The sequence below is a fragment of the Streptomyces sp. NPDC014995 genome, from assembly GCF_043080745.1.
GTDB lineage: Bacteria > Actinomycetota > Actinomycetes > Streptomycetales > Streptomycetaceae > Streptomyces.
Map to the genome: position 1 here is coordinate 1 of NZ_JBIBVX010000006.1, position 112,925 is coordinate 112,925.

Annotated in this window: 104 protein-coding genes and 1 riboswitch (1 of these 105 running past the window's edge); of the genes, 56 read left to right on the plus strand and 48 right to left on the minus strand. The window is 71.7% G+C overall.

Annotated elements, in window-relative coordinates; translation table 11 throughout:
* Positions 1–292: 292 nt before the first annotated feature.
* A complete protein-coding gene (locus ACF1A1_RS13655) occupies positions 293–484 on the plus strand; it encodes a hypothetical protein (RefSeq protein WP_391999644.1) in 192 nt (63 codons plus the stop codon).
* Positions 485–510: 26 nt separating this feature from the next.
* Here the strand turns inward: ACF1A1_RS13655 and ACF1A1_RS13660 are convergent, their stop codons facing one another.
* The 3 genes from ACF1A1_RS13660 to ACF1A1_RS13670 form a co-directional block, all read right to left on the minus strand.
* Positions 511–651: a hypothetical protein gene (locus tag ACF1A1_RS13660; protein ID WP_391999645.1), complete on the minus strand. Its 141-nt coding sequence runs from the start codon at positions 649–651 to the stop codon at positions 511–513.
* Between the two features lie 329 nt (positions 652–980).
* Complete coding sequence (locus tag ACF1A1_RS13665; protein ID WP_391999647.1) at positions 981–2,258, minus strand: MFS transporter; 1,278 nt, start codon at positions 2,256–2,258, stop codon at positions 981–983.
* Between the two features lie 487 nt (positions 2,259–2,745).
* Positions 2,746–3,492: a helix-turn-helix transcriptional regulator gene (locus tag ACF1A1_RS13670; RefSeq protein ID WP_392000184.1), complete on the minus strand. Its 747-nt coding sequence runs from the start codon at positions 3,490–3,492 to the stop codon at positions 2,746–2,748.
* Between the two features lie 84 nt (positions 3,493–3,576).
* On the opposite strand from ACF1A1_RS13670, the gene ACF1A1_RS13675 reads away from it, so the two are divergent.
* The 5 genes from ACF1A1_RS13675 to ACF1A1_RS13695 all read left to right on the plus strand — a co-directional run bounded on the left by ACF1A1_RS13675 (position 3,577) and on the right by ACF1A1_RS13695 (position 9,502).
* Entirely contained in the window at positions 3,577–4,014 is a 438-nt protein-coding gene (locus tag ACF1A1_RS13675; protein WP_391999648.1) for a hypothetical protein, read from the plus strand.
* Between the two features lie 260 nt (positions 4,015–4,274).
* Positions 4,275–6,047 carry a glycoside hydrolase family 15 protein gene (locus ACF1A1_RS13680; protein ID WP_391999649.1) on the plus strand — a complete coding sequence of 591 codons (1,773 nt, stop codon included), beginning with the start codon at positions 4,275–4,277 and terminating at the stop codon, positions 6,045–6,047.
* Positions 6,044–6,526 carry a hypothetical protein gene (locus tag ACF1A1_RS13685; protein ID WP_391999651.1) on the plus strand — a complete coding sequence of 161 codons (483 nt, stop codon included), beginning with the start codon at positions 6,044–6,046 and terminating at the stop codon, positions 6,524–6,526. Before ACF1A1_RS13680 ends, ACF1A1_RS13685 begins: the two co-directional genes overlap by 4 nt.
* A 161-nt stretch (positions 6,527–6,687) precedes the next feature.
* Positions 6,688–7,461 carry a DUF899 family protein gene (locus tag ACF1A1_RS13690; RefSeq protein ID WP_391999653.1) on the plus strand — a complete coding sequence of 258 codons (774 nt, stop codon included), beginning with the start codon at positions 6,688–6,690 and terminating at the stop codon, positions 7,459–7,461.
* A 349-nt stretch (positions 7,462–7,810) separates the two neighbouring features.
* On the plus strand, positions 7,811–9,502 hold the full coding sequence (locus tag ACF1A1_RS13695; protein ID WP_391999655.1) for a multicopper oxidase family protein: 1,692 nt from the start codon (positions 7,811–7,813) through the stop codon (positions 9,500–9,502).
* 106 nt (positions 9,503–9,608) lie between these two features.
* Here the strand turns inward: ACF1A1_RS13695 and ACF1A1_RS13700 are convergent, their stop codons facing one another.
* From ACF1A1_RS13700 to ACF1A1_RS13715, 4 genes are all read right to left on the minus strand, one after another.
* A complete protein-coding gene (locus tag ACF1A1_RS13700) occupies positions 9,609–10,691 on the minus strand; it encodes a LacI family DNA-binding transcriptional regulator (protein WP_391999657.1) in 1,083 nt (360 codons plus the stop codon).
* Between the two features lie 101 nt (positions 10,692–10,792).
* Positions 10,793–13,366 (minus strand): beta-galactosidase, encoded by a 2,574-nt coding sequence (locus ACF1A1_RS13705; protein WP_391999659.1) that lies wholly within the window; start codon positions 13,364–13,366, stop codon positions 10,793–10,795.
* Positions 13,366–15,153, minus strand: a complete 1,788-nt coding sequence (locus ACF1A1_RS13710; protein WP_391999660.1) for a glycoside hydrolase family 35 protein — start codon at positions 15,151–15,153, stop codon at positions 13,366–13,368. The genes ACF1A1_RS13705 and ACF1A1_RS13710 overlap by 1 nt, the downstream gene beginning before the upstream one ends.
* Positions 15,154–15,610: 457 nt before the next feature.
* Positions 15,611–16,798, minus strand: a complete 1,188-nt coding sequence (locus ACF1A1_RS13715; protein WP_391999661.1) for an MFS transporter — start codon at positions 16,796–16,798, stop codon at positions 15,611–15,613.
* A gap of 400 nt (positions 16,799–17,198) precedes the next feature.
* On the opposite strand from ACF1A1_RS13715, the gene ACF1A1_RS13720 reads away from it, so the two are divergent.
* Together ACF1A1_RS13720 and ACF1A1_RS13725 are read left to right on the plus strand one after the other, a co-directional pair.
* Positions 17,199–18,848, plus strand: a complete 1,650-nt coding sequence (locus tag ACF1A1_RS13720; protein ID WP_391999663.1) for a hypothetical protein — start codon at positions 17,199–17,201, stop codon at positions 18,846–18,848.
* A 169-nt stretch (positions 18,849–19,017) separates the two neighbouring features.
* Positions 19,018–20,355 (plus strand): acyltransferase, encoded by a 1,338-nt coding sequence (locus ACF1A1_RS13725; protein ID WP_391999664.1) that lies wholly within the window; start codon positions 19,018–19,020, stop codon positions 20,353–20,355.
* Positions 20,356–20,449: 94 nt separating this feature from the next.
* Here ACF1A1_RS13725 and ACF1A1_RS13730 read toward each other — a convergent pair whose 3' ends face one another.
* The gene (locus tag ACF1A1_RS13730; RefSeq protein ID WP_391999665.1) at positions 20,450–21,511 is read right to left on the minus strand and encodes a Ku protein; all 1,062 of its coding nucleotides are present in this window, start codon (positions 21,509–21,511) and stop codon (positions 20,450–20,452) included.
* A 97-nt stretch (positions 21,512–21,608) separates the two neighbouring features.
* On the opposite strand from ACF1A1_RS13730, the gene ligD reads away from it, so the two are divergent.
* Entirely contained in the window at positions 21,609–22,490 is an 882-nt protein-coding gene (gene ligD / locus ACF1A1_RS13735; RefSeq protein WP_391999666.1) for a non-homologous end-joining DNA ligase, read from the plus strand.
* Between the two features lie 196 nt (positions 22,491–22,686).
* Here the strand turns inward: ligD and ACF1A1_RS13740 are convergent, their stop codons facing one another.
* Positions 22,687–23,493 carry a nuclease-related domain-containing protein gene (locus ACF1A1_RS13740; protein WP_391999668.1) on the minus strand — a complete coding sequence of 269 codons (807 nt, stop codon included), beginning with the start codon at positions 23,491–23,493 and terminating at the stop codon, positions 22,687–22,689.
* Between the two features lie 111 nt (positions 23,494–23,604).
* Here ACF1A1_RS13740 and ACF1A1_RS13745 point away from each other — a divergent pair, with 111 nt between their 5' ends.
* From ACF1A1_RS13745 to ACF1A1_RS13775, 7 genes are all read left to right on the plus strand, one after another.
* Entirely contained in the window at positions 23,605–24,111 is a 507-nt protein-coding gene (locus tag ACF1A1_RS13745; RefSeq protein ID WP_391999669.1) for a dual specificity protein phosphatase family protein, read from the plus strand.
* A gap of 159 nt (positions 24,112–24,270) precedes the next feature.
* A complete protein-coding gene (locus tag ACF1A1_RS13750; RefSeq protein WP_391999671.1) occupies positions 24,271–25,008 on the plus strand; it encodes a hypothetical protein in 738 nt (245 codons plus the stop codon).
* The gene (locus tag ACF1A1_RS13755; protein ID WP_391999673.1) at positions 25,005–26,282 is read left to right on the plus strand and encodes an ATP-binding protein; all 1,278 of its coding nucleotides are present in this window, start codon (positions 25,005–25,007) and stop codon (positions 26,280–26,282) included. Before ACF1A1_RS13750 ends, ACF1A1_RS13755 begins: the two co-directional genes overlap by 4 nt.
* 68 nt (positions 26,283–26,350) lie before the next feature.
* Complete coding sequence (locus ACF1A1_RS13760; protein ID WP_391999674.1) at positions 26,351–26,719, plus strand: SH3 domain-containing protein; 369 nt, start codon at positions 26,351–26,353, stop codon at positions 26,717–26,719.
* Between the two features lie 53 nt (positions 26,720–26,772).
* The gene (locus ACF1A1_RS13765; protein ID WP_391999676.1) at positions 26,773–28,140 is read left to right on the plus strand and encodes an FtsW/RodA/SpoVE family cell cycle protein; all 1,368 of its coding nucleotides are present in this window, start codon (positions 26,773–26,775) and stop codon (positions 28,138–28,140) included.
* 80 nt (positions 28,141–28,220) lie between these two features.
* On the plus strand, positions 28,221–29,678 hold the full coding sequence (locus ACF1A1_RS13770; RefSeq protein ID WP_391999677.1) for a penicillin-binding transpeptidase domain-containing protein: 1,458 nt from the start codon (positions 28,221–28,223) through the stop codon (positions 29,676–29,678).
* 45 nt (positions 29,679–29,723) lie between these two features.
* Positions 29,724–30,233 carry a DUF3291 domain-containing protein gene (locus ACF1A1_RS13775; RefSeq protein ID WP_391999679.1) on the plus strand — a complete coding sequence of 170 codons (510 nt, stop codon included), beginning with the start codon at positions 29,724–29,726 and terminating at the stop codon, positions 30,231–30,233.
* Here the strand turns inward: ACF1A1_RS13775 and ACF1A1_RS13780 are convergent.
* On the minus strand, positions 30,193–30,528 hold the full coding sequence (locus tag ACF1A1_RS13780; RefSeq protein ID WP_391999680.1) for a hypothetical protein: 336 nt from the start codon (positions 30,526–30,528) through the stop codon (positions 30,193–30,195). The genes ACF1A1_RS13775 and ACF1A1_RS13780 overlap by 41 nt on opposite strands.
* Positions 30,525–31,439 (minus strand): ADP-ribosylglycohydrolase family protein, encoded by a 915-nt coding sequence (locus ACF1A1_RS13785; protein WP_391999682.1) that lies wholly within the window; start codon positions 31,437–31,439, stop codon positions 30,525–30,527. The genes ACF1A1_RS13780 and ACF1A1_RS13785 overlap by 4 nt, the downstream gene beginning before the upstream one ends.
* A gap of 122 nt (positions 31,440–31,561) precedes the next feature.
* On the opposite strand from ACF1A1_RS13785, the gene ACF1A1_RS13790 reads away from it, so the two are divergent.
* The 4 genes from ACF1A1_RS13790 (at position 31,562) to ACF1A1_RS13805 (ending at position 34,702) form a co-directional block, all read left to right on the plus strand.
* Positions 31,562–32,500, plus strand: a complete 939-nt coding sequence (locus ACF1A1_RS13790; protein ID WP_391999683.1) for a diiron oxygenase — start codon at positions 31,562–31,564, stop codon at positions 32,498–32,500.
* A 61-nt stretch (positions 32,501–32,561) separates the two neighbouring features.
* Positions 32,562–33,212 carry a TetR/AcrR family transcriptional regulator gene (locus tag ACF1A1_RS13795; RefSeq protein WP_391999684.1) on the plus strand — a complete coding sequence of 217 codons (651 nt, stop codon included), beginning with the start codon at positions 32,562–32,564 and terminating at the stop codon, positions 33,210–33,212.
* 14 nt (positions 33,213–33,226) lie between these two features.
* The gene (locus ACF1A1_RS13800; protein WP_391999686.1) at positions 33,227–33,529 is read left to right on the plus strand and encodes a hypothetical protein; all 303 of its coding nucleotides are present in this window, start codon (positions 33,227–33,229) and stop codon (positions 33,527–33,529) included.
* Positions 33,530–33,631: 102 nt separating this feature from the next.
* Positions 33,632–34,702, plus strand: a complete 1,071-nt coding sequence (locus ACF1A1_RS13805) for an NlpC/P60 family protein (protein ID WP_391999688.1) — start codon at positions 33,632–33,634, stop codon at positions 34,700–34,702.
* Between the two features lie 81 nt (positions 34,703–34,783).
* Here ACF1A1_RS13805 and ACF1A1_RS13810 read toward each other — a convergent pair whose 3' ends face one another.
* Genes ACF1A1_RS13810 through ACF1A1_RS13830 form a run of 5 tightly spaced genes read right to left on the minus strand, consistent with a single transcriptional unit; the run spans position 34,784 to position 40,399 of the window.
* Positions 34,784–36,037, minus strand: coding sequence for a styrene monooxygenase/indole monooxygenase family protein (locus tag ACF1A1_RS13810; protein ID WP_391999689.1), 1,254 nt, complete (start codon positions 36,035–36,037; stop codon positions 34,784–34,786).
* A gap of 13 nt (positions 36,038–36,050) precedes the next feature.
* Positions 36,051–36,707, minus strand: a complete 657-nt coding sequence (locus tag ACF1A1_RS13815; protein ID WP_391999690.1) for an ATP/GTP-binding protein — start codon at positions 36,705–36,707, stop codon at positions 36,051–36,053.
* A complete protein-coding gene (locus ACF1A1_RS13820; RefSeq protein WP_391999691.1) occupies positions 36,688–37,116 on the minus strand; it encodes a DUF742 domain-containing protein in 429 nt (142 codons plus the stop codon). The genes ACF1A1_RS13815 and ACF1A1_RS13820 overlap by 20 nt, the downstream gene beginning before the upstream one ends.
* Positions 37,113–37,616: a roadblock/LC7 domain-containing protein gene (locus ACF1A1_RS13825; RefSeq protein WP_391999692.1), complete on the minus strand. Its 504-nt coding sequence runs from the start codon at positions 37,614–37,616 to the stop codon at positions 37,113–37,115. Before ACF1A1_RS13825 ends, ACF1A1_RS13820 begins: the two co-directional genes overlap by 4 nt.
* The gene (locus tag ACF1A1_RS13830; protein ID WP_391999693.1) at positions 37,613–40,399 is read right to left on the minus strand and encodes a nitrate- and nitrite sensing domain-containing protein; all 2,787 of its coding nucleotides are present in this window, start codon (positions 40,397–40,399) and stop codon (positions 37,613–37,615) included. Before ACF1A1_RS13830 ends, ACF1A1_RS13825 begins: the two co-directional genes overlap by 4 nt.
* 368 nt (positions 40,400–40,767) lie before the next feature.
* Between ACF1A1_RS13830 and ACF1A1_RS13835 the strand changes: the two genes are divergently transcribed.
* The gene (locus ACF1A1_RS13835; RefSeq protein ID WP_391999694.1) at positions 40,768–41,553 is read left to right on the plus strand and encodes a protein phosphatase 2C domain-containing protein; all 786 of its coding nucleotides are present in this window, start codon (positions 40,768–40,770) and stop codon (positions 41,551–41,553) included.
* 16 nt (positions 41,554–41,569) lie between these two features.
* Here ACF1A1_RS13835 and ACF1A1_RS13840 read toward each other — a convergent pair whose 3' ends face one another.
* Both ACF1A1_RS13840 and lon read right to left on the minus strand, forming a co-directional pair.
* Entirely contained in the window at positions 41,570–42,061 is a 492-nt protein-coding gene (locus tag ACF1A1_RS13840; RefSeq protein ID WP_391999695.1) for a MarR family winged helix-turn-helix transcriptional regulator, read from the minus strand.
* A gap of 215 nt (positions 42,062–42,276) precedes the next feature.
* A complete protein-coding gene (gene lon, locus ACF1A1_RS13845; protein WP_391999697.1) occupies positions 42,277–44,700 on the minus strand; it encodes an endopeptidase La in 2,424 nt (807 codons plus the stop codon).
* 179 nt (positions 44,701–44,879) lie between these two features.
* Between lon and ACF1A1_RS13850 the strand changes: the two genes are divergently transcribed.
* On the plus strand, positions 44,880–45,533 hold the full coding sequence (locus tag ACF1A1_RS13850; RefSeq protein ID WP_391999699.1) for a GNAT family N-acetyltransferase: 654 nt from the start codon (positions 44,880–44,882) through the stop codon (positions 45,531–45,533).
* 156 nt (positions 45,534–45,689) lie between these two features.
* Here the strand turns inward: ACF1A1_RS13850 and ACF1A1_RS13855 are convergent, their stop codons facing one another.
* Positions 45,690–46,463: a rhomboid-like protein gene (locus tag ACF1A1_RS13855; protein ID WP_391999701.1), complete on the minus strand. Its 774-nt coding sequence runs from the start codon at positions 46,461–46,463 to the stop codon at positions 45,690–45,692.
* 274 nt (positions 46,464–46,737) lie between these two features.
* Here ACF1A1_RS13855 and ACF1A1_RS13860 point away from each other — a divergent pair, with 274 nt between their 5' ends.
* The 7 genes from ACF1A1_RS13860 to ACF1A1_RS13890 all read left to right on the plus strand — a co-directional run bounded on the left by ACF1A1_RS13860 (position 46,738) and on the right by ACF1A1_RS13890 (position 56,184).
* The gene (locus tag ACF1A1_RS13860) at positions 46,738–47,487 is read left to right on the plus strand and encodes a spermidine synthase (RefSeq protein ID WP_391999702.1); all 750 of its coding nucleotides are present in this window, start codon (positions 46,738–46,740) and stop codon (positions 47,485–47,487) included.
* A 122-nt stretch (positions 47,488–47,609) separates the two neighbouring features.
* A complete protein-coding gene (locus tag ACF1A1_RS13865) occupies positions 47,610–48,350 on the plus strand; it encodes a response regulator transcription factor (RefSeq protein ID WP_391999703.1) in 741 nt (246 codons plus the stop codon).
* Positions 48,347–49,450, plus strand: coding sequence for a sensor histidine kinase (locus ACF1A1_RS13870; protein ID WP_391999704.1), 1,104 nt, complete (start codon positions 48,347–48,349; stop codon positions 49,448–49,450). The genes ACF1A1_RS13865 and ACF1A1_RS13870 overlap by 4 nt, the downstream gene beginning before the upstream one ends.
* 312 nt (positions 49,451–49,762) lie before the next feature.
* Entirely contained in the window at positions 49,763–53,548 is a 3,786-nt protein-coding gene (locus ACF1A1_RS13875) for a multifunctional oxoglutarate decarboxylase/oxoglutarate dehydrogenase thiamine pyrophosphate-binding subunit/dihydrolipoyllysine-residue succinyltransferase subunit (protein ID WP_391999705.1), read from the plus strand.
* A 206-nt stretch (positions 53,549–53,754) separates the two neighbouring features.
* Positions 53,755–53,934, plus strand: a complete 180-nt coding sequence (locus tag ACF1A1_RS13880; protein WP_003992906.1) for a DUF6104 family protein — start codon at positions 53,755–53,757, stop codon at positions 53,932–53,934.
* 233 nt (positions 53,935–54,167) lie between these two features.
* A complete protein-coding gene (locus ACF1A1_RS13885) occupies positions 54,168–55,115 on the plus strand; it encodes a DUF4097 domain-containing protein (RefSeq protein WP_391999706.1) in 948 nt (315 codons plus the stop codon).
* A gap of 1 nt (position 55,116) precedes the next feature.
* On the plus strand, positions 55,117–56,184 hold the full coding sequence (locus tag ACF1A1_RS13890; protein ID WP_391999708.1) for a helix-turn-helix transcriptional regulator: 1,068 nt from the start codon (positions 55,117–55,119) through the stop codon (positions 56,182–56,184).
* 55 nt (positions 56,185–56,239) lie between these two features.
* On the opposite strand, the gene ACF1A1_RS13895 is transcribed toward ACF1A1_RS13890, so the two are convergent.
* The 4 genes from ACF1A1_RS13895 to ACF1A1_RS13910 all read right to left on the minus strand — a co-directional run bounded on the left by ACF1A1_RS13895 (position 56,240) and on the right by ACF1A1_RS13910 (position 59,850).
* The gene (locus ACF1A1_RS13895; protein WP_391999709.1) at positions 56,240–56,806 is read right to left on the minus strand and encodes a Clp protease N-terminal domain-containing protein; all 567 of its coding nucleotides are present in this window, start codon (positions 56,804–56,806) and stop codon (positions 56,240–56,242) included.
* Positions 56,806–57,015 (minus strand): helix-turn-helix domain-containing protein, encoded by a 210-nt coding sequence (locus tag ACF1A1_RS13900; protein ID WP_391999710.1) that lies wholly within the window; start codon positions 57,013–57,015, stop codon positions 56,806–56,808. Before ACF1A1_RS13900 ends, ACF1A1_RS13895 begins: the two co-directional genes overlap by 1 nt.
* 122 nt (positions 57,016–57,137) lie before the next feature.
* The gene (locus tag ACF1A1_RS13905; RefSeq protein WP_391999711.1) at positions 57,138–58,103 is read right to left on the minus strand and encodes a zinc-binding dehydrogenase; all 966 of its coding nucleotides are present in this window, start codon (positions 58,101–58,103) and stop codon (positions 57,138–57,140) included.
* A 514-nt stretch (positions 58,104–58,617) separates the two neighbouring features.
* The gene (locus tag ACF1A1_RS13910) at positions 58,618–59,850 is read right to left on the minus strand and encodes an NADP-dependent malic enzyme (RefSeq protein WP_391999712.1); all 1,233 of its coding nucleotides are present in this window, start codon (positions 59,848–59,850) and stop codon (positions 58,618–58,620) included.
* Positions 59,851–60,465: 615 nt separating this feature from the next.
* On the opposite strand from ACF1A1_RS13910, the gene ACF1A1_RS13915 reads away from it, so the two are divergent.
* The 3 genes from ACF1A1_RS13915 to ACF1A1_RS13925 are packed head-to-tail and all read left to right on the plus strand — an operon-like array spanning position 60,466 to position 63,191.
* Positions 60,466–61,434, plus strand: coding sequence for an ABC transporter substrate-binding protein (locus tag ACF1A1_RS13915; protein WP_391999713.1), 969 nt, complete (start codon positions 60,466–60,468; stop codon positions 61,432–61,434).
* A gap of 30 nt (positions 61,435–61,464) precedes the next feature.
* Complete coding sequence (locus ACF1A1_RS13920) at positions 61,465–62,433, plus strand: amino acid ABC transporter permease (protein ID WP_391999715.1); 969 nt, start codon at positions 61,465–61,467, stop codon at positions 62,431–62,433.
* On the plus strand, positions 62,430–63,191 hold the full coding sequence (locus ACF1A1_RS13925) for an amino acid ABC transporter ATP-binding protein (protein ID WP_391999716.1): 762 nt from the start codon (positions 62,430–62,432) through the stop codon (positions 63,189–63,191). Before ACF1A1_RS13920 ends, ACF1A1_RS13925 begins: the two co-directional genes overlap by 4 nt.
* A 102-nt stretch (positions 63,192–63,293) precedes the next feature.
* Here the strand turns inward: ACF1A1_RS13925 and ACF1A1_RS13930 are convergent, their stop codons facing one another.
* Positions 63,294–64,064 (minus strand): class I SAM-dependent methyltransferase, encoded by a 771-nt coding sequence (locus ACF1A1_RS13930; RefSeq protein WP_391999718.1) that lies wholly within the window; start codon positions 64,062–64,064, stop codon positions 63,294–63,296.
* Between the two features lie 115 nt (positions 64,065–64,179).
* Between ACF1A1_RS13930 and ACF1A1_RS13935 the strand changes: the two genes are divergently transcribed.
* The gene (locus tag ACF1A1_RS13935; protein ID WP_391999720.1) at positions 64,180–64,809 is read left to right on the plus strand and encodes a CGNR zinc finger domain-containing protein; all 630 of its coding nucleotides are present in this window, start codon (positions 64,180–64,182) and stop codon (positions 64,807–64,809) included.
* Here ACF1A1_RS13935 and sodX read toward each other — a convergent pair.
* Positions 64,713–65,147 (minus strand): nickel-type superoxide dismutase maturation protease, encoded by a 435-nt coding sequence (gene sodX / locus ACF1A1_RS13940; RefSeq protein ID WP_391999722.1) that lies wholly within the window; start codon positions 65,145–65,147, stop codon positions 64,713–64,715. The genes ACF1A1_RS13935 and sodX overlap by 97 nt on opposite strands.
* A gap of 146 nt (positions 65,148–65,293) precedes the next feature.
* Here sodX and sodN point away from each other — a divergent pair, with 146 nt between their 5' ends.
* Both sodN and ACF1A1_RS13950 read left to right on the plus strand, forming a co-directional pair.
* Positions 65,294–65,689, plus strand: a complete 396-nt coding sequence (gene sodN / locus ACF1A1_RS13945; RefSeq protein ID WP_391999724.1) for a superoxide dismutase, Ni — start codon at positions 65,294–65,296, stop codon at positions 65,687–65,689.
* 308 nt (positions 65,690–65,997) lie between these two features.
* On the plus strand, positions 65,998–66,750 hold the full coding sequence (locus ACF1A1_RS13950) for a VOC family protein (protein WP_392000185.1): 753 nt from the start codon (positions 65,998–66,000) through the stop codon (positions 66,748–66,750).
* Between the two features lie 370 nt (positions 66,751–67,120).
* On the opposite strand, the gene ACF1A1_RS13955 is transcribed toward ACF1A1_RS13950, so the two are convergent.
* Both ACF1A1_RS13955 and ACF1A1_RS13960 read right to left on the minus strand, forming a co-directional pair.
* Entirely contained in the window at positions 67,121–67,372 is a 252-nt protein-coding gene (locus ACF1A1_RS13955) for a hypothetical protein (protein WP_391999726.1), read from the minus strand.
* A gap of 18 nt (positions 67,373–67,390) precedes the next feature.
* A complete protein-coding gene (locus tag ACF1A1_RS13960; protein WP_391999728.1) occupies positions 67,391–67,978 on the minus strand; it encodes a dihydrofolate reductase family protein in 588 nt (195 codons plus the stop codon).
* Positions 67,979–68,100: 122 nt separating this feature from the next.
* Here ACF1A1_RS13960 and ACF1A1_RS13965 point away from each other — a divergent pair, with 122 nt between their 5' ends.
* A complete protein-coding gene (locus tag ACF1A1_RS13965; RefSeq protein WP_391999729.1) occupies positions 68,101–68,691 on the plus strand; it encodes a TetR/AcrR family transcriptional regulator in 591 nt (196 codons plus the stop codon).
* Positions 68,692–68,822: 131 nt separating this feature from the next.
* Here the strand turns inward: ACF1A1_RS13965 and ACF1A1_RS13970 are convergent, their stop codons facing one another.
* Together ACF1A1_RS13970 and ACF1A1_RS13975 are read right to left on the minus strand one after the other, a co-directional pair.
* A complete protein-coding gene (locus ACF1A1_RS13970; protein WP_391999731.1) occupies positions 68,823–69,932 on the minus strand; it encodes a family 2 encapsulin nanocompartment cargo protein polyprenyl transferase in 1,110 nt (369 codons plus the stop codon).
* A gap of 112 nt (positions 69,933–70,044) precedes the next feature.
* Entirely contained in the window at positions 70,045–71,451 is a 1,407-nt protein-coding gene (locus tag ACF1A1_RS13975) for a family 2B encapsulin nanocompartment shell protein (protein WP_391999733.1), read from the minus strand.
* Positions 71,452–71,626: 175 nt separating this feature from the next.
* Here ACF1A1_RS13975 and ACF1A1_RS13980 point away from each other — a divergent pair, with 175 nt between their 5' ends.
* Complete coding sequence (locus tag ACF1A1_RS13980; RefSeq protein WP_391999735.1) at positions 71,627–72,523, plus strand: 1-aminocyclopropane-1-carboxylate deaminase/D-cysteine desulfhydrase; 897 nt, start codon at positions 71,627–71,629, stop codon at positions 72,521–72,523.
* A 292-nt stretch (positions 72,524–72,815) separates the two neighbouring features.
* Here ACF1A1_RS13980 and ACF1A1_RS13985 read toward each other — a convergent pair whose 3' ends face one another.
* Complete coding sequence (locus tag ACF1A1_RS13985; protein WP_391999736.1) at positions 72,816–74,414, minus strand: Na+/H+ antiporter; 1,599 nt, start codon at positions 74,412–74,414, stop codon at positions 72,816–72,818.
* Positions 74,415–74,474: 60 nt separating this feature from the next.
* Between ACF1A1_RS13985 and ACF1A1_RS13990 the strand changes: the two genes are divergently transcribed.
* From ACF1A1_RS13990 to ACF1A1_RS14000, 3 genes are all read left to right on the plus strand, one after another.
* A complete protein-coding gene (locus ACF1A1_RS13990; protein WP_391999737.1) occupies positions 74,475–74,735 on the plus strand; it encodes a UBP-type zinc finger domain-containing protein in 261 nt (86 codons plus the stop codon).
* Positions 74,736–75,005: 270 nt separating this feature from the next.
* Entirely contained in the window at positions 75,006–75,419 is a 414-nt protein-coding gene (locus ACF1A1_RS13995; RefSeq protein WP_004925829.1) for an anti-sigma regulatory factor, read from the plus strand.
* A gap of 17 nt (positions 75,420–75,436) precedes the next feature.
* Positions 75,437–76,552 (plus strand): RNA polymerase sigma factor SigF, encoded by a 1,116-nt coding sequence (locus ACF1A1_RS14000; protein WP_391999739.1) that lies wholly within the window; start codon positions 75,437–75,439, stop codon positions 76,550–76,552.
* 41 nt (positions 76,553–76,593) lie between these two features.
* Here the strand turns inward: ACF1A1_RS14000 and ACF1A1_RS14005 are convergent, their stop codons facing one another.
* The gene (locus ACF1A1_RS14005) at positions 76,594–77,046 is read right to left on the minus strand and encodes a hypothetical protein (protein WP_391999741.1); all 453 of its coding nucleotides are present in this window, start codon (positions 77,044–77,046) and stop codon (positions 76,594–76,596) included.
* A gap of 157 nt (positions 77,047–77,203) precedes the next feature.
* On the opposite strand from ACF1A1_RS14005, the gene ACF1A1_RS14010 reads away from it, so the two are divergent.
* A complete protein-coding gene (locus ACF1A1_RS14010) occupies positions 77,204–78,172 on the plus strand; it encodes a diacylglycerol/lipid kinase family protein (protein WP_391999743.1) in 969 nt (322 codons plus the stop codon).
* A gap of 318 nt (positions 78,173–78,490) precedes the next feature.
* Positions 78,491–78,748 carry a WhiB family transcriptional regulator gene (locus ACF1A1_RS14015; RefSeq protein WP_006142322.1) on the plus strand — a complete coding sequence of 86 codons (258 nt, stop codon included), beginning with the start codon at positions 78,491–78,493 and terminating at the stop codon, positions 78,746–78,748.
* Positions 78,749–78,996: 248 nt separating this feature from the next.
* Here ACF1A1_RS14015 and ACF1A1_RS14020 read toward each other — a convergent pair whose 3' ends face one another.
* Positions 78,997–80,463 (minus strand): sensor histidine kinase, encoded by a 1,467-nt coding sequence (locus ACF1A1_RS14020; protein WP_392000186.1) that lies wholly within the window; start codon positions 80,461–80,463, stop codon positions 78,997–78,999.
* A gap of 543 nt (positions 80,464–81,006) precedes the next feature.
* Between ACF1A1_RS14020 and nagB the strand changes: the two genes are divergently transcribed.
* Entirely contained in the window at positions 81,007–81,792 is a 786-nt protein-coding gene (nagB, locus tag ACF1A1_RS14025) for a glucosamine-6-phosphate deaminase (RefSeq protein WP_391999745.1), read from the plus strand.
* Positions 81,793–81,871: 79 nt separating this feature from the next.
* Here the strand turns inward: nagB and ACF1A1_RS14030 are convergent, their stop codons facing one another.
* The 4 genes from ACF1A1_RS14030 to ACF1A1_RS14045 form a co-directional block, all read right to left on the minus strand.
* Entirely contained in the window at positions 81,872–83,362 is a 1,491-nt protein-coding gene (locus ACF1A1_RS14030) for a glycoside hydrolase family 3 protein (protein ID WP_391999747.1), read from the minus strand.
* Positions 83,363–83,370: 8 nt separating this feature from the next.
* Positions 83,371–84,222: a carbohydrate ABC transporter permease gene (locus ACF1A1_RS14035; protein WP_391999749.1), complete on the minus strand. Its 852-nt coding sequence runs from the start codon at positions 84,220–84,222 to the stop codon at positions 83,371–83,373.
* A complete protein-coding gene (locus ACF1A1_RS14040) occupies positions 84,219–85,214 on the minus strand; it encodes a carbohydrate ABC transporter permease (protein WP_391999750.1) in 996 nt (331 codons plus the stop codon). The genes ACF1A1_RS14035 and ACF1A1_RS14040 overlap by 4 nt, the downstream gene beginning before the upstream one ends.
* 121 nt (positions 85,215–85,335) lie before the next feature.
* The gene (locus ACF1A1_RS14045) at positions 85,336–86,619 is read right to left on the minus strand and encodes an extracellular solute-binding protein (RefSeq protein WP_391999752.1); all 1,284 of its coding nucleotides are present in this window, start codon (positions 86,617–86,619) and stop codon (positions 85,336–85,338) included.
* A gap of 420 nt (positions 86,620–87,039) precedes the next feature.
* On the opposite strand from ACF1A1_RS14045, the gene ACF1A1_RS14050 reads away from it, so the two are divergent.
* From ACF1A1_RS14050 to ACF1A1_RS14080, 7 genes are all read left to right on the plus strand, one after another.
* The gene (locus tag ACF1A1_RS14050; RefSeq protein ID WP_391999754.1) at positions 87,040–87,804 is read left to right on the plus strand and encodes a GntR family transcriptional regulator; all 765 of its coding nucleotides are present in this window, start codon (positions 87,040–87,042) and stop codon (positions 87,802–87,804) included.
* 246 nt (positions 87,805–88,050) lie between these two features.
* Positions 88,051–88,317, plus strand: coding sequence for a DUF3311 domain-containing protein (locus ACF1A1_RS14055; protein ID WP_391999756.1), 267 nt, complete (start codon positions 88,051–88,053; stop codon positions 88,315–88,317).
* The gene (gene mctP, locus ACF1A1_RS14060; RefSeq protein WP_391999758.1) at positions 88,314–89,942 is read left to right on the plus strand and encodes a monocarboxylate uptake permease MctP; all 1,629 of its coding nucleotides are present in this window, start codon (positions 88,314–88,316) and stop codon (positions 89,940–89,942) included. The genes ACF1A1_RS14055 and mctP overlap by 4 nt, the downstream gene beginning before the upstream one ends.
* A 97-nt stretch (positions 89,943–90,039) precedes the next feature.
* Positions 90,040–90,546 (plus strand): GNAT family N-acetyltransferase, encoded by a 507-nt coding sequence (locus ACF1A1_RS14065; RefSeq protein ID WP_391999760.1) that lies wholly within the window; start codon positions 90,040–90,042, stop codon positions 90,544–90,546.
* Between the two features lie 17 nt (positions 90,547–90,563).
* Positions 90,564–90,723, plus strand: a riboswitch (cobalamin riboswitch).
* A gap of 122 nt (positions 90,724–90,845) precedes the next feature.
* Complete coding sequence (locus tag ACF1A1_RS14070; protein WP_391999762.1) at positions 90,846–93,239, plus strand: ribonucleoside-diphosphate reductase subunit alpha; 2,394 nt, start codon at positions 90,846–90,848, stop codon at positions 93,237–93,239.
* The gene (locus ACF1A1_RS14075) at positions 93,239–94,252 is read left to right on the plus strand and encodes a ribonucleotide-diphosphate reductase subunit beta (RefSeq protein WP_391999764.1); all 1,014 of its coding nucleotides are present in this window, start codon (positions 93,239–93,241) and stop codon (positions 94,250–94,252) included. Before ACF1A1_RS14070 ends, ACF1A1_RS14075 begins: the two co-directional genes overlap by 1 nt.
* A gap of 210 nt (positions 94,253–94,462) precedes the next feature.
* Positions 94,463–95,425, plus strand: coding sequence for a GlxA family transcriptional regulator (locus ACF1A1_RS14080; protein WP_391999766.1), 963 nt, complete (start codon positions 94,463–94,465; stop codon positions 95,423–95,425).
* Positions 95,426–95,447: 22 nt separating this feature from the next.
* Here ACF1A1_RS14080 and ACF1A1_RS14085 read toward each other — a convergent pair whose 3' ends face one another.
* The 10 genes from ACF1A1_RS14085 to ACF1A1_RS14130 all read right to left on the minus strand — a co-directional run bounded on the left by ACF1A1_RS14085 (position 95,448) and on the right by ACF1A1_RS14130 (position 105,567).
* Entirely contained in the window at positions 95,448–96,818 is a 1,371-nt protein-coding gene (locus tag ACF1A1_RS14085; protein WP_391999768.1) for a cytochrome P450, read from the minus strand.
* The gene (gene cyc1, locus ACF1A1_RS14090) at positions 96,815–97,924 is read right to left on the minus strand and encodes an epi-isozizaene synthase (protein WP_391999769.1); all 1,110 of its coding nucleotides are present in this window, start codon (positions 97,922–97,924) and stop codon (positions 96,815–96,817) included. The genes ACF1A1_RS14085 and cyc1 overlap by 4 nt, the downstream gene beginning before the upstream one ends.
* Positions 97,925–98,195: 271 nt before the next feature.
* Positions 98,196–98,846 carry a peptide deformylase gene (gene def, locus ACF1A1_RS14095; protein ID WP_365466180.1) on the minus strand — a complete coding sequence of 217 codons (651 nt, stop codon included), beginning with the start codon at positions 98,844–98,846 and terminating at the stop codon, positions 98,196–98,198.
* Between the two features lie 78 nt (positions 98,847–98,924).
* A complete protein-coding gene (locus ACF1A1_RS14100) occupies positions 98,925–99,905 on the minus strand; it encodes a tetratricopeptide repeat protein (RefSeq protein WP_391999771.1) in 981 nt (326 codons plus the stop codon).
* A 144-nt stretch (positions 99,906–100,049) separates the two neighbouring features.
* Positions 100,050–101,363, minus strand: coding sequence for an HD-GYP domain-containing protein (locus ACF1A1_RS14105; RefSeq protein ID WP_391999773.1), 1,314 nt, complete (start codon positions 101,361–101,363; stop codon positions 100,050–100,052).
* Complete coding sequence (locus tag ACF1A1_RS14110; RefSeq protein ID WP_391999774.1) at positions 101,360–102,667, minus strand: HD-GYP domain-containing protein; 1,308 nt, start codon at positions 102,665–102,667, stop codon at positions 101,360–101,362. The genes ACF1A1_RS14105 and ACF1A1_RS14110 overlap by 4 nt, the downstream gene beginning before the upstream one ends.
* 123 nt (positions 102,668–102,790) lie before the next feature.
* Positions 102,791–103,093 (minus strand): mycothiol system anti-sigma-R factor, encoded by a 303-nt coding sequence (rsrA, locus tag ACF1A1_RS14115; RefSeq protein WP_391999776.1) that lies wholly within the window; start codon positions 103,091–103,093, stop codon positions 102,791–102,793.
* Positions 103,090–103,785: an RNA polymerase sigma factor SigR gene (gene sigR / locus ACF1A1_RS14120; protein WP_391999778.1), complete on the minus strand. Its 696-nt coding sequence runs from the start codon at positions 103,783–103,785 to the stop codon at positions 103,090–103,092. The genes rsrA and sigR overlap by 4 nt, the downstream gene beginning before the upstream one ends.
* Positions 103,786–104,054: 269 nt before the next feature.
* Positions 104,055–104,720, minus strand: coding sequence for an alpha/beta family hydrolase (locus tag ACF1A1_RS14125; RefSeq protein WP_391999779.1), 666 nt, complete (start codon positions 104,718–104,720; stop codon positions 104,055–104,057).
* 7 nt (positions 104,721–104,727) lie between these two features.
* On the minus strand, positions 104,728–105,567 hold the full coding sequence (locus tag ACF1A1_RS14130; RefSeq protein ID WP_391999781.1) for an SOS response-associated peptidase: 840 nt from the start codon (positions 105,565–105,567) through the stop codon (positions 104,728–104,730).
* A 94-nt stretch (positions 105,568–105,661) separates the two neighbouring features.
* Here ACF1A1_RS14130 and ACF1A1_RS14135 point away from each other — a divergent pair, with 94 nt between their 5' ends.
* The 4 genes from ACF1A1_RS14135 to ACF1A1_RS14150 all read left to right on the plus strand — a co-directional run bounded on the left by ACF1A1_RS14135 (position 105,662) and on the right by ACF1A1_RS14150 (position 109,300).
* A complete protein-coding gene (locus ACF1A1_RS14135; RefSeq protein WP_391999782.1) occupies positions 105,662–106,384 on the plus strand; it encodes a M50 family metallopeptidase in 723 nt (240 codons plus the stop codon).
* A 155-nt stretch (positions 106,385–106,539) separates the two neighbouring features.
* Entirely contained in the window at positions 106,540–107,880 is a 1,341-nt protein-coding gene (aroA, locus tag ACF1A1_RS14140; protein ID WP_391999784.1) for a 3-phosphoshikimate 1-carboxyvinyltransferase, read from the plus strand.
* An 11-nt stretch (positions 107,881–107,891) separates the two neighbouring features.
* The gene (gene rsgA, locus ACF1A1_RS14145) at positions 107,892–108,902 is read left to right on the plus strand and encodes a ribosome small subunit-dependent GTPase A (protein ID WP_391999785.1); all 1,011 of its coding nucleotides are present in this window, start codon (positions 107,892–107,894) and stop codon (positions 108,900–108,902) included.
* 74 nt (positions 108,903–108,976) lie between these two features.
* Positions 108,977–109,300 carry a DMT family transporter gene (locus tag ACF1A1_RS14150; RefSeq protein ID WP_391999787.1) on the plus strand — a complete coding sequence of 108 codons (324 nt, stop codon included), beginning with the start codon at positions 108,977–108,979 and terminating at the stop codon, positions 109,298–109,300.
* A gap of 119 nt (positions 109,301–109,419) precedes the next feature.
* On the opposite strand, the gene ACF1A1_RS14155 is transcribed toward ACF1A1_RS14150, so the two are convergent.
* A complete protein-coding gene (locus ACF1A1_RS14155) occupies positions 109,420–110,028 on the minus strand; it encodes a TetR/AcrR family transcriptional regulator (protein ID WP_391999788.1) in 609 nt (202 codons plus the stop codon).
* Positions 110,029–110,330: 302 nt separating this feature from the next.
* Between ACF1A1_RS14155 and hisN the strand changes: the two genes are divergently transcribed.
* Together hisN and ACF1A1_RS14165 are read left to right on the plus strand one after the other, a co-directional pair.
* Positions 110,331–111,131, plus strand: a complete 801-nt coding sequence (gene hisN / locus ACF1A1_RS14160) for a histidinol-phosphatase (protein WP_391999790.1) — start codon at positions 110,331–110,333, stop codon at positions 111,129–111,131.
* A gap of 159 nt (positions 111,132–111,290) precedes the next feature.
* Positions 111,291–111,683 carry a cyclic nucleotide-binding/CBS domain-containing protein gene (locus ACF1A1_RS14165; RefSeq protein ID WP_391999791.1) on the plus strand — a complete coding sequence of 131 codons (393 nt, stop codon included), beginning with the start codon at positions 111,291–111,293 and terminating at the stop codon, positions 111,681–111,683.
* A 96-nt stretch (positions 111,684–111,779) separates the two neighbouring features.
* Here the strand turns inward: ACF1A1_RS14165 and katG are convergent, their stop codons facing one another.
* Positions 111,780–112,925 carry the 3' portion of a catalase/peroxidase HPI gene (katG, locus tag ACF1A1_RS14170; protein ID WP_391999793.1) on the minus strand. It continues 1,086 nt past the right edge of the window, so the window shows 1,146 of its 2,232 coding nt (coding positions 1,087–2,232); its start codon lies off the right edge, out of view; the stop codon is at positions 111,780–111,782.

Sequence of the window (112,925 nt, forward strand, 5' to 3'; positions counted from 1 at the left end):
CGCAGCCCGATCGCTTACGAGACAGCTTCCGAAACAACATCAACTACGCTGACACCAGCCGCATAACCCGTGTCCAGGACTCGGGGTCAGGGCCCCAGCAACTGCGACCGCGCTACCAGCAACGACTCAGCCTTCCGTTCAGCAACCGCCCGAGCTGGACGCTGATGAGACTCTTGCCGGCCGGAAAGGGGCAACCAGCGGAAACGCGAACGTCGAATTTGTCGAAGGCAAGAAGGGCGACGCCCTTGTCGTCGCCGTGCGCTGTCTGGGCCAAGGGAAGATCAATGTTTCGGTGTCCCCGGTTCATGTCTCCTTCCCCCTGGAGTGCCTCACCGGCGAGATCAGCACTACCTACAACCAGATCGCTGTGACAGGAGTGGACCGCAGCGGCAACGTCTCCGTCCATGCCCCTTCCTCCGTCCGCTGGTCCATGACCATCGGACGCGGTGTGCCCGCGGCAGAGGAATCGCCCGACGCTCCGTGAGGCATGCGCCCTTCACCCTTACGGCCTCACCCTGCCGCGATCAGCTTCGCCAGCAGCTCTGCCGCTTCGCGGCGCACGATGCCGAGCTGTACCAATCCGTCGATCGCCGAGCAGCACGAGTTGTGCGGCCAGGGTGCCGGCGCTTCGGCGCGCACGGTTCCAGCCATTGCCGTAGGTGCGTGTGTCGGGGATCAGGGGCCGTCGTCGGGCTGGAGCTCCTGGTTGGGGTTCTCTCCCACGAGCTCAGTCATTCGACGGGGGGGGCGACGTCCTGGCGGTCGTCGAGGGACTTCGCGTAGCGGCTCGGCGGGGGCGGTCCGGGAGCCCAGGAGGGCAACCGGGACCGTCCGGTAGCGCGGGGAGCGGAGGGAGCTGCCTTGGACCAGTTGAGATGTACGAGACCTGCTGCCGCTCCACGGGGGTCGCGGCGACGGCACGGCCGCGTCGGAGTGGCTGGGCAGCGCCGGGGGTGGACGGTCGTCGATGGCGCGTCGTGCTAGGCCGGAAGGTCGCGTCCCAGGCGTGCGAGTGGGGACAACGCCATTACCGCTGGGGACAGCATCATGCCTGCGGCCGTCGCCAGGAGGCTGGTGCGCAGCCCCCACTCCTCCGCGAGGAATCCGCCGATCAGAGAACCGAGCGGGGTCAGTCCCATGCCGACGAACGTGATGGTGCCGGCCGCGCGGCCTTGCATCCCGTCCGGGGTGACGGCCTGCCGGACGGCCATGACCGTGACATTCACCAACTGGCCGCCGAACCCGAACACGAAGCCGACCGCGAGGAGCGCGGGAACCGTCACCGCGGAGGAGCCGTGCAGCACGGGCACACACAGGAACACGCCGTCGCCGAGTGCCGCCGCGCACACGAGCACCGCGCCATGACCGAACCGGCTCGGCAGGCGGGCGGCCAGCAGGGAGCCCAGGAGCGCGCCCGGTCCCGCCGCCGTGAGCGCCAGCCCGACGACGGTGCCCGACAGGTGCAGTTCGCGCGGCAGGAAGAGCAGATACACGGTCGTCATGGCCGCGAAGGAGAACTGGAAGGCGGCCGAGGCCAGGCACACGGTCCGGAGCACGGTATCGCCGGCGACGAAACGCAGGCCCTGATGGATGCGTTGCCAGACCCGAAGGGGGTGTTCCGGGCGCTCCGGGACCGACTCGGCTCGGCGGATCCGCCGGATCGACAGGAACGACAGCGCGAAGAACAGTGCGCTGGAGGCGGCGGCAAGCGGCGCCGACAGCAGGGACACCAAGGCACCGCCGAGAGCGGGACCGCCGATCTGCGCCGCGGACCGGCTGCCCTCGAGCGCGCTGTTGCCTCGCACCAGTTGGTCGCGTTCCACCAGTCGCACGAGGGACGCCTGGTATGCCACGTCGAAGAACACGGACAGTGCCCCGACGGCGAAGGCGAGCGCGAGCAGGGCGGGCAGGCCGAGCCAGCCGAAGAGGCCGGCGATGGCGGCGGCGCCCAGGGCCAGGGCCCGACCGACGTCCGTGAGCACCATCGTCGTGCGGGTCCGCCATCTGTCCACCCACGCGCCGACGAAGAGCGAGAGCAACAGGATCGGCGCCTGCCCGACAGCGCGAAGGACGCCCAGTTGCCCGGCACTGGCGTTGAGCGTCAGGACGGCGAAGAGCGGCAGAACCACGAGAGTCGCGTGTTCACCGAGTTGGGAGGCTGTCTGGCCCAGCCAGAGTCTGCGGAAGTCGGCGTCCCGCCACAGGCTTGACGGAACAGGTCGACCGGAATCGGATACAGCGGAGGAAGCGGACGGCACGGGAATCCCTTGTGTTGCCGACAACGAGGCCCGCCACGGGCACAGGAAAGGTGCACCGACGGTTCAGGCAGGGAAAGGCTCGCTATGCCGCGGCATCAAGGGCAGCACGCGATGACAGGCCGGTCACGGCCAACAGCGTCAACGCGCGCTCGGGTAACCGACCATGTCGTAGCTCCTCGTGGGTGACTCGCTGCGCCCAAACCCTAGCCGTCGGCGGTGCGACGTGAAAGGCAGCGGCCTCGCTCGCCTCTCTCGCAACCAAGCGGGTAGAAGCCGTAGTTCGGTGACGCGCCGCTGGGCACTCGTTGCAACACCCGGTAGCAACACCCGGTAGCAACACCCGGTACCGGCACTCCCCTTCGACGGTCGGCGGGGCGCTCTTCGTCCGCGGACACTGCTCGTCGTCCGTCATCGTGCGCCGAGGACCTGGCGGGTGAGATGAAGGACGGCGTCCGGGCGGGGTCGCCGGGCGGCGAGTGGAAGCGTGTCAGGGAGTCTCGGCTGCGGGCCGGGGGGACGTCGGTTGGAGGCGGACGCAGCAGTGGCCGGGAATGGGGGCCAGGCGTGCCTGGAGGCCGGCTTCGTCGAGCCCTTGGAGGACGCCGCGCAGTAGGTGGAGGTTCATGCCGCAGACCGTCTGGGTGTGTTCGCGGGCGAGCGCGTGGAAGGGGCAGTTGCCCAGCACGATGGCGTCGCCGTCATGGCGGGGCTCGAAGCCGTACCGCTCCAGCAGGTCGACGACACCCGTGCTGTGCTCGCCGGCGAGCTGTTCGCCGAGGTGGTGGGCCGTGCGGTGCAGGACGGCGCGGGCCGGTTCCCCGGTGGCCTCGGATTCCTCCACGGCGTGGGCGAGGAGCCGTCCGGCCAGCTCGTAGTGGCGCTCGGGCAGGCTGACGGTGACCTGCTGGGCGGAGCGCTTGTAGAGCTTGGCCGGCCTGCCCGCGCCCGGCCCGGTGCGGCCGCTGCGCCGCTCGTAGACCACGTCGAGCAGTGATTCTTCGGCCAGACGGTCCAGGTGGAAGGCCGCGGTCTGGCGTGCCAGTCCAAGAGCTGCGGCGGCCTCGTCGCGGCTCACCGGCTCCGGCCGGCGCACGACGTGGTCGTAGAGCCTCCTGCGGGTCGGCTCGTCGAGAGCGGCTACGGCGGAGATGCCGGGGCGGGGTGCGTCGGGGTCAGGTGTGTCGGGATGGGGTGTGTCGGGGTTGGGTGCTTCCTTCGGGTGGTCCACGAACACCAGTGTAAAACCCACAGCCATTGACTAAAGAACGTTGGCGCGCTTCTATCGATAGTGAGAGTTGTCTATAGAGAGAAGGGCGTCATGTCGTCCGCAAGCACAACCACCACGGCCGCCACCCCCCGGCGGGCCGTGCTCACCGACCCCGGCTACCAGGCGTTCGTCATCCTGCGTACGGGGTTCACCGTGGCGCCGATCCTGTTCGGGTTGGACAAGTTCACCAACCTGCTCGTGGACTGGCCCACCTACCTGGCGCCGTGGATCAACGACGTCGTTCCGGGCAGCGCCCAGGCCGCCATGTACGCCGTCGGTGTCGTCGAGATCGTCGCGGGCATCGTCGTCGCCCTCGCCCCGCGCTTCGGGGGCTGGCTGGTGGCCGGATGGCTGGCCGGGATCATCGTCAATCTGCTCACCGTCCCCGGCCACTACGACATCGCGCTGCGCGACTTCGGCCTCCTGCTCGGCGCGGTGGCCCTTGCCCGGCTCGCCCAGCGCTACCACGGCGAGCGGCAGCCGCGCTGAGGACCCGCGGCGGCGCGCCGACGGCGACAAGGCGGGTGAGCGTCCGGGAGCTCGCCCGCCTCGGCCGCGTCGAGTCGCCGTTCGCGGGCATGCCGTGCCAGTGCGACGCGCGAGCGGTGCGCGGAAGCCGGTGGGATGGTGGTGCCATGGGAGCCTTCAGCGGTTCTCCGGGAGCAGGGTCTCCGGGAGCAGGTTCTCCGGGCACGGGCCCTGGGTCTGACCTGTCGGTCCGGGGCTCGCGGATCGGTGGCTACGTTCCGTTGCGCGAGTACGCGGTGATCGGCGATGGCCGCACTGCCGCCCTGGTCGCCCGTGACGGGTCGGTGGACTGGCTGGGCCTGCCCGACCTGGACTCCCCCGCCGTGTTCGGCGCCGTGCTGGACGCCTCCGGCGGCGGCCGCTTCCGGCTCGAGCCGGTGGTGCCCTACCGGACGGAACGCCGCTACCTGCCCGGCACCAACGTGCTGGAGACGACCTTCCTCACCCGCACCGGCTCGGTGCGGGTCACCGACGCGCTCACCCTGCACGACGACACGGCACTGACACCGAGGCGCGAGCTGCTGCGGCGTATCGACGGGCTGTCCGGGTCCGTGCCGCTGCGCTGGAGCGTCGAGCCCCGCTTCGGCTACGGCACCCAGCGCACACGGCTCGTGCGGCGCGCGGGTGTCCCGGTGGCGGCCGCCGGCAGCGGCGCTCTCGCGGTCTGCGCCTGGGATGCCGGCGAACCCGCATGCCACGGGGACGTGATCAGCGGCCGGTTCGAGCTGCCTCGGGGCCGACGCGCCATGATCGCGATGCCGTTCGCCGATCAGGAGCCACTCGTCCTGCCGGCCCGCTCCGAGTGCGAGGCGCGCCTGGACGGCACGAGTGCGGCGTGGCGGAGCTGGGCCGAGGACCGCCTGTACACCGGGCGGTGGCATCAAGCGGTGATGCGCAGCCTGCTGGCCCTGAAGCTGCTCGTCCATGCCCCCTCCGGTGCGGTCGCGGCCGCGGCGACGACTTCGCTGCCGGAGGAGATCGGCGGTGAGCGCAACTGGGACTACCGGTTCTCCTGGGTGCGCGACTCCGCCTTCACGTTGGCGGCGTTCCTGCGGCTGGGCTGCCCCGCGGAAGCGCACGCCTACTTCTGGTGGCTGATGCACGCCTCCCAGCTCACCCACCCCGACCTGAGCGTGCTGTACCGGCTGGACGGCGGCCGTCGCACCCCGGAGAGGACCCTCCCCTGGGAGGGCTACCGGGGCTCGGGGCCGGTCCGCGTCGGCAACGCCGCGGTCGGCCAGGTGCAGCTCGACACCTACGGCGAACTGGTGCAGACCGCCTGGCTGTACGCCCGGGCCACGGGACGGCTGGACGCGGACGTCGCGCGGCGCCTGGCGGAGCTCGCCGACCTCGTCTGTACGAGGTGGCAGCGACCCGACTCGGGCATCTGGGAGGTCCGCAGCCCACCGCGGCACTTCACCCAGTCCAAGATGATGTGCTGGGTGGCGCTCGACCGCGTCGCCGACCTGGCCCGCCGCGGACTGGTCCCCGACCGGCACGTGCACCGCTGGCACGCCGCGCGCGACGAGATCACCGCGTTCGTCGAGACCCGCTGCTTCTCGTCCGCCCGCGACAGCTACGTCCGCGCCGCCGACGGCGAGGACCTGGACGCCGCCGTCCTGCTGGGACACCTCTACGGATACGGCGATGAGCGGCGCATGCGCTCCACGATCACCACTCTGGCCCGCCACCTGCGGCACGGGCCCTACGTCGACCGCTACTCAGGGGAGGACGGACTCGCCGGCGGCGAAGGCGCCTTCCTCGCGTGTTCCTTCTGGCTCGCCGAATCCCTCGCCCGCACCGGCCGCCTTCCCCAGGCGACCGAGCTGATGGACGAGCTGGTCGGCCTGGCCAACGACGTCGGCCTCTACAGCGAGGAGATCGACCCCGCCACCGGCGACTTCCTGGGGAACCTTCCCCAGGGACTGAGCCATCTGGCGCTGATCAGCGCCGCCTGCGCCATCACCGCGGCAGGCGAGGACGCATCGCGATGAGCGCGTGGGCGACCGCCGCGGGAGCCTTCGTCGGCACACTGGCGCTCACGACGGCGCTGCGCGCCGCCAGCGAGCTGAGCCTGACCCGCATGGACCTGCCCTTCCTGCTCGGCACGGCGGTGACCGTCAACCGCACCCGCGCCAAGGCCATCGGCTACCTGATGCATTTCCTCAACGGACAGATCTTCGCGTTCGTCTACTTCGCCGTCTTCCTCGCCATCGACCGCAGCGGCTGGTGGCTGGGGGCCCTGTTCGGACTCGTCCACGGCCTGTTCGCCGGCACCGCACTGGTCAACATCCTCCTGCCGCTCGTCCACCCGCGGATGGGCAGCCCCCTGACCAGCGCCCCCGACGTGGCACTGCTCGAACCTCCTGGCTTTCTGATGCGCAACTACGGGCCCGGAACCCCAGTGGTCACCGTCTTCGCCCATGTCGGCTTCGGAGCGATCGTCGGAGGCTTCACCGCCCTGCCGGCGTGAGGGCCACGTGGCCGGGCCGCGCGCGGGTGCGGGCCGCATTCCCTGATCCGGATCCCCTCGCGAAGGTGCGGGCTGCCTTGCGGACCCCGGCCCGCAGCTCCGGAGGATCGCGGACGGTCCACCGCCGATGATTTTCCGCGAGCAGCACGGTCAGTACGGCCATGACTGATGTGAACAAGCCGCCGGTCGTCTCCCGCCGGGAGTGGCTGGCCGCGATCGACACCCTGCGCGTCCGGGAGAAGGCGCACACCCGCGAGGGCGACGCCATCGCCGCCGCCCGGCGGCGGCTGCCCATGACCGAGGTGGACCCGTCGGCCCCGCTCGTCGGAGGCAGGGGGCACGTCCCCCTGATCGACGTCTTCGAGGGCCGCACCCAGCTGTTCGTGTCGTACCACATGTGGCACGACGGCCACCCGGCCGCCGAGCAGTGCGAGGGCTGCACCTTCTTCACCGGGCAGGTCCGCGAACTGTCCTATCTGCACCAGCGTGACGTCACCTTCGCCGTCTTCTGCCAGGGCCCCTACGGGGAATCCGACCGCTACCGCCGCTTCATGGGCTGGGACGTGCCCTGGTACTCCGTACCGGCCGAGTCGCACGAGCGGCTGGTCGCCGGCCGGCATTTCGGCATGAAGGCGTGTTACCTCCGCGAGGGGGACCGCGTCTACGAGACGTACTGGACCACCGGCCGCGGCGTCGAACCCATGGCGCCGTCCTACGGCATCCTCGACATGACCGTCTACGGACGGCAGGAGACCTGGGAGGACTCCCCGTCCGGCTGGCCGCGGCCGTACGAGACGCTCGGCCAGCAGTTCCGCGAGGACGGACGGCCCACCGCGCAATGGGCGCGGATCGCCGCCGGCCACGACGACGACCTCCACGGCGGACGGACCGGCACGGGCGCGGGAACAGGCAGTTCGGGCTGCTGCTCGGGCTGAACGACTGCGACGACGGCGGCGACGACGGCGGCGACGGCGGCGCGGCGAGCTGCCGGGGAGGGGGCGCGGGCCTGGCTGCCGGGCGAGTACCACGAGAGGCGCAGGGCGGCGCCCTCCACCGAACAGGTCCGCGACCGTGAACCGGCCCGCCGCCCGTGGGACCGCGGCGCCGAGCTGCTGTCGATCACCACGCGGTGAGACCGGGCCGCCGGGGGATGGGACGTGGGACGAATGCGGCGGGCCTCGCTCCCCCGCGGCTCCGTTGCCGACGTCTCGTCAGGTGCGGGATTCACCGGACGCGCCGCCCCGGTTATCCGATATATGACTAGTAGGCATGTCTTATTTAGTTATGCACACATATACGCGGCGCACCGTGCTCGGTGCCTCGATCCTCGCCGCCGCCGGTTCGGGAGTCCTGCTCGCCTCTGTCGCTTCCGGCTCGCGCTCCGGGACCGACACCCACTCCGGGACCACCCCCCACCCCGGGCCGAGCGCCCGCCCCGGGCCCGGCACCCGCCCATCCGACCCGGCCGTCGGCCGCGGCGGGAGCGGCTTCGTGCCCAGAGGGCCCAAGGGGTATGTCAACCCGTCCGATCCCGAGGTGCTCGCCGCCGAGCGGGCGCGTGGGTCGGGGTCGCTGCGGAAGTTCACGCTGACCGCCACCGAGGCGTCCCTCGATCTGGGCGGGCGGACCGTCAGGTCGTGGACGTACGGTGACACGCTGCCGGGGAAGGAGGTCCGGGTCACGGCGGGTGACGTCCTCGATGTCACGCTCGTCAACCATCTGCCGGAAGCGACGACGCTGCACTCGCACGGGATCCGGCTGCGGTGCGACATGGACGGGGTGCCGGGGCTGACCCAGTCCTCCATCAAGCCGGGAGCGGCCTTCGGCTACCGCTTCGCCGTGGCGCACCCGGGCACGTACTGGCTGCACTCGCACTCGGGGATGCAGCTCGACCGCGGCCTGTACGCCCCGCTGATCGTCGAGGACCCCAGGGAGCCGTTGTCCTACGACAAGGAGTGGGTCGTCGTCCTGGACGACTGGGTGGACGGTGTCGACGGCTCCACGCCGGACGGTGTGCTCGCGCAGTTGCACAAGGGCAAGGGTGTGCCGATCGACATGGGTGAGGACGGCGGACACGGGGGTTCCGGGCACGACATGTCGGCCGGCTCGCACGCGTCGGGCTCCGCCAGGGCCGTCGGCCCCTCCCGTGTGCTGCACGGCTCGCGCAGTCGCCTGCTGCACAGCGAGGGCGGCCACGTCAGGTATCCGTACTACCTGGTCAACGGACGGCTGGCGCACGCCCCCTCCGTCTTCCGGTGCCGTCCCGGGGACCGGGTGCGGCTGCGGATCATCAACGCCGGGGGCGACACGGCCTTCCGGGTGGCGCTGGGCGGGCACCGGATGACGGTGACCCACACGGACGGCTACCCGGTCGAGCACCGGGAGACGGACGCGCTGCTGCTGGGCATGGCCGAGCGCTACGACGTGCTCGTCACCGCCGGGGACGGAGTGTTCCCGCTGGTCGCGCTCGCCGAGGGGAAGCAGGCGCGGGCCCTGGCGGTCCTGCGTACCGGCAGCGGGAGGCCGCCCGGGCCCTCCGTGCATCCCAAGGAGCTGGAGGGGCGGGTGGTGCCGGCCAGACGGCTCGTGCCGGACGAGTCCGTGGCCTTCGGTGACCGCGAACCGGACCGCGAGATGCGCTTCAGGCTGACCGGGAGCATGGGGAACTTCGACTGGAGCTTCGACCACCGGCCCTACTCCGTCGAGCAGCGCCACCCCGTCGAAGAGGGCGAACGGGTCCGCCTCACCCTCATCAACGCCACCGACATGTGGCATCCCATGCACCTGCACGGCCACACCTTCGCCCTCACCGGCATCGACGCGGCCGGAGCCCGGAAGGACACCGCCCTGGTCCTGCCGCACCGCAAACTCGTCGTCGACTTCGACGCCGACAACCCGGGGCTGTGGATGCTCCACTGCCACAACCAGTACCACTCCGAGTCCGGCATGATGACCATCCTCGGCTACCGGAGATGACCGCGGCACCGGCTCCCCCACCGTCCGGCCACCTCACGTCCTTGCGCCCGGCCGTCACCGCCGCCGTGCCGCCAAGCGGACGGTGGCGTCAGGACGGTCGGTGGCGTCAGGACGGTCGGTCCCGGCGGCCGCGGGTGCGTGACGTGCTGTCGCGGACGCGCAGCTCCGCCGGGACGACCGTCAGCGGGGGCGGGGGCGTCGCGGGGGTGTCGATGCGGTGCAGCAGCACGCGCAGGGACCGGGTGCCGATGTCCGAGAAGTCCATGCGGACCGTGGTCAGGGGCGGGAGGAAGTGGGCGGCCTCCGGGATGTCGTCGTAGCCGACCACGCTGACGTCGTCCGGGACGCGGCGCCCCGCCTCGTGCAGGGCGCGCAGGACACCGAGGGCCATCTGGTCGTTCGACACGAAGACGGCGGTGACCTCGGGGTCCTTCGCCAGTTCGCGGCCCAGGTCGTAGCCGGAGTCGGCGCTCCAGTCGCCGACGAGGGGGGCGTGGATCCCGGCGCCGGCCGCCTTGAGGGTCTCCCGCCAGCCTTCCGTGCGGCGGTCGGCCGACGTCCAGCCGGTGGGGCCGGCGACGTGGCGGACCGTGGCGTGGCCGAGGGAGAGGAGGTGCCGGGTCGCCTCGCGGGCCCCCGTGCGGGCGTCCGAGGTGACGACGGGGGTGCCGTCGCCGAGGTCGTTGTCCATGACGACCAGCGGCATGTCCAGGTGGGCCTCGGCCAGGGCCTTCGCCACCCACAGCTGCGGGGCGATCGCGATCACGCCGTCCGCGCCCTCCGCCGACAGGCGGTCGGCCGCCTGGACGACCGTGGCGCGGTCGGCGGTGTCCAACGCGATCGAGCTGACCAGGTAACCGGCCTCCTGGGCCGCCGTGTTGATGGCGGTCAGGGTGGAGGCGGGACCGTAGCGGGCCGCGTCGAACGAGATCACGCCCAGCATCCGCGTCCGGCCGCTGGCCAGCGAGCGGGCGCTGCGGCTCGGGCGGTAGCCGAGCGTGCGCATGGCCGCCCGGACCGCCTCGCGGGTCTCGGCGCGGACGGACGGGTTGTCGTTGAGCACCCGGGAGACCGTCTGCTTGGAGACGCCGGCGAGCTTCGCCACGTCGTCCATGACCGGGCGGGCGCCCGCGAAGTTGCGTCTGCTGCGTCCCCTGGTCGCCGGGCCGTCGGCGGCGCTTCGGGTCATGGTGGGTGCTTCCTTCGGATTCCTCGGACTCCCGCGGAGGCAGTGCCACTGCCCCGCCCGGCGGATCCACAGGATAGGCCGGGCGGGTCGAGGGGCCGAGGTCAGGCCGCGCCGAGCCGCCACGTGCGGCGCGTGACCCACTCGGCGTGCCGGATCTCGGCGTGCCGCATCTCGGCCTGCCGGCTCTCGGCTTGCCCGGTCTGGGCCTGCCCGCTCCCGGCGACTCCGGGTGCGGTCCGCGCCGGCACGTACACGGGCGCGTCGGCGGCGAGCGGCAGCACCTTCAGCACGAGGGTCTCGCCGGCCGGCAGCCGGTCCAGGGCGATGTCCCACGGGCGGCCCGAGAAGAACTGGTCGGCCACGAGCCTCCCGCCGACGTACGCGCGGGCCGCGTCGCCGGTCCAGTGCAGACGCAGGAGGGTGCCGGGCGCGGAGTGCGGGATCCGCACCTCGTACACCGCCGCCGCGGTGTCGTAGTGCTCGTCCGCTGGGGCGCTCGCCCGGTCCAGGACGCCCGTGGCGGGGGCGGGCGGCGGGCCCGCCGGGCGGAGCGGGGTGAGGGCCGGGGGCGCGGGTGCCTCGTCGGGTGCGGCGTCGGGCGCGGCGTCGGGGAGCAGTGTGTAGCGAGTCAGGACGCCGTCCTGACTCTCCTTCACCGTGGCCCCGGATGCCGTCGGCGGGCGCTGCGGCGCGGGCAGGACGGAGAGGGAGACCGACGGGCCGGTCGTGCGGCTGTGGAGACGGACCTCGTTCGCCTCCGCGTCGAACACGACGCCGTCCGGACAGAGGATCAGGCGTCGGGTCCCCCATGCCTCACCCCGGTAGGCGGTGCGGGCCGTGGCCGCGTCCAGGATCAGCAGGGCGACCCGGCCGCCGTCGGTCGTGTCCACCTCGACCCAGGCGTCCGTACCGGGGCGCAGGCCCGTGATCAGGATGCGGTCGCCGGTGGTGGTGCTGACGGTGTCTCCGCGGCCGGTGCGGACGGACCGCACCGTCCGCGCGTCCAACGCCAGTTCGGGCGCGATGCCGTCCGTCGCCGCCAGCACCAGGACCGTACGGCCGTCCCCGCCTCCGTTCCCGTCCCCGCCTCCGTCCCCGTTCCCGTCCCCGCCTCCGTCCCCGATCTCGACCGTGCACACCGGCTGGGCCGTGGCCCAGTCGAGGCGCAGGCCGGCCACGTCCAGGCGCAGGGGCCAGCAGAAGTAGGCGCCGGCGGGAACCGTCACCGGGGTGCTGGGCAGGGTCAGGGCCGATGCCTCGGGGAAGTCGACCGTGAAGCTCGTACCGGGGTGGGCCGGGAGCGGCTCGTGCGGCTGGTGGTTGGTGACGAAGAGGAAACCGGAGGCGACGCCGTCGGTGCGGACGGCCCAGCGCAGGGTCGCCCGGTCGTGCTGGCCGTCCGGACGGTCCTCCGGGAGGACGCAGGACATGGGGGCGACGAGCGGGCCGAAGTCGGCCAGCAGCAGGTGCTGGAGGCGCAGTTCGTCGTACGACGGGTGGTACTGCCCGTACTCGCCGAGCGGGGCCTGGAAGTCGTACGTCAGGACGGGGAGGTCGTTGGGGTAGTGCGTCGCGTGGGACTCCTGGAGGGTGGTCAGCTCCCCGACGGGGTTCGTGCCTCCGTGGAACATGTAGTAGCCCTGCCAGACCGAGCCGCATCCGATCTTGGTGAGGCCCAGGGCGCCGATGTCGGCGGCGTCGACGCGCGGACGGCGGTGGTAGGCGACCGCCATGCCACCGCCCAGCTCGCAGGTCGCCCACGGGAACCGGTCGGCGTGGTCCCGCGGGTCGGTGCCGCGGACGGTCGTCGGTCGCAGGTCGGCGCCGATGCCCTCGTCGTCGCGCTGGTGGGTGAAGAAGTAGTGCTTGCGGCAGGTGTCGGGCCAGCCGCCGTCCGCCTCCGTCCAGAACGCCTCCGGATAGCCGCCGTACAGCGGGAGCAGTTCGTCACCGGGGAGCTGGACTCCGCCCCAGGCCGTCGACGTCCACAGCGGTGCGCTGAGGCCGGCGTCCTCGGCCATGCGCTTCAGGGTGCGGAGGTGGCCGGGCTGGTCGTACAGCTCGTTCTCGATCTGGATGGCGACGATCGGACCGCCGTGCGCGCGGTCCAGGCCCCGGAGTTGGTCGGCGATCGCCTCGAACCACGGGCGTACGGCGGCCAGGTAGGCCGGGTCGTCGGTGCGCGGGGCGGCGGTGCGGGCCAGGACCCAGTCGGGCAGGCCGCCGTTGCGGACCTCCGCGTGGGACCACGGGCCGATGCGGGGGATGAAGTCCAGGCCGTGGCGGGCGCACAGCTCGGCGAAGCGGCGCAGGTCGCGGTCGCCGTCGAAGCGGATGCGGCCCTCTGTCTCCTCGTGGTGGATCCAGATGACGTAGGAGGCGACGGCCGTCACCCCGCCCGCCTTCGTCTTCAGCAGTTCCTCCTCCCACTCCCGGGCCGGGAGGCGGGAGTAGTGGAACTCGCCGGAGACCGGGAACCACGGGCGGCCGCCGCGGGTGAGCCAGCGGCTGGTGACCTCGATGGGGTCGGGGACGCCCGGGGCGTCCGTGAAGGGGAGGTGGCCGGTCAGTGGGGGTGCGGGGGGTGGGGGGACGCGTAGGTGGTGGGGGTGGGGGTGGTTGGGGTGGGGGTGGTTGGGGTGGGGGTGGTTCCGGTCGTGGGTCGGGGGCGGCATCAGGACTCCCGGTGGCCGAGGTCGGGGGTGTCGGTGAGGTGGGCGCGGGGGGTGGTGGTGGCGTGGAGTTCGAGGAGGACCAGGTCGTTGCTGCCGGAGCGCAGGACGGGGGCCGGGACGTAGAGGGTGCGCTGGGGGCCGCGGTTCCAGTAGCGGCCCAGGTGGAAGCCGTTGATCCAGGCCTGGCCCTTGGTCCAGCCGGGGAGCGCGAGGAAGGTGTCGGCGGGGGTGAGGACGTCGAACGTGCCGTGATGGAAGGCCGGTTCGGCGCAGGTGGGGGTGGCGGCCGGGGTGAAGGGGATCTCCTTCTCGTCCGGTACGGCGTCCAGGGGCAGGGGATGGACGTCCCAGCCGCGCAGGGGTGTGCCGTCGAAGGTGACCGGGCCCAGCAGGCCCTTGCGGGCGCCGATGCGGGGGCCGTAGTTGACCCGGCCCATGTTCTCGACGAGGACGTCCAGGACGGCGCCGGGTCGCGGTACGTGGACGGGCAGGGTCTCCTCTTGGCGCTCGCGTTCGAGGACGCCCGCGGGGGCGCCGTCCAGGAACACCTGGGCGCGGTCTCCCACGCCGCCCGTGAAGTGCAGCAGGCCGGTTCCCTCCGTGGGGACGGAAGGGACGGTGGTGCGGTAGAGGACGTATCCGGCGCGCAGGCCCAGGTCGTCGGCGGAGAGAGGGGTGTCGGTCGCCGTCGAGTGGACGGGGCGGCCGGCGAGCGGGAGGAGGGGTGCCCGCCGGGTCAGCTCCACGGTGGTGGGCGGGAGTTTGGGAGCGGGGGCGGGGGCCGGGTCGTCGGGGACCGGTGCGTGGCGGGCGATCACCTCACGGAAGGCGTGGTACTTCGGGCCCGGGTCACCGCTCTCCGTGAGCGGGGCGTCGTAGTCGTAGGAGGTGATGGTGGGGGCGTAGGTGTGGTGGTGGTTGGCGCCGTTGGTGAAGCCGAAGTTGGTGCCGCCGTGGAACATGTAGATGTTGACGGAGGCGCCCGCGGCGAGCAGCCGGTCCAGGTCGGCGGCCGCGTCGGCGGCGTCCCGGCCGTGGTGCGGGCCGCCCCAGTGGTCGAACCAGCCGATCCAGAACTCCGCGCACATCAGCGGGCCCTCGGGCTGGTGCGCGCGCAGGCGCTCCAGGGAGCCGTCGATGCGGCTGCCGAAGGTGGCGGTGGTGAGGACGCCGGGCAGGCTGCCGTTCGCGAGGTGGGTGGGGTCGGCCTGGTCGCAGGTGAAGAGGAGTTCCTCCACCCCTCGGCCGCGCAGGGACTGCTCCAGGTGCTTGAGGTAGGCGGTGTCGTCGCCGTAGGCGCCGTACTCGTTCTCCACCTGTACGGCGATGACGGGGCCGCCGGACGCGGCCATGTGGGGCAGGAGCGGAGGCAGGAGGAGGTCGAGGTAGCGGTCGACCGCGTCGGTGAAGCGGGGGTCGCTGCTGCGGAGGCGGATGTCGGCGTTGGCGGGGTCCGCGGTGAGCCAGTGGGGCAGGCCACCGCCGTCCCACTCGGCGCAGATGAACGGGCCGGGGCGGAGGATGACGTGCAGGCCCTCGGCGGCGGCCAGGCGCAGGAAGCGGGGGAGGTCCAGGAGGCCGTCCAGGACGAGGGTGTCGGGGGTGGGCTGGTGGAGGTTCCAGGGGATGTACGTCTCCACCGTGTTCAGGCCCATCAGGCGGGCCTTGTGGAGGCGGTCGGGCCACTGGTCGGGGTGGACGCGGAAGTAGTGCAGGGCGCCGGAGATGATCCTCAGGGGGGCGCCGTGGAGTTGGAAGCCGTCGGATGTTGTTGTCAGGGCCGGCATGCGGTGTCCCTTCCTGGGGTTGGACTGGTTTGCGGTGTGGTGGCTGGTGTGGGGGGGGCGGCTGGTGCGGGGGCGCCTGCGGGCGGTGGGTGGGTCGGGGTGGGGGGGGGGGGGGGGGGGGGGGGGCGGGGGGGGGGGGGGGGGGGGGGGGGGGGGGGGGGGGGGGGGGGGGGGGGCCCGGGGGGGGGGGGGGGGGGCCGGGGTCGTGGCGGTGCGGCGAGCCCGTCGCCGGTTGGGCGTACGGCTGCCTGCTGCAGAAGTGGAACTTGGCTGTGCAGCGCTAAGCGACGGGCTGCGCCGCACCGCCACGACCCACTCCCGCCGTCTCGCGGGTGCGGGAGCGTTCCAGGGGCGGGAGCGCTTCGGGTGCGGGAGTGCTCCGGGTGCGGGAGCGTTCCGGGGGCGGGAGTGTTCGGCTCCGTGGGCGAGTGCGGGTGTGGGAGTGGTTTGGGTGCTTTCAGGGGGCTGTCGGGTGGGTCCTTCGGGTCAGCCAGAGGGTGGCTGCCAGGCAGGTGGCGGAGAGGGTGGCCAGGAGGAGGGGTACGGCGTGGATGCCGGACCATTCGATGACCTTGCCGAGGGCGGGGCCTGCCGCTACGCCGCCCACCATGGACGCGGCGATGACCAGGGCGCCGGCCCTGCGGGCTCGGGGTGCCGCTCTGTGCAGCCAGGGGAGGCCGGTCGGGAAGATGGGAGCGATGAAGAGGCCGACCCCGGCGTAGGCGTACGGGGCCAGGGCGGGGATGGTGGCCAGCAGGAGGCAGGCGGTCATGCCGGCGCAGGAGACGGTGATGATGGCCGGGGCCGAGAAGCGCAGGGCGAGGGGGGCCACCAGGAAGCGGCCCACCGTCATCATCAGCCAGTAGACGGAGGTGGCGGTGGCGGCGATGCCGGCGCCGTAGCCGACGGTCTCCAGGTGGGTGGGCTCCCAGCCGCCCACGCCCGCCTCGATGCCGACGTGCAGGACGTAGAGGGTGACGAAGACCGTCAGGACGGAGGTCAGGCTGCGGCCCAGCGCCCCGGTGTGCGTTTCGGTCCCCGTCGGCTGTGGGGCCCTGTCGCGTACGCCCCTCAGGCAGAGGAGGAGGGGGAGGTTGGCCAGGGCGAAGGCCAGGAAGACCGCCGGGTAGCGGTCGGCGCCGGCCACGCCGATCAGGGCGGGGCCCAGGATCGCGCCCACGCCGAAGTGGGCGTTGAGGATGTTCAGCAGGGCGGCGGAGCGGTGGCCGAAGCCGACGGCGAAGAGTTGGTTGAGGCCGTAGTCGATGCCGCCGAAGCCGAGTCCGGCGAGGAGGGCGGCGGCCAGCGCGGCGGGCCAGTTCGGTGCGAGCGCGAAGCCTGCGGCGCCGAGTGCCATCAGGAGGTACGACGCGCCGAGGATCCACCGGTTGCCGGTCCGGCCGTACAGCCGGTCGAAGAGGAGGACGCCGGCCACCCCGCCGACGAAGTGGGCGCTCAGGGCGAGTCCGGCCGCCGAGGGTGAGAGCCCGAACTCCTCGCGCAGGGCGGGGATCGCCGGGCCGTACAGGGCCTGGAGTGCGCCGATGAGGACGAAGCCGACGCAGGAGGCCACCACGGCGGTGGGGGTGAAGACGGGGGCGGTGGGCGGGGCGGGGGCGCGACGCGCCGTGGAGGAGTCGGTCACGCGGGCTCCCGGGGACGGCCCACTGCGACGTGGGCGCCAGTACTTCCGACGAGCGTTGATGTTACCGGTAACATAAGCGGCGTCAAGATTGCGCGCCTCGGCTTCGGTGGGAGGGGCACGTTGTTCCTGACGGCCCGTCGGCGTTTCCCTGACACCTCGTCCGCGCCGCCCTACAGTGGCCCCCATGATCGAGGTCACCGTCACACGGCCGACGGTCCGGCATGCGGGGGAGGTGGTGGGAGTGCGCGGCTCACCGTCGTTCTGAGACCGACGTTCCTCACTCCCCCACACGCATCCGCCTGAGCACCCCCCACCGGCGCCCCGCCCCCCGCACGACCGGGCGGCGCACCGTACTCGGCGTCTCCACCGCCCGCCCACGACACCGCACAGGCAGCCGCGCATGCAACCACGCAACTACCGCATGGTCGTCTCGACCGCGCAGGACTTCGTCTCCACCTCGGCCGTGGCCGACCGCCAACTGCTCCACTGGCTCGGCGCGATCAAGCACTACGACACCTCCGCCCTCGACGAGGGCCGCAACGAGATAGCCGAGGGCGTGACCCTCGACCACGACGCCGCCGCGGGCCGGCACGGCTCGTACTCCCGCTGGCGACTGCGCGAGACCCGTCCCGACGCCGCGGGCACATGGCAGTCGACCCTGGTGGTCCGCGCCGGCCACCGCGCCGACGACCACCGCACGTGGCTCCAGGTGGACATCGAACACCACCCCGTCTCCCCGGACATCCGGCCCACCCGGGCCAACACCCCCGGCATCGCCCGACTGCTGCTGGACGCCCTGGAGGCCAGGGACGGCCTCTCGGACGTCAGCACCGTCCCGAAGTTCATCGAGCAGGATGACGTCGAGGAGGTCATCGAGGAACTCTGCGACCAGGACCGCAGACTCCCGATCGTCGTCGCCAGCGTCCCCTACGGGCAGGACGCCGAGTCATGGACCGAGAAGGTCGTGGAGCCGGCGTTCAGGCCCCTCCACGGCCTTGCCGTGATGTACGTCCTGAGGCCTGACGCGCAGGCCCTCTTCAACGCCACCCTCGAATACCACCCCGTCTTCGCCGGAGGCGTCCGCACCTACCTTCCCGGCGTCGACCCGGCCTGGCAGCCCGACGCCCAGCGCCACCTGGTGATGTCCGGCACCACGATCGCGGCGAACCCCAGGCGCGCGGGGGCGATCCTCGCGTCCCTCCCCCAGCAGCTCGCCCTCCGTCTGCCCCTCCCCGCGCCCCTGGACTCCCTCCCCGTACAGCGCACGCGCCCCCGCCCGTCCGCCCACCACTCCGGACTGGACGAGCTGCGCGCGGAGAACAAGACCCTCACCCAGATGCTCGCCGAGGCGGAGCAGCGAGAGGACGCCCACGGGGACGTCCTGCGCGACCTGCGCCAGCAGTTGCAGATCGCGGAAGAGCTGGAGTTCGACCAGGCAGCCGAGAACCAGGACCTGTACGCCAAGCTCAAGGCCGCGGAACGCCAGGTGAGGGCCCTCCAGGTCAGGCTCGAAAAGGCCGGTCAGGACGGCCTCGCCCACCTCCCCGTCGTCGTCCCGGCCGACCAGCCGACCACCTTCGCCCACATCCTCGTCCGGATGGGCGAGTTCCCCCACCTCTCCTTCACCGGCAACCAGAAGATCACGAAGGAACTGGACGCCCAGTCGGTGGGCAACTGGGTCGAGGTGGCGTGGGACGCCCTCCGCGCCCTCGACGAGTACGCCGCCGCCTCGGCCGCGGGCACGGCGGGCGGGGACTTCCGCCACTGGTGCACCCACCTGCCGGACGACTGCGAGAACCCCTTCCCGGCCGGCAAGGTCAAGATGAAGGAGTCCAAGACCGTCGGCAACCGCGACGACTGGCGCCGCGAACGCACGTTCCCCGTGCCGAAGAGCGTCGACCCGAGCGGGAAACTGTTCATGGAGGCCCACCTGCGCATCGGCGGCGGCAACACGGTGGCCCCCCGGCTCTACTTCTACGACGACGGCCCCAACACCGGCCTGGTGTACGTCGGTTACCTGGGCCCGCACCCCACCAACACGAAGACCTGAACGATCACCCCACGCCGGTTCCAGAGGAGAACCGGCCGAACGCGCTCGGTGACGCGAAGTCGGGAATCTCCGCCCCGCGGTGGACGGGCAGGTGTCGTGACGGCCACGGCTTGGTTGCGACAAGGGCTTCGCGGCGTACGGGAGTTGAGGGTGCGGAAGCATGCCGGGCATGAGACGGGACCGGTATGTCGACTTCCTGCGTGCGTGGGCGATCCTGCTGGTGATGCTCGGGCACTGGCTGATCACCGGGCTGGTGCGGCGTCCGGACGGGGAGATCGGCGCGCCGGAGCTGCTGGCGACGGTTCCGTGGACGCAGTGGCTGACGCTCGGCTTTCAGATCATGCCGCTCTTCTTTCTCGCCGGCGGGTATGCGGCGGCAGGGTCCTGGGCGCGGGCACGGGCCGGCGGGGGGACGGCCGCCGGGTGGGTGGGGCAGCGGGCGGTACGGCTGTTGCTGCCGGCCGGTGTCTACAGCGGGCTCGTGCTCACGGCCGTCGGGGTGTGTTCCGCGCTCGGTGTGGATCCGTTCACGCTGGCGCTGGTGGGCTGGGCCATGGCCATGCAGTTCTGGTTCCTGCCGGTCTACCTGCTGCTCAGCGCCCTGACGCCGGCGCTCCACGCCCTGCATCGGCGCCGGGGGCCGCGCGTCCCGGCGGGGATGGCCGCCGCCGCCCTCGTCATCGGCGTCCTGGACGTGGCGGCGGACGTGACGTACGTCGGGGCGCTCAACTACGTGCTCGTGTGGGGCGTTGTCTACCAGCTCGGCTTCTGCTGGCGGGACGGCCTGGTGGGCGGGAGGCGGTCGCTGCTGGTCGTCCTGGCGGTGGGCGGCGGGGCCGGGTTCGCCGCGCTCGTCGGTTTCGGGCCCTTCCCCGTCAGCCTGATCCTGGTGACCGGGCAGGACCCCGGCAACACCAACCCGCCGTCGGCGGCCATGCTGGCGTGGGCGACGGCCCAGGTCGGGTTGTGTCTGCTCGTCGCGCCCGCGGTGCGGCGGTGGCTGGAGCGGGAGCGGGTGTGGCGGGCGGTGCGGATGACGGGGGCCGCGAGCATGACCCTGTACCTGTGGCACATGCTGCCGGTGCTGGTGATCGCCGCCGCCTTCTATCTGACCGGCCTCGCTCCCCAGCCCGCGTTCGGGTCGGCGGCCTGGTGGGGGTGGCGGGTGCCGTGGCTGTTGGTGCTCGGGGTCGTCCTGGTGGGGGTCGTACGGATGCTGTGGCCGCTGGAGCGGGCGCTGGCCCTGCTCGACGTCGGGGCCCGGCCGGACGCCTCAGGCCTGCGGCGAACCTGGGCGCTGTGGGCCGGACTCGGTCTGAGTGTCGGGGCGCTGACGTACTTCGCCGGGCACGGTTTCGCACCTGACGGGCGCTTCCCGGTGTGGCCGGCGGTGGCGTCGGGGGTGGGTTTGGTGCTCGTGGTCTGGCGGCGGGGGCCGGCCGGGCACATGGGGGACGAGGACGGGGCGGGCGCCCGGGACGAGGGGTCCCTGGAGGAGGCAGCCTGAGGGGGACGGTCGTCCTTCGGGCTGTCCAGGCGTGGGCCGGGGGCCGTCGGTCGGGGGTTCCCCTTGCGGACCGCCCGGCCCTCGATCACCCCGATCAAGCCGACCGTTTCCGGGCCGCCGTCTTCTTCGCCGAGCCCGTCGGCTTGCCCGCCGTCGTCTTCTTCGCGGACGTCTTCTTCGCCGTGCTCTTCGCCGCCGCCCCCGTCTTCTTCGTGCTCTGCGCGGACTTCGCCGTCGATTTGGTCGTGGTCTTCTTCGCGGCCGTCTTCTTCGCCGCCGTCGACTTCTTCCCGCCCGTCTCCTTCGGCGCCGCGCGGGCCGACGTGCTCTGGGGGAGGGATCTGACCTCCGCCTTCTCCGGTTCCGCCGCCGGCTCCTCGCCGCGCGACTCCTTCGCCGCCCGCACGCTCTTCTCCAGGGCGGCCATCAGGTCCAGCACCTTGCCGCTGGACACGGGGGCGGGGGCCTCGGGGGGCGCCTCGCCGGCCGCCTTCGCGGCGACGACCTCCTCGACTGCCTCCCGGTACTCGTCGTGGAGGTCGTCCAGGTCGACCTCGCCGAGGGTGTCCATCAGGGCGTCCGCGAGGTCGAGCTCCTTGTCGCGGACGGTGACGGAGGTGTCGGGGGCGACGCCCTCGGGGGCGCGGACCTCGTCCGGCCACAGCAGGCCGTGCATGGCGATCGCGTCGCCGACCACGCGGAGCATGCCCAGCCGCTCCCGCCCCCGCAGCGCGTACTTCGCGATCGCGACCTTGTTGCTGCGCTTCAACGCCTCCCGCAGCAGGGTGTACGGCTTGGCGGCCGGGGCGCCGCCCGCCTGGAGGTAGTACGCGGCGTCCATCTGGAGCGGGTCGATGCGATCGGCCGGCACGAAGGCGACGATCTCGATCGTCTTCGTGGTGGGGATCGGCAGATGGGCCAGGTCCTCGTCGGTGATCGGGATGATCGTGCCGTCCGCGTCCTCGTACCCCTTGCCGATCTCCGCCTGGCTCACCTCGCGGTCCTCCAGCTCGCAGACCTTGCGGTAGCGGATGCGACCGCCGTCCTCGGTGTGGATCTGGCGGAAGGAGATCGAGTGGCTCTCGGTGGCGTTCACCAGCTTGATCGGGATGCTGACGAGGCCGAAGGAGATGGCTCCGTTCCAGATGGATCGCACGTGCGGCACCTTTCCGGGCATTCACCTACAAAGGTGAGCGAAGAGACAGAAAGTGATGCAACAGCCCAATTCATGTGATTCATGTGATTCTCATCGTATGACGCCGATTACAGAGGTGGAGGGGCGACGGCTCGCGCTCAGCAATCTGGAGAAGGTGCTGTATCCGGCGACCGGCTTCACCAAGGCCGAGGTGCTGCACTACTACGCGACGGTCGCCGACGCCCTGCTGCCCCATCTGCGGGACCGCCCGCTGTCCTTCCTGCGCTACCCGGACGGGCCCGGCGGGCAGCTCTTCTTCGCCAAGAACGTGCCGCCGGGCACCCCCGAGTGGGTCACGACCGCCGAGGTGCCGCGGTCGGAGGGCCCGGCCCGGATGGTGCTCGTGCAGGATCTGGCGAGCCTGATGTGGGCGGCGAACCTGGTCACCGAGTTCCATACGCCCCAGTGGGTGATCCAGGACCCCGAGCGGGCCGACCGGCTCGTCTTCGACCTCGACCCCGGCGCCCCCGCGACCGTCGTCGAGTGCTGCGAGGTCGCGCTGTGGCTGCGGGAACGGCTGGCGGCGGACGGGATCGAGGCGTACGCCAAGACGTCCGGGGCGAAGGGGCTGCACCTGCTGGCGGCGGTGCGCGGGTCGTCCTCCGAACGGGTCACGGACTACGCCAAGCGGCTGGCGGTGGAGGCGGAGCGGGCCATGCCCCGGCGGGTCGTCCACCGGATGACCCGCAGCCTGCGCCCCGGCAAGGTCTTCGTCGACTGGAGCCAGAACGCGGCGCGCAAGACCACGGCCGCGCCCTACACCCTGCGGGCCCGGCCCGAGCCCACCGTGTCGGCGCCGGTGACCTGGGAAGAGGTCGAGGAGTGCGGGGCGCCGGAGCTGCTGGTGTTCCGGGCGCAGGACATCGCGCCGCGCGTGCAGGACTACGGCGATCTGCTCGCCCCGCTGTTCGACTCGGAGGTGGCCGGGGTGCTGCCCTGATCATTCGGGGCAGGACCCCGGCCGCCCCGCGGCCCGGCTCGCCCGCCGCCTCACGGCCCACCGGCCGGCGGCGTCCAGCCCGTCCGGCCCCTGCGGACCAGGCGCGTTCAGGGCCGGACGGGGGCCCGGCGGCGGCAGCCCCGAGGACGGCCACCTCGGCCGACCCGCACCCCGGCCGACCCGCACCCGCCGGACCTCAACCGCCGAACCCCCACGTCCCGCGGTCCCGCGCCATCGCGTGCAGCCCCTCCACGTCCGCCGGTTTCAGCAGCCCGCCCGTCCTGGCCAGCGCGGCCAGCTCCGTGTCGCGCAGGACGCGGACCTCGCGCGGGGGCGTGGTGATCCGTACCTCCGCCGGGCCCACCAGGGCGAGCACCGGACGGACCTCGGCGGTCAGGGCGTAGGCGGCCCGGTCGGCGTCGGCGCGGACGCGGCGCAGGAGGGGGTACGCGTCACGGCGGCCGAGGGTGACCGTCGGGTCGGCGACGAGGACCCGCTGCTTGCGGGCGTACAGGGCGTGCACGGCGAAGAGGCCGCCGGGGCCGATGACCAGGTGGTGGATGCGGTCGCCGCCGGGCAGGGGGACGGAGTGCAGGGTGTGCCAGCCGGCGCCGTCGAGCCGGTCCAGGGCCTCGCCGACCGTCTGCTCGGCCTCGAGCGCGCGGCGGCGCGGGTCGGGGCGCAGCCGGTACACGGGGCCGGGGTCGCGGTCCAGGGCGATCAGCAGGGCCTCGCCGGGGCGGTTGGGGGCCAGGTCGTCGTCCGGGTGGAGGGCGAGGCGGGCCAGCTCGGCGGGGGTGGGGACCGGGGGCGGGCCCACCGTGACCGAGCCGGTCAGGAAGGGGCCGAGCGCCTCCAGGACGTCCTCCCTGCGGTCGTCGGCGAGCACGTTGACCCGGCCGGCCTCACGGTCGTACCAGGCGATGTTCCGGCCGTCGGTCAGGCAGACGTAGAGCCGCTCCTGGCCGTGGCGCCAGGTCGGTATGACGCGCAGTCCGCTCATGCACCATCACCCCAGACCATGGGAACAGGTGGGGTGCTCCAGGGGCAAGAAGGAGGCTATTTTGGGTGGAGGTTGGGCAGCCCTGGCGAGCACGGTTTTGGGGAGGCGCCGTTGCGGACCCGTGGGAAGCGACCCGACGTACCGGCTCCGGACGCTGCGTGGAACGAGATCGTGCCCGGCCTGTGGATGGGCGGGCACGAGTTCCGGGGGCGCTCCGGGCAGCGGGAGTTCGCCGTCGTGCGCGGCGAGTTCGATCTCGTCCAGACCCTGTTGCGGCTGCCCGGACACGGGCCCGACCGGGGTGTCCGGCACCATGTGTGGCCGATCCCCGACGGGCCGCTGGACGGCACCCAGCTCGCGGGGGTGATGCGTCTGGCGCAGGCGGCGGGCGAGGCGCTGGACGAGGGGCGCACGGTGCTGGTCCGCTGCTGGCACGGCTACAACCGCTCGGGGCTGGTCATCGCGCACACGCTGGTGCGCCGGGGCCACCCGGTGGAGGACGCGATCCGGCTGATACGGTCGCGGCGCTCGCCCTGGGCCCTGCACAACGAGCTGTTCGTGGAGTACCTGAGGGCGGGACTGTCGACGGCCCGACTGCTGGAGGAGCTGGCCGAGTAATCGTTCCCCCACCCCGGCCCCGCCCCTTCCCGGGACGTCAGCCCCGCCCCTTGCCGGCACGTCAGCCCCACGCCTCCCCGGTGCGTCCCACTGCGCAAATAGGATTTCCCCACGAATAAGGTGTACGGGGCCGACCGCCGCCTTGATCACAGGAGCCCCGTGTCCCGCAGCCGCCTCGCCCTCGCCGTCGCGTCCGCCGCCCTGCTGGTGTCGGCCACCGCGGCCTGCGGTGACGCCGGCGGGCTGCGCGGCGCGGGCCCCACCCCGACCGCGGTCAGCCCGGCCCGGCTCTGGCCGCAGCTGCCGCCGGCCTCCAGCCCTGCCTGGGACCTCGACGAGGCGGACACCGAGACGATCAAGGGCGTCACCGTGCCCGGCGACGACATCCGCGCGGTCGACCCGACGGCGATCGTCCGCGCCGAGATCGCCGCGAGCCCCGGCGACTACGACGGCGACAAGGCGCCCTACCGCGACACCGCCCGCGGCATGGCCGACTGCGCCGAGCACGGCACCGGCGGCACGGGCGCCGCCGCGAGCCGCTGCCCCGTCCTCCAGCCGTACTACCGGGACCTGACCGGCGACGGGCGCCCCGACCTGACCCTGGGCTTCCGGCTGCTGCCCGGCGACCTCACCGCCGTACGCGTCTACACCGTCGACAGGCACCGGCTGCTGCGGGTGATGTCCTGGGAGGACGCCGTGAGCGCGGTCGAACTGGCCGGGCGGTCGGTGATCATCCGTTCGCCGTCCGACCTCGCCGGGTACGAGTACCGGCTCCAGTGGACCTGGGACGCCGAGCAGAAGGCGATGCTGCTCACCCACGACGAGATGCTGCGCTCGGACGGCCGCGGGCCCGTGCCCGGGAAGCCCGCACCGTCCCCGTCGGCGAGCGGACGATGAGACCCGCCCTCCCCCGGTGGGCCGGCACGCTGGCGGTGAAGGCGGCCGTCTTCATCACCGTCATGTGCTGCGCGCTCGCCGCCCTGCTCGGCGTGCTGGTGCACGTCCAGGTCACCGACCAGACCGTCGGCCAGGCCCGTGAACTGGCGCTGTCCCGGCTGACGGACGCGACGGAGGCGTACGAGGCCGGGGATTCGCTGCTGCCCGGGGCCGGGGTGGACCCCGAGGGGCTGCCCCCGGCGCTGCGGGAGCTGGCGGCGGCCGGGGAGCGCGGCACCATGGTCGCCGACCACCGCGGGCGGCCCACGATGTGGGCGGCGGGCCCGGCCGACGGCGGGCGGGCGCTGGCCGTGGCCGTCGACTACGGGCAGCAGGCGCGCACCATCGAGGGCCTGGACAGCGCGATCCTGTGGTCCTCGGCGCTGGCGATCGGGGCGACCCTGGTGGTCGGGGCGATCGCGGTGACCCGGGTGACCCGGCGGCTGCACACCACCGCGCGGGTCGCCCGGCGGATCAGCGCCGGGGACCTGGACGCGCGCGTGGACGACCCCCGCACGAAGGATCCGACGCGGCCGCAGGACGAGGTGGCCGCGGTCGCCGTCGCGCTGGACTCGATGGCGTCCTCGTTGCAGGGCAAGCTGCTGAGCGAGCAGCGCTTCACCGCCGACGTGGCGCACGAGCTGCGCACCCCGCTGACCGGGCTGCACGCGGCGGCCGAGCTGCTGCCGCCGGGCCGGCCGACGGAGCTGGTGCGCGACCGGGTGGCGGCACTGCGCACCCTCACCGAGGACCTGCTGGAGATCTCCCGCCTGGAAACCGGGCGGGAGCGGCTGGAGCTGGACACCGAGGAGCTGGGCGCGCTGGCCGGGCGGGTGGTGCGGGCGTCGGGGGCGGACACGGAGGTCCGGATCGTGCGGGACGCGCGCGTGGAGACGGACCGGCGGCGGCTGGAGCGGGTGCTGGGCAACCTCGTCGCCAACGCGCACCGGCACGGGCGGGCGCCGGTGGTGCTGACGGTGGACGGGCCGGTGGTGACCGTACGGGACCACGGGGACGGGTATCCGCAGTACCTGGTGGCGCACGGGCCGCAGCGGTTCCGTACCGAGGGCGGGGCGAAGGGGCACGGGCTGGGGCTGACGATCGCGGCCGGCCAGGCGGAGGTGCTGGGTGCCCGGCTGACGTTCGCGAACGCGCCGGGCGGCGGGGCGGTGGCCACGCTGACGCTGCCCGGGACGCCTCCGGCCGGGGACGCCCTCCCCGATGGCGCAGTGTGACGGGCGGCCGGCGCGGACCGCTCCTAAGGTGGCGATCAGTCAGCTTCGCCGCCTGCATGGAGGTAGCCGTGCCCCTGCGCCGTACCCTCACCCGCCTCGCCATAGCCGGCGGCGCGGGCGCCCGTGCCTCCGCGGTCGCCGTCACACCCGCCGGCGCGAGCGTCGACGGGGTGGGCGGCAGCGGGAGCGGCAGCCGCGCTCCGCGTCCGTACGAGGGCGTCGTCGCCGCGAAGACACCGCTGCCGCGGGACGCGGCGAACCGGGGCCGCAAGGCGATCGGGTCCGCCGGGCGCGGCGATGTCGTCACGGTCCTCTGCGAGGCCACCGGCCGGGCGATCCCGGGCGGCTTCCAGCGGTACCGCCTCACGAGCGGCGGCTGGAACGGGGCCTCGGCGCGCCCCGTCCGCGACCTCGGGCCGTCCCCCCGGCGATGCTGACCCGAAAATCCGTCCAAGGCTCACAAGGAGCCCCCTTTGGGTAAGTTCCGGACATGACGTCAGCCGGAGCCGAAGCCATCACCCGGGCGACCGACGCACCGGCACCCGAGGTACGCCTCCCCCGGCGCCGCGGCATCGAACTCTCCCTCATCCTCCTGGCCGTCCTGCTGTCCGTGTACGGCTACTGCGCCGCCGGGTTCGCCAGGACCGGCGCGATCCCGCCCGGCGCGGCCGGCTACGGCGCCGGGCTCGGTGTGCTCGCGCTGCTGGCGCATGTGACGGTACGGCTGCGCGCCCCCTACGCCGACCCGCTGCTGCTGCCCATCGCCGTGCTGCTCAACGGGATCGGCCTGGTGCTGATCCACCGGCTGGACCTGGAGACCCCCGGCGACCGGGCGGCACCCACGCAGCTGGTGTGGTCGACGCTCGGGGTGGCCCTGTTCATCTTCGTGGTGGCCGCGCTGCGCGACCACCGGGTGCTCCAGCGGTACGCGTACGTGAGCGTGGTCGCCGCCCTCGCCCTGCTGACGCTGCCGATCTTCTTCCCGGCGGTCAACGGCGCCCGCATCTGGATCCGGATCGCCGGATTCTCCATCCAGCCGGGCGAGTTCGCGAAGGTGCTGCTCGCGGTGTTCTTCGCCGCGTACCTGGCGGCCAACCGCACGGCGCTGGCGTACGCGGGCCGGAGGATCTGGTGGATGCAGCTGCCCACCGGGCGGGTCCTCGGCCCGATCGTCGCGATCTGGCTGCTGAGCGTCGGCGTCCTGGTCCTCGAACGCGACCTCGGCACCTCGCTGCTGTTCTTCGGCCTGTTCGTCGTCATGCTCTACGTCGCCACCGGCCGCACCGGCTGGATCACGGTCGGCCTGCTGCTGGCCTCCCTCGGCGCGGTCGCCGTCGGCTGGCTGGAACCGCACGTGCACAGCCGGGTCGAGGACTGGCTGCACCCGTTCGCGTCGATCGAGGCGGGCCAGGGGCCCAACCAGCTCGCCCAGTCGCTGTTCTCCTTCGCGGCCGGCGGCATGCTCGGCACCGGCCTGGGCCTCGGCCACTCCGTCCTGATCGGCTTCGCCGTGAAGTCCGACTTCATCCTGGCGACGGCCGGCGAGGAACTGGGCCTGGCCGGCCTCTCCGCCCTCTTCCTGCTGTACGGGCTGCTGGTGGAACGCGGCTACCGGGCGGGCCTCGCCCTGCGCGACCCCTTCGGCCGCCTCCTCGCGATCGGCCTCGCCTCGATCGTGGCGCTCCAGGTCTTCGTGATCGCGGGCGGGGTGACCGGGCTGATCCCGCTGACCGGTATGGCGATGCCGTTCCTGGCCCAGGGCGGCTCGTCGGTCGTCACCAACTGGGCGATCGTGGCGCTGCTGATCCGGGTGAGCAACTCGGCGCGGCGCCAGTACGACGGGAAGGCGGCACCGTGAGAGACGAGGTGGTCCGGTGAGAGGCGGGGCGGAGCCGTCCGGACGCGAGGTGGTCCGGTGAGACGCGAGGTGGGCCGGTGATGAGCCGTCACATCCGGCACGCCGCCGTCTTCTGTGCCCTGCTCCTGGTGGCCCTCCTGGTCAACGCCGCCCGCGTCCAGGTCGTCCGGTCCGCCTCCTACGACGACAACCCGGCCAACCGGCGTCCCGCCATCGCCCGTTACGGCCAGCCCCGGGGCGACATCCTGGTCGGCGGCGAACCGGTCACCGGCTCGCGGGACAGCGGGGAGCAGCTGCGCTACGAACGCGCCTACCGGGACGGGCCGTTGTACGCGCCGGTGACCGGCTTCTCCTCGCAGAAGTACGGGACGACGCTCCTGGAGCACGCCGAGGACGGCATCCTCTCCGGCACGGACCCGCTGCTCTCGCCGTTCCCGCTGTGGAACGACGTCACCCGCTCCCGGCCCGCCGGCGGGAACGTGGTGACGACCCTCGACCCACGGGCCCAGCGGGCGGCGTACCAGGGGCTCGCCGGACGCAAGGGCGCGGTGGCGGCGGTGGAGCCGGTGACGGGACGGATCCTGGCGCTGTTCTCGGCACCGTCGTACGACCCCTCCCTGCTGTCCGGCAACGGCCCGACGGCCCAGGAGGCGTGGGCGCGGCTGACCTCCGACCCGGACCGGCCGATGCTGAACCGGGCGGTGCGGCAGACGTATCCGCCGGGGTCGACCTTCAAGGTGGTGACCGCGGCGGCGGCGCTGGACGCGGGCGTGATCAGGGGTCTGGACGAGCCGACCGACTCGCCCGACCCCTACACCCTGCCCGGGACGACGACGAGCCTGACGAACGCGTCCGAGGGGTGTGAGGACGCCTCACTGCGGGAGGCGTTCATGTGGTCGTGCAACACGGTGTTCGCGAAGCTCGGCGTGGACGTGGGTTTGACGGACATGAGGGCCACGGCGGAGGCGTTCGGCTTCAACGCGGCGGACGTGCGCATCCCCTTCTCCGTGGCGCGGAGCACCTTCGACACCTCGCTGGACAGGGCGCAGCTGGCGCTCTCCTCGATCGGGCAGTACAACACGCGGGCCACTCCCCTCCAGATGGCGATGGTGGCGGCGGCCGTCGCGGGCGGCGGGCAGGTACGCGTGCCGTACCTGGTGGAGCGCACGACCCGGCGGGGCGGCGCGACGGTCGCCACGGCCGGCTCGCGTCCGGCGCGGCAGGTGATGTACCCGTCGACCGCGCGGCGGCTGCGGGAGCTGATGACGGACGTGGTGCGGGACGGCACCGGCAGGAACGCGGCGATCCGCGGCGCGACCGTCGGCGGCAAGACCGGCACCGCCCAGCACGGCATCGGCAACGCCGGGACGCCGTACGCCTGGTTCGTCTCCTGGGCGCAGGGGAACCGGGACCCGGAGCCGAAGGTCGCGGTCGCGGTGGTGGTGGAGGACTCGGCGGCGAACCGGCGGAACATCACCGGGGGCGGGCTGGCGGCGCCGATCGCACGGGCGGTGATGGAGGCGGTGCTCACCCCGTGAGACGGGGGGTTCCGGACGGGTCAGGTCCGTCATACCTTCTCGCTCATGACTGACGCCGCCGCTCCTTTCGAACTCGCCCAGGTCAACATCTCCCGCCTCAGGTTCCCGCTGGACTCACCGGAGTTGAAGGACTTCGTCGACGCCCTCGACCCCGTCAACGCGGACGCGGAGGCCGCGGACGGTTACGTGTGGCGGCTCCAGTCGGAGGGCGGCGACGCGACGGACATCCGCGTCTTCGGCGACGACTGGCTGATCGTCAACATGACGGTGTGGCGGGACGCCGACGCCCTGACCGCGTACATGTACCAGGGCCGCCACCGCGAGATGCTCGCCCGCCGGCGGGAGTGGTTCGAGCGGGTCCGGGAGGCGATGACGGCCCTGTGGTGGGTCCCGGCCGGCCACCGCCCGACGGTCGCGGAGGCCGAGGCCCGGCTGCTGCACCTGCGCGCCCACGGCCCGACGCCGTACGCCTTCACGCTGCGGACGTCGTTCCCGGCGCAGGGCGCGGAACCGGTCAGCTTCGAGCTGCCCGAGGACCTCGGGTGTTCGGCCTAGCGAGGTCCAGCCAGTAGGGCCGGGCCCACTGCGGCCGGTTGTGGCCGCAGTCGATCTCGTTGCCGTCCGCGTCCCCGACGTAGGCGGACGCGGCGGCGATCACCGTCACCGTGCCCGGCTCGTGCTCCACCTCGAAGAGACCGTCGTCCCGCGGGCCGGTCGCCCACACCACGAAGGTCTCGCCGGGCATGAGCCAGTGGTCGCTGCCGTACGGTTCGAGGACGAGCTCCAGCAGTTCCTTGCCGGTGTTGCGCACGCGCAGCACCGGCACCGGCGCGTCATGCGTGGCCGTCATCGGTGTTCCCCTCCCCCGGGCAGTGGTTCCCGCCGCCGCAGCCAGTCGGCCGGTACGGCGTCGACGCCCGTGCGGGCGGCCACGATACCGCCGGTGATCGCGCAGGTGGTGTCCACGTCACCGAAGCCCTCGGCCGTGGCCCACAGGGCGGAGACGAGGTCGTCGGGGTGGCGGGCGGCGGTCCAGACGGCGAAGGGGACGGTGTCGTCGGCGCGGATGCGCTGACCGTTGCCCAGGACGTCGGAGGCCTTCCAGGGCTCGGTGGTGACGGGGAGTCCGGCGGCGCGGGCGAGTCCGTCGCGGGTGGCGCTGTCCGGGGTCAGGGACACGACCTCGGCGACGCTCAGCCGGCCCCGGGCCGACAGCGCGGCCGCCACCGCCACGGCGACCGCGCCGGCGATGCCCTCGGGGTGGGCGTGGGTGACCTCGGCGGACCGGGTGGCCTGCTCGACGACCCGCCGCAGGTCGGCGTGGAACCAGGCGCCCAGGGGCGCCACCCGCATGGCGGCGCCGTTGCCGAGGCTGCCTTCTCCGCCGAACAGCTCGCGTGCCAACTCCGGCCAGCGGTCCGGCTCCCGGCACAGGCGGGGCAGCAGGTCGTGCATGCCGTGGCCGTAGCCGCGGGCCGGGTCGGCGGCGTGACCGAGCGCGAAGGCGTGGGCCAGCTCCCGCTGCCGTACCTCGCCGTACCGGTCGAGCACCCGGAACAGGCCGAGGGCCATCGCGGTGTCGTCGGTCCAGTGCCAGTCGGGCTCCTCGGGGGTACGGCGGGCGCGGATCTCCTCGTACGCCTGCCGCCGTTCACGGAAGAGCGGGAACCAGCGTTCGCCGAAGGCGTCCCCGAGGGCCAGTCCCTCCAGGCTGCGGCGCGCGGCGGCACGGTGCGGGCCGGTCGCTGCTGCGGTGCTCACTCGGTCTCCCCCCGACGGCTCACAGACCGGCAAGTCTCCCACGGCGCACCCCGTGGACGCTCGGTCAACAAGTCGTGCGCGAGGGATTGACGGGCTTGCTGACAAGCAGTCTCATAAGAGCCATGACGACCCTCACGGAAGCCGACGCGCTCGACGGACTGCGCGACGCGCTCGGCGCGCTCAAGGACCGGGAGCAGGTGGCCGAGCGGCTCCTCGCCTCCTCCGCCAAGCACTCCTTCGACCCGGACGAGGAGCTGGACTGGGACGCGCCCTTCGAGGAGGGCAAGTGGTTCTGGCCGCCGGAGCTGGTGTCGCTGTACGACACGCCGCTGTGGAAGCGGATGAGCGAGGAGCAGCGGATCCTGCTGTCCCGGCACGAGGCGGCGGCGCTGGCCTCGCTCGGCATCTGGTTCGAGATCATCCTGATGCAGCTCCTCGTCCGGCACATCTACGACAAGGCGGCGACGAGCGCGCACGTGCGGTACGCGCTGACCGAGATCGAGGACGAGTGCCGGCACTCGAAGATGTTCGCCCGGCTGATCGCCCACGGGGACACGCCCTGGTACCCGGTGAGCCGCGTCCACCAGAACCTCGGCCGCCTCTTCAAGACGATCTCCACCACGCCCGGGTCGTTCACCGCGACCCTGCTCGGCGAGGAGGTCCTCGACTGGATGCAGCGGCTGACCTTCCCCGACGAGCGGGTCCAGCCCCTGATCCGGGGCGTCACCCGCATCCACGTGGTGGAGGAGGCACGGCACGTGCGGTACGCCCGCGAGGAGCTGCGCCGCCAGATGGTGACCGCGCCGAGGTGGTCCCAGGAGTTCACCCGCGTGACCTCCGGGGAGTTCGCCCGCGTGTTCTCCGTCGCCTTCGTCAACCCCGAGGTCTACACGAACGTCGGCCTGGACAAGCGCGAGGCCATGGCCCAGGTGAAGGCCAGCGGCCACCGCCGGGAGGTCATGCAGAACGGCGCCAGGCGACTGACCGACTTCCTGGACGACATCGGGGTGCTGCGGGGCGTGGGACGACGACTGTGGAAGTCGTCGGGACTGCTGGCCTGACCTCGTCGTCCGGGCCGCCGGGACGGCGCGCGGAGGGGGGCGGGCGATTACGCTGCACGTCATGACGCCCGCCGCCCCCGCCTACCGTCGCCTCAGCGTCGAGGAGCGTCGCAGTCAGCTGCTCGACGCGGCGCTGTCCCTCTTCGCGCACCGCGTCCCCGAGGACGTCTCGCTCGACGACGTGGCGGAGGCGGCCGGAGTCTCCCGGCCGCTGGTCTACCGCTACTTCCCCGGCGGCAAGCAGCAGCTGTACGAGGCCGCGCTGCACTCCGCCGCCGAAGAGCTGCGGCACTGCTTCGACGAGCCCCACGACGGCCCCCTCCTCCCCCGTCTCGCCCGCGCCCTGGACCGCTACATCGCCTTCGTCGACCAGCACGACGCCGGCTTCAGCGCCCTGCTCCAGGGCGGCAGCGTCGTCGAGACCTCCCGCACGACCGCCATCGTGGACGGCGTACGGCGGGCCGCGGCCGAGCACATCTACAGCCACCTCGGCGTGGCCGCCCCCGGCCCCCGGCTGCGGATGACCGTCCGGATGTGGATCACGGCCGTGGAGGCGGCCTCGCTCATCTGGCTCGACGAGGACAAGCAGCCGCCCGCGGAGGAGCTGCGGGACTGGCTGGTGGAGCAGTTCGTCGCCGTCCTCACGGTGACCGCGGCGCGCGACCGGCAGACCGCCGACGTGGTGCACGGTGCGCTCGCCGCGGCGACCTGATCGACACTGGTGCCGTGAAGAGCGAAGACACCCCCTTCGAGGGCGGCCCCATGGACGGCCGTAGCCTCCCGGTTCTGCTGGGCCCGACCGGCCGGCCGCCGAAGACATACCGCATCCCCGTCCCCGACGCGGCCGGCGGTCCGCCGACCGTGCTGGTCTACCGGCGCGTGCCCCGGGGGCACGGCGGGAGGCTCGGGCTCTCGCAGGGCTGGAAGTACGCCTACGACCCGGAGGGGCGGGCCGGTGGCCGGCTGAAGTGGCCCTGGTCGAAGCCCGACGCCACGCCGGGCGGCACACGGGATGACGCCGACGGGTGATCCTGTTGCGCCGAACCGCGCAGGCCTGACGCACGCCCCGGCACCCACCCCTGATGCTCGCCCTGCGGGGTGGAGGGGCCGCCCCGCACCGGAGGTGATGACGTGTCAGGAAGGCTGCTGCGTCTGGTCTGCACGGTCTGCACGACGGCGCTGGCCACCCAGGCCCTGCTGACGCCGGGGACCGCCGTGGCCGTACCGGAACCCCCGGAGCCCGGCGAGCGGTCGGTGGCGGCGCTGCTGACGGACCTTCAGCGGCTGTACCGGAAGGCCGAACAGGCCACCGAGGCCTACAACGCCACCGAGGAGAAGCTGAAACGGCGACGGGCCGAGGCGGACCGGCTCAACGCCGCCCTGGCGAGGACCCGCCTGTCGCTCGAGGAGAGCCGGGGCGCCGCCGGGCGCCTGGCCCGGCAGCAGTACCAGAACAGCACCGACATCTCCCCCTACGTACGGCTGCTGCTGGCCCGCGATCCGCAGCACGCCCTCGACCAGGGGCACGTGATCGGCCAGTTGGCGCGGGAGCGGGCCGAGACGGTGGGGCGGCTGGAGGGCGGCGAGCGCAGGGCGGACGGGCTGGCCCGCCGGGCGCGCGCCGCACTGGACGCACAGCTCACCCTCACCGAACGCCGGAAGAAGGAACGCGACGCCGTGCGCAGCCGCCTCGACGCCGTGCAGAAACTCCTCGCCTCCCTCACCGCCGGCCAGCTCACCGCCCTCGCCGCGCTCGAACGCGACGGCGTCGCCAAGGCCCAGAGGACACTCACGGCCTCGGGCGCGCTGAGCGCCGACCGCACCCCCTCCCGGCAGGGCGACCGGGCGGTGCGCTACGCCGTACGACAGCTCGGCAAGCCGTACCAGTGGGGCGCGGAGGGCCCCGCGTCGTACGACTGCTCGGGCCTGACGTCGGAGGCATGGCGTGCCGCCGGGTCACCGATTCCCCGCACCAGCCAGGAGCAGTGGGCGCGGCTGCCGAGGATCCCGCTGGACGAGCTGAGACCCGGCGACCTGGTGATCTACTTCCCCGACGCCACGCACGTGGCGATGTACGTCGGCGGGGGAAGGGTGGTCCAGGCCCCGCGCACCGGAGAGAAGATCAAGATCTCACCTGTCGCGTCCCACCCGATCCTGGGAGCCGTACGCCCGGACCGGCCCGCCGCGGGGGCGCGGGACTGAGACACCGTGCGGCTCCGCCACGCGGGCGCGAGCGGCCACGGACGAGCCGCGGCCGCCGGACACCGCACACCCCCGCGGCGATCAGGTTCCGGTGACCGAGGCCAGATAAGCCGCCGTCTTCTCCGGCTCGTAGAAGAAGTTCTCGAAGTCCGCCGGGTCGTTGAACGCGTTGGCGACACGATCAGCCACCGGCTGGAGCTGCCCCGCGGCGCCCAGCAGGTTGATGATGTGCTCCGGCGGCGGGGCCAGCATCGCGTTGGTCCACTTGGTGACGTGCCGGGCGGTGTCCCAGTACCGGTCGAACGTGGCCCGCATCCACTCCTCGTCGAACTCCTTCTCCCCGTGCTCGAGGATGGAGGCGAGGTACGCGGCCGCGCACTTGGACGCCGAGTTGGACCCCTGGCCGGTGATCGGGTCGTTGGCGACGACCACGTCGGCGACGCCGAGGACCAGGCCTCCGCCGGGGAGGCGGCCGATCGGGTTGCGGACGGTGGGCGCGTAGCGCCCGGACAGGGTGCCGCCGGCGTCGGTCAGTTCGACCTTGGTGGCCCGCGCGTACTCCCAGGGCGTGAACTTCTCCATGAGCTCCAGGGTCAGGGAGAGGTGCTCCGCCGGGTCCTTGACCCCGTTGAAGACGTCGAGCGGGCCGCCGGGTATGCCCTCCCAGAAGAGGATGTCGGCGCGGCCGGAGGTGGTCAGCGTCGGCATGACGAACAGCTCGCCGACCCCGGGGACCAGGTTGCAGCGGACCGCCTCCATGTCCGGGTGCTCCGGGCGCGGGCCCATCCCGTGGACGTACGCCACGGCCAGGGCGCGCTGCGGCTCGCTGTAGGGGGACCGCTCCGGGTCCCGGGCGAACATCTGCACGAGCTCGCCCTTGCCGGCCGAGACCAGGACGAGGTCGTAGGCGCGGGAGAAGTAGTCGAGGTCGGAGACGGCCGCGCCGTGGATCACCAGCTGGCCGCCGCGCTGCGCGAAGGTCTCCATCCAGCCGGCCATCTTCACCCGCTGGTCGACCGACTGGGCGAATCCGTCGAGCCGGCCCACCCAGTCGATCGCGCGCTGTGTCGGGCCCGGGTCGTGCGAGCCGGGGGCCGCCACCGAGACGCCGAGTCCTTCGATCTTCGGGGCCTGGGACTCCCAGAAGTTGAGCTGGAGGTCGCGCTCGTGCTGGAGGGCCGTGTGGAACATGCACTGCGTCGACATCACCCGGCCGGAGCGGATCTCGTCCGCGGTCCGGTTGGACATCAGGGTGACCTCGTACCCGTGCGACTGGAGTCCGAGGGCGAGCTGGAGACCGGACTGACCGGCTCCGACGACGAGTATCTTCCGCATGCGGGTGGTTCTCCTACTCGGGGGTTTCGTCGAGCGCGTGGCCCACCAGGGCCAGGAGGGTCTCGATCACGGAGATCCGGCGGCGCGCATCCATGATCATTACAGGTATGTGCGGGGGGATCGTCAATGCCTCCCGCACGTCCTCCGGCTCGAACAGCTCACTGCCGTCGAAGTGGTTGACCGCGACGACGTACGGCAGTCCGCAGCTCTCGAAGTAGTCGAGTGCCGGGAAGCAGTCCTTCAGGCGGCGGGTGTCGGCGAGGACGACGGCGCCGATCGCGCCGCGCACCAGGTCGTCCCACATGAACCAGAACCGCTGCTGGCCCGGCGTGCCGAACAGGTAGAGCACGAGGTCGTCGTCGAGCGTGATGCGGCCGTAGTCCATGGCCACCGTGGTGCTGACCTTCTCCGGGGTGCCGGTGAGGTCGTCGGTCTCCTCGCTGGCCTCGGTCATCAGCGCCTCCGTCTGGAGGGGCGTGATCTCCGAGACGGTGCCGACCAGGGTGGTCTTGCCCACGCCGAAGCCACCGGCCACCACGATCTTCGTGGCGACGGGGGCCCGGGTGCGGTCCGTCTGCCAGGGCCGCAGGTGTTCCTCGTCCTCGGGGACGACGTCGAGGAACGGGGACACGCCGAAGGAGGGGTCGGCGTCAGAGACGACGGAGTCCACTCAGCACCCTTTCCAGCAGAGCGCGGTCGGGACGGCCCGTACCGTGACCGGTCCCGGTGCCGTACACACGGATCTTTCCCTGGTCCGCGAGGTCGCTGAGGAGCACCCGGACCACGCCGAGCGGCATCTTCAGCAGCGCGGCGATCTCCGCCACCGTACGCATGCGGCGGCACAGTTCGACGATGGCCCGCAGCTCCGGCATCACCCGGGAGCTGAGGGAACCGTTCGTCAGTTCCTTGCGCTCCTCGGGCGCCTCGAGTTCGGCTGTGGTCGCCACGAACGTCTCGACGAGGAGGACGTGACCGAAGCGGGTACGGCCGCCGGTCAGCGAGTAGGGACGCACGCGGGCGGGCTTGCGGTCGCCGCCGCGGACGGGGAGCTGCCCGTGGTTCCCGGGCCGCGTACTCATCGCATGCTCCCCGTCGTCTCGGTCTCCAGGGACTTCCGTAGCTCGCTGCGGAGTTCGGGGGTCAGGACGTGGCCGGCGCGGCCCACGAACAGCGCCATGTGGTACGCCACCACGCTCATGTCGCAGTCGGCGGAGCCGTGGACGCCGAGCAGGGAGCCGTCGCTGATCGACATCACGAAGAGGCTGCCCTCGTCCATGGCGACCATCGTGTGTTTGACGCCGCCGAACTCCATGAGCTTGGCGGCGCCGATGGTGAGGCTGCCGATGCCGGAGACGATGGTGGCCAGGTCGGCGGAGGATCCGCGCGGGCCGGTGGGTTTGGCTCCCCTGGCCTGCCGGGCCGCGTCGTTGCGGCCGGCGTCCGAGGAGAGCAGGAGCAGGCCGTCGGAGGAGACGACCGCGACGGACTGGATACCCGGTACTTCCTCCACGAGGTTCGTCAACAGCCAGTGCAGGTTACGGGCTTCACTGCTCAGTCCGAAGGTACTGGGCGCGGTCAACTGCTTGCCTCCTCGACTGTGCCCCCCGTGTCTTCTTCGGCGTGTGCGTGTGCTTCTCGAGCGGACGGTGCCTTGTTCTGGCCCGTCCGCTCGGCGATCTCGACTTCTACGTCGTGGTACCCGGCCTCCGCCCCCCGGCGGAAGCCGCCCAGGCGGCGGCGGAGGGCTTCGGCGTCGACGGAGCTGGTCCGCTGGCGCGGGGCGTGGGCGGGTGCGGTGATCTTGGGTGTGCGTTTCGGGAGGCCCTTGTCGGTGACGATGTCTTCCTGTTCGTCGGGGACGCGGGCGTGTTCCGCCTCGGCTTCGTCTTCGGCGGGTTCGTCTTCCCCCGCACCGTCCGTGGTGTCCTCGCCGCCGACGGCCGCGGGTGGGTGGTCGTGGTCGTTCGCGTCGTCGTCTTCGTGGTCGTCTGCCTGCGGCCGGTGGTCGGCGGGCGCCGGGCCGTCCGAGGGCGACCGGTCCTCGTTCTCCGGTACCCCGTCCGCTTCCTCCTGCGGGATCAGGAGTTCCATCGTCGTCTCGGCCGGTGCCTCCGACGCCGCCTCGTCCACGGCCTTCTCGGCCAGGGCGACCAACGGGTCGCCGGTGCCCTTCGGACGCCCCGGCAGGACGTTGGAGTTGGCCTCCGCGTCCGCGCCGGGGAGGGAGAAGCCGTGGGCGGTGGAGGAGGCGGGCGCGGCCGTCGGGATCGCGGCGGCCGGGGCGGTGGCGAGCAACGAGGTGGGGACGACGACGACCGCGGCTATCCCGCCCTGCTTCTGCTCGCGCAGCTGCACCCGCACCCCGTGCCGGTGGGCGAGGCGGGCGACGACGTACAGGCCGAGCCCGAGTCCCTCTTCGCCCTCCTGGTCGTAGGGGGTGTCCGGATCGAATTCGGTGAGCCGGGTGTTGAGGCTGGTCAGCCGCTCCTCGGTCATGCCGATGCCCTCGTCCTGGACGGAGAGCATGACCTCGCCGTTCTCCAGGAGCCAGCCGGAGACCTCGACGGGCAGGTCCGGCGGGGAGAACGACGTGGCGTTCTCCATGAGTTCGGCCAGGAGGTGGCTCAGGTCGTCGGCGGCGAAGCCGGCCACGTGCGCGTGCGGGGGGAGCGCGGAGATGCGGACCCGCTCGTAGCGTTCGATCTCGCTGACCGCCGCCCGGACCACGTCCACCAGCGGGACCGGGCCCGGGTGCTGCTGGACGTGCTCCGTGCCCGCCAGCACCAGCAGGTTCTCGCTGTGCCGGCGCATGACCGTGGCGAAGTGGTCGAGCTTGAAGAGGGTGGACAGGCGGTCGGGGTCCTGCTCGCGCTCCTCCAGGCCCTCGATGACGGCGAGTTGGCGTTCGACGAGGCCGAGGGTGCGCAGCGAGAGGTTGACGAAGGTGCCGCTGATGCTGGAACGCAGCCGCTCCAGACGGGCGGCGGCGTCGGCGAGTTCGGCGCGCAGCTCCTCGCGGGCGTCGGCCATCTTCTGGCGCTGTCCGACGAGGTGCTTGCGGTCGGACTCCAGGGTGGTGACGCGCTCGTGCAGGGCGACGGCGTGCTCGTGCAGGGCGTTGACGGAGCGGACGACCTGGGCGAACTCGTCGTTGCGGCCGGTGAACGCGACCGGCTCCTCGGCGGCCGGGTTCTCGGCGCCGGCCAGCCGGGCGGAGCCGAGGCGCAGGACGGCCAGCGGGCGGGTGAGGCTGCGCGCCATGGCGGTGGCGACGCCGACGGCGACCAGCATCAGGGCGCCGAGGAGGGCGATGCGGATCTCCAGCGCGGTGACGTCGTCGTCGCGCAGCTGGGCGAGGTCCTTGGTGCGGCGGTCGTAGAGGGAGGCCTCGATGCCGCGCATCAGGTCGACGCGGGCGGAGAGCGCGGCGTCCAGCTTCTTGGTGCTGGTGTCGAGCTCGCCGTTGCTCAGTTTCGGCTGGTCGGTGAGGGTCGCCAGGTACTTCTCGGCGGTCTCGACATCGCCGCCGGTGAGCGTGGAGTCGTAGGAGTCGACGACCGGCCGGGGGGCGCTCTCCCGGAAGGCGGTGAGGGCCGCGTCGGAGCGCAGCCGGGCCTGCTGGGCGGCGGCGGTGAGGGCGTCGCGCTGCTTGGTGTCGGCCGCGGAGGAGACGGTCTCGGTGGACGACAGGCCGGTGACGGGGTCGTAGACGCTCTCGGTGGACGTCGGCACGTTCAGCGCGGCCAGCAGCAGTCCGCGGGCCGCGGCGGCCTGCTGGACGGCGGTGTCGAGGTCGGCGAGGGCGTGCGCGCCGGAGCCCGCGCGGGGCGGCATCTGCTCGGCGAGCCGCTCGGCGAGCCCGTGCAGCGCGGTGATGGCGGCCGAGTACGCCTGGTGCGCCTCGAGCGGCGTGCTCTTGCCGGTGAGGGCGGCCTGGCGGACCGACGCTATGCCGTCGAGGTCCTCGCGGAGCGCGGCGGGCGTGTCGGTGTCGGCGGTCAGCTCCCGCACCTGCCGGTCCACGCGGGCGCTGCTCTCCCCGGAGGGCGCCTCGGCCTTGGTCCGGCCGGCCGCGACGTAGGTGGTGACCTCGTCGCGCTCGTCGGCTATCGACTGGGCGAGGACGAGGGCGTCCTGGGTCTGTTCGGCCAGGGTGACCAGGTCCTGCGCGTCCTTCAACTGCCCGGAGGCGCCGAGGATCGAGGGTGCCCCGGCTCCGGCGATGGCGGCGGCCACCACGGCGACCGCGACGATGAGCCGGTTGCGTACGTGGGTGGGACGGCCCTTGCCGACAGAGGTGCGCTCCGCGCCCCCCTCGGAGGCCGTCTTCCTGCCTGTGCGCCGAGGCCGCGTCTTCTGCACCGGTGCTCGCATTCCTGTACTCGTGTACCCATGGGCCGGATGACGCTCCGTCAACTGGTGCGTACGTCCGGTACGGCTCCCGACCCTCCCAGTGCCGGTGGGCGGGGTTCGCGCATCGCCTGCCCCGCCACCCGAAGGAGTGAACATCGGAGGGGAGTTGACGAGCAAGTTCCTCTGGCGTGTGCGACGGCCTTGCGCGGGCGGCCGGTTGGACGTGGGCGGCGGGCTTTGGCAGTATTCGCCGCCACGCCTTCCCGGAGTGCTTCATTCCCACCCAAAACAGGCGTCTGACCTGCGACGGTGCGCCGACCCGGGGAGCGTTGCCAGCCTTTTGCGGAGTGTGTGAAGGGGTCGTGCAGACTGGCTGGATGCGTACGGAACTTGTGTCGGAGCCCAGTGATGGGGCCCACCCCAACGAGGACTTCGCGAGCGTCGGACTTCCCGCGTCCGGACAGGGCGGTTCGGTCGTCCTGCTGGACGGGGTGACGCCGCCGCGGGGCGGCACGGGCTGTCTGCATTCGGTCCCCTGGTATACCGCGCGCCTGGGTGGCGCCCTGACCGAACTGACCGTTTCACTCCCGGATGTTCCCCTGGCCGAGGCACTGGCCCGCGCCATCGCTCGTACCTCGGACGCCCACGCGGGAACCTGTGACCTTTCTCACCCGCGCACCCCACAGGCGACCGTGGTCGTCGTGCGCTGGTCCCCGGAGACGGTCGAGTACCTGGTGCTGTCCGACTCGGCCCTCCTCCTGGCCGCTCCCGACGGCACGGTCACCCCCGTCCTCGACGACCGCATCGCCCTGCTCCCGCCCGCCCTGCTGGCGAGCGAGGAGATCTGCGACGCGCGGGCCCGCAACAAGGAGGGCGGCTTCTTCACGGCCGCCGCGGACCCGGCGGTGGCCGCCCGCGCGGTCACCGGCACCGTCCCGCGCGACGAGGTGGCCGCCCTGGCCGCGCTCACCGACGGGGCGACGCGCTGGGTGGAGAAGTTCCGCGAGGGCGACTGGGCGGACCTGTTCACCTACGTCCGCAAGGAGGGCCCGCGAGCGCTGGTGGAGCGCGTGCGGGAGCTGGAACGGGCGGACACCGGGCGGGCGTTCCTGGGCCGCGGCAAGAGGCACGACGACGCGTCGGCGGTGTTCGTGGAGCTGTGAACCCCGGTGCGGACCGCTACTTGGCCATGCCCTGGTTCAGCTGGTGGAGCAGCCGTGCCAGTTCCGCCACCTCCCCGCGGTCCCAGTGCGCGAGCTGGCTGACGTACCGCGCGCGGCGGGCCTCGCGGACCCGGCCGACCCGGGTGCGGCCCTCCTCGGTCAGGTCGACCAGCCAGGCGCGTCCGTCCGCCGGGTCCGGCTCGCGGGCGATCAGGCCGAGCTGCTCCAGGGCGCGCAGCTGGCGGGACATGGTGGCCTTGCCGACGCCGATGTAGCCGGCGAGCTCGGTGGCGCGCTGGCGGCCGCACTCCTCCAGCCGGACGAGCAGGCCGTACGCCGCGGGCTCCAGGTCCGGGTGGACCTCGCGGGCCATCTCCCCCTGGTTGGCGCGGGCACGGCGCAGCAGCACCGTCAGCTCCCGCTCCAGGGACAGGAACTCCCGGTCCACACCTGTCGTCGACGTCTCGGGTGCGCTCCCGCGTCCGTCGCCGTTTCCGTCCTCGTGCACGTCAGCGCTCCTGATCCGGTTCCCCTGGTGATTCTACGTGCGTAGCTGTTCACCCGACGGAGAACGGTGGCATGCCCATGCCGAGGTTGCGAGTCGGTTCGCTGCCCGGCGCGCCTCGGATCGCCGCCCGGCCGCGCGCCGGATCGTCACTCGTCCGTCCGGTGGAGGCCCGCGCCCCTCACGGGACCCGGGCCTCCCTCATCCGGTCGCGTCCGTCACGCCGCCACCGGAACCTCCGGCGCCGCGCCGTTCGTGGCCGGCGCGAGGGCCAGCTCCAGGACCTGGCGGACGTCGGTGACGGTGTGGACGTCGAGCTTGTCCAGCACCTCCGCCGGGACGTCGTCCAGGTCGGGTTCGTTGCGCTTCGGGATGATCACGGTCGTGACCCCGGCCCGGTGTGCGGCGAGCAGCTTCTGCTTCACGCCGCCGATCGGGAGGACCCGCCCGGTCAGGGAGACCTCGCCGGTCATCGCCACGTCCGTACGGACCAGACGTCCGGACAGCAGGGACGCGAGGGCCGTCGTCATCGTGATGCCGGCGCTCGGGCCGTCCTTGGGGACCGAGCCCGCCGGGAAGTGGATGTGCACGCCCCGGTCCTTCAGATCGCCGACCGGCAGTTCCAGCTCGGCACCGTGCGAGCGCAGGAAGCTCAGCGCGATCTGCGCCGACTCCTTCATCACGTCGCCCAGCTGGCCCGTCAGGGTCAGGCCCGCCGCGCCCGTCTCCGGGTCGGCCAGCGACGCCTCGACGTACAGGACGTCACCGCCGGCCCCCGTGACCGCGAGGCCCGTCGCCACGCCCGGCACCGCGGTGCGCCGCTCGGCCGGGTCCTGGGCGGACTCGGGCACGTGGTGCGGCCGGCCGATCAGGCCGCGCAGATCGCCGTCGCCGACGGTGAACGGCAGCTCCCGCTGGCCCAGTTCGTGCTGGGCGGCGATCTTGCGCAGCAGCCGGGCGATGGACCGCTCCAGGTTGCGCACGCCGGCCTCGCGCGTGTACTCGCCGGCCAGCTTGCGCAGCGCGCCCTCGTCGAGCGTCACCTCGTCCCGGTCCAGGCCCGCCCGCTCCAGCTGGCGCGGGAGCAGGTGGTCGCGGGCGATGACGATCTTCTCGTCCTCGGTGTAGCCGTCGAGCCGGACCAGCTCCATGCGGTCGAGCAGCGCCTCGGGGATGGCCTCCAGGACGTTGGCGGTGGCGAGGAAGACGACGTCCGACAGGTCGAGTTCGACCTCCAGGTAGTGGTCGCGGAAGGTGTGGTTCTGCGCCGGGTCCAGCACCTCCAGCAGGGCCGCCGCCGGGTCGCCCCGGAAGTCGGAGCCCACCTTGTCGATCTCGTCGAGGAGCACCACCGGGTTCATCGACCCGGCCTCCTTGACGGCCCGGACGATCCGGCCGGGCAGCGCGCCGACGTACGTGCGCCGGTGACCGCGGATCTCCGCCTCGTCGCGGACGCCGCCGAGGGCGACGCGGACGAACTTGCGGCCCATGGCGTGCGCGACGCTCTCGCCCAGGCTGGTCTTTCCGACGCCGGGCGGCCCGACCAGGGCCAGTACGGCACCGCCGCGCCGTCCGCCGACGACACCCAGGCCCCGCTCGCCGCGGCGCTTGCGCACCGCCAGGTACTCGGTGATCCGCTCCTTGACGTCCTCCAGGCCCGCGTGCTCGGCGTCGAGGACCGCCTTCGCGCCCTGGATGTCGTAGGCGTCCTCGGTCCGCTCGTTCCACGGCAGTTCGAGGACGGTGTCCAGCCAGGTCCGGATCCAGGAGCCCTCGGGCGACTGGTCGCTCGCCCGCTCCAGCTTGTCGACCTCCTTGAGGGCGGCCTCGCGGACCTTCTCGGGCAGGTCGGCGGCCTCGACGCGGGCGCGGTAGTCGTCGGACTCCTCGCCCTCCTTCTCGCCGTTGAGCTCGCGCAGTTCCTTGCGGACGGCTTCCAGCTGACGGCGCAGCAGGAACTCGCGCTGCTGCTTGTCGACGCCCTCCTGGACGTCCTTGGCGATGGTCTCGGCGACGTCCTGCTCGGCGAGGTGGTCGCGCAGTTGCTGGGTGGCGAGCTTCAGACGGGCGACCGGGTCGGCGGTCTCCAGCAGCTCCACCTTCTGCTCGGTGGACAGGAAGGGCGAGTAGCCGGAGTTGTCGGCGAGGGCGGAGACGTCGTCGATGGCCTGGACGCGGTCGACGACCTGCCAGGCGCCGCGCTTGCGCAACCAGGCGGTGGCGAGCGCCTTGTACTCCTTGACCAGTTCGGTGACGTGGCCGGGGAGCGGCTCGGGCACCTTCTCGTCGAGCCTCGTGCCCTCGACCCACAGCGCGGCCCCCGGGCCGGTGGTGCCGGCGCCGATCCGCACCCGGCCGCGGCCGCGGATCAGGGCGCCCGGGTCACCGTCGGCCAGCCGGCCGACCTGCTCGACCGTGCCGAGCACGCCGGTGGACGCGTACGTGCCGTCGATGCGTGGCACCAGGAGGACCCTGGGCTTTCCGGGCTCCGACCGGGCGGCGGCCTGGGCGGCCTCCACCGCGGCGCGCACATCGGCGTCGTTGAGGTCGAGCGGAACCACCATCCCGGGCAGCACGACCTCGTCGTCGAGCGGCAGCACAGGCAGGGTGAGCGGTGTGAACGCTGTGGACTCAGCAGCCATGATCTCCCCTTAGGCAGTCAAGTTGAGTTATGCCGACTCAATGCGCGAGGGCCTGTCGGATGTTCCCGGAAAGGCCGTCCGTTCGCTGTGGGCGATCACAGGGCCGGGACGGAAGGCTTGCCCCTACCGTCAGCCAGTAATGAATGCAGACCGCTTGCAGCCATTACATGGAGGACTATATGGACCGTTTCGTACAGGCGTGGGTGGACGGGTGGGTCGTGTCGCGCGGGGCCGCGCCGCCCGTGGACGAGCCGTGGGGCTGCACGATCGACGTGGGAACGGGAGCCCAGCACGTCACCCGGCACGTCCTCGGGGCGACGAACGACGCCGTCGAGGAGGCGACCGTCCGGACCGTGGCGGGCGCGGTGACCGGGGCGGGCGTGTGGCTGAAGGTGTTCGCCGATCCGTCCGTCGTCCGGGGCTGGCTGGGGCCGGGCTGGTGGGTCGACCCCGAACCCGGCCACCTCATGTCGGCGCCGCTGACGGACGCCCCGCCCGGCCGCGTCCCCGACGGCTACCGGCTGCGCACCTGGTCGCGCGGCGGCGTGACCCGCACGATGATCGCCGCCCCGGACGGCTCCCTGGCCGCGCGCGGGCAGATCGCCCCGACCGGCGCGACGGCGGTCGTCGACCAGATCGAGACGTCCCCCGCACACCGCCGTCGCGGACTCGGCACCCTCGTCATGCGGACGCTTCAGCGCGCGGCGGTCGGACAGGGCGCCCGCACCGGCGTCCTGGGCGGGACACCGCAGGGGCGGGCGCTGTACGAGTCCCTGGGCTGGCGCGTCGAGTCGCCGTTGACCAGCGCGAGGTTCACGGGAACGGACGCCTGAGGGGCGCACCGCCCGGCGCCGCCACGCCCCCTCACCTCCCCGCCCCCGCGCCCTTCCCCGCACCCCACCCGCTTCAGGCAGGGCCGTCACCACGGCACCTCCCTCACGGCGCCCTGGCCACCGGCACCGGCGAACCCGCCCCGGACACCCCGGAGGCTACGCAGCCGCCGCCCTCCCCCACCGCCGCACCCACGGCCACGTCCCCACCCCGATCGCCAGCGCGATCAGGTGACCCCAGTTGGTCATCGGGTCCGTGAAGGCGATCAGGTCCTGGACGAGCATCCCGCCGAACACCGCGAGCAACGGCCACCGCAGCCACGGTGTCAGCAGCCCCGCCAACGCCCCGGTGCTCGCGGCGACGCCGAAGCTGATGCCGTAGTCGAGGCGGTGCAGGGAGCTGTCGGGGAGGTGGCCCACGAGGACGGCGAGGCCGATGGGGACCTCGGTCGCGAGGGTGGCCAAGGCGTGCCCGAGCAGGAAGACGCCGGCCGTGCGGACACCGCCGACGCGCCGCTCCAGCGCGGTCAGGACGAGGAGGAAGCCGACGACGAACGGCGAGGCGATCCCGCCCGCGACCCACAACGCGCTGGCGACCAGCACCCTCACCGGCTCGCGCAGCAGATGGGCGACGTCCGTGCTGGACGCCTGTTGCAGGGACCGTACGAGCGTGGAGTCGGCGTGGGCGGCGACGTAGGAGGTGGTGGCGAGGACGGCCGCGTAGGCGAAGGTGAAGGGCGTGCCGGTGGGGGTGGGCAGCAGGCGTTGGGGGCGCGGGCGGGCCTTCGCCGGTGGTGGCGGAGGCCGGCGGCTGCCCTGGCGCGGCACGCCGTTCAGCAGGCCGGACACGTCCGGAACGTCGGCAGGGGGTGGGCCCGGGGGCGGCGTCGGGGCGCTCGCGTCGGCCGTCGTGGGGCGTGCCGTGCGTTCCACGGTGAGGCGCTCCTTCCGTTCCTCTCCACCTTTCGTGCCGCACGACCCCGCTGTCTGTGACCGGCACCACGCGACAGCCGGATTCACAGCGAGCCCCCAGCGCGCGACAGCCGATCGACAGCGAGCCGGACGGGGTGCGGCGGCCGCCCGGCGTCAACCACTCCCGCCCCCTCACCCCCGCTTCACCCCGGTTCACCCCCATGTGCGGCCCCGCAGGAAGGGGCCTCCGCGAAATCGCTCAACAATCCGTCAGCGCCGGTGCCACGATGGACGGATGTCCGTTTCCTTCGACTCCTCCGGCTCCTCCGTCTCCTCCGGCTCCTCCGTATCCTCCGGCTCCTCCCGCTCCTTCGACTCCTTCGACATCCCCGAAGTCCTGGACCGTCGTGAGGGCCCGTACGGCGAGGTCGTGCTGCGTCGGCACGGGGAATCGCTCCAGATCATCGCCAACGGCTGCTTCCTGATGGACACCTCCGACGGCCGCTCGGAGCGGCTGCTGGTCGACGCCGCCCTGACCGCGCTGGACGGCCGCCCCGCACCGGACGTGCTGATCGGCGGGCTGGGCGTCGGGTTCTCGCTCGCACACGCCGCCGCCGATCCCCGCTGGGGACGCATCACGGTCGTCGAGCGCGAACGCGCCGTCATCGACTGGCACCTCGACGGCCCGCTGGCCGCCCTCTCCGGGCCCGCTCTCGCCGATCCGCGGACGGAAATCCTGGAAGCGGATCTGCTCGACTTCGTCAATGAGACATCCGACACGTTCGACGCGCTCTGTCTCGACATCGACAACGGCCCCGACTGGACCGTCACGGAGGGCAACGGCGGGCTCTACTCACAGGCCGGACTCACGGGCTGCGCAAGGGTGTTGAGGCCGGGCGGGGTGCTGGCCGTGTGGTCCGCGCAACCGTCGCCAAAATTCGAGGGAACCTTGGGGAATGCCGGGTTCCAACGGGTGCGTACCGAAGAGATCCCGGTTGCCCGAGGCGTGCCCGACGTCGTACACCTTGCCGTCCGACCTGGATAGCAAAGCCACGGTGACTCCCCGTACGCTGCTGCCCTGACGCCGATCATTTACGCGTCAACCGCAGTCATGCGCAGACAAGGGATCACCCCACTGATTCCGGAAAGCACACTCAGGGGCGGGCGATGGACCAGACACACACCTCGCACAACGGCACGACGACGGCGACCCCGGGCGCGCAGCGCCGTGTCCTGGTGGTCGAGGACGACCCGACGATCGTCGACGCCATCGCGGCCCGCCTGCGCGCCGAGGGATTCCTCGTGCAAACAGCGGGTGACGGCCCGGCGGCCGTCGACACCGCGGAGGCCTGGCAGCCCGATCTGCTGATCCTCGACATCATGCTGCCCGGCTTCGACGGTCTGGAGGTCTGCCGTCGTGTGCAGGCCGCCCGCCCGGTGCCGGTGCTGATGCTCACCGCGCGCGACGACGAGACCGACATGCTGGTCGGGCTCGGCGTGGGCGCCGACGACTACATGACCAAGCCGTTCTCCATGCGGGAGCTGGCGGCACGCGTGCACGTGCTGCTGCGGCGCGTGGAGCGGGCCGCCCTGGCCGCGGCCACTCCCCGCTCCGGCATCCTGCGCCTCGGCGAGCTGGAGATCGACCACGCGCAGCGCCGGGTACGGGTGCGCAGCGAGGACGTGCACCTCACCCCCACCGAGTTCGATCTGCTGGTCTGCCTGGCGAACACCCCGCGCGCGGTGCTCTCCCGTGAGCAGCTGCTCGCCGAGGTGTGGGACTGGGCGGACGCCTCCGGCACCCGGACCGTCGACAGCCACATCAAGGCGCTGCGCCGCAAGATCGGCGCCGAGCGGATCCGCACGGTGCACGGCGTGGGATACGCGCTGGAGACCCCGACGCCATGAGCGGGGGGCCGGACGCACCGAGAGGCCCCGGGGAGCCCTGGGGCGGCGTACGCCCGTTCTCGATCAAGACGAAGCTGGGGGCGCTGGTCGTCATCTCGGTGCTGATCACCACCGGGCTGATGATGATCGCCATGCGCACCGAGACCGAGCTGCGCTTCATCACGGTCTTCTCGATGATCGCCACACTGCTGATTACGCAGTTCGTGGCCCATTCACTCACCGCGCCGCTGGACGAGATGAACACGGTGGCCCGGTCCATCTCGCACGGCGACTACACGCGCCGGGTCCGCGAGAGCCGCCGTGACGAGCTGGGCGACCTCGCCCAGACGATCAATGTCATGGCGGACGAGCTGGAGGCCCAGGACCGCCAGCGCAAGGAGCTGGTGGCCAACGTCTCCCACGAGCTGCGCACGCCGATCGCGGGTCTGCGCGCGGTCCTGGAGAACGTGGTCGACGGCATCGCCGAGGCCGACCCCGAGACCATGCGCACGGCCCTGAAGCAGACGGAGCGACTGGGACGTCTCGTGGAGACGCTCCTCGACCTGTCCCGCCTGGACAACGGCGTCGTGCCGCTGCGCAAGCGCCGGTTCGAGGTGTGGCCGTACCTGTCCGGGGTGCTGAAGGAGGCCAACATGGTGGCCTCCGCGCGCGCGACCATGGGCTCGGGCGGCAGTCACACCCGCACGGACGTCCATCTGCACCTGGACGTCTCCCCGCCGGAGCTGACCGCGCACGCGGACCCGGAGCGCATCCACCAGGTCGTCGCCAACCTCATCGACAACGCCGTCAAGCACAGTCCGCCGCACGGGCGGGTGACGGTGAAGGCCCGCCGCGGGACGCTGCCGGAGTCGCTGGAACTGGAGGTCCTGGACGAGGGACCCGGCATTCCGCGCTCCGAGTGGCATCGCGTCTTCGAGCGGTTCAACCGGGGAGCCGTCCGCCGGCCGCACGGGCCGGGCAGCGACGGCGGCACCGGACTGGGACTCGCGATCGCCCGCTGGGCGGTCGACCTGCACGGGGGCCGGATCGGAGTGGCCGAATCCGAGCGAGGTTGCCGGATTCTCATCACTCTCCCGGGAGAGCCATCCGTGCCAAGTTGACGTAAAGTTCGAACCGGAGTCGCAAGATCCACGAGCGTCCGTGCTGACGAACAGCTGATGGACACGTGTGATCAGGCAGGGACCGGCGCAGGTCGGCCCGGGTCCGCACGCTCGGCGTGCGCGACCTGCGTCAACGCACCCATTTCCGAGGGCAACCGCGCTTGTTTCCCGCCATTTACACCCCCGAAACACGCTGTTTGATGTGACATACGCGACGATGCAGCGGCCCGGCCTGACCTTCCCGCTCTGGGAGGCGTAGCCTTTATTCCCGCTGTCCATCACCTTGTGAAGCGGAAGAGGGCGGTTGCCGCCGTGTCGCCACAGTCCCCCAGTAACGCATCGAGCATCTCGACCGACGACCAAGCGGGCAAGAACCCCGCTGCCGCGTTCGGTCCGAACGAGTGGCTCGTCGACGAGATCTATCAGCAGTACCTCCAGGACCCGAATTCGGTAGACCGTGCCTGGTGGGACTTCTTCGCCGACTACAAGCCGGGGGCCGCCAGCGCTCCGGCTCCGGCGGGTACTGCGGCCGCGGGGGCCGCAGGGACCACCACCACGCCCGCGGCGCCCGCCGCGCCGGCCCAGGCCGCGCCCGCTCAGGCCGCGCCCGCCGCCCCGGCTCCCGCGCCGGCCGCCGCCGCGAAGCCCGCGGCCGCCGCTCCGGCTCCCGCGAAGCCCGCCCCGGCCGCCAAGCCGGCCGCCAAGGCCGAGCCCGCCACCGCGTCCCCCGAGGGCCCGGAGTTCGTGACGCTGCGCGGTCCGTCCGCCGCGGTCGCCAAGAACATGAACGCGTCCCTGGAGCTGCCGACCGCCACCTCGGTCCGCGCGGTCCCGGTGAAGCTGCTGTTCGACAACCGCATCGTCATCAACAACCACCTCAAGCGGGCCCGGGGCGGGAAGATCTCCTTCACGCACCTGATCGGCTTCGCGATGGTGCAGGCCATCAAGGCCATGCCGTCGATGAACTGGTCGTTCGGCGAGAAGGACGGCAAGCCGACCCTCGTCAAGCCGCCGCACGTCAACCTCGGCCTGGCCATCGACCTGGTGAAGCCCAACGGCGACCGCCAGCTCGTCGTGGCCGCCATCAAGAAGGCCGAGACGCTGAACTTCTTCGAGTTCTGGCAGGCCTACGAGGACATCGTCCGTCGCGCCCGCGACAACAAGCTGACGATGGACGACTTCACCGGCGTCACGGTCTCGCTGACCAACCCCGGCGGCCTCGGCACCGTCCACTCGGTCCCGCGCCTGATGCCCGGCCAGTCGGTGATCATGGGCGTCGGCTCCATGGACTACCCGGCGGAGTTCCAGGGCACCTCCCAGGACACCCTGAACAAGCTCGGCATCTCGAAGGTCATGACGCTCACGTCGACCTACGACCACCGGGTCATCCAGGGCGCCGCCTCCGGCGAGTTCCTGCGCGCCGTCGCCAACCTGCTCCTCGGCGAGAACGGCTTCTACGACGACATCTTCGAGGCCCTGCGCATCCCCTACGAGCCGGTCCGCTGGCTCAAGGACATCGACGCCAGCCACGACGACGACGTCACCAAGGCCGCCCGCGTCTTCGAGCTGATCCACTCCTACCGGGTCCGCGGCCACGTCATGGCCGACACCGACCCGCTGGAGTACCAGCAGCGCAAGCACCCCGACCTGGACATCACCGAGCACGGGCTCACGCTGTGGGACCTGGAGCGCGAGTTCGCCGTCGGCGGTTTCGCCGGCAAGTCGATGATGAAGCTGCGTGACATCCTCGGCGTGCTGCGCGACTCGTACTGCCGCACCACCGGCATCGAGTTCATGCACATCCAGGACCCCAAGCAGCGCAAGTGGATCCAGGACCGGGTGGAGCGCCCGCACTCCAAGCCCGAGCGCGAGGAGCAGCTGCGCATCCTGCGCCGGCTGAACGCGGCGGAGGCCTTCGAGACCTTCCTGCAGACCAAGTACGTCGGCCAGAAGCGCTTCTCCCTGGAGGGCGGCGAGTCCGTCATCCCGCTGCTGGACGCGGTGCTGGACTCGGCGGCCGAGTCGCGCCTGGACGAGGTCGTGATCGGCATGGCCCACCGCGGCCGCCTGAACGTCCTGGCGAACATCGTCGGCAAGTCGTACGCGCAGATCTTCCGCGAGTTCGAGGGCAACCTCGACCCGAAGTCGATGCACGGCTCCGGTGACGTGAAGTACCACCTGGGCGCCGAGGGCACCTTCACGGGCCTGGACGGCGAGCAGATCAAGGTCAGCCTGGTCGCGAACCCCTCGCACCTGGAGGCGGTGGACCCGGTCCTGGAGGGCGTCGCGCGCGCCAAGCAGGACATCATCAACAAGGGCGGCACGGACTTCACGGTCCTGCCGGTGGCGATCCACGGCGACGCGGCCTTCGCGGGCCAGGGCGTGGTGGCCGAGACCCTGAACATGTCGCAGCTGCGCGGCTACCGCACCGGCGGCACGGTCCACATCGTCATCAACAACCAGGTCGGCTTCACCGCGGCCCCGGAGTCCTCGCGTTCGTCGATGTACGCGACGGACGTGGCCCGCATGATCGAGGCCCCGATCTTCCACGTGAACGGCGACGACCCCGAGGCCGTGGTCCGGGTCGCGCGTCTGGCCTTCGAGTTCCGCCAGGCGTTCAACAAGGACGTGGTGATCGACCTCATCTGCTACCGCCGCCGCGGTCACAACGAGTCGGACAACCCGGCCTTCACCCAGCCGCTGATGTACGACCTGATCGACAAGAAGCGCTCGGTGCGCAAGCTGTACACCGAGTCCCTGATCGGTCGCGGCGACATCACCCTGGAAGAGGCCGAGCAGGCGCTGCAGGACTACCAGGGCCAGCTGGAGAAGGTCTTCACGGAGGTCCGCGAGGCCACCGCGCAGCCGGCTCCGGACAGCACCTACGACCCGCAGGACGGCTTCCCGGTCGCGGTCCCGACCGCGGTCTCCACGGAGGTCGTCAAGCGGATCGCCGAGTCCCAGGTCAACATCCCCGACCACATCACCGTCCACCCGCGTCTGCTGCCGCAGTTGCAGCGCCGGGCGGCGATGGTCGAGGACGGCACCATCGACTGGGGCATGGGCGAGACCCTCGCGGTCGGTTCCCTGCTCCTGGAGGGCGTCCCGGTCCGTCTGGCGGGCCAGGACTCCCAGCGCGGCACGTTCGGCCAGCGGCACGCGGTGATCATCGACCGTGAGACGGGCGAGGACTTCACCCCGCTGCTGTACCTGTCCGAGGACCAGGCCCGCCTGAACGTCTACAACTCCCTGCTGTCCGAGTACGCGGCGATGGGCTTCGAGTACGGCTACTCGCTGGCCCGCCCCGACGCGCTCGTGATGTGGGAGGCGCAGTTCGGCGACTTCGTCAACGGCGCGCAGACGGTCGTGGACGAGTTCATCTCGTCGGCGGAGCAGAAGTGGGGCCAGACGTCCGGCGTCACGCTCCTCCTCCCGCACGGCTACGAGGGCCAGGGCCCGGACCACTCCTCCGCGCGTCCCGAGCGCTTCCTCCAGCTGTGCGCGCAGAACAACATGACGGTCGCGATGCCGACGCTGCCGTCGAACTACTTCCACCTCCTGCGGTGGCAGGTGCACAACCCGCACCACAAGCCGCTGGTCGTCTTCACCCCGAAGTCGATGCTGCGCCTGAAGGCCGCCGCGTCGAAGGCGGAGGAGTTCACCACCGGCCAGTTCCGCCCGGTCATCGGCGACGCCTCGGCCGACCCGGCCGCGGTCCGCAAGGTCGTCTTCTGCGCCGGCAAGGTCTACTACGACCTCGAGGCCGAGCGTCAGAAGCGCGGCGCGACGGACGTCGCGATCATCCGTATCGAGCGCCTGTACCCGCTGCCGGGTGCCGAGCTCCAGGCGGAGATCGCCAAGTACCCGAACGCCGAGAAGTACCTGTGGGCCCAGGAGGAGCCGGCCAACCAGGGCGCCTGGCCGTTCATCGCCCTGAACCTGATCGACCACCTGGACCTGGCCGTCGGCGCCGACGTCCCGCACGGCGAGCGCCTGCGCCGCATCTCGCGGCCGCACGGCTCGTCCCCGGCGGTCGGCTCGGCGAAGCGGCACCAGGCCGAGCAGGAGCAGCTGGTGCGTGAGGTGTTCGAGGCCTAGGCCTCGCCCCCACGCCGGAAGGCCCGGCCCCGGACGACCGGGGCCGGGCCTTCCCGTATGCGCTCACGGGCCCCCTGCCCTGCGCCGCTCCGCCGCGGCGGTGCGCCGGGGCGGGGAGCGGGAGAGCGCACGGACGCGGGTCTTCACCGCTACGTAGGCTTGGTCCTGGCACGACCGTCCCGTAGGAGCCCAGGAGAGCACCCCGCATGTACTTCACCGACCGTGGCATCGAAGAGCTGGAGAAGCGGCGCGGCGAGGAGGAGGTCACCTTCGAGTGGCTCGCCGAGCAGCTGCGGACCTTCGTCGACCTCAACCCCGACTTCGAGGTCCCGGTGGAGCGGCTGGCGACGTGGCTGGCCCGGCTGGACGACGAGGACGACGAGTAGGCCTGCCGCCCGTCCCGGTCCGGCCGTCCCCGATCCGTTCCGTCCGCTCCGTTCCGTTCGCTCCGTTCTGTTCGCTTGAGGGCGCCCTTGTGGGCGCCCTTCGGCATGTCTACGGCCGTTGCAGCGAGGGCCGTTCTCACCCGAACGGGTGCCTTGACTTTCCGTGACCGCGATATATCGTGATTCACGGGACACGCGATATGGCGCGTCGTGTCGTCGAGGAGGTCAGCACCATGTCCGAGTGGTCCGTCGCCGAGCCGGGCAAGCTCTCTTTCGAGGAGCCGGTGAGCGAACTGCACGTGCGCATCGTCGCCGGCACGGTGAACGTGGTGGGGACCGAGGAGGGTTCCGCCCGCCTGGAGGTCTCCGACATAGAGGGACCACCCCTGGTGGTGAGTCATCGCGACGGGACGTTGACGGTGGCGTACGAGGACCTGCCCTGGAAGGGGTTCCTCAAGTGGCTCGACCGCAAGGGGTGGCGCCGTAGCGCCGTCGTCTCTCTGGCCGTGCCGGCGGACACGCGCGTGGAGGTGGGCGTGGTGAGCGCCGGGGCGGTCGTCTCCGGCATCGACGGGCGCGCCGAGGTGAAGGGCGTCTCCGGGGACACGACCCTGGTGAGGCTCACCGGATCGGTGCGCGCGGACACCGTCTCCGGGAGTGTGGAGGCCCAGGCCCTCACCGGCGACCTGCGCTTCAACTCGGTCTCCGGGGACCTGACGGTGGTCGAGGCGGGCTCCTCCGTGAAGGCCGACTCGGTGAGCGGGTCGGTGATCGTCGACCTCGACCCGGCGAGCCGCCCCACCGACATCAGGCTGACCAGCGTCTCCGGTGAGATCGCCATCCGGTTGCCCCATCCGGCGGACGCGGAGGTGGAGGCCAACACCGCGAGCGGCTCCGTCTCCAACGCCTTCGAGGACCTCCGGGTCAGCGGCCAGTGGGGCGCCAAGCGCATCACCGGCCGGCTCGGCGCGGGCAACGGCAGCCTGAAGGCGACCACGGTCTCCGGCTCGATCGCCCTGCTGCGGCGTCCGCGGACGGAGGACGAGCCGTGGGAGCCGGAAGCGAGGACTCCGGCCGACGGTTCCCCCGGCGCCACAGGAGACAATTCCTCTCCCGGCCCGGCCGAAGCGACCTCCTCCGACGGCCCGGCCGACAGCACGACCGACAAGAAGGTGCTCTGACATGCCCCCCGTCTTCGCCCACGGCCGCCTCCGCCTCTACCTGCTGAAGCTCCTGGACGAGGCCCCGCGCCACGGCTACGAGGTGATCCGCCTCCTGGAAGAACGCTTCCAGGGGCTGTACGCACCGTCGGCGGGCACGGTCTACCCCCGCCTGGCCAAGCTGGAGGCCGAGGGCCTGGTCACCCACACCACCGAGGGCGGCCGCAAGGTGTACGCCATCACCGACGCCGGACGGGCCGAGCTGGCCGACCGCAGCGGCGAACTGGCCGACCTCGAGCTGGAGATCCGCGAATCGGTCGCGGAACTGGCCGCGGAGATCCGGGCCGACGTGCGGGGCGCCGCGGGCGACCTGCGGCGCGAGATGCGGGCAGCCGCCTCGCAGGCCCGTCAGGGCACCCCGGCGGGCCCCGGTGAGGCCGGTCCGGCCGGGGAGTACGGGGAGTTCGGGGAGTACGGCGACAAGGAGGCGTGGCGCGTCGCCAAGGAGGAGATGCGCCGCGTCAAGCAGGAGTGGAAGGAGCAGGCGCGCCGGGCCAAGGACGAGAGCCGGCGGGCCCGTGAGGAGGCCCAGCGGGCCCGCCGCCAGGCGAAGGAGGCCCAGGACCGGGCCCGAGCGCAGGCCCAGGAGGAGGTGCAGCGCATAGCGCGACGCGTCCAGGAGCAGGTCCAGGACCACTTCGCCCGCGGTGACTGGCCGACGGGCGTGCGGGAGGGCCTGACCGAACTGGCCAAGGAGTTCGGCGAGTTCGGCAAGGACGTGGGAAAGGAGTTCGGCAAGGACTTCGGGTTCGGACGCGGCGGCGGTGCGCAGAGCACGGCGGGCAAGGGGCCGGTGTACTCCGAGACCCCGGAGGACTTCCCCGCCGACTACGAGCCGGCCTGGGCCCACGAGGACTCCAGCGGCGACCCGGCCCGTGACCTGGACCGTCTGCTGGACCGCTTCCGCGACGACATCCGCGACGCGGCCCGCGACCACGGGGTCACGACGGACCAGCTCCGCGACGCCCGCCGGCATCTGTCGGCCGCGGCGGCGCACATCGGGGCGATGCTGCGGGCGCCCAGGGCGTGAGCGGAGCCGGGGTGGCGCCGCCGGCGCGCACGGCCCCGGCGCAGCCCCCGTCGGCTCAGCCCGCCTGCGCCTCTCCCCGGCCGTACAGCACCCGGGTCAGGGATGCGTGGGTGACGCCGTGGTCCGCGAGGGTCTCGGCGGGCGGGCCGGGGCGGGCGGTCAGGGCGAGGAGGATGTGCTCGTCGCCGATGTGCCGGTCCCGGTGGGCCAGGGCGATCCGCAGCGACTTCTCGAGGACGTCCTTGGCGTCCCGCCCGAAGCCGGGACGGCCCGTCCAGCCGCCCCCGCCCCGCCGGTCGCCGGACATCGCCCCGACGCCGTGCACCTCCTCGACCCGGGAGACGATCTCGGACACGTCGATACCGAGTCCGGCGAGGGCCTCGGCGTCGGCCCGGGACAGCCCGGCCCGCCGGCGCGCCTCGTCCAGTTCCCGCCGTACCGACTCCCTACGGTCCGCCGCGAGTCCGAGGGCGGTCAGCGCGAAGGATCCGCGGCTCGCCTCACGGTCCAGCAGGGCGAGCAACAGGTGCTCGGGCCCCACGGTCCGCGCTCCCGAGCTCTCGCACCGCTCGACGGCACCTCGCACCACGGCGCGGGCGTCCTTCGTGAACCGCTCGAACATCACTGCCTCCCGTACTTCTTGTGCACGGCCTGCCTGCTGACTCCGAGTTCCGCGGCGATCTCCTGCCACGACCAGCCCTGATGGCGCGCGCTGCGCACCTGCACCGCCTCCAACTGCTCCAACACTCGGCGCAGGGCGGCGACGGCGCGCAGTCCGACCCGTGGATCGCGGTCGCCGGCGCGTTCGGCGAGATCCGTTGCTTCGGTCATGATGTCAACTTACGTTGACACACCGCGACTGTCAACCACAGTTGACATCACGGGCACGCAAAAGGCGGGCCCGTGGATCCGGACCCGCCGAGGGGGGCGACGGCAACCGCGCCGGACGCCCGTCAGGAATGCGTGAGGACGATCTTGCCGAACTGGTCGCCGGACGCGAGCCGTTCGAAGCCCTCGCGGGCCCGGTCGAGGGGCAGCACCTCGTCGATGACGGGGCGGACACCGGTGGCGGCGCAGAAGGAGAGCAGGTCCTCCAGCTCGTCCTTGGTGCCCATCGTCGAGCCGACGACCTTGAGTTCCAGGAAGAAGATGCGCGTCAGTTCGGCATGGGAGGGACGGTCACCGCTCGTCGCACCGGAGATGACGAGCGTGCCGCCGGGCCGCAGGGACTTCACGGAGTGGGACCAGGTGGCGGCGCCGACGGTCTCGATCACGGCGTCGACCCGCTGCGGCAGCCGCGCCCCCGGCTCCACCGCCTCGACGGCACCGAGCTCCAGGGCCCGCTTCCGCTTGGCCTCGTCCCGGCTGGTCGCGAAGACCCGCAGCCCGGCGGCCCTGCCGAGCACGATGGCGGCCGTGGCGACCCCGCCACCGGCCCCCTGGACCAGCACCGAGTCACCCGGCCGCACCCCGGCGTTGGTGAAGAGCATGCGGTACGCGGTCAGCCAGGCGGTGGGGAGGCAGGCGGCCTCCTCGAAGGAGAGCTCCTTGGGCTTGGGCAGGATGTTCCAGGTCGGTACGGCGACCTGCTCGGCGAAGGTGCCCTGGTAGCGCTCGGTGAGGATGGAACGGGGTTCGTCGGGCCCGACCCCGTGCCCGGTCTGACCGATCACGGAGTGCAGGACGACCTCGTTGCCGTCCTCGTCGACGCCGGCGGCGTCGCAGCCGAGGATCATCGGCAGCTTGTCCTCTGCGAGGCCCACGCCCCGCAGCGACCAGAGGTCATGGTGATTGAGGGAGGCGGCGCGAACGCTGACGGTACTCCAGCCGGGACGTGCCTCAGGGACCGGACGCTCCCCCAATTCCAGTCCGGACAGCGGCTGATCACGGTCGATTCGAGCGGCGTAGACGGCGAACATGCAGCCGACGATAGGTTCCCCGAGCAGCGGGCGAAACCGGAAGGCACTGTGAGCAATGCCCTCTTGCGGGACGGGACCCCTGATGCGGAGCGCTCCCCCCGCCCCGGACAGCGACCTACGGTGGTCGCTTCCGCCGGCCGGTGGCGCGCACCCGCGAGACGGCGGGAGTGGGTCGTGGCGGTGCGGCGCGGCCCGTCGCTCAGCGCTGCACAGCCAAGTGGCCACTGTGACCAACAGGCAGCCGTACGCCCAACCGGCGACGGGCTCGCCGCACCGCCACGCCCCCGACCCACCCACGACGGAACCGCGCCCCCACACCAGGCCCCGTACCGACCACCGCCCCGCACCAACCACCTCCCCACACCGGCCAACGGAGCCCCACACCCCACCCCGGGGCCCCCGCCGCCGAGGCCGGCTACCGCCGACGCCCCTCCCCCAGACCACCCGAACGGGCGGGGCCGTTGGGCAGAGAAATGGCCCCGCCCAAACGGACGGGGCCACTCATCGGCGCACGTCAGCGACGCGCAACGCCCTCAGCCCGAGCCGCCGCGGCGACAGCCGCCGTGACCGCCGGGGCCACCCGCTCGTCGAAGGGCGACGGGATGACGTAGTCCGCGGCGAGGTCGTCACCGACGACCCCGGCCAGCGCCTCGGCCGCCGCGATCTTCATGCCCTCGGTGATCCGGGACGCCCGCACCTGCAGCGCACCCGCGAAGATGCCCGGGAACGCCAGCACGTTGTTGATCTGGTTCGGGAAGTCCGACCGCCCGGTCGCGACGACCGCCGCGTACTTGTGGGCGACCTCGGGGTGCACCTCGGGGTTCGGGTTGGCCATGGCGAAGACGAACGCGCCCTCCGCCATCGAGGCCACCGCCGCCTCCGGGACCGTACCGCCGGAGACGCCGATGAAGACGTCCGCGCCGGACAGCGCGTCCTCCAGCGACCCGGTCAGCCCGGCCTTGTTGGTGAACCCGGCCAGCTCGCGCTTGACGTCGGTCAGGTCCTCGCGGTCCGCCGAGACGATGCCCTTGCGGTCGCTGACCGCGACGTCCCCGATGCCGGCCTCGACCAGCATCCTGGCGATGGCGACACCGGCCGCGCCGGCGCCCGAGATGACGGCCCGCAGGTCCGCGATCGTCCGCCCGCTCAGCCGCGCCGCGTTCCGCAGCGCCGCCAGCGTCACGACCGCCGTACCGTGCTGGTCGTCGTGGAAGACCGGGATGTCGAGCCGCTCCTGGAGCCGGCGCTCGACCTCGAAGCACCGCGGCGCCGAGATGTCCTCCAGGTTCACGCCGCCGAACGAGGGCGCGAGGCGCACCACCGTCTCGACGATCTCGTCCACGTCCGTGCAGGCCAGCGCGATCGGAACCGCGTCCACGCCGCCGAACTGCTTGAAGAGGATCGCTTTGCCTTCCATCACCGGAAGGGACGCCTCGGGGCCGATGTCCCCGAGGCCGAGGACCGCGGTGCCGTCGGTGACGACGGCCACGACGGACGACTTCCACGTGTAGTCGTTCACCAGATCCGGCTGTTCCGCGATCGCGGTGCACACGCGCGCGACGCCGGGTGTGTAGGCGAGGGACAGGTCGTCCTTGTCGCGGACCGGGACGGTGGCCTGCACGGCCATCTTTCCGCCACGGTGCAACGCGAACGCCGGGTCGAACGAGTCGAGGGGCTCCGCACCGCCCTCCTGGCCCGTATGGTCCGTTTCGCCTTCGCTGCGAGGATTGACGATCTCCGCTGCCACTGTGTCTTACCCCTTAGGTCTTCATGGTTTGAGGGTGGCCACTCCTGGTGAGAAGTGGGCGGGCATCGCGCAGGGCCCTGTGGTGATACGTACGGACCGCTGCGCGTCGGGCGCGCCGCACACGCGCCCTGAGCCCCGGATGAGGGGTGTAAAGAACCTTCTTACCGGACGGACGCCACCGACGACGAGTCCATTCCGTGCAAGGTCACATACCTCGTCTTGCAGGACTCCCACAGCCCGCTCACCCGACCGACGGGTCAGTCATATGCCAGTGACATGACTCATGCGCGAAGAACCGGTGAATGTCGGCCAGATCCTTGACACGGACTCAAGTGGGCGTACGGACCGCATTCCGAACGACCACATCGTGAGATGAGCCGAAGATCTTCCGGCCGGAAGGGAGGATTCCCGGAGATGGTGCGGCCCGGTCCGGCCGTGATGTACCGGACTGTGCGGTTCGGGGGTCGCCCGTTATCCGATTTTGACATGCCGGGCCCCCTGAATGGCGTAGTCCGAATGGCAAGATGCCCGTAATCACACGAGGTCGCGACACCCGAAGGTGTGTGTTCTCGTCGACCCATCGGCATCTCCATCCATCCGCCGGAGGCACTCACCATGACCGCACGCTCCATCCGCCGTACCACCGCCGCGCGCACCCGGCTAGCCGCGGTCGGTTCCCTCGCGGTCGCGGGCGCCCTGCTGCTCACCGCCTGTGGTGACCAGACCGAGAGCGGCAAGGACAACGGCTCCTCCCAGGCGTCGGGCAAGGCCAGCACCGCGCCTCTCTTCTCCAAGCTGCCGAAGGAGATCCAGGACAAGGGCGTCATCGAGGTCGGCACGAACGCCGAGTACGCCCCCATGGAGTCCGTCGAGAACGGCAAGATCGTGGGCGTCGACCCCGACATCGCCGCGGAGCTGGGCAAGAAGCTCGGCGTCGAGTTCAAGTTCACCTCCGGCTCCTTCGACACCCTGATCACCGCCGTCAACACCGGCCGCTACGACATCGCGATGTCGTCGATCACGGACAACAAGCAGCGCCAGGAGGGCCTGGACGACAGTGGCAAGAAGCTCGGCGAGGGCGTCGACTTCGTCGACTACTTCACCGCCGGCACGGCCATCTACGTCAAGAAGGGCAACCCCAAGGGCGTCGATTCCATCGACGACCTGTGCGGCCAGACCGCCGCGGTCCAGCGGGGCACGACGTATGAGAAGGCCCTTCAGGACCAGTCCAAGAAGTGCACGGACGGTGGCAAGAAGGCCATCAAGATCGAGTCGTTCGAGAACGACACCGAGGCCCAGACCCGCGTGAAGTCCGGTGGCGCCGTGGCCGGCGTCAACGACTACCCGGTCGCCGTGGACCTGGCCCGCAAGGCCGACGGCGGCAACGCCTTCGAGGTCATCGGCGAGCAGTACGACGCCGGCCCCTTCGGCATCGCCGTCGACAAGAAGAACACCCAGCTGCGTGACGCCCTGAAGGAGGCCGTCGACGCGATCATCAAGGACGGCTCCTACAAGAAGGTGCTGGAGAAGTGGGGCGCCCAGAGCGGCGCGATCGAGGCCGCACAGATCAACGGCGGCAAGTGATCACCCCAGCACCACTGAAGGGCAGTCCCCATGACTGACAAGTTCGACAAGTCCCCCGCGGGCGCGCCACCGGCCGACCGGCCGCCGGTGGCGGAGGACTCGGCGTTCTCCGGCCCGCCGGAGGCCATCAAGGCCATCCCGGTGCGCCACTACGGCCGCTGGGTCAGCGGTGTCGTCGTCCTGGCGCTTCTCGTGCTGCTCGGCCTCGCGTTCGCGCAGGGCGACATCCAGTGGCAGGCGGTGTCGGACAAGCTGTTCGACTCGACCGTGGTCGCGGGTGCCGGCCGCACGCTGCTGATCAGCATCCTGGCGATGGTGCTCGGCGTGGTGCTGGGCATCGTCCTGGCCGTGATGCGGCTGTCGAAGAACCCGGTGACCAGCAGCGTGGCCTGGCTGTACATCTGGTTCTTCCGCGGCACCCCGGTCTACGTGCAGCTGCTGCTGTGGTTCAACCTGGCGCTGATCTTCCCCGTCCTGAACCTCGGTCCGATCTACAAGGACGAGATGACGGACGTCATGACGCCGTTCATGTGCGCCCTGCTCGGTCTCGGTCTGAACGAGGCCGCGTACATGGCCGAGATCTGCCGGGCCGGCCTGCTGGCCGTGGACGAGGGGCAGACGGAGGCGGCCCACGCGCTGGGCATGAGCCACACCAAGACGCTGCGCCGCATCGTCATCCCGCAGGCGATGCGGGTGATCGTGCCGCCGACCGGCAACGAGTTCATCAACATGCTGAAGACCTCGTCGCTGGTGTACGCGGTGACGTACAACGAGCTGCTGCGCTCGACCTCGGTGATCGGTTCCACCTCGTACGCCGTGATGGAGATGCTCTTCGTCGCGTCGATCTGGTACCTGGTGATGACCAGCGTGTTCAGCGTCTTCCAGTACTACCTGGAGCGGTACTACGCGCGTGGCTCCAGCCGGAGTCTGCCGCCGACCGTCTTCCAGAAGATCAAGGCGAACATGCTTTCGCTGGGCAGTGAGAGGGGCAGGCCGTGACCGCGATGGTGAAGGCCGAGGGCGTCCACAAGTCCTTCGGCGCGGTCGAGGTCCTCAAGGGCATCGACCTGGAGGTGAACTCCGGTGAGGTGTTCTGCCTCATCGGCCCGTCCGGCTCCGGCAAGTCGACCTTCCTGCGGTGCATCAACCACCTGGAGAAGATCAACTCCGGCCGCCTGTACGTCGACGGGGAGCTGGTCGGCTACCGCCAGAAGGGCGACAAGCTGTACGAGCTGAAGGACAGCGAGGTCGCGCTGAAGCGCCGGGACATCGGCATGGTGTTCCAGCGGTTCAACCTCTTCCCGCACATGACGGCGGTGGAGAACATCATCGAGGCTCCGGTGCAGGTCAAGGGCGCGAACAGGGCCGAGGCCAAGGAGCTCGCCCTGCAGCTCCTGGAGCGGGTGGGCCTGGCCGACAAGGCCGGGAACTACCCCTCGCAGCTCTCCGGCGGCCAGCAGCAGCGCGTCGCGATCGCCCGGGCGCTGGCCATGGAGCCGAAGCTGATGCTGTTCGACGAGCCGACCTCGGCCCTCGACCCGGAGCTGGTCGGCGACGTCCTCGACGTCATGCGCGACCTGGCCGAGTCGGGCATGACGATGGTCGTCGTCACCCACGAGATGGGCTTCGCCCGGGAGGTCGGCGACAGCCTGGTCTTCATGGACGGTGGCGTGGTCGTCGAGTCCGGCAACCCGCGCGACGTCCTGACCGACCCGCAGCACGAGCGGACGCAGGCGTTCCTGTCCAAGGTGCTGTAGGGCAAGGCCAGCAGGCCGGCAGTACGGCGAGGAGGGGCGGTACGGGTCTCGTACCGCCCCTTCCGTCTGCCCGCACCCGGCCCACGCCGTGGCCCCGTGGCGCTACTTGAGCGCGAGCATCAGCGTGTCCGACGGCGAGGCCCACACGGGGCGGGCCTCGGAGAAGCCCTGCTCGCGCAGTACGCGCGCGTGCCAGGCGGGCGAGGGCATGTCACCGTCGGCGTGCTCGCCGTAGATCTCGAAGCGGCGGGCGGTGGGCCCGGCGAGGACGGGGTCGGCGGCGGCCAGCCGCCACCACTCGGTCCAGCCGACGGCGCCGACCGCCTTGGCCTGATCCATGCGGGCGTGGCGCTGTGCGCGCTCGGCCGCGTTGATCCGGGGCGTGCTCTCGTCGATCATGTGGTCCGCGTTCATGAAGACACCGCCGTCGCGGACGAGTCCCGCGACCCGACCGTAGAGGGCCGCGAGGGGTTCACTGTGCAGCCAGTGCAGGGCCGTGGCGGTCAGGACGGCGTCGTAGGAGTCGTACGGCAGCCGCGCCGGCCAGTCCGGGTCCTTGAGGTCGGCGGTCACCAGGGTGACGCGGTCGTCGCCCGCGAAGGTGCCCCCGGCGATGGCGAGGAGCGCCGGATCGAGGTCGACGCCGGTGCTGGTGGCCTCGGGGAACCTGCGCAGCAGCCGGGCGGTGATGCTGCCGGTGCCGCAGGCGAGGTCGAGGACGCGCGGCGCGGTGCCGACGAGGGCCTCGACCATGTCGAGCATGATCCGGAAGCGTTCCTCCCGGTCGGGCAGGTACCACTCCTGCTGCCGGTCCCAGCTCTCCTGCCAGGCCTGCCAGTCGGTGCCGGTGTCGGTGCCCGTACCGGTGGTCATGGGACCCCCCTCTTCCGTCGCCCGTTCTTCAACCGTCTGCGTAATACCCTGGAAGTGCGACCGTCTGTTACCCGACCGCCCTCACGACCATAGAGCTCCTCCGTAAGGACTACAAGTGGAACTGGCCTATTACTCGGACTACGCCGTACGCCTCGTCAACAGCGAGGAACCGGCCCGGGGCAAGGACGCGCTGACCTCGGTCGAGGCCGTCCGGGACCTGTTCGGCGTGAACCAGTCGGCGGCCCGGCGCGCCACCGACGCGGACGTCACCCGGTTCCGCTCCGTACGGGCCCGCCTGCGCGCGGTCTTCGAGGCGGCCGACAGCGGCGACGAGACCCTCGCCGTGGACCTGCTGAACTCCCTGCTGCTGGAGTTCCCGGTCAGCCCGCAGATCTCCGGCCACGACTTCCGCGACGACGACGGCCGCCCGCTGTGGCACATGCACCTGGCCGACCACCCGTCGAACGCGACCGCGGGCTACGCGGCCATCGCCGCGATGGGCCTGGCCTTCCACCTGACCGAGTACGGCGTGGACCGCCTGGGTCTGTGCGAGGCCGCCCCGTGCCGCAACGCCTACCTGGACACCTCCACCAACCGCTCCCGGCGCTACTGCTCCGACCGCTGCGCCACCCGCGCCAACGTGGCCGCCTACCGCGCCCGCAAGCGCCTGGAGGCCGACCGGTCGGCCAGCACCGGCCTGGCCGCCGACAGTGCCCAGCGCAGCACCGCCAGCGGCGAGCGCTGATCGCGCCCGAGCGGCCGGTAGCGGAACCGCACCGTGCCGAGGATCAGTTCGTCGGGCACGGCCCCGTAGTCGGTGCTGTCGCCGCCCGCGTACGCGTTGTCCCCGAGCACCCACCAGCCGCCCTCGCGGCGCTCGGCGGCCCGCTTGACGACGAGCAGGTCCTGCTGGAAGGGATGCCGCAGCACGACGACGTCACCGGGCCTGACCCGGCCGCCGTACCGCACCACCAGCTGGTCCCCGTGGTGCAGCGTGGGCACCATGGACGGTCCGGTCACCTCGGCCAGTCCGAAGGGCGCGGACGCCCTCCCTCGCTCGGTCTCCCGCGACAGCTCCGGCATCCCCGGCACCTCCCCTGGTCCGTTCCTCCACCAGTCCCAGTCTGACCCCGGACTTTTGTCCTAAGCCCATGGGGGCACTCGCGAAAACCCGTATGGCAGGGAGTAATGTCCCACCTGAGAAGACGATCACGAGGAAGGAACGCTCCATGCTTTCCCGCCTGTTTGCCCCCAAGGTCAAGGTCAGCGCGCACTGCGACCTGCCCTGCGGTGTGTACGACCCGGCCCAGGCCCGCATCGAGGCGGAGTCGGTGAAGGCCGTGCAGGAGAAGATGGCCGCCAACGACGACCCGCACTTCCAGACGCGCGCCACCGTCATCAAGGAGCAGCGCGCCGAGCTCGCGAAGCACCACGTCTCCGTGCTGTGGAGCGACTACTTCAAGCCCCCGCACTTCGAGAAGTACCCGCAGCTGCACCAGCTGGTCAACGACACCCTGAAGGCCCTGTCGGCCGCCAAGGCGTCGACCGACCCGCAGACCGGCGAAAAGGCCCTGCAGCTGATCGCCGAGATCGACAAGATCTTCTGGGAGACCAAGAAGGCCTGACACCACCCAGGCCGTTCCCGCGACCGGCGGTCGGTGCACCACCGCGGGGAGAGGGACCACGCTGAAGGGCCCGGTCGACACCACGACCGGGCCCTTCGGCGTTCCCGGGGCGTCGGCGGACGTTCCCGGCCGCCGGGGTGCCGATCGCCGGCAGACCAGCAGCGCCGCCCGGCAGGTCACCCTCGAAGGCCCCCTCGCGGGCGAGGTGACCGGCGGCGAGGCACCGAGGCTGTCCACCCGGCTTGTCCCGGGTGCCCCCCGGCGCGGGTGCGCGCGGCTCGGCCCCCTCTACGATCGCCCCCATGAGCATCCGCATCCGCTGGACGTACGCCTTCGTCGACCGGCCCGCCGAACACTTCGAGCGGGCCGGCGCGTTCTGGACCGCCGTCACGGACACGTGTCTGTCCGCGCCGCGGGGCGGGAAGAGCGAGTTCGTCACGCTGCTGCCGGAGGGCGCCGACCCCTGTGTGAAGGCCCAGGCGATCACCGAGGGCGAGGGAGGGGCGCATCTCGACTTCTGTGTCGACGACGTGCCCGGGTTCGTACGGGCCGCGCTGGGCCTCGGAGCGGAGACGGCCGCGCAGCACGACGGCTGGACCGTCCTGCGCTCCCCCGCCGGGCAGTTGTTCTGCGCGGTCCCCTGGCAGGGTGAGTCGGTACGCCCGCCCGTGGTGTCCGGCAGCCGTCTGGACCAGGTCTGTGTGGACATCCCGCCGTCCGCGTACGACACCGAAGTCGCCTTCTGGAGCGGTCTGTTGCCGGACTGGACGTCCCGGCCGGGCTCCCTGCCCGAGTTCCACTCGGTGGCGCCGCCGCCCGGGCTGCCGATCCGCGTCCTCCTCCAGCGGCTGGACGACGAGCGTCCCCCCTCGGCCCACCTCGACCTGGCCTGCGGCCCGGACATCGACGCCGTGCGCGCCCGGCACGAGCGGCTCGGCGCGGCGCTGATCGCCGCCCACTCCCACTGGTCGGTGCTGCGCGACCCGGCGGGCGGCCTGTACTGCCTCACCGCACGGGACCCCGAGACCGGAGGGCTGCCCCGGCCCACGGCCGCCCCGTAGGGCCTGCACGCCAGGGTCGGGTCCGCCGGGTGCCGACACCGCTCGTGATCACTACACCTGCCGGCTCTCCGCGTACGCGCGGAGGACCCGCGTGCCGTCCGGGATCTCGTCCGGCGGGCACGGGTTACTCGTCGTCCGCCTCCACCCCCACAAGCGGCGCGGGCGGGTCGCTCCCCTGCCGGCCACGCGGCTCGGGAGGCCTCGCGGCAACCAGCAGCCACAGGGCGGCACCGCCGCCGCCTGTACGGCAGCCGCCACCAGCCGGCCGACCACAACCCACCGTCACCCGCGGCGGCGGTGCCCGCCCGCCTCGGTCATGTCCACCCCTCCCCGTTCGGCCATCGGGGCCACGCCGGCCCCCGGCCGTGGGTCACGAGGTCGGGGTGGCAGGGGTTCCGGCCTCTTCTTCCGCCGGCCCGGGACGGTCGTGCTGCTCGGGGGCGGCGTGCTGCTCCGCGTGGCCGTGCCGCTCGGAGCCGGGCTCGGCGTACGCCTCGCAATCGGGGTTGTGGCACGGGCCCGCGACCCAGCGCGGAACCCAGGCGCCCAGGGTCTTGTGGCGTCGGACGACGGTATCTACGGGCTGCCCGCAGGCGGGACAGACGTGGTGTTCCCTGTCCATGTCACCAGGGTAGGCCCGTCACCGCTTGCGTGCGTAGACGCGTACCAGCACTCCGTTGGAGAACGTGCGCACCGACTCCAGCTCGAAGTCGGACACGGAGAACCCGGTGCCGCCGAACATCGGCATGCCGGAGCCGTAGACCTGCGGGTACGTCTTGATGACGAGTTCGTCGATCTCGTCGAGCAGCTCACCCGCGATCCGTGAGCCGCCGCACAGCCAGATGCCGAGCCCGCCGTCCTCGGCCTTCAGCTCGCGGACCCGGGCGACGAGGTCGCCGTCGATCACCTCGACGTTCGGGTCGGGTGAGGCGCCGAGGGTGCGGGAGGCGACGAACTCGCGCAGATGGGAGTACGGGCTGGCGATGCCGGCGTCGAGGCCCAGCTGGTAGCTGCCGCGGCCCTGGATCACGGTGTCGAAGCGCAGGTTCTCCGCGTCCTCGATGCCCAGCTGCTCGCGGCCGGGGACGGCGATGGTCTCGGGATACGTCGAGGCGAGGTAGCCGACGTACTCCTCGTCCAGGAAGGCGAACATCGAGGAGGCGTCGCCGTCGGGGTCGCCGATGAAGCCGTCGATGGAGCAGGCGACGAAGTAGGTGAGCTTTCGCAAGCCGGTCTCTTTCCCTAGGCTGATCTCTGAACCACTCCAGTTGTAGTACTTCACTTGTAGTGGTTGCAAGGTGTTTTCCGGAATCCCCCGGAAGCGGAGGCAGAGGGAAGAGAGGAGTCCGCATGGCCGGCAACCCGGAACGGCGCGCGGCCCTGGTGGACGCCGGGGTCGAGGTGCTCGCGCGGGAGGGGGCTCGGGGGCTGACCTTCCGCGCGGTGGACGCGGCGGCGAAGGTGCCGGTGGGCACCGCGTCGAACTACTTCACCGGGCGCGACGACCTGCTCCGCCAGATCGACGCCCGCCTGCACACGCGCCTCGCCCCCGACCCGCAGGCGCTCGCCGAACTGATGCAACGGCCGAAGGACCGCTCGCTCGTCACGGCCCTCATGCGGGACCTGATGGCCCGCGCGGTCCGCGACCGCACCGGACACCTCGCCCTGCTGGAGATGCGCCTGGAGGCCACCCGCCGCCCCGGCCTGCGCGCCTCCTACACCCGGTCGGTGCGTGCGGAGCTGGAGTACGGCATGCGGTTCCACCGCGAGGCCGGTCTGCCCGGCGGCGACGAGACCGTCGTCGTCCTCTACCTCGCCATGCTGGGTCTGATCCTGGAACACCTGACCCTGCCCGGCGTCCTGGACGGCGCCCTGCCGGACGCGACCGTGCCGGAGGGGCTGGTGGAACGGATCGTGGCGACGGTGGTGCCGCGGGAGTGAGCCCGCGGACACGCCGACGCGGGTCCCGCACACCGTGGGGCTGTGCGGGACCCGCCGGGCCGGGGCCCCCGGTGACCGTGCGGAGTCAGGAGCCGCACGGTCCCGGGGACCCCGGGGTCTTCAGAGCACCGTCACGTGGTGCGCCGGGTCACGAACTCCGCCAGGGACAGCAGGGCGCCCGCCGACGCGGGGTCCGGGATCGCCCGGGCCAGTTCGGACATCGCCCGGGCCATGTGGTCGGCCGCCTGCTCCTGCGCCCACGCGCGCCCGCCGGCCCGCTCGACGGCGAGCGTCGTGCGCTCCAGGTCCGCCCGGTCGTACGGGACGGCGTACAGCTCGGCCAGCTCCGCGGCGGCCGGGGTGCCGGAGGCGAGCGCGGCGACCACCGGCAGGGACTTCTTGCGGGCGGCCAGGTCCGCGCCGGCCGGTTTGCCGGTGTGCCGCGGGTCGCCCCATATGCCGATCACGTCGTCGATGAGCTGGAAGGCGAGCCCGGCCTCCCGGCCGAACGCGTCCAGCGCCTCGACGTCCTCCTCCGGCGCCCCGGCGTACAGCGCGCCGACGGCGCAGGCGCAGCCGAGCAGCGCGCCCGTCTTGGCCTCGGCCATGGCGAGCACCTCGTCGAGCGCGACGTCGGCGGGCCCGCGCTTCTCCAGGGCCGTGTCCGCCTGCTGCCCGGCGCACAGCTCGACCACGCAGGCCGCGAGGCGGGCGGCGGCCGCCGCGGACGCCGGGTGCGGGTCCTCGGCCAGCAGTCCGAGGGCCAGCGCCTGGAGGGCGTCCCCGGTGAGGATGGCGTCGGCGTCGCCGAACACGGTCCAGGCGGTGGGGCGGTGCCGTCGGGTGGTGTCCCGGTCCATCACGTCGTCGTGCAGCAGCGTGAAGTTGTGGACCAGTTCCACCGCCGCGGCGGCCCGCACGGCCGCCGTGCGGGCCGTCTGCCCGCCGAGGGCGGCGGCCGCGGCGAGCACCAGCGCCGGACGGATCGCCTTGCCGCCACTGCCCGCGGCCCTGGTGCCGTCGGCCTGCTCCCAGCCGAAGTGGTGGAGCGCGATCCGGCGCAGCGAGCCGGGCAGCGAACCGAGGGCCGCCCCCAGGACGGGGTCGACCGACACCCGGGCAGCCTCCAGGATCGCTGCCGCCTCCGGCCCGTCGGACGCTCCCGTCCCGCCGTCGCCCTGGCGTGCGACGGGCCCCCGCCCGCGCGAGTGCGGCCTGGTCTCCGTCACGAAGTCGGTCATCGAGACTCCCTCGCAGGGTCCGCGGACGGTGACGGACGCGCTGTCACCCGGCGGGTACGCCCTGGGTGTACCCGCCCCGGCGAGCGGGGACACGGCGTCCGCACGGGCGAGGTCACTGCCAGCGGCCGATCTCGACGTTCTCCAGGACGCCCAGCGCGTCCGGGACCAGCACGGCAGCCGAGTAGTAGGCCGTGACCAGGTACTTGATGATGGCCTGTTCGTTGATGCCCATGAACCGCACGGACAGGCTCGGCTCGATCTCGTCCGGGATGCCGGACTGGCGCAGGCCGATGACGCCCTGGTCCTGCTCGCCGAGACGCATCGCGATGATCGAGCTGGTCCGGGCCTCGGTGACCGGGATCTTGTTGCACGGGTAGATCGGCACCCCGCGCCAGGTGGGGATCCGGTTGCCGCCGACGTCGATCGTCTCCGGGACGAGCCCCCGCTTGTTCAGCTCACGGCCGAACGCGGCGATCGCGCGCGGGTGGGCGAGGAAGAGCTTGGTGCCGCGGCGCCTGCTGAGCAGTTCGTCCATGTCGTCCGGGCTGGGCACACCGTCGTGCGGCTGGATCCGCTGGTCGTACTCGCAGTTGTGGAGGAGTCCGAAGTCGCGGTTGTTGACCAGCTCGTGCTCCTGGCGCTCCTTCAGCGCCTCGACCGTGAGCCGCAGCTGCTGCTCGGTCTGGTTCATCGGCTGGTTGTACAGGTCGGCCACGCGCGTGTGGATGCGCAGCACGGTCTGGGCGATGCTCAGTTCGTACTCGCGCGGCCGGGCGTCGTAGTCCACGAACGTGTGCGGGATGTCCGGCTCGCCGGAGTGACCCGCGGCGAGGTCGACGGCCTTCTCGCCGTACTTGTTGGTGCGCTGCCGGGGGATCGCGCGCTGCTGGCGGACATGCTCGCGCAGGGAGTCGGTGCGCTCCGCGACCTGCTCGAAGTCCTGGCGGGACAGGATCAGTACCGTGCTGGCCGTGTGGGCGCGCGCGGTGTACTCCCAGATGGCGTCGCCGTCGAGCAGCGCCTGGTCGCCGAAGTAGGCGCCGTCGGCGAGGACCCCGAGGACCTGGTCGTCCCCGTAGGGGCCGGTGCCGACCTTCTCGACCCTGCCGTGCGCCAGCAGGTAGACCTCGTCGTTGCGGCCGCCGAAGGAGGCGATGACCTGGCCCGGGACGTACTCCTGCTGCCGGCAGCGGGAAGCCAGCTCCGAGAGCACCTCTTCGTCCTCGTACGAGCGCAGCGCCGGCAGTTCGCCGAGTTCGCCGGGGATGACCTCGACGCGGTCACCGGTCTTGACGAATGTGATCCGGCCGTCGCCGACCGCGTACGTCAGGCGCCGGTTCACCCGGTACGTGCCGCCCTGCACGTCCACCCAGGGCAGCGTCCGCAGCAGCCAGCGGGAGCTGATCTCCTGCATCTGCGGTACGGACTTGGTCGTGGTGGCCAGGTTCCGCGCGGCCACGGTGCCGAGGCTCTGCTGCGGCTTGCCCTGCTCGGCGCGGACCTCTTCGCCTAACGACATAGAGAAATGCCCTCCCAGTCATGCACGGACGCCGTGGTGCGCCGATGCACTGTTCTCGCCGGGAAGCCTTCCATCACGCAGAGTGCTCGTGCTATTACCCGAAAGAGCGGGAATGGATCATGCACGCGCGGGGCAGAGCGAGTTTTCGCAACGACCGGTGTTCGACAATGGCCTGGTGACCCACCCCGCCGCCCTGCGTCCCCGGCTCCCCTCCCCGCTCCGGGAGGTGGCCGACGACCGGTTCGCCCGGCACGGCGTACGGCTGCTGCTCAAGCGGGACGACCTGATCCACCCGGAGCTGATCGGCAACAAGTGGCGCAAGCTCGTGCCGAACCTGGAGGCGGCGGCCGGCCGGCCGATCGTCACGTTCGGCGGCGCCTACTCCAACCACCTGCGGGCCACGGCCGCCGCCGGCCGTCTGCTGGGCCTGACCACGGTCGGGGTGGTGCGCGGCGACGAGCTCGCGGACCGGCCGCTGAACCCGTCCCTGGCCCGCTGCGCGGCCGACGGCATGCGGCTGCGCTTCGTCGACCGGTCCACCTACCGCCGCAAGTCCGACCCCGCCACCCTCACCGCCGTCCTGCGCGCGGCCGGCGCCGAGGACGCGTACGTCGTCCCCGAGGGCGGCAGCAACGCGGCGGCCGTCCGTGGCTGCCGGGCACTCGGCGAGGAGCTGCGCGGCCACGCCGAAGTCGCCGCCGTCGCCTGCGGCACGGGCGGCACCCTCGCGGGCCTCGCCGCCGGCCTGGGCCCCGGCGAGCGGGCCCTGGGCATACCCGTGCTGAAGGGCGGCTTCCTCGCCGCCGGGATACGGTCCCTCCAGCAGACCGCGTTCGGCGGTCCTCGCGGCGACTGGTCGCTCGACGACCGTTTTCACTTCGGCGGCTACGCCCGCACCACCCCCGCCCTCGACGCCTTCGCGGAGGACTTCGAGCAGCGCCACGGCCTGCCGGTCGAACGTCTCTATGTCGCCAAGTTGCTGTACGGACTTGTCGCCCTGGTCGAGGAGGGGACCTTCACGCCCGGGAGTGCCGTGGCCGCCGTGATCACGGGAGCTCCGTTCGGCGGATGACGGGCGCCGTGCCGTCGGGTGGAGGGGCTGGGCGGCCGGCGCCGGTCGCGTGCCTCTGCCGGACGGCCTGGAGGACGTCGGTGCCCCGGAACGTCTGGGCGAACGCGCCCCTGCGCGGTGGGCCCCGCAGGGCCACCTGCGGAGGAGGCAGGAACCCGCGGAGTGGGCCGCCCCGGAGAAGAGCCCGCCGTCCGGGCGGGCGTCCCCTGAATCAGCCGGGACACGGTTCGACGCGCGGCGGAAACCGCCTTCCCGCCGCGCATCGCGGCCCGGCGGCCGGCGGCCGCACCGCTCACCCCGCCTCCCGATAGGCCGCCGCCTCCTCCAGGTCCAGCCTGCGCAGGAGGGTGCGGAGCATCTCGTCGTCGATGTGGCGGCCGTCCCGGAGGCGGACGAAGACCTCGCGTTCGGCGCTGATCATCTCGCGGGACAGGCGGCGGTAGGTGTCGTCGACGGTCTCCCCGGTGACCGGATTGACCTGGCCGAGGCGCTCCCAGACGGCGTTGCGGCGACGCTCCAGGACGGTGCGCAGACGGTCGGCGAGGGGCGGCGGCAGGGCGTTGCGCTCGTCGGCGAGGAGGGCGTCCAGGCGCTCCTCGGCCACCCGGGAGGCCTGCGCCTGCGCGTTGGCCTCGGCGAGCGTGGCGGCCTGCGGGTCGGGGTCGGGGAACTTCAGCAGACGGATCAGCGGGGGCAGGCTCACGCCCTGCACGACCAGGGTGCCGATGACCGTGGTGAAGGTCAGGAAGAGGACGAGGTTGCGGTGCGGGAAGGGCGCCTCGCCGTGGTCGACGGTGAGCGGGATGGAGAAGGCGATGGCGAGCGAGACCACGCCCCGCATGCCGGCCCAGGCGATGACGATCGGCCCCCGCCAGGTCGGGTTCTCCTCGCGCTCACGGATGCGTCTCGACAGCAGCCGGGGCAGGAAGGTCGCCGGGTACACCCACAGGAAGCGCACGGCGACGACCACGAGGAAGAGGGCGACGGCGTACCGGACGGCGTCCACACCCTCGTAGGCGCCGAGGCCCCTCACCACGACCGGCAGTTGCAGGCCGATCAGGGCGAAGACCGCCGACTCCAGGACGAAGGCGACCATCTTCCACACGGCCTCCTCCTGGAGGCGGGTGGCGAAGTCGACCTCCCACGCGCGGTGGCCGAGGTAGAGGGCGACGACGACCACGGCGATGACACCGGAGGCGTGGAACTGCTCGGCGGCCGCGTAGGCGACGAACGGGATCAGCAGGGAGAGCGTGTTCTGGAGCAGGGGCTCCTTGATGTGGGTGCGCAGCCAGTGCAGCGGGGCCATCAGGATCAGGCCGACCGCGGTGCCGCCGACCGCCGCCACCAGGAACTCCTCGATCCCGCCGGCCCAGGACGCGCCCTCTCCGACGACGACCGCGAGGGCCACCTTGAAGGCGGTGATCGCGGTGGCGTCGTTCAGGAGGGACTCGCCCTGGAGGATCGTGGTGATCTTCGACGGCAGGCCGACCCGGCGGGCCACCGCCGTCGCCGCGACCGCGTCCGGCGGCGCCACGACCGCGCCCAGCACCAGCGCCGCCGTCAGCGGCAGGCCGGGGACGAGCAGGTAGGCGGCCCAGCCGACGACGACCGTCGCGAAGAGCACGTACCCGACCGACAGCAGCGCCACGGGCCGCAGCTGGGCGCGCAGGTCGAGGTAGGAGCTGTCGGTGGCCGAGGTGTACAGCAGCGGGGGCAGCAGGAGCGGGAGGACGACGTCGGGGTCGAGGGTGTAGTCGGGGACCCCGGGGACGTACGACACGGCCAGGCCGGCGGCGACCAGGAGCAGCGGGGCGGGCACCGGGGTGCGCCGGGCCGCCGCGGCGATCCCCGCGCTGCCCGCGACCAGCAACAGCAGTGGCATCACGTCCATGTCCCGCCCACCCTCGTTTTTCCACGCGGACGTCCGCACGCCCGTCGTAATCTGGCAATCATGAAACAGTGCACGCACGCCGACGCGCTGCCGCACCCCGAACCGGCTCCCCTCGGCGAGACCTGTCCGGAGTGTCTGCGGGACGGCACCCACCCGGTGCAGCTGCGGCTGTGTCTGACGTGCGGCCACGTCGGCTGCTGCGACTCCTCGCCGGGCCGCCACGCCACAGAGCACCACAAGGACTCCGGCCATCCGGTCATGCGGACCTTCGAACCCGGCGAGAACTGGCGCTGGTGCTTCGTCGACCACGTCCTCGTATGAGCCGGCCCCAGGACGGCCGGCCCGTCCAGCGGGTACGGTTCGAGCATCTGACGCCTGGGTACGTCAACCCGGCGCGCCCTCTTCCCTTTTGGGTCCGCAGACCCCTAGACACGGAGCGTGTTCACAGCTTTACTGTGAGTGACGCCAGGGGGTTGGGGTCCCGGGGACAGGACACTTGAGAGCGCGATAGCGTCACCGCTGCACCACACACGCGTTACCCCGGGGGGCGACCCTCGGCCCCGAAAAGCTTGTACCACCTTGGAGGTGAGGGTGTCCCAGATCGCAGGCGAGCCCGCGACCCAGGACTTCGTGGAAGTCCGGCTGCCGGCTGCGGGTGCCTACCTGTCGGTGCTGCGGACGGCCACGGCCGGCCTCGCGGCCCGTTTGGACTTCACCCTGGACGAGATCGAGGACCTGCGCATCGCGGTGGACGAGGCCTGCGCGATCCTGCTCCAGCAGGCCGTGCCCGGCTCGGTGCTCAGCTGCGTCTTCCGCCTGGTCGACGACTCGCTGGAGGTCACCGTCTCGGCGCCCACCACGGACGGCCACGCGCCCTCGCGCGACACCTTCGCCTGGACCGTGCTGTCCGCCCTCGCGGGCAAGGTCTCCTCCGCCGTGGACGAGGACAAAACCGTTTCGATCAGCCTCTACAAACAGCGCGGCGCGGGACCCGGGCCGGCGTGAGGAACGGGGACGGGCCGGTGCGGGACGAAGAGCGCGGCACACGGGAACTGCCGGCCGAGAGCGCCGACACTCCCGCCACTCCGGGCGGTTCCCGACGCACGGCGGACGGCATCGACGGCATTCCCGAGCAGGCCCGGCCGCATCCGGAGGACGACTCGACCTCCGCGCGGGACGGCTTCCCGGACGGTGCCGTGCAGGACTCGCCTCGGGAGGGGCGGATCGGGGGAACCCCCGGCCGGGCGGAGGCGAGGGCTCGACAGAGGGCGACGGGCGGGACGATGAGCGAGCACGAGCGAGACGACGAACAGGGCGTGCCGGGCACGCGGCACGAGCCTCGGAACAACGCGCCTCGGAACAGTGAGCCGCAGGACCGCGCGCCCCAGGACCGCAGTGGGGCGCGGGCGATGTTCGTCCAGCTGCGCGCGCTGAGCGAGGGCAGCCCGGAGTACGCGGAGCTGCGCAACCAGCTGGTCCGGATGCACCTGCCGCTCGTCGAGCACCTCGCGCGCCGCTTCCGCAACCGCGGTGAGCCGCTGGACGACCTCACCCAGGTCGCCACCATCGGGCTGATCAAGTCGGTGGACCGTTTCGACCCCAACCGCGGGGTGGAGTTCTCCACGTACGCGACCCCGACGGTCGTCGGCGAGATCAAGCGGCACTTCCGCGACAAGGGCTGGGCGGTGCGGGTACCGCGCAGGCTCCAGGAGCTGCGGCTGTCACTGACGACGGCGACGGCCGAGCTGTCGCAGCTGCACGGCCGCTCCCCCACCGTCCACGAGCTCGCCGAGAAGCTGGCGATCTCGGAGGAGGAGGTCCTGGAGGGCCTGGAGTCCGCCAACGCGTACTCCACGCTGTCCCTGGACGTCCCCGACACCGACGACGAGTCCCCGGCCGTGGCGGACACGCTGGGCGCGGAGGACGAGGCGCTGGAGGGCGTCGAGTACCGGGAGTCGCTCAAGCCACTGCTGGAGGACCTCCCGCCCCGGGAGAAGCGGATCCTGCTGCTGCGGTTCTTCGGCAACATGACGCAGTCGCAGATCGCGCAGGAGGTCGGCATCTCGCAGATGCACGTCTCGCGCCTGCTGGCGCGGACACTGGCGCAGCTGCGGGAGAAGCTGCTCGTCGAGGAGTGACGGTCGCGTTCGGGCAGTGACCGCTTCCGGAGAAGCGGCCTCTACTTCCGCGCGCCGGTGTCGGCGTTGCCGGGCCCCCGGATCCCGAGGGCCCGGGTCGTCTCACCGTTGACGAGCAGGACGAGCGCGGCGACGGCGACGACCGCGAGCGCGATACCGGCCGGGATCGCCATGCTGTCGGCCTGCAGCAGGTTGTAGGCGACGGGCAGCGCCAGGATCTGCGTGATGACGGCCGGCCCGCGGCTCCAGCTGCGGCGGCCCAGCAGCCCGCGGGCGGCCAGCAGCGGCAGCAGCGCGAGCACCATCAGCGTCACCCCGCCGGTGACGGCCTGCTGCCGGTCGTCGGGGTCGCCGGTGATCCCCAGGACGAGGATCCACACCCCGCCGACGAGCAGCGCCAGCCCTTCCAGGGCGGTGAGCCCGGCGGCGTACGTCAGTCGGCGCGGGCGGGGGCCTGCGGTTTCCGGGGCGGCGGGGGTCTGCTCACTGCTCACCCCTGAAGGGTAGCCCTCGCACCGGGCGCGCCTTCTGGCGCCCGCAAGGGCGTGTGCGCCCGCCGGCGCAGGTCGTGTCGAGGCTCACGGCTCGATCTCTTACCTGATCCCTACTCGGCCTGTGCCCTGGTACCACCCAGTAGGTACGCTGCCCTGCATGCGTGCACTTCTTGTGGTCAATCCGGCAGCAACCACTACGAGTGCACGGACGCGTGACGTCCTCATCCACGCGCTCGCGAGCGAGATGAAGCTCGAGGCGGTCACCACCGAGTACCGCGGGCACGCGCGTGACCTGGGCCGACAGGCGGCGCAGAGCGAGGACATAGACATGGTCGTCGCCCTGGGCGGCGACGGCACGATCAACGAGGTGGTCAACGGCCTCCTGCACGCCGGGCCCGCCCCCGAGCGCCTCCCCGGTCTCGCCGTGGTCCCCGGCGGCTCCACCAACGTCTTCGCCCGCGCCCTGGGCCTGCCCAACGATCCCGTGGAGGCCACCGGCGCCCTCCTGGACGCGCTGCGCGAGGGCAGGGAGCGCACGGTCGGGCTGGGGCTGACCTCGGGTACGCCCGGAACCGAGGACGAGGCGGTGCCGTCCCGCTGGTTCACCTTCAACGCCGGGCTCGGTTTCGACGCGGGCGTGGTGGGCCGGGTCGAGCAGCACCGCGAACGCGGGAAGAAATCCACCCACGCTCTCTACATCCGCCAGGCGGTGCGCCAGCTCCTCGGTGAGCCGCAGCGCCGGCACGGCTCGATCACCCTGGAGCGTCCGGGCGCGGAACCGGTGACCGATTTGGTGCTGTCCATCGTCTGCAACACGGCTCCGTGGACCTATCTGGGCAATCGCCCGGTGTACGCGTCGCCTAAGGCCTCGTTCGATAGCGGGCTCGACGTATTCGGTCTCAGCCGTCTGTCCACCGCCGCGGTTGTCCGGTATGGAACCCAGTTGCTCACTTCGTCCCCCGAGCGGGGCCCCCACGGCAGGCACGCCGTCTCACTGCACGACCTGGACCAGTTCACCTTGCATTCGAAGGTCCCGCTACCCCTCCAGATGGACGGTGACCACCTGGGGCTGCGTACCAGCGTGACGTTCACAGGCGTACGCCATGCACTGCGTGTGATTGTGTGAGCAGAAGGGGCGAAAGTCCTTTCACTCGAACGTTTAGGCCAGGATCCACCCCATGGAAGTACGGCTGTGACCTAGTCGACACCGAGGAATCAAAAAAAACTTTCCGGAAGGGGTTGTATCCGCCGCTGAGGTTTGCGAGTCTCTACGTGGCGATCGGGACGGCCCGCAACACCGGCCTCCACTGATCACCAGAACCCCTCTTCAATCCACAGGACCCACGCCGGGGAACTGGCGCTCGGCCCTTCACTTGTTGAGGGATTCGTGAAAGCGTTCACATTCACAAGCAACCTGCAGTAATACCAAGGAGAGGTAGCAGCCATGGACTGGCGTCACAACGCCGTTTGCCGCGAGGAAGACCCCGAGCTCTTCTTCCCCATCGGCAACACCGGTCCTGCGCTGCTGCAGATCGAGGAAGCCAAGGCCGTCTGCCGTCGCTGCCCCGTTATGGATCAGTGCCTGCAGTGGGCGCTCGAGTCCGGCCAGGACTCCGGCGTCTGGGGTGGTCTCAGCGAGGACGAGCGCCGCGCCATGAAGCGCCGCGCCGCCCGCAACCGGGCCCGTCAGGCCTCCGCCTGACAACACCCGCCCCGCACACAGCCTGAGCTTGGCGGCGCGTACAGCGAGTACGCATCTCCCGCCCCCGAGCCGCAGCGCGCAGTACCCCCGATGCGCAGCAATTGCTGGCAACGAGCATGCCGGAGCCCCGGACCCCTGAACGGTCCGGGGCTTCTTGCTGTCCCCGACAACTCGTGCGCCGCCCCCGAGGCCCGCGCCGCCGCGACAGCAGGCCCACCGCTCTCCCCCCACCACCGCAGACGACAGACCTACTTCTGCGCCCGCACCGGGATGTCCAGGATCACCTGTGTGCCCCGCTCCGGCGCCGGGACCATGTCGAAGGTGCCCCCCAACTCCCCCTCCACCAACGTCCGTACGATCTGCAGGCCGAGGTTGCCCGAGGTGTGCGGGTCGAAGCCGGCGGGCAGGCCGACGCCGTCGTCCTGGACGGTGACCAGCAGGCGGGCCTCCTTGGTGGTGCCGCCGCGGACGGCGGAGACCTCGACCGTGCCGGTCTCGCCCTCGCGGAAGCCGTGTTCCAGGGCGTTCTGGAGGATCTCGGTGAGCACCATGGACAGCGGGGTGGCGACCTCCGCGTCCAGGATGCCGAAGCGTCCGGTGCGCCGGCCGGTGACCTTGCCCGGGGAGATCTCCGCGACCATCGCGAGGACCCGGTCGGCGATCTCGTCGAACTCCACCCGCTCGTCCAGGTTCTGGGACAGCGTCTCATGGACGATGGCGATGGAGCCGACGCGGCGGACCGCCTCCTCCAGGGCCTCCCGTCCCCGCTCGGACTCGATGCGGCGGGCCTGGAGGCGGAGCAGGGCGGCGACCGTCTGAAGGTTGTTCTTCACCCGGTGGTGGATCTCCCGGATGGTCGCGTCCTTGGTGATCAATTCGCGCTCGCGGCGCCGTAGTTCGGTGACGTCCCGGAGCAGGACGAGCGAACCGATGCGGGTGCCCTTGGGTTTGAGCGGGATCGCGCGGAACTGGATGACCCCGTCGTTGGCCTCGATCTCGAACTCGCGGGGCGCCCAGCCGCTGGCCACCTTGGCGAGCGCCTCGTCGACCGGGCCCCGGGTCGGGGCGAGTTCGGCGGTGGTCTGCCCGAGGTGGTGGCCGACCAGGTCGGAGGCGAGGCCCATGCGGTGGTAGGCGGAGAGCGCGTTCGGGGAGGCGTACTGGACGATGCCGTCCGCGTCGAGGCGGATCAGTCCGTCGCCGACGCGGGGGGCCGCGTCCATGTCCATCTGCTGGTCGGGGAACGGGAAGGAACCGGCCGCGATCATCTGCGCGAGGTCGGAGGCGCTCTGGAGATAGGTCAGCTCCAGGCGGCTCGGGGTGCGCACGGTGAGCAGGTTGGTGTTGCGGGCGATCACACCGAGGACGCGGCCCTCGCGGCGTACGGGGATCGACTCGACCCGGACGGGAACCTCTTCGCGCCACTCCGGGTCGCCCTCGCGCACGATCCGACCCTCGTCCAGGGCGGCGTCCAGCAGGGGGCGGCGGCCGCGGGGGACGAGGTGGCCGACCATGTCGTCCTGGTAGGAGGTGGGGCCGGTGTTGGGGCGCATCTGGGCGACGGAGACGTAGCGGGTGCCGTCACGGGTGGGGACCCACAGGACCAGGTCGGCGAAGGAGAGGTCGGAGAGCAGCTGCCACTCCGAGACCAGCAGGTGGAGCCACTCGAGGTCGGAGTCACCGAGCGCGGTGTGCTGGCGTACGAGTTCGTTCATGGAGGGCACGTCTGCGAGCGTACCCGGGGGTTCGGACCTGCTCGAAAAACACCCGCGGGCCGCGGCGCCTGGGAGGGACCCTCAACCCTCCCGGCACCGCAGCCCGGAGCAATATCGGCCGCGGGGTGTGCGGTCCCGGTCGGCCGAAGGTGAGGAGCCGGGGCAGTCAGGGCAGAGAGCTCCGGATCCTCGGTCCGCCTTCCTGTGCGGGGAAGACGGAAGTGTGGCGGTGCTCCTTCGCACGGCTTGCTTGACGATTGTGGACTAGACCACTTCGCCGTGTCCATGCGTCGGAGGTTGTTCGTTGCTGTCCGTTCGCGATCCGGTCACCCGTCGCGGGGAGACTGGTCGGACGTCCTCGTATCCACAACGCAGCCTAGCCTGTGTGGGTTCCTGTGCGGGGCCCGTTGGTGGGGCAATTTGTGCGGCGGGGCGATTTCCCGGGGGGCGGGGCCGGGCCGCGAGGACCCCCTTCTGTTAGATTGGTCTAAACCACATCGCCCCGACTCTCCCTCCCCCTCCCTCCCAGAACGGCAGGCCAGCGTGGAAGTTGTCATCGTTGCGGACGCCAGGTCGGGCGGCGAGCTCATCGCCGAGGCCATGGCGCGGCTCCTGGGGCGCAAGCCCGACGCCCTGCTCGGCGTGGCCACCGGTTCCACCCCGCTGCCCGTCTACCAGGCGCTGGCGGCCAAGGTGCGCTCCGGTGCCGTGGACACCTCACGGGCGCGGATCGCCCAGCTCGACGAGTACGTGGGGCTGCCCGCCGAGCATCCGGAGTCCTACCGTTCGGTGCTGCGGCGCGAGGTGCTGGAGCCGCTCGGGATCGGGATGGACGCGTTCCTCGGCCCGGACGGCACCGCCGGGGACGTGCAGGCGGCGTGCGAGGCCTACGACCGGGCGCTGGCCGAGGCCGGCGGGGTCGATCTGCAACTGCTCGGGATCGGGACCGACGGGCACATCGGATTCAACGAGCCGTGCTCCTCGCTGGCCTCGCGGACCCGGATCAAGACGCTGACGCAGCAGACCCGGATCGACAACGCGCGCTTCTTCGACGGCGACATCGACCAGGTCCCGCACCACGTCATCACGCAGGGCATCGGCACCATCCTGGAGGCGCGGCACCTGGTGCTGCTCGCCACGGGCGAGGGCAAGGCGGACGCGGTCGCGGCGACCGTGGAGGGCCCGGTCGCGGCGGTGTGCCCCGCCTCCGCGCTCCAGTTGCACCCGCATGCGACGGTCGTCGTCGACGAGGCCGCCGCGTCCAAGCTGAAGCTCGCGGACTACTTCCGCCACACGTACGCCAACAAGCCGCGGTGGCAGGGGATCTGAGGCCCCGGGCGGCATCCGTACCGGCACGCGAAGGCGCCGGGTTCCTGGTGGGAACCCGGCGCCTTCGGCGTCGTACGGACTACCGCGTGCCCGCGATGATCTCCGCCGCCGCTCGGCCGCAGACGCGGGCCGCACCGTGGGTGGCGAGGTGGAGCGCGCCGCGCGGGGCGGCCTGGGGGACGCCCATCTCGACGACGAGCGTGTCGGGGCGGGCGGCGAGGAGGGTGTCGAGGGCCGTCGCCATCCAGGGGTGACGGTGCTCGTCGCGGACCACGGCCACGATGCGCCGCTTCCCCGCCGCCGCCAGCGCCGCCGTGCCGGCGTCCGCACCGGCGAAGCTGCCCGTCGCGGTGCCGGGCAGCAGCCGGGCGAGTTCGGCGGCCACGCCCCACGGGGTCTCGTCGCCGACGGCGATGCTGGCGACCGGGGTGAGGGCGGCGACGAACGGGGCGTCGGTGAGCGGGGTGAAGCGGTCCTGGCCGGTGAGGCGGAGGGCCCGGCGGGCGGCGAGGAGGCCGACGTCGGCGCGTGCCGCGCGCCCCTCGGCGGACGGTGCGGCCGAGGCCGACCAGCGGGCGAGCGACCGTACCCGCTGCGCCGCGTCCGCCAGGCGTTCCTCGGGCAGTTCGCCCGTGCGGACGGCCGCGACGAGGGCGTCGCGCAGACGGCGTACCGTCTCGTCGTCCGCGAGGCCGCCGCCGACGCAGATCGCGTCCGCGCCGGCCGCGATCGCGAGGACGCTTCCCCGCTCCATGCCGTACGCCGCGGCGACGGCCCGCATCTCCATGCCGTCGGTGACGATCAGCCCGTCGTAGCCGAGGTCGCCGCGCAGGAGGTCCGTCAGGATGCGACGGGACAGCGTTGCCGGGCGGTCGGGGTCCAGGGCGGAGACGAGGATGTGCGCGCTCATCACCGCGCGGGTGCCGGCGGCGATCGCGGCGCGGAAGGGGGTCAGTTCCCGCTCGGCGAGGACCGCGGGGTCGGCGTCGATGCGGGGCAGGGCGAGGTGGGAGTCGACGGCCGTGTCGCCGTGCCCGGGGAAGTGCTTGGTGCAGGCGGCGACGCCCGCCGACTGCAGGCCGGCGACGTAGGCGGCGGTGTGGCGGGCCACCAGGCCGGGGTCGGCGCCGAAGGAGCGGACCCCGATGATCGGGTTGGCGGGGTTGGAGTTCACGTCCGCCGACGGGGCCCAGTTGAAGTTCACCCCGCAGGCGGCCAGGCGGCGGCCCAGCTCCGCGGCGACGTCCCGGGTCAGCTCGGTGTCGTCCACCGCGCCGAGCGCGTGGTTGCCGGGGAAGGACGAGCCCGTCCTGACCTCCAGGCGGGTCACGTCCCCGCCCTCCTCGTCGATGGCGACGAGCACGTCGTCACGTTCGGCGCGCAACTGGGCGGTCAGGGAGGCGAGTTGCTCGGGGGAGGCGATGTTGCGGCCGAACAGGCCGACCGAGGCGAGGCCCTCGCCGAGGCGGCGCAGCAGCCAGTCGGGGGCGGTGGTGCCGGGGAAGCCGGGCTGGAGGACCGTCAGGGCGTCGCGCGTCAGAGTGTCGGTGGCGCTGGCGAGTGTCGTCATCGGGGGCGTTATCCCTTCACGGCGCCCGCGGTCAGACCCGCGGCCATCTTGCGCTGGACGAGGAGGAAGAGGACGACGATCGGTACGGCCATCATGGTGGCGCCGGCCATCATGGGCGCGTACTCGGTGCCGTGCTTGGTGGTGAAGTTGCCGAGCCAGACGGTCGCCGTCTGGTTCTTCTGGCTGAGCAGCATCAGGGCGTAGAGGTACTCGTTCCAGGCCTGGATGAAGCCGTAGACCGAGGTGGCGACCATGCCGGGGGCGAGGAGCGGGAAGACGACGCGCAGGAAGGCGCCGGTGCGGGAGCAGCCGTCGACCATCGCGGCCTCCTCCAGCTCCTTCGGGATGTTGACGATGAAGCCGCGCAGGGTCCACACCGTGAAGGGGAGGATGAAGGTCAGGTAGGTGATGATCAGGCCGGTCAGCCGGTCGTACTGGCCCAGGTCGTTCAGCAGCAGGAAGACCGGGATGATCATCGCGACCAGCGGGACCATCTGGACGGCCAGGATGCCGACGATCACGATCTTGCGGCCGCGGAAGGCGAACCGGGAGATGGCGAGGGCGGCCAGCATGCCGACGACGACGCCGATCGCCACGACCGCCAGGGAGACGACCAGGCTGCGGCCGACCGGGCCCCAGAAGTCGGCGATGTCGAGCGCCCGGCCGAAGTTGGCGAGGGTGAGGCCGGTGGGCAGCAGGCTGGGGTCCGGGTCGATGGCGTCCTTCGCCGGCTTGAAGGCCGTGTTGAGCATCCAGTAGACGGGGAAGCCGGCGGTGACGAAGACGAGGAGGCCGAGGAGGTTCCAGCCGAGCCCGGACCTTCGGCGCGGCGCCCGGGTGGGTGCGCTCGTGCTGGTCATTCGACGTCTCCGATCTTCAGCATCTGGCGCATGTAGACGGCGACCACGCCGAGCAGGAGCAGCACGGTGATCAGGGCGATCGCCGAGCCCTGCGCGTAGTCGTTGACGACGAAGGCGCGGTCGTAGGAGTACGTCGTCAGGAGCTGGAACTCGGCCTCGGGGTGGCCGTTGCGCATCACGAAGACCTGCGGGAAGACGCCCATGTCCCAGATGACCGACAGGGTCGTGAGCATCACGATGACCGGCTTGAGGATGGGCAGGGTGACGTACCGGAAGACGCCCCAGGCGCCGGCGCCGTCGAGGCGGGCGGCCTCCTCCAGTTCCGCGGGGACCTGGGTGAGGCCGGCGCCGAGCGTGATGACCACGAAGGGCACGGCTCCCCAGACCACCAGGAGCATGATCACGGCGAGGCCCTGCGGTCCGCTCGCGAACCAGTTGTGGCCGATCAGCTCGACGCCGGGCAGCTTGCTCAGGACCGCGTTGAGGATGCCGTAGTCGGCGTCGAACAGCCATTTGAAGACGGTGGTGGCGACGATGACGGGCATCCCCCAGCTGGCCACCAGGGCGATGTTGACCAGCGTTTTCACCCAGCCGGAGACCCGCTGGAGCAGCAGCGCGATGAGCATGCCGATGACCATCGTGAAGATCACGCAGCCGGCCGCGAAGACGATGGTGCGCAGGACGACCGCCCAGAACTCGCCGTCGCCCAGCACCTTGGCGAAGTTGTCGAACCCGACCGACTCGGCCGGCTGGAAGCCCCACAGCTGGGACTGCCCGAACTTCTGGAAGGACAGGGTGACCAGGCGGACCAGCGGATAGCCCATCACCAGCAGGAGGACCAGCAGGCAGGGCGCGAGCAGCAGCCAGGGGGTGCCTGCGGTACCGGAGGGACCGGAGGTCCGCTTCCCGTGGGGCGGCCGCGGTGCGGACGGTGGGGGTGCCGACCGCGGCGGCGGCACCTTGGCAGGGGTGGTCGTGTCTGCGGCACTCATCGCGCGCTCCTCAGCGGTCCCTCAGGTCGTACGAAGGCGGCGCCCCGTAGGGCGGACGAAGGCAGCGACCCGTAGGTCGTACGGACGGCGGGGCTCCGCCGCAGCGGAGCCCCGTCTCACGTCACTTGGTGTTGATGACCTTGTCGATGGCGGCGTCCGCTTCCTTCGCGGCTTCCTCGACCGTCTTCTTGCCGGTGCCGATGTTCTGGAGCATGGTCTGGAGGATCTGGGCCTTCTCGACCTGGCCCCAGCCGGGGGCCATCGGGACGAACCAGTTGGACTCGGCCGCGGTGGCCGGTACGGCCGTCTTGGGGTCGCTCTTCAGGGTCGCGAGGTCGGTCTTGTTGTTGGGCAGGTTGCCCTTGGCCATCAGGCCCTTCTGACCGGAGGGGCCGGTGAACGCGTTGATCCACTCGGCGGCGAGGTCCTGAGCGTCCGACTTCACCGGCACGGCGAGGTCGGAACCGCCCAGGAAGACGGGGAGGTTCCTGCCGGACGGTCCGGGCATCACGAAGTTCTCGAGGTTGCCCTTGAGCTTGCCGGTCTTGTCGTTCTCGGGGGCCTCGGCGGTCGCGCCCTCCCAGGCGGCGCCGAAGATCATGCCGGACTTGCCCTGGCCGTAGACGATGTAGCGGTCGGACTCGTCCTTGGTCTTGTCGCCGTGCATGTACCGGTCGACGACGTCCTTGTACGCGGTGAGGCCCTTGACGGACTCGGGCGAGGAGAGGTTTCCCTTCCACTCGCCGCCCGACTCGACCGCGATGGAGCCACCGGCGTCGTAGACGAAGGACATCGCCGCGTACCAGTCGCGGGTGGGCTGGTACCAGGCGCTGAACTTGTCGCCCTCCTTCTTCTGGACCTTGTCGAGGGCGGCGGTCAGCTCGGCGTAGGTCTTGGGGGCGCTCTTCACGCCGGCGGAGGCGAAGAGGTCCTTGCGCCAGTTGCCGACGCGGCCTCCGGCGTAGTAGGGGACGCCGTAGGTCTTGTCCTCGTAGGTCACCGAGGCCTTCAGGCCGTCCAGCCAGGCGGAGGAGTTGTCGAACGCCGCGGCGTCGAGGGGGGCGAAGGCGCCCTTGACCATGTAACCGAGCATCTCGGTGTTGCCCATCTCGACCACGTCGGGGGCCTTGTCGGTGGCGAGGACCGCGTCGAGCTTGGCGTTCTTGTCCGGCCAGCCGTAGTACTCGTGGGTGATCTCGAGGCCGGGGTGCTTCTTCTGCACCGCGGCGTCGGCGGCCTTGACCAGGTCGGGCCAGTTGTTCTGCGCGTCGACCGTGAGCCAGACCGTCAGCTCCTTGGCGTCGGCGCCCTTGTCCGAGCCCCCGCCGTCGCCGTTGTCCCCGCACGCCGCGATGGAGACGATCATGCCCGCGATACCGATCGCGGCTGTCAGCTTGCGCTTCACGCCATCCTCCTCAGGGATGCCACAAACCCCCCTGCCTCCCCGCCGCGGTTGAGCGTCAACGCGTACCGTCCGTGGGGCCGGGACCTGGACCAGTGGTGTAGACCAGTAGGGGGAGCTTGGCTCAGACCAATAGGGCTGTCAAGGCGTTCGACGGGGCTCGAGTCGTCCGTTACGCGACCGCGATATGCAGGGACTTTTCAATTTCTGGGCGGTCATCGGGGCCTCACGCGCGGGGTGTACCACCGCCCCCCGGAACCGGTCTGGACTAGACCAACAAGGGTCCCGAAGGTATACAGAGGGGATCACGGATCGCGCGAGGTCACCCGCACGGGACACCCCGCCCACGAACCCGTGCCACGATGTGAGCCGCGGCCGACGGGTATGTCGGTCGCTTGGCACCCGCAGCCGGGAAGGCAGGCCATGAGCACCGACGTCAGCAGTGCGGAGAACGAGGGTGGGGCGACCGTCCGTACCGCGCGTGTGCCCAAGTACTACCGCCTGAAGAAGCACCTGCTCGACATGACGGAGACCCAGGCGCCCGGTACGCCGGTGCCGCCCGAGCGGACGCTGGCGGCGGAGTTCGACACCTCGCGCACGACCGTGCGCCAGGCCCTTCAGGAGCTGGTCGTCGAAGGCCGCCTGGAGCGCATCCAGGGCAAGGGCACGTTCGTCGCCAAGCCGAAGGTCTCCCAGGCGCTCCAGCTCACCTCGTACACCGAGGACATGCGCGCCCAGGGCCTCGAACCCACCTCACAGCTCCTGGACCTCGGCTACATCACCGCCGACGACACCCTCGCCGGCCTGCTCGACATCACCACCGGCGGGCGCGTGCTGCGCATCGAGCGGCTGCGCATGGCCAACGGCGAGCCCATGGCCATCGAGACCACCCACCTCTCCGCCAAGCGCTTCCCGGCCCTGCGCAGGTCACTGGTGAAGTACACCTCCCTCTACACCGCGCTCGCCGAGGTCTACGACGTCCACCTCGCCGAGGCCGAGGAGACCATCGAGACCTCGCTGGCCACTCCGCGTGAGGCCGGCCTGCTCGGCACCGACGTGGGCCTGCCGATGCTGATGCTGTCCCGGCACTCCCTGGACAAGGAGGGCAAGCCGGTGGAGTGGGTGCGGTCGGTCTACCGCGGCGACCGGTACAAGTTCGTGGCCAGGCTGAAGCGGCCGCGGGACTGAGTGCCCGGGGCGGCGCGCGGTGCGCGCGACTCCCGCTCCCGCTCCCCGTTCCTCCCGTCGCCGCACGGACGGGAGGATTCCCCCCGATGCGTAGCGCGAACGTCCGCGCCCCCACCGTCCGTACGCTCCGTCGCCCAGAGCAAAGACTGGGGACCGATATCCGGACGAGGTCTTCCGCTGGGCTTTATCCGTCACCTACATTTCGCCTGCGTCGCACACGTGATCAACGAGGGGACGGAGCGCCCGATGTCAGAAGCGCCTGAAGTGTCCGGAGGGCCGGTGGTGACGCCCGTACGCGTCGTCATCGGCCTCTGCCTGTTCGCGCCCTTCGTGGCGATGCTGTGGGTGGGCTCGTACGCGAAGGTGGAGCCGAAGTTCATCGGCATCCCGTTCTTCTACTGGTACCAGATGGCGTGGGTCCTGATCTCGACCGTTCTCACGATGGTCGCCTACACGCTGTGGCGGCGTGACCAGCGCGCCCGTTCCTCCGCGAAGGGCGGTGCGTCGCGGTGAACGACGGCGTGAACGGCGTGGCACTCGCCGTCTTCATCTTCTTCTTCCTGGCCGTCACGGTCATGGGCTTCCTGGCCGCGCGCTGGCGCAAGGCCGAGAACGAGCACAGCCTCGACGAATGGGGCCTGGGCGGCCGGTCGTTCGGCACCTGGATCACCTGGTTCCTGCTGGGCGGTGACCTGTACACGGCCTATACGTTCGTGGCGGTCCCGGCGGCGATCTACGCGGCCGGCGCGGCCGGCTTCTTCGCGGTGCCGTACACGATCCTGGTGTACCCGCTGATCTTCACCTTCCTGCCGCGCCTGTGGTCGGTCTCGCACAAGCACGGGTACGTGACGACCTCGGACTTCGTGCGCGGCCGCTTCGGTTCCAAGGGCCTGTCCCTGGCCGTGGCCCTCACCGGCATCCTGGCGACCATGCCGTACATCGCGCTCCAGCTCGTCGGCATCCAGGCGGTGCTGGACGTGATGGGCGTCGGCGGCGGCGAGAACACCAACTGGTTCGTCAAGGACCTGCCGCTGCTGATCGCCTTCGGTGTGCTGGCCGCGTACACGTACTCGTCGGGTCTGCGCGCCCCCGCACTGATCGCGTTCGTGAAGGACACGCTGATCTACATCGTGATCGCGGTGGCGATCATCTACATCCCGATCAAGCTGGGCGGGTTCGACGACATCTTCGCCAAGGCCGGAGACGCCTACGCGCAGGTCAACCCGGCGACGGACAAGCCGCGCGGCGCCCTGGTGCCGGCCGAGGCGGGCCAGTGGACGTACGCCACGCTGGCGTTCGGCTCCGCGCTGGCGCTCTTCATGTACCCGCACTCCATCACGGCGACCCTCTCCTCCAAGAGCCGTGAGGTGATCCGCCGCAACACCACCATCCTGCCGCTGTACTCCCTCATGCTCGGCCTGCTGGCCCTGCTGGGCTTCATGGCGATCGCGGCCGGTGTGAAGGTCACCAACGGGCAGCTGGCGATCCCGCAGCTGTTCGAGAACATGTTCCCGGCCTGGTTCGCGGGCGTGGCCTTCGCGGCGATCGGCATCGGTGCGCTGGTCCCGGCGGCGATCATGTCCATCGCGGCCGCGAACCTCTTCACCCGCAACATCTACAAGGACTTCATCAAGCCGGACGCGACGCCCAAGGAGGAGACCCGCGTCTCCAAGCTGGTCTCCCTGCTGGTGAAGGTGGGCGCCCTGGCCTTCGTCCTCACGATGGACAAGACGGTCGCCATCAACTTCCAGCTCCTGGGCGGCATCTGGATCCTGCAGACCTTCCCGGCCCTGGTCGGCGGCCTGTTCACGCGCTGGTTCCACCGCTGGGCGCTGCTCGCGGGCTGGGCGGTCGGCATGGTGTACGGCACGGTGGCCGCGTACGGCGTCGCCTCGCCCACCCAGAAGCACTTCGGCGGCTCGGCGAAGGAGATCCCCGGCATCGGCGAGATCGGCTACATCGGTCTGACGGCGTTCGTCCTGAACCTGGTCGTGACGGTCGTCCTGACCTTCGTCCTGAAGGCGCTGAAGGCCCCGGAGGGCATCGACGAGACGAGCCCGGAGGACTACACCGCGGACGCCGGCGACCCGGGCGTCCAGGTGGAACTGCCGCCGGCCACGGCGGGCACGAGCCACTGACGCCGGCCTGGTGACCTGAGCCGGAGACCAGCCCGACCCGCAGCGGGCCGCCGTCGAGCAGGACCGACGGCGGCCCGTTGTCGTCCACACTCGTCCCATGGACATCCTCATCCGGGAAGTGAAACCCACCGAACACGTCGTCCTCGGCGACATCACCGCCCGCGCCTACCTCGACGACGGCCTGCTCGACTTCGGCGAGAGCGACGGGTACCTGCACCACCTGAGAGACGTGGCCGGACGGGCCGCCGCAGCCGACGTCCTGGTCGCCGCGGAGGGGGACAGGATCCTCGGCGGCGTCACCTTCGTACCGTCCGGCGGCCCGATGGCCGACATCGCGGGCCCGGGCGAGGCCGAGATACGGATGCTCGCCGTCGCCCGCGAAACGCGCGGCCGGGGCGCCGGTGAGGCCCTGGTCCGGTTCTGCGTCGAACGGGCCCGGTCCACGCCCGGCTGCACGGCCGTCGTCCTGTCCACCCAGCGGACCATGCACGCGGCTCACCGCATCTACGAACGCCTGGGGTTCGTCCGCACACCCGAGCGGGACTGGAACCCCCTCCCGCACCTGGACGACATCACCCTGCTCACCTACAAGTTGACGCTGTGAAGCCACCGCGACACAACATCTGGGGGTAGCACGGCAGCCCGGCACAAGATGTATGCTCATGCTCGCTGTCGCCGCAGGGGAATCCGGTGCGAATCCGGAACTGTCCCGCAACGGTGTACTTGCGTGTTTCCGCACGCCTGTTCAGTCCGAGGACCTGCCGACAGTGCGCCCGGTCCGACCGTTCCGGGTGCCTGACGTCCGGGCCTCGTGGAGTGGGCCGGTGGACGCGACGCCGTGCGCGCTCGTGTGCTGCCCCCTGCCCTCCGCCAGGCCCCCGCCGAGCGAGGGAGAGCCCCCACGTGACCATCGCGCCAGCCGATCCGGCTTCAGCCGCACCGTCCACGACACCGGCCGGGGACGACGGTCCCGGAGCCGCGCTGTTGCGAACCCTGACCGAGCTGACCGCCGACCTCCCCGACGCCGACCCCGGCCGGGTCGCCGCCGCCGCCCTGCGCGGCCGGTCCGCGCGGGCGGACGAGACGGAGCTGCGCGAGCTGGCCACGGAGGCGGCCGCCGGCCTCATCTCCGAGGACCCCGCCTACTCCCGGCTGGCCGCCCGCCTGCTGACGATCGGCATCCGCGCCGAGGCCGCCTCCCAGGGCGTCACCTCCTTCACGGAGTCCGTCGCCGTCGGCCACCGCGAGGGCCTCATCGCGGATCGCACCGCCGAGTTCGTCCGGGTCCACGCGGCCCGCCTCGACGCCCTGGTCGACCCGCACGCCGACGACCGCTTCGGCTACTTCGGTCTGCGCACCCTCCACAGCCGCTACCTCCTGCGCCACCCGATCACCCGCAAGGTCGTCGAGACCCCCCAGCACTTCCTGCTGCGCGTCGCCGCCGGGCTCGCCGAGAACACGGTGTCCGATGCGGAGACGGGCGCCCGGTCCGTCGACGAGGTCGCCGCGCTCTACGGGCTCATGAGCCGCCTCGACTACCTCCCCTCCTCCCCCACGCTCTTCAACTCCGGCACCCGGCACCCCCAGATGTCGTCCTGCTACCTCCTCGACTCCCCCAAGGACGAGCTGGACTCCCTCTACGACCGCTACCACCAGGTCGCGCGCCTCTCGAAGCACGCCGGCGGCATCGGGCTCTCCTTCTCGCGCATCCGCTCCCGCGGCTCCCTCATCCGCGGCACCAACGGGCACTCCAACGGCATCGTCCCGTTCCTGAAGACCCTCGACGCCTCGGTCGCCGCCGTGAACCAGGGCGGGCGGCGCAAGGGCGCGGCCGCGGTCTACCTGGAGACCTGGCACTCCGACATCGAGGAGTTCCTGGAGCTGCGCGACAACACCGGTGAGGACGCCCGCCGGACGCACAACCTGAACCTCGCGCACTGGATCCCGGACGAGTTCATGCGCCGGGTCGACGCCGACGGCCCGTGGTCCCTCTTCTCCCCGGCCGACGTGCCCGAGCTGGTCGACCTGTGGGGCGAGGAGTTCGACGCGGCCTACCGCGGGGCCGAGGAGGCGGGCCTCGCGAAGAAGACCCTCCCGGCCCGCGAGCTGTACGGCCGTATGATGCGCACCCTCGCGCAGACCGGCAACGGCTGGATGACCTTCAAGGACGCCGCCAACCGCACGGCCAACCAGACGGCCGAGCCGGGTCACGTCATCCACTCCTCGAACCTCTGCACGGAGATCCTGGAGGTCACGGACGACGGGGAGACGGCGGTCTGCAACCTCGGCTCGGTCAACCTGGGCGCCTTCGTCGACCGGGCGGCCGGCGACCTCGACTGGGAACGGCTCGACGAGACCGTCCGTACCGCCGTGACCTTCCTCGACCGCGTCGTCGACATCAACTTCTACCCGACCGGGCAGGCGGGCCGCTCCAACGCCCGCTGGCGTCCCGTCGGCCTCGGCGCGATGGGCCTGCAGGACGTCTTCTTCCAGCTGCGGCTGCCCTTCGACTCGCCGGAGGCCAAGGCGCTCTCCACCCGTATCGCGGAGCGGATCATGCTCGCCGCCTACGAGGCCTCCGCCGACCTCGCCGAGCGCAGCGGCCCGCTGCCGGCCTGGGACAGGACCCGTACGGCCCGGGGCGTCCTGCACCCCGACCACTACGGCGTCGAGTTCACCTGGCCGGAGCGCTGGGCGGCCCTGCGCGAGCGCATCGCGGCCGTCGGCATGCGCAACTCCCTGCTCCTCGCCATCGCGCCGACCGCCACCATCGCGTCGATCGCCGGCGTGTACGAGTGCATCGAGCCGCAGGTGTCCAACCTGTTCAAGCGCGAGACGCTGTCCGGCGAGTTCCTCCAGGTCAACTCCTACCTGGTGCGGGACCTGAAGGCGCTGGGCGTCTGGGACGCGCGCACCCGTGAGGCGCTGCGCGACGCGAACGGCTCGGTGCAGGGCTTCACGTGGATCCCCGAGGACGTACGGGCCCTGTACCGCACCGCCTGGGAGATCCCGCAGCGCGGCCTGATCGACATGGCGGCGGCCCGCACCCCGTACCTGGACCAGGCGCAGTCCCTGAACCTGTTCCTGGAGACGCCGACCATCGGCAAGCTCTCCTCGATGTACGCGTACGCCTGGAAGTCGGGCCTGAAGACGACGTACTACCTGCGCTCGCGCCCGGCGACCCGCATCGCCCGCGCCGCCCAGGCCCAAGCCACCGTCCCCGCACAGCAGGTGACCTCCGAAGAGGCCGTCGCCTGCTCCCTGGAAAACCCCGAGTCCTGCGAGGCCTGCCAGTGATGACCAGCAACGCCAAGAACCTGCTCGACCCGGGCTTCGAGCTGACTCTACGCCCGATGCGCTACCCGGACTTCTACGAGCGCTACCGGGACGCCATCAAGAACACCTGGACCGTGGAGGAGGTCGACCTCCACTCGGACGTCGCCGACCTCGCGAAGCTGACGCCCGCCGAGCAGCACCTGATCGGCCGCCTGGTCGCGTTCTTCGCGACGGGCGACTCGATCGTCGCGAACAACCTGGTGCTGACGCTGTACAAGCACATCAACTCCCCCGAGGCCCGGCTCTACCTGAGCCGACAGCTCTTCGAGGAGGCCGTGCACGTCCAGTTCTACCTGACCCTGCTGGACACCTACCTGCCCGATCCGGAGGACCGCGCGGCCGCCTTCGCCGCGGTCGAGAACATCCCGTCCATCCGCGAGAAGGCCGAGTTCTGCTTCCGCTGGATGGACTCGGTGGAGAAGCTGGACCGGCTGGAGACCAGGGCCGACCGCCGCCGCTTCCTGCTCAACCTCATCTGCTTCGCCGCGTGCATCGAGGGCCTGTTCTTCTACGGTGCCTTCGCGTACGTCTACTGGTTCCGCAGCCGGGGTCTGCTGCACGGCCTGGCCACCGGCACCAACTGGGTGTTCCGCGACGAGACCATGCACATGAGCTTCGCGTTCGACGTGGTCGACACCGTCCGCAAGGAGGAGCCGGACCTCTTCGACGACCGGCTCCAGGAGCAGGTGACGGACATGCTGCGGGAGGCCGTCGAGGCCGAGCTGCAGTTCGCGCGCGACCTGTGCGGTGACGGCCTCCCGGGCATGAACACCGAGTCGATGCGGCAGTACCTGGAGTGCGTCGCCGACCAGCGCCTCACGCGCCTCGGCTTCGCCCCGGTGTACGGCTCGGAGAACCCGTTCTCCTTCATGGAGCTCCAGGGCGTTCAGGAACTGACCAACTTCTTCGAGCGCCGGCCGTCGGCGTACCAGGTCGCCGTGGAGGGCACGGTCGACCTGGACGAGGACTTCTGAGTCCCCGCCTCCCGCAGCTGACGGTCGATCCGGCGCTCGCGGGCCAGTCCCACGAGCGCCGGACCCGTGAGGAGGAGGAAGACGACCAGGACGGTGAGGTATGTGCCGAGTGCGTTCATGAGGTAAGCATCATGTTCCCGTGACGCTCATGACAGTGGCAGGACTGCCGTGCACCTTCAATTTCCTGCCACTTCCGGGCAGACTGGCGGCATGCTGAAGAACGTGGCCGTGATCCTCCTGGACGGCGTGCACCCCTTCGAACTCGGCGTGGTCTGCGAGGTGTTCGGCATCGACCGCAGCGACGAGGGGCTGCCGGTGTACGACTTCGCGGTCGCCTCGGCGGAGGGGCCGACCCTGACCGCCGCCGCGGGCTTCACGCTGCGCACGGAACACGGTCTGGAGCGGCTGGAGAGCGCCGACCTGATCGCCGTGCCGGCCGGGGACACGTACGCGGTGCGGGAGTACCCGCCCGAGCTGCTCGACGCGCTGTGCCGGGCCGTGGACCGGGGGACGCGGGTGCTCAGCGTGTGCTCCGGGGTGTTCGTGCTGGGCGCGGCGGGGCTGCTGGACGGGCGGCGCTGCGCGGTGCACTGGCGGCACGCGGAGCAGCTGGCCCGGCGGTACCCGCGCACGATCGTCGAGCCCGACGTGCTCTACGTCGACGACGATCCGGTGATCACCTCCGCCGGCACGGCCGCCGGCATCGACGCCTGTCTGCACCTCGTGCGCAAGGAGCAGGGACCCGAGGTCGCCAACCGGATCGCCCGGCGGATGGTCGTCCCGCCGCACCGGGACGGCGGTCAGGCCCAGTACATCGAGCGGCCGCTGCCCCGGTCGCAGTGCGACACCGTCGGCGAGGTGCTCGTGTGGATGGAGCAGCACCTCGACGAGGAGGTCACCGTCGAGCAGTTGGCCGCCCGCGCCCACATGTCCCCGCGCACCTTCGCCCGCCGTTTCCAGCAGGAGACCGGCACGACGCCGTACCGCTGGATCCTGCGCCAGCGTGTCCTGCTCGCCCAGCACCTGCTGGAGGCGACCGACGAGACGGTCGACGCGATCGCCTGGCGCACCGGCTTCGGCACGGCGGCCGCGCTGCGGCACCAGTTCGTGCGGGCGCTGGGCACCACCCCGAACGCCTACCGGCGTACGTTCCGGGGGCCGGAGGCCGCCTGAACGCACGCCGGAAGCGGACCTGTCACCGGGGCAGCGGTTTCAGCAGCAGCCGCTGTGGACGCAGGGTGATGCCCACCCGGGTCGCGTCGACGGAGCCGCCGACCTGCTCGAAGCGGAACGTGGTCGCGAGCGCCGCCGTGACCAGCGTGAGCAGAGCCATCGAGAAGTGGTCACTGGGGCATTTGCGGTTGCCCACGCTGAACGGCCGCATCGCGTACTTCGGGATGTCCTTCGAGCGTTCCGGATGCCACCGGTCCGGGTCGAACTCCAGGTGCCGTTCGTAGGAACGCGGATCGCGCTGGATCGCGTACGGGCTGTACACGATGTCGGCACCGGCCGGAATGCGATACCCGCCGAGTTCGGTGTCGGTGACCGCCCGCCGCGTCAATATCCATACGGCGGGAAGCAACCGCATGGCCTCCACGACGACGTTGTTGGTGTGCGTCAGCTTGCGTACGTCGTCGAATGCGACGGGCCGACCCCCGGTTACGGCCTCGACCTCGGCGCACACTTTGTCCGCGTGCTCCGGATGGTCGGCGAGGACCAGCAGCAGCGACATGATCGTGGACGCGATGGTTTCGCTGCCGGGAGTGAGTATCGCGACGACCTGGTCGTGGATCTCCTGTTCCCCGATGGGGTCGCCATTGTCGTCCTTCGCTTCCAGCAATGCCGTCAGCAAATCGTCCGGCCTTTGACCGGATGCCCGGCGTTCGGCGATGATCTCGTCGACCAGGAGATGCAAATCGGCCAGGGCACGGTTGAATACGCGGTTGGCCGGAAGCGGCAGCTTGTACAGCGGCCCGAGCGGCACCACCATGCGGTGGTACATACCTTGGAAGACGCTGGCGAGCGCGACGCACAGCCGCTCGGCGCGCTCGTCCATGTACTGGCCGCGCAGCAGGCAGCGAGCGGCGACGCGGACCGCGATGCGGAACGACTCCGAGGTGCAGTCGATGGTCTCGCCGTCCTTCCAGCGTTCGGCGAGCGCGTGGGTCTCCTCCTCCATGATCGGCCCGTAGGCCGGGATGGCGTCGAGCCGGAACGCGGGCTGGATGGTGCGGCGCTGGCGCCGGTGCAGCGGCCCGTTGGCGGTGGCCACGCCCTCCTTGCCGAGCAGGCCTTCCAGGGACTCCCACAGGGGTCCGGCGATGATGTAGTCGGGACTGAGGGCCAGCGCCCCGGTGAGGTCCGGGTCGGTGACGGCGTACACGGTCTTGGGGCCGAGCTTGATGCGGACGACGTTGCCGTGGTCGCGCAGTTGGGTCATGAAGGCCAGCGGATCCCGGGCGAGCCTCCAGCCGTGGCCGAGAAGCGGAACCCCGCCACCGGCCAGTGGCGGCTCACGCAGTTCCGGCGCCTCGGCCGTCGCGGGTTTCACCGACTCGACGGTCATTTCTCACCTGCCGTTTCGTTGTTGACGTACGGAGGGGTGGACCGGTCGTCCCAGCTGTCGACCATGTAGCGGCCCGACTCGTGGTGGAACCAGTAGACGGAGCTGAACCAGTTCCGCATGTTCGCGAGGCAGGCCCGTACGGCGGTGCTCAACTGCTTTCCGTGGACCGTCCCGTCGGCGAGCCCGTCGGCCAGCCGTAAGACGTCCTTCTCCGCGACCAGGAATTCGGATATGCATTCCTCGACGCGCCGCCGTACTTCCTCGACAGCTTCTTCCAGCGTCAGTCCCTCGTGGGTGATGAGACTGATTCCGAGATTGTGCACCTCGTCGCCCGCGATTTCCTTCGGAAGCGAGCAGAGGTCGTTGTACCAGGCGGCGAATTCCTGGCTCAGCAGGGCCGCGCGCCGATATGCCGGATGTTTCCGTACCGAGTCCGGGAGTTCCTGTCCCGCGCTCGGCTCCAGCAGGTCCGTCCAGATCCAGTGCGCGAAGGTGAGCCGACGCAGCGCGAGATATTCCTCGACGGTCGGGATCCGTCCTTCGACGCGGTTGCGGAATTCCCGGTCGTACGCCTCGATCACGGCGTGGAAGTGCCGGGCGAACCGCGCGTTCCACGTTCCGGGAAGGAAGGAGAACAGCCGGCCCACGCTGTCCGCGAGTCCGGAGACCAGTGGGTCCTCGTGGTGCAGGTGGGCCGTCGGCGCGTCCAGCGCCGCGTGCAAGCGGAACCTCAACTGCCGCCAGGCGACGGCCCGGCCGTGCACGACGTCACGGTCGTGCCGGTCGTCCCAGACGAAGAACCACGCACTGTAGTCGGCGATGGCCTGGAGCACCTCGTCGGGGGCGCCGAGGTAGTAACCCGCCATCAGGTCGGTGTAGCACAAGCCGTCGGCATATTCCGCGACCTTGTCCGCCGGCATGAGCCGTTTTTCCAGCAGCCACGAGCGCGTCTTCTCCTGCAACCGCGGCCAATACGGATGCAGTTGCCGGGGAAACGCCGCCTCGATGACCGGGAGTGCCAGCGAGGGTGGGACCGCGACCGCGGTCACCGTCGCTGTGGTGCGGTATGTGGTGCGGTATGTGGTGCTGTATGGGAAAGCTGGCACGAACAACCCCTCTCAGCCGCCAGTGACGTACGCCCCTCCCGCTGTGCCGGGCGTACGCCGTTGCATATCCCCGCACTTCCCATTCAGCACTACAACTGACCGTTCTGGGAACGGATTTGCTTAATTCACTACCCCAACCAACGGGGAGTCCGCGCTGTATGACTGATTATGGATCAGCAGATGCACATAAGCGGTCGAACGTGCGTCGGACACACGAACGACGCCTGGCCAGGGACGGTCCCGGCCAGGCGTCTTGTGAGAAGGGCGTGGTTCAGTCGTTGGCGACCACGGGATAGCGGGGCTCGTTCTCGGCCATCTGCCGCAGGGCGTCCTTGCGTTCGCGCTTGGAGAGACGGTCGATGTAGAGGTACCCGTACAGGTGATCGGTCTCGTGCTGCAAACACCGAGCGAAGTAGCCGGTGCCGCGCACCTTGATCGGGTTGCCCTTCTCGTCCTGACCGGTCACCTCGGCGTAGTCCGGCCGCGCGAGCGGCGCGTACGCGGTCGGCACCGACAGACAGCCCTCGTTGCTGTCGTCCAGCCGGCGCCGGTCCGCGGGCAGTTCCACGAGCTTGGGGTTGCAGACCACGCCGACGTGCCGTACGCCCTCGTCGTCGGGGCAGTCGTAGACGAAGACCTTCAGGTCGACGCCGATCTGGTTGGCGGCCAGGCCCACGCCCTCCGCGGTGCGCTGCGAGGCGAACATGTCCGCGACCAGCTGCTGGAGCTCCTCGCCGAACTCGGTGACGTCCTTGCACTCCTTGTGCAGCACCGGGTTGCCGACGACCGTGATGGGCCGCGAGGTCCCGGCCTCCCGCCAGGCCTGCTCGCGCTCCTCCGTCTCCTCGGTGTCGATGACGAAGCCCTCGTCGTCCACGGGGAGCACGCCCGCGTGCTGCTGATCGGTGTCCTGCTGCGCCATGACCGACGTACGCCTTCCTGCATGCATGGAGAAAACCTGCGAGTACAGCCTAAAGGGGCGCGACGAGTGGCCGTGGTCTCAGCAGACCTCTTCCAGGTCCCGCCAGTCCCGGGAATCCGGGCTGTCGGCGACCCACCCGTCCAGCAGCCCCCTCACCAGCGCGGCCGGGGCGGCCACCCCGCACTCCCGCTCCGGTACCCACAGCTGCCCGTCGGTGCGGTGACCGAGCGGCCCCGGGTGTCCCGGCTCGCTGTGGTCGTGCGGGTCGAGATGCTCGCCGTCCCCCTCGTCGGCCGGCATCCGCGACTCGGAGCACATCCGGCACAGCAGCCGTACGGACGACGACCAGTCCTCCGCGGCGAAGCCCGCGTCGGCGGCCAGCTGCTCCAGCGCGTCCCGGTCGGCCTCGGTGGCGGCCTCCAGCAGGACCACCCAGGTCGGTACCGGGGAGGGCGCCCACAGCTCGATCTCGTCGAAGACGGGGTACGCGTGCCCGGTCGAGGTGGTCCGCTCGCCGTGCGGCACCCCGTCGTGCAGCACGACCTCGCCCCAGCGCCGCCCGGAGGACGGCAGCGGGATCGACAGCACCTCTATCCGGGCGGGGTCCAGCCGCCGCCCCCACACCACCTCGGCCTCCCCCTCGGGGGACAGCCGGACGGCCGCGCTGCCCAGGTCCATGCCGAGGGGCTCGCCGGAGGCGGTGGCGCCGCCCGGCACGTACAGCCCGTAGGCCTGCCAGGCGCGGCGGGCCAGCGGCCAGTCCTGGAGGGCGGTGGCCGCGATGCCGACGTTCCACCAGTCGGGGGCGCCGGTCTCCCGGTCCAGCAGGGCGACCGCGCGGAGACCGGCGGTGCGGGCCTGCTCCCAGTCGTGCCGGAACTTGTGCAGCAGGGCGAGGTTGAACCAGGACTCCGAAAGCCAGGGCTCCAGATCGGCGGCACGTGTCAACAACGCGCCCGCGTCCTCGTACCGGCCGTCGCCGATCAGCGTGAACGCACGGTCGGTGGCCTGCCGCCAGGAGGCGGAGGGCCGGTGCCGTCCCTTGCCGAAGATCCTCACGATTCCCGCCTGCCAGTTCCGTGGTGTGGGCTGGCCAGTGCCCCCGGACACCCTCTCCCTCGCATCCAACCACGTGTGGCTGGAAGGTCGCTCATTACCCATGGGTTACCCACCGGCGGGGAGGGTCAGACAGCCGCCCACCCGTCATCCAGCACCACGTCCGGGACTCCCCCAGGCCTGAACACCGGGGCGGTACCCCCAGGGCGCCGCCCCCTTGATGCCGAGCACTCGGGCCAGCGCTTCCACCACCTCGGGCGCGTAGTCCCCGCCCGTGCCCAGCCGCAGCTGCTCCAGGGCGGTGAGCGGCCCGCCGGGGCCGGCGTCGCGCACCTTCTCCTCGTAGGCGTTGACCACCCGCACGATCCGGGCGGCCACCGGCTGCTCCGGGTAGGGGTCGGCCTGCCGTTCCACGACCGTCGCCACCTGGGCGCTCGCCCCGGTCTGCCGGACGACGGCGCCGCCGAGCAGCGCGATCCGGCGCTGCTCGGCGACCGGCAGCCCGGCCGTGGCTCCGGCCGGGACCGGATCGACGAGGCTGAGCTGCCCGATGTCGTGCATCAGGGCCGCGTACTCCAGGACGGTCAGCTCGGGCTCCGTCAAACCCAGGTCCCGGCCCACCGCCTGGCTGAGGGCGGCGACCCGGCGGGCGTGCCCGGCCGGGGTGTACCCGGCGATCTCGGTGGCACGGGCGAGGGAGGCGATGGTCTGCCGGTAGGTGGCGCGGACGGCGGCGTACCGGCGCAGGGAGTACTGGGTGAGCAGCAGCGGCACCGAGAACACGGGCAGCGCCCACAGCCCGGCCACGGCCACCGCGAGCGCCATCACCGCGCCCGTCGCGCACACGGCCGATCCGATCCCGGGCACCGACCGCAGCTCGTCGCGGAGCAGCGGGGCGAACGGCCAGCAGGTGCGGGAGTGCGCGAGCGCGGCGGCGACCACGGCGTCGCACAGCACGGTGAGGACGAGCAGCGCGATCAGCAGCAGCGCGTACGCGGGGCCGCTCCAGCGGTCGAACACCGCGTGGTTGTAGAGGGGCTGGAAGCACACGGCGGTGAAGCCGACGGCCAGGACCCGCCGGACCAGGTGGTCCAGGACGGGCCCCTGCCCGCGCGCGAAGCGGGGCACGCTGCCGAGCAGGGAGGCGGCGACCACCACCGAGACGACCTGCGCGACCCCGTGATGCGTGGCGTGCCCGGCGTGCTCCCCGAGCAGCGCGTACGACAGCGACCCGGCGGCTCCCAGCGGCGCGGCCTCGCGCGGCCCGGGCTCGCCCGTGGGAGTCCCCCCGCTCGAGCGCCGGCAGTGGGGGAGGGACAGCTCGCCGACGGCGATCAGCACGCCGAAGGCGAGGGCGACCGGCCGCTCCTCGACGCCCGTGCGGAGGGTGACCAGGAGGGAGACGGCGACGAGGACGGCGGCGCAGGCGTGCAGGGCGATCAGGGGGCGGCGGGAGGTCATCGGCGTGCTCCGGGCCGGTCGGCGGCCGGGGACGGGGACGGCACCGTGGGCCGGGTCTCGTCGGCGGTCACCACCGGATGCCATCCGTCCCGCGCGATCACCCGGACCAGCGCGGTCACCATCCGGGGGTCGAACTGGGCTCCCGCGCACCGCTGGAGTTCCGCCAGGGCCACCTCCACCGGGCGGGCCCTGCTGTAGGAACGCGTGGAGGTCATCGCGTCGAAAGCGTCCGCGACCGCCACGACCCGCGCGCACTCCGGGATCTGACTGCCCACCAGCCCGTAGGGGTAGCCGCTGCCGTCGACCCGCTCGTGGTGGTGGAGGATCGCCGAGCGGGCCTCGCCGAGGAAGGAGATGCCCCGGGTGATCTCGTGCCCGTACTCCGGGTGCAGTTCGATCACGCGCCGTTCCTCGGGCGTCAGCGGCCCGTCCTTGCGCAGCAGCCGGGTGGGCACGCCGAGCTTGCCGACGTCGTGCAGGATCCCGGCGAAGCGCAGGACCTCGACCCGTCCCTCGTCCATGCCCAGCTCGCGCGCGATCATCATGGAGGCCTGTCCGACCCGCTCGCTGTGCCCGCGCGTGTAGCCGTCCTTGATGTCGACGGCCTGCACCAGTGCGCGGATGGTGGCCTGGTGGGCGGCCCGCTCGCGGTGGTACTGCGCGAACACCCACCAGGACACGGCCATCGGGAAGAGCACGAGCAGCGCGGCGACCGGTCCGTAGGGGCTGCGCCACAGCACGGCCATCATCAGCCCGGCCAGCCCGTGCACCCCTACGGGGGCGAGCGTCCGCAGGAACAGCCCGCGCCAGCTCCGGCGCAGCGGCAGCCCCTCGGCCAGCGCGAGGATCACGCCGTCGAGCGCGGCGAGCACCAGGCAGAACACCAGCACGGCGGCGCCGGCCGGCAGGAGGACGTAGGGGAAGTCGGAGGCCTCGACGGCGGCCCGGGCGTCCAGCGCCCCGTGCACGTGGGAGACGGCCCACACGCCGATGACCAGGTGGGCGGCGCGGCAGATCCGCCGCAGCAGGAAGGGCCGCTGCTCGACGACGGAGAACAGCGCGCCGGGCAGCGGGACGAGCGCGGCGGCGTACGGCGGCAGCAGGAAGGCCCCGGCGAGCAGGACGGGGTAGAAGGTGCCGGCGAAGCGGCGCCGGGCGACCTGCTCCCCGCCGGCGTACAGCGCGGCGAGCAGCAGGACCGCCCACCAGGACGCGCGGACCGGCGGCAGGGGGAGCAGACAGAGCAGCGCACCGAGTGCGACACAGACGACGTACGCACGCGCCCGAGCCGGGACTGCCTCCATGTCGCCTCCCCCGACCACGCCTGCTTCCGGCTCCGGAGCCTAGGGTGGCGGGGGGTGGCACTGCGGGCGTATCACCCGCGGATTAGCACATTCGGGTGACGGCGGCTCTCGACTCGGGGAGTGTCAGGACTCCTGAGGAGTGGCCGTCACGTCGTGCTCGGGCACGGCCTGTCCGGAGCGGATCAGGTCGATCCGGCCCATGACCTTGGAGCGCAGGTCGGTCGGCACGTCGTCATGGCCGCAGCACCGTTTGACCAGCTTCTTCACGGCCTCTTCGAGCCCGTACTTCTCCAGGCAGGGCGAGCACTCCCTGAAGTGCTGCTTGAACTTGTCGCGATCGACGTCCGGCATCTCACTGTCGAGGAACTCGTAGAGATGGTCGAGGACCTCACCGCAGTCCGTCTCGTGCGGCTCTCCGCAGCTCATGAGCCCGAGCCTTTCGCTTCGTTCGACTCTCCGGCGCCGGCCGGGACCAGCCCGCGCTCACGGGCGTAGTCCTCGAGCATGCCGCGCAGTTGACGGCGGCCCCGGTGCAGCCGGGACATCACCGTACCGATGGGTGTCCCCATGATGTCCGCGATCTCCTTGTACGCAAAGCCCTCGACATCGGCGAGGTACACGGCGATGCGGAATTCCTCGGGGATGGCCTGAAGCGCTTCCTTCACGTCCGAGTCGGGAAGGTGGTCCAGAGCCTGGGACTCGGCCGAGCGCAGACCGGTCGACATGTGCGACTCGGCGCGCGCCAGCTGCCAGTCCTCGATCTCCTCGGCCGCGCTGCGCTGGGGTTCGCGCTGCTTCTTGCGGTACGAGTTGATGAAGGTGTTGGTGAGGATCCGGTACAGCCAGGCCTTCAGGTTGGTGCCCTCGCGGAACTGGTGGAAGGACGCGTACGCCTTGGCGTACGTCTCCTGCACCAGGTCCTCGGCGTCCGCCGGATTGCGCGTCATGCGCAGGGCGGCCGAGTACATCTGGTCGAGGAACTCGAGCGCGTCCCGCTCGAAGCGCGCACTGCGCTCGGCGGTCGACTCGTCGCTCGCCCCGACGCCCACGCCCTGGCCCTCGGGCAGCTCCGCCTGGCCGTTGTCGGTCCCTGCGTCGGTACCGGTGACCGGACCCACCTCCTCAAGATCGTGGGCGGGACCGAGACCGGCCCCACTCGAATCGGAGGATAGACGACCGGCGGACTGGGCGGCATGCCGACCAGTGCCTGCCGCCGCTCCGAAAGGAGTGGTCCTGGCCATGTGCAGCACCGTCCAGTCCAGGCCCGTGCGGCTCGGGCAAATGGTCGAACCCATGCGGCGGACTTCCTCTCCCATGACATCGGTGCTGCGTGTCCAGCACTTCCGTCGGTCTCAACAGCGGCCCGCCCCGCAACATTCCCCGCGCTTCACCCGTGCCCGATCCGGCCCGGGCCGAGCGAGCCGACCCACCCGACGACTCCCGCGGTGATGATCTCCAGCGCCTGTTCCTGGCTGATCTGCGCCCGCTTGCCGACGGCGAAGCCATGGTCGCCGTACGGCACCTCGACCATGTCGAAGTCGCCCTCGGGAAACTCCTCCGGCTTCCCGAAGGGGTCGTTGCCCCCCTGGACGACCAGCGTGGGCACGCCGGCGCCGAGCAGTTCCCCAGCGCGGGACTTCTCGGGCTTGCCCGGCGGGTGGAGCGGGAAGCCGAGCGCGAGGACGGCGTGGGCGCCGAGCTCGGTGGCGGTACGGCAGGCCACGCGCGCTCCCGCGCTGCGTCCGCCCGAGATCACCGGCACCCCGGGCCGGGCGACGGCCGGCCAGATCCCGCGCCAGCCGACGTCGAGGGTCTTCGGCGCGGGCGCCACCTTCCTGCCGGCCACCCGCCAGGGCTGTTCGACGAGGGCCACGGTCACGCCGTGCCCGGGGAGGACGGCGGCCAGGGCCTGGAGGTCGCGTGCCTCGACGCCGCCCCCGGCGCCGTGGCTCACCGCCAGCAGCAGCCGCGCCTCGCGGGCCCTGTGCCAGGTGATTCGGGCGTCGCCGGCGTCCGTGGGCACGGTCTCGGTCGTCACAGTCACATCAGTCACAGCCACATCAGAAGAGTGTGCCCTCCTCGGGCCCGTCCAGCTCCTTCAGCAGCTCCGGTCCGTTGTTGCGGACGTTGCTGACGGCCGTGGTGACGGGGTAGGCGCGCAGGAGACCGGCCGGCGGGGGTTCGAGCAGTGAGCGCAGGTCGCCGACGTCCGTGCACGCCGGGTCCAGCCAGGCGTCCCAGCGGTCGGGGGTGAGCATCAGGGGCATCCGGGGGTGGATGTCGGCCAGGGAGTGCGGGCCGTCGGCGGGGGTCACGGCCAGCGGGGTCCGCTCGGCCTCCGTGGTGATGACCGAGCAGGTCACCCACCAGGCCTGCGGGTGGCCGTCGGGCAGGGTCCGGTCCCGCCAGAACTCGTACAGCCCGGCCATCGCGAAGACCGACCCGTCGGCCGGCAGCACGAAATAGGGCTGTTTGCGGGGCCGCTTCTTCCTGCCCTCGACCTCCAGGTCCCGCTCCTGCCTGCCGGTGACCCACTCGTAGTAGCCGTCGGCGGGCAGGATGCAGCGCCGGGAGGCGAAGGCGCGGCGGAACGACGGCTTCTCGTGCACGGTCTCCGCGCGCGCGTTGATCATGCGGGCGCCGCCCTCGGGCGACTTGGCCCAGGAGGGGACCAGACCCCACTTCAGCTTCCGCAGCTGGCGGACCGGGCGCCCCGTGGCGGAGGAACCGGTGGGCGCGGTGTCCACGTCCTTCAGGGGACGGTCGAGGACCGCGTAGACCTCCTTCGTCGGGGCCACGTTGTAGTCGGGCTCCAGGGTCTCCTCGGGCTCCCACTTGTCGATCTCAAAGGTTCCTGCGAGATCCTCGGGCCTGCGACTCGCTGCATACCGTCCGCACATACGTGCCACACTGCCAGGCCCACCCGTCACCCGACCACCGAACCCCGACAACGGCGCCCCGCGCCGACCCGGACCAGAGGAGCCACCAAGGACCATGGACAGCACCGCCGCCACCGCGCTGCCCGACCTGTGGGACCGGCTTCTCGGCACCCAGCCCGACCCCGACCTGTGGGTGGTGCTCGCCACCCTGGTCGCCGCGCTCGCCATAGTCGTCCCCCACACCCTGTGGCGCGTCTCGCGCAACGCCATCACCATCGCCCACGAGGGCGGCCACGGCCTGGTCGCGCTGGTGACGGGCCGCACGCTCACCGGCATACGCCTGCACTCCGACACCAGCGGCCTGACCGTCAGCCGCGGCAAGCCGCACGGCCTCGGCATGATCCTCACCGCGGCCGCCGGCTACACCGCTCCCCCGCTGCTGGGCCTGGGCGGCGCCGCGCTGCTCGGCGCCGGCCGCATCACGCTGCTGCTGTGGCTGGCGACGGCCCTGCTGGTGGTGATGCTGGTGATGATCCGCAACGCGTACGGGGCACTGACCGTGGTCCTGACGGGCGGCACGTTCCTGCTGGTGTCCTGGCTGACCGGCCCGCAGGTGCAGGCGGCGTTCGCGTACGCGGTGGTGTGGTTCCTGCTGCTGGGGGGCGTGCGCCCGGCGTTCGAGTTGCAGGCGAAGCGGTCACAGGGCGGCGCCGGGGACTCGGACGCGGACCAGCTGTCGCGGCTGACGCACGCGCCGGCCGTGCTGTGGCTGTTCCTCTTCCACGCGGTGAGCCTGTGCTCCCTGATCGGCGGGGGAAGGTGGCTGCTGGAGGTCTGACCGGACCCCGCCGGAGGGCCCCGGGCGGGGCGCGGGGCGGTGTCGGTGTGCGGCGGCGCCGCGGGGCACGACCACCCACGACGGCGCCGCGTCCGGACGACGGCCGCCAACCACGGCGCTGCACCCGGACGACGGCCGCAGACTAAAGTGGGCGCATGCCCGAAACCCCCGCCCACACCGCCCTCTGGCCCGCCCCGCACGCGAGCGGAGCCGTCGACGCGACGGTCCACGTGCCGGGGTCCAAGTCGGTCACCAACCGCGCCCTCGTCCTCGCCGCCCTGGCCTCCGAGCCCGGCTGGCTGCGCCGTCCGCTCCGCTCCCGCGACACCCTGCTGATGGCCGACGCCCTGCGCGCGATGGGCGTGGGCATCGAGGAGACGGTGTCGTCCAGCTCCTCCGTCGCGGGCGGTCCCGACAGCACCGGCGAGGCCTGGCGGGTGCTGCCGGCGGGCTTCCGCGGTCCGGCCACGGTCGACGTCGGCAACGCGGGCACCGTGATGCGGTTCCTGCCGCCGGTGGCCGCGCTCGCCGACGGCCCGGTCCGCTTCGACGGCGATCCCCGTTCGTACGAGCGCCCCCTGAACGGCGTCATCGACGCGCTGCGGGTCCTCGGCGCCCGGATCGACGACGACGGCCGGGGCGCGCTGCCGCTGACGGTGCACGGCGGGGGCGCGCTGGACGGCGGCCCGGTGGAGATCGACGCCTCCTCGTCGTCCCAGTTCGTCTCGGCGCTGCTGCTGTCCGGCCCGCGCTTCAACCAGGGCGTCGAGGTCCGCCACACCGGCTCGACGCTCCCCTCCCTGCCGCACATCCGGATGACGGTGGACATGCTGCGCGCGGTCGGCGCCCAGGTGGACACCCCGGAGTCGGGCGGCGAGCCGAACGTCTGGCGGGTCACGCCGGGTGCCCTGCTCGGCCGGGACCTGACGATCGAGCCGGACCTGTCCAACGCCCAGCCCTTCCTGGCGGCGGCGCTGGTCACCGGCGGCAGGGTCGTCATCCCCGACTGGCCGGCCCGCACCACCCAACCGGGCGACCGGCTGCGGGAGATCTTCACCGAGATGGGCGGTTCCTGCCGGCTGACCGAGTACGGCCTGGTGTTCACCGGTTCGGGCTCGGTCCACGGCATCGATGTCGACCTCGGCGACGTCGGTGAGCTGACCCCGGGCATCGCCGCGGTCGCCGCCCTCGCGGACTCCCCGTCCACCCTGCGGGGCGTGGCGCATCTGCGGCTGCACGAGACGGACCGGCTGGCCGCGCTCACCAAGGAGATCAACGAACTCGGCGGAGACGTGACGGAGACGGCCGACGGGCTGCACATCCGCCCGCGCCCGCTGCACGGCGGGACCTTCCACACGTACGACGACCACCGCATGGCCACGGCCGGCGCGGTCATCGGTCTGGCGGTGGAGGGCGTGCGGATCGAGAACGTGGCGACGACGGCGAAGACCCTGCCGGACTTCCCGGAGCTGTGGACCGGGATGCTCGGGGCCTGAGGACTTCCGCCATGCGCCGCTACGGCAAGCACACCGACGAGGACGACATCCGCTCCCGCCCGAACCGCAAGGGCAACCGGCCGCGGACGAACATCCGGCCCAAGCACGAGGACGCCGCCGAGGGCTTGGTCCTCACCGTCGACCGCGGGCGTCTGACGTGTCTCGTCGACGACCGGATCGTGATGGCGATGAAGGCCCGCGAGCTGGGCCGCAAGGCGGCCATCGTGGGCGACCGGGTCGCCCTGGTCGGCGATCTGTCCGGCAAGAAGGACTCACTCGCGCGCATCGTCCGCATCGCGGAGCGCACCTCGGTGCTGCGCCGCACCGCGGACGACGACGACCCGTACGAGCGGGTGGTGGTCGCCAACGCCGACCAGCTGGCGATCGTCACGGCCCTGGCCGACCCCGAGCCCCGCCCCCGTCTGATCGACCGCTGCCTGGTGGCGGCCTACGACGGCGGCCTGGAACCCCTGCTGGTCATGACGAAGTCGGACCTGGCCCCGCCGGACAAGCTGCTGGAGCTGTACGGCCACCTCGACATCCCGTACGTCGTCACCAGCCGTGAGGAACTGGAGCACGGCGAGGCGGCGGACCGGGTGCGCGCGTATCTGACCGGACGGATCACGGCGTTCGTCGGCCACTCGGGCGTCGGCAAGACGACCCTGGTCAACGCGCTGGTCCCGGAGGAGCGGCGCCGTCTGACGGGCCATGTGAACGCGGTGACCGGCCGCGGCCGCCACACCACGACGTCGGCCCTCGCGCTGCCCCTGGCGGGTACGGACGACTGGGTGATCGACACCCCGGGCGTACGGTCCTTCGGGCTCCACCACGTCGACCCGTCCCGGGTGATCCACGCCTTCCCCGATCTGGAACCGGGCACGGTGGGCTGCCCCCGCGCGTGCAGCCACGACGAGCCGGACTGCGCGCTGGACGCGTGGGTGGCCGAGGGCCACGCGGATCCGGCGCGGCTGTACTCCCTGCGCCGGCTGCTGTCCACGCGGGAGCGCAAGGAAGGCGACTGACCTCCGCGTGTTTGTCGGTACGTGAGTCCGGTAAGGGCATACTCGCACCGAGCCGCACAACGGGAGGACAGCACATGGCGTGGCTGCTGGTCATCGTCGCGGGACTGCTCGAGACCGGCTTCGCCGTCTGCCTGAAGCTCTCGCACGGGTTCACCCGGCTGTGGCCGACGATCGCCTTCTGCGTGTTCGCCCTCGGCAGCTTCGGCCTGCTGACCCTCTCCCTCAAGAAGCTCGACGTGGGCCCGGCGTACGCCGTGTGGACGGGCATCGGCGCGGCGGGCACCGCGATCTACGGAATGGTCTTCCTGGACGACCTGGTGTCGGTCCTGAAGATCGTCTCGATCAGCCTGGTGATCATCGGGGTGATCGGGTTGCAGTTGTCGGGGTCGGCGCACTAGGGGCTGTCGTCAAACTCCCGCCTGCGGGCGACGACGCGAGTTTGACGACAGCCCCTACGGCCGCGCGCCGGGGCGGCCCTCCAGGCGTCGGCGCGGCAGGGGCCGGTGGGCGCCGTGCGCTAGTCGGCGGACTGCCGGTGCAGGGCGCCGCGCACCAGGTCCGCGACCCCGCCCTCGCCGGGGGGCGCGGCCACGCAGGACAGCGCGAGCCGGACGGCCAGTTCGCAGGAGCGGGCCAGGTCGGTGGTGTCCGGCGTCGTGCCGGGACCGGTGAGCGCGGCCACGGCCCGGTCCCGGACGGTCGCCACGACATCGCCGGGGGAGGGCAGCGGCCCGTCCGCCCGCCGCTGCGCCGGAACCGAGGAGGAGGACGGCACCGCCGAGAGCGTCGGGGACGGCAGGCGCTCGCTCCAGCAGCCGGTGAGGATGGCCCGTACGAGCACGTTGCCCCGCGCGGCCGACGCCGTCCACTCGGCCGCGGCGGTGAGCCTTTCCCGGGCGTCCCCGTGCACGGCCAGGGCCCGCTCGACCCCGGCGAGATACCCGTCGGCCTCCCGCCTGACGAGCGCCCGGGCCAGCCCTTCCTTGCTCCCGAACTCGTTGTACAGGGTCTGCCGGGACACCCCGGCCGCCGCGGCGACGTCCACCATCCGCACGGCGGCCCACGGCCGGCGCGTCAGCGCCGCGAAGGCGGCGTCCAGTAGGGATTCCCGCGCTGCAGGCATCATCGCCTCCCTGGGGCGAGCGAGTCTGCGCCCAGGTTTGACGCGCCCGCATGCACTGTCAAGGGTTCGCGGGAGGAGCGGGGGTGGGTGTTGGCCATGGGGGTGTGGGTCTGTGAGGGGGCGTTACGGACTGGGGCAGGGCCCTGCCGGGGAGGTGGCCGACGGGAGGGGCCCGGACAGAAGCAGGGTGCTCGGCAGTCACGCACCCGGACAAGCTGGGTGCCCAGCAATCACGGACTCAAGCCCCCGTCCACTCCCCGAACCCCTGTGGCCCCACCCCAACCTCGGCGGATACGGTTTGTCCCATGCCGGACTACCTCGACGACCTCCGCCTCGCGCACGTCCTCGCGGACGCCGCCGACGCCGCGACCATGGACCGCTTCAAGGCCCTCGACCTCAAGGTCGAGACGAAACCGGACATGACTCCGGTGAGCGAGGCCGACAAGGCCGCCGAGGAACTCATCCGCGGCCAGCTCCAGCGGGCCCGCCCCCGTGACGCGATCCTCGGCGAGGAGTACGGCGTCGAGGGCACCGGTCCCCGCCGCTGGGTGATCGACCCGATCGACGGCACCAAGAACTACGTACGCGGCGTTCCCGTCTGGGCCACTCTCATCTCGCTGATGGAGGCGGCGGAGGGCGGCTACCAGCCCGTGGTCGGCGTCGTCTCCGCCCCCGCCCTGGGCCGCCGCTGGTGGGCCGCGAAGGGTCACGGCGCCTACAGCGGCCGCAGCCTCTCCTCGGCCACCCGTCTGCGGGTCTCCCGCGTCTCGAGGCTCTCGGACGCCTCCTTCGCGTACTCCTCGCTGAGCGGCTGGGAGGAGCGGGGAAGGCTCGACGGCTTCCTCGACCTCACCCGCGAGGTGTGGCGTACGCGCGCGTACGGCGACTTCTGGCCCTACATGATGGTGGCCGAGGGCTCGGTGGACATCTGCGCCGAACCCGAGCTGTCGCTCTGGGACATGGCCGCCACCGCGATCGTCGTGACGGAGGCGGGCGGCACCTTCACCGGCCTCGACGGCCGTCCGGGCCCGCACAGCGGCGACGCGGCCGCGTCCAACGGCCTGCTCCACGACGAGCTGCTGGGGTATCTCAACCCGCGCCGGTAGGCGACACAGATGAGCGCGCGCGCCCTCAATTGGCCGCGCGCGCCCTCTTGTTGACCCTCGCTTTACCTGCAACCCTGAGAGCACCCTCATTTTGTGAATTTGTGAATCACCGAACTACCCCGGTGGTCCCGGTGATTCCCAGGAGGTGACTCGGAACCCATGCTCGTCCGCGACGCCATGAGCACGGTGGTCCTCACCATCGGCCCCGCCCACACCCTCCGACAGGCCGCCGCCCTGATGTCCGCACGCCGCGTCGGCGCGGCCGTGGTCCTCGACCCGGACGCCGGCGGCATCGGCATCCTCACCGAACGGGACATCCTCAACTCCCTCGGCCTGGGCCAGGACCCGGACACCGAACGCGCCCACGCCCACACCACCACCGACGTCGTCTTCGCCGCCCCGGTCTGGACCCTGGAGGAAGCGGCCCACGCCATGACCCACGGCGGCTTCCGGCATCTCGTCGTCCTCGACCGCGGCGAGCCGGCCGGCATCGTCTCGGTCCGCGACATCATCCGCTGCTGGGTCCCGGCACGGCAGCAGATACCGGCCTGACCGCTTCCGCTCCCCTCACCAGCACACACGGACGGGCCGGACTCCCCGAAGGGAATCCGGCCCGCCGCTCAGCTCGGCTCAAGCCCGGGTGCGGGCTCAGACCAGGTCGAACCGGTCCAGGTTCGAGACCTTGACCCACGCCGCGACGAAGTCCTTCACGAACTTCTCCTTGGCGTCGTCGCTCGCGTAGACCTCCGCGAGCGCACGCAGCTCGGAGTTCGAGCCGAAGACCAGGTCGGCACGGGTGCCGGTCCACTTGACCTCGCCCGTGGCCGCGTCGCGGCCCTCGAACACGGTCTGGTCCTCGGAGGTCGACTTCCACGACGTGCCGAGGTCGAGCAGGTTGACGAAGAAGTCGTTCGTCAGGGTGCCCGGGGTGTCCGTGAACACGCCGTGCTTCGACTGCTGGTAGTTCGCACCCAGGACGCGCAGGCCACCGACGAGGACCGTCAGCTCGGGCGCGCTCAGGTTCAGCAGGTTCGCCTTGTCGATCAGCAGGTACTCGGCGGGCAGGCGCTGGCCCTTGCCGACGTAGTTGCGGAACCCGTCGGCCTTCGGCTCGAGCGCGGCGAACGACTCGACGTCCGTCTGCTCCTGCGAGGCGTCCACCCGGCCCGGCGTGAAGGGCACCTCGATGTCGAAGCCGGCGTCCTTGGCGGCCTTCTCAACGCCCACGGCACCCGCGAGCACGATCAGGTCGGCCAGGGAGACCTGCTTGCCACCGGTCTGGGCGGCGTTGAAGGACTCCTGGACGCCCTCCAGGGTGCGCAGCACCTGCCGGAGCCGGTCGGGCTGGTTGACCTCCCAGCCGATCTGCGGCTCGAGGCGGATGCGCGCGCCGTTGGCGCCGCCGCGCTTGTCGCTGCCGCGGAAGGAGGCGGCCGACGCCCAGGCGGTGGACACCAGCTCGGACACCGTGAGCCCGGACTCGAGGATCTTCACCTTGAGGGAGGCGACGTCCGCGGCGTCGATCAGCTCGTAGGTGCGCTGCGGCAGCGGGTCCTGCCAGATCAGCGTCTCGGAGGGGACCTCCGGGCCGAGGTAGCGCACGACCGGGCCCAGGTCACGGTGCGTGAGCTTGAACCAGGCCCGCGCGAACGCGTCCGCGAACTGGTCGGGGTTCTCCAGGAAGCGCCGCGAGATCTGCTCGTACGCCGGGTCGAACCGGAGCGCGAGGTCGGTGGTGAGCATCGTCGGGGCGTGGCTCTTCGACGGGTCGTGGGCGTCGGGGATGGTGCCCGC

What these genes read in the sequence shown, in the direction of transcription:
- ACF1A1_RS13685 (WP_391999651.1), top strand. Translation starts at nt 6,044, where the DNA reads ATGAGCGCGTGGGCGACCGCCGCGGGAGCCTTCGTCGGCACACTGGCG.
- aroA (WP_391999784.1), top strand. Translation starts at nt 106,540, where the DNA reads ATGCCCGAAACCCCCGCCCACACCGCCCTCTGGCCCGCCCCGCACGCG.
- ACF1A1_RS13865 (WP_391999703.1), top strand. Translation starts at nt 47,610, where the DNA reads ATGGACCAGACACACACCTCGCACAACGGCACGACGACGGCGACCCCG.
- ACF1A1_RS13710 (WP_391999660.1), bottom strand. Translation starts at nt 15,153, where the DNA reads ATGCCGGCCCTGACAACAACATCCGACGGCTTCCAACTCCACGGCGCC.
- ACF1A1_RS13900 (WP_391999710.1), bottom strand. Translation starts at nt 57,015, where the DNA reads ATGACCGAAGCAACGGATCTCGCCGAACGCGCCGGCGACCGCGATCCA.
- ACF1A1_RS13895 (WP_391999709.1), bottom strand. Translation starts at nt 56,806, where the DNA reads ATGTTCGAGCGGTTCACGAAGGACGCCCGCGCCGTGGTGCGAGGTGCC.
- ACF1A1_RS14055 (WP_391999756.1), top strand. Translation starts at nt 88,051, where the DNA reads ATGTCAGAAGCGCCTGAAGTGTCCGGAGGGCCGGTGGTGACGCCCGTA.
- sodN (WP_391999724.1), top strand. Translation starts at nt 65,294, where the DNA reads ATGCTTTCCCGCCTGTTTGCCCCCAAGGTCAAGGTCAGCGCGCACTGC.
- sodX (WP_391999722.1), bottom strand. Translation starts at nt 65,147, where the DNA reads ATGCCGGAGCTGTCGCGGGAGACCGAGCGAGGGAGGGCGTCCGCGCCC.
- ACF1A1_RS14105 (WP_391999773.1), bottom strand. Translation starts at nt 101,363, where the DNA reads ATGACCTCCCGCCGCCCCCTGATCGCCCTGCACGCCTGCGCCGCCGTC.
- ACF1A1_RS14080 (WP_391999766.1), top strand. Translation starts at nt 94,463, where the DNA reads ATGCTGAAGAACGTGGCCGTGATCCTCCTGGACGGCGTGCACCCCTTC.
- ACF1A1_RS13990 (WP_391999737.1), top strand. Translation starts at nt 74,475, where the DNA reads ATGAAACAGTGCACGCACGCCGACGCGCTGCCGCACCCCGAACCGGCT.
- ACF1A1_RS13885 (WP_391999706.1), top strand. Translation starts at nt 54,168, where the DNA reads ATGTCCGAGTGGTCCGTCGCCGAGCCGGGCAAGCTCTCTTTCGAGGAG.
- ACF1A1_RS13695 (WP_391999655.1), top strand. Translation starts at nt 7,811, where the DNA reads ATGCACACATATACGCGGCGCACCGTGCTCGGTGCCTCGATCCTCGCC.
- ACF1A1_RS13880 (WP_003992906.1), top strand. Translation starts at nt 53,755, where the DNA reads ATGTACTTCACCGACCGTGGCATCGAAGAGCTGGAGAAGCGGCGCGGC.
- ACF1A1_RS13780 (WP_391999680.1), bottom strand. Translation starts at nt 30,528, where the DNA reads ATGACGGCCACGCATGACGCGCCGGTGCCGGTGCTGCGCGTGCGCAAC.
- ACF1A1_RS13705 (WP_391999659.1), bottom strand. Translation starts at nt 13,366, where the DNA reads ATGCCGCCCCCGACCCACGACCGGAACCACCCCCACCCCAACCACCCC.
- ACF1A1_RS13770 (WP_391999677.1), top strand. Translation starts at nt 28,221, where the DNA reads ATGAGCCGTCACATCCGGCACGCCGCCGTCTTCTGTGCCCTGCTCCTG.
- ACF1A1_RS14015 (WP_006142322.1), top strand. Translation starts at nt 78,491, where the DNA reads ATGGACTGGCGTCACAACGCCGTTTGCCGCGAGGAAGACCCCGAGCTC.
- ACF1A1_RS13985 (WP_391999736.1), bottom strand. Translation starts at nt 74,414, where the DNA reads ATGGACGTGATGCCACTGCTGTTGCTGGTCGCGGGCAGCGCGGGGATC.
- ACF1A1_RS14135 (WP_391999782.1), top strand. Translation starts at nt 105,662, where the DNA reads ATGGACAGCACCGCCGCCACCGCGCTGCCCGACCTGTGGGACCGGCTT.
- ACF1A1_RS13915 (WP_391999713.1), top strand. Translation starts at nt 60,466, where the DNA reads ATGACCGCACGCTCCATCCGCCGTACCACCGCCGCGCGCACCCGGCTA.
- ACF1A1_RS13835 (WP_391999694.1), top strand. Translation starts at nt 40,768, where the DNA reads ATGCGTACGGAACTTGTGTCGGAGCCCAGTGATGGGGCCCACCCCAAC.
- ACF1A1_RS13890 (WP_391999708.1), top strand. Translation starts at nt 55,117, where the DNA reads ATGCCCCCCGTCTTCGCCCACGGCCGCCTCCGCCTCTACCTGCTGAAG.
- ACF1A1_RS14130 (WP_391999781.1), bottom strand. Translation starts at nt 105,567, where the DNA reads ATGTGCGGACGGTATGCAGCGAGTCGCAGGCCCGAGGATCTCGCAGGA.
- ACF1A1_RS13975 (WP_391999733.1), bottom strand. Translation starts at nt 71,451, where the DNA reads ATGTCGTTAGGCGAAGAGGTCCGCGCCGAGCAGGGCAAGCCGCAGCAG.
- ACF1A1_RS14010 (WP_391999743.1), top strand. Translation starts at nt 77,204, where the DNA reads ATGCGTGCACTTCTTGTGGTCAATCCGGCAGCAACCACTACGAGTGCA.
- ACF1A1_RS13930 (WP_391999718.1), bottom strand. Translation starts at nt 64,064, where the DNA reads ATGACCACCGGTACGGGCACCGACACCGGCACCGACTGGCAGGCCTGG.
- rsrA (WP_391999776.1), bottom strand. Translation starts at nt 103,093, where the DNA reads ATGAGCTGCGGAGAGCCGCACGAGACGGACTGCGGTGAGGTCCTCGAC.
- ACF1A1_RS13660 (WP_391999645.1), bottom strand. Translation starts at nt 651, where the DNA reads ATGGCTGGAACCGTGCGCGCCGAAGCGCCGGCACCCTGGCCGCACAAC.
- ACF1A1_RS13720 (WP_391999663.1), top strand. Translation starts at nt 17,199, where the DNA reads ATGCAACCACGCAACTACCGCATGGTCGTCTCGACCGCGCAGGACTTC.
- ACF1A1_RS13860 (WP_391999702.1), top strand. Translation starts at nt 46,738, where the DNA reads ATGTCCGTTTCCTTCGACTCCTCCGGCTCCTCCGTCTCCTCCGGCTCC.
- ACF1A1_RS13955 (WP_391999726.1), bottom strand. Translation starts at nt 67,372, where the DNA reads ATGGACAGGGAACACCACGTCTGTCCCGCCTGCGGGCAGCCCGTAGAT.
- ACF1A1_RS14020 (WP_392000186.1), bottom strand. Translation starts at nt 80,463, where the DNA reads ATGAACGAACTCGTACGCCAGCACACCGCGCTCGGTGACTCCGACCTC.
- ACF1A1_RS13690 (WP_391999653.1), top strand. Translation starts at nt 6,688, where the DNA reads ATGACTGATGTGAACAAGCCGCCGGTCGTCTCCCGCCGGGAGTGGCTG.
- ACF1A1_RS14030 (WP_391999747.1), bottom strand. Translation starts at nt 83,362, where the DNA reads ATGACGACACTCGCCAGCGCCACCGACACTCTGACGCGCGACGCCCTG.
- ACF1A1_RS14150 (WP_391999787.1), top strand. Translation starts at nt 108,977, where the DNA reads ATGGCGTGGCTGCTGGTCATCGTCGCGGGACTGCTCGAGACCGGCTTC.
- hisN (WP_391999790.1), top strand. Translation starts at nt 110,331, where the DNA reads ATGCCGGACTACCTCGACGACCTCCGCCTCGCGCACGTCCTCGCGGAC.
- ACF1A1_RS14075 (WP_391999764.1), top strand. Translation starts at nt 93,239, where the DNA reads ATGACCAGCAACGCCAAGAACCTGCTCGACCCGGGCTTCGAGCTGACT.
- ACF1A1_RS13790 (WP_391999683.1), top strand. Translation starts at nt 31,562, where the DNA reads ATGACGACCCTCACGGAAGCCGACGCGCTCGACGGACTGCGCGACGCG.
- ACF1A1_RS14050 (WP_391999754.1), top strand. Translation starts at nt 87,040, where the DNA reads ATGAGCACCGACGTCAGCAGTGCGGAGAACGAGGGTGGGGCGACCGTC.
- lon (WP_391999697.1), bottom strand. Translation starts at nt 44,700, where the DNA reads ATGGCTGCTGAGTCCACAGCGTTCACACCGCTCACCCTGCCTGTGCTG.
- ACF1A1_RS13905 (WP_391999711.1), bottom strand. Translation starts at nt 58,103, where the DNA reads ATGTTCGCCGTCTACGCCGCTCGAATCGACCGTGATCAGCCGCTGTCC.
- ACF1A1_RS13775 (WP_391999679.1), top strand. Translation starts at nt 29,724, where the DNA reads ATGACTGACGCCGCCGCTCCTTTCGAACTCGCCCAGGTCAACATCTCC.
- ACF1A1_RS13870 (WP_391999704.1), top strand. Translation starts at nt 48,347, where the DNA reads ATGAGCGGGGGGCCGGACGCACCGAGAGGCCCCGGGGAGCCCTGGGGC.
- ACF1A1_RS14065 (WP_391999760.1), top strand. Translation starts at nt 90,040, where the DNA reads ATGGACATCCTCATCCGGGAAGTGAAACCCACCGAACACGTCGTCCTC.
- ACF1A1_RS14085 (WP_391999768.1), bottom strand. Translation starts at nt 96,818, where the DNA reads ATGACCGTCGAGTCGGTGAAACCCGCGACGGCCGAGGCGCCGGAACTG.
- ACF1A1_RS13765 (WP_391999676.1), top strand. Translation starts at nt 26,773, where the DNA reads ATGACGTCAGCCGGAGCCGAAGCCATCACCCGGGCGACCGACGCACCG.
- ACF1A1_RS14155 (WP_391999788.1), bottom strand. Translation starts at nt 110,028, where the DNA reads ATGATGCCTGCAGCGCGGGAATCCCTACTGGACGCCGCCTTCGCGGCG.
- ACF1A1_RS13795 (WP_391999684.1), top strand. Translation starts at nt 32,562, where the DNA reads ATGACGCCCGCCGCCCCCGCCTACCGTCGCCTCAGCGTCGAGGAGCGT.
- ACF1A1_RS13755 (WP_391999673.1), top strand. Translation starts at nt 25,005, where the DNA reads ATGAGACCCGCCCTCCCCCGGTGGGCCGGCACGCTGGCGGTGAAGGCG.
- ACF1A1_RS13725 (WP_391999664.1), top strand. Translation starts at nt 19,018, where the DNA reads ATGAGACGGGACCGGTATGTCGACTTCCTGCGTGCGTGGGCGATCCTG.
- ligD (WP_391999666.1), top strand. Translation starts at nt 21,609, where the DNA reads ATGACGCCGATTACAGAGGTGGAGGGGCGACGGCTCGCGCTCAGCAAT.
- ACF1A1_RS13850 (WP_391999699.1), top strand. Translation starts at nt 44,880, where the DNA reads ATGGACCGTTTCGTACAGGCGTGGGTGGACGGGTGGGTCGTGTCGCGC.
- ACF1A1_RS14040 (WP_391999750.1), bottom strand. Translation starts at nt 85,214, where the DNA reads ATGAGTGCCGCAGACACGACCACCCCTGCCAAGGTGCCGCCGCCGCGG.
- ACF1A1_RS13675 (WP_391999648.1), top strand. Translation starts at nt 3,577, where the DNA reads ATGTCGTCCGCAAGCACAACCACCACGGCCGCCACCCCCCGGCGGGCC.
- ACF1A1_RS14035 (WP_391999749.1), bottom strand. Translation starts at nt 84,222, where the DNA reads ATGACCAGCACGAGCGCACCCACCCGGGCGCCGCGCCGAAGGTCCGGG.
- ACF1A1_RS13970 (WP_391999731.1), bottom strand. Translation starts at nt 69,932, where the DNA reads ATGACCGACTTCGTGACGGAGACCAGGCCGCACTCGCGCGGGCGGGGG.
- ACF1A1_RS13820 (WP_391999691.1), bottom strand. Translation starts at nt 37,116, where the DNA reads ATGAGTACGCGGCCCGGGAACCACGGGCAGCTCCCCGTCCGCGGCGGC.
- ACF1A1_RS13700 (WP_391999657.1), bottom strand. Translation starts at nt 10,691, where the DNA reads ATGACCCGAAGCGCCGCCGACGGCCCGGCGACCAGGGGACGCAGCAGA.
- rsgA (WP_391999785.1), top strand. Translation starts at nt 107,892, where the DNA reads ATGCGCCGCTACGGCAAGCACACCGACGAGGACGACATCCGCTCCCGC.
- ACF1A1_RS13810 (WP_391999689.1), bottom strand. Translation starts at nt 36,037, where the DNA reads ATGCGGAAGATACTCGTCGTCGGAGCCGGTCAGTCCGGTCTCCAGCTC.
- ACF1A1_RS13965 (WP_391999729.1), top strand. Translation starts at nt 68,101, where the DNA reads ATGGCCGGCAACCCGGAACGGCGCGCGGCCCTGGTGGACGCCGGGGTC.
- ACF1A1_RS14110 (WP_391999774.1), bottom strand. Translation starts at nt 102,667, where the DNA reads ATGGAGGCAGTCCCGGCTCGGGCGCGTGCGTACGTCGTCTGTGTCGCA.
- ACF1A1_RS13920 (WP_391999715.1), top strand. Translation starts at nt 61,465, where the DNA reads ATGACTGACAAGTTCGACAAGTCCCCCGCGGGCGCGCCACCGGCCGAC.
- ACF1A1_RS14165 (WP_391999791.1), top strand. Translation starts at nt 111,291, where the DNA reads ATGCTCGTCCGCGACGCCATGAGCACGGTGGTCCTCACCATCGGCCCC.
- ACF1A1_RS13740 (WP_391999668.1), bottom strand. Translation starts at nt 23,493, where the DNA reads ATGAGCGGACTGCGCGTCATACCGACCTGGCGCCACGGCCAGGAGCGG.
- def (WP_365466180.1), bottom strand. Translation starts at nt 98,846, where the DNA reads ATGGCGCAGCAGGACACCGATCAGCAGCACGCGGGCGTGCTCCCCGTG.